105 protein-coding genes, 6 pseudogenes, 1 riboswitch and 1 other annotated feature (1 of these 113 cut by a window edge) are annotated in these 115343 nt (G+C 45.1%); of the genes and pseudogenes, 90 read left to right on the top strand and 21 right to left on the bottom strand.

What is annotated here, in order from left to right:
* Positions 1–3 precede the first annotated feature (3 nt).
* A complete protein-coding gene (locus BV11031_RS03215; protein ID WP_010329647.1) occupies positions 4–225 on the top strand; it encodes a hypothetical protein in 222 nt (73 codons plus the stop codon).
* Positions 226–430: 205 nt separating this feature from the next.
* Here the strand turns inward: BV11031_RS03215 and BV11031_RS22610 are convergent, their stop codons facing one another.
* Both BV11031_RS22610 and rpsD read right to left on the bottom strand, forming a co-directional pair.
* Positions 431–583 (bottom strand): hypothetical protein, encoded by a 153-nt coding sequence (locus BV11031_RS22610; RefSeq protein WP_010329648.1) that lies wholly within the window; start codon positions 581–583, stop codon positions 431–433.
* A gap of 214 nt (positions 584–797) precedes the next feature.
* Positions 798–1400, bottom strand: coding sequence for a 30S ribosomal protein S4 (gene rpsD, locus BV11031_RS03220; RefSeq protein ID WP_010329649.1), 603 nt, complete (start codon positions 1398–1400; stop codon positions 798–800).
* Between the two features lie 294 nt (positions 1401–1694).
* Here rpsD and BV11031_RS03230 point away from each other — a divergent pair, with 294 nt between their 5' ends.
* Complete coding sequence (locus BV11031_RS03230) at positions 1695–3437, top strand: diguanylate cyclase domain-containing protein (protein WP_010329650.1); 1743 nt, start codon at positions 1695–1697, stop codon at positions 3435–3437.
* A 39-nt stretch (positions 3438–3476) separates the two neighbouring features.
* Here the strand turns inward: BV11031_RS03230 and BV11031_RS03235 are convergent, their stop codons facing one another.
* Positions 3477–3968 carry a GAF domain-containing protein gene (locus BV11031_RS03235; protein ID WP_010329651.1) on the bottom strand — a complete coding sequence of 164 codons (492 nt, stop codon included), beginning with the start codon at positions 3966–3968 and terminating at the stop codon, positions 3477–3479.
* A gap of 126 nt (positions 3969–4094) precedes the next feature.
* Here BV11031_RS03235 and refZ point away from each other — a divergent pair, with 126 nt between their 5' ends.
* Positions 4095–4718 carry a transcriptional regulator RefZ gene (refZ, locus tag BV11031_RS03240; protein ID WP_010329652.1) on the top strand — a complete coding sequence of 208 codons (624 nt, stop codon included), beginning with the start codon at positions 4095–4097 and terminating at the stop codon, positions 4716–4718.
* On the opposite strand, the gene hisJ is transcribed toward refZ, so the two are convergent.
* A complete protein-coding gene (gene hisJ, locus BV11031_RS03245; RefSeq protein WP_010329653.1) occupies positions 4711–5520 on the bottom strand; it encodes a histidinol-phosphatase HisJ in 810 nt (269 codons plus the stop codon). The two genes, refZ and hisJ, sit on opposite strands and share 8 nt — an antisense overlap.
* Before the next feature lie 197 nt (positions 5521–5717).
* On the opposite strand from hisJ, the gene ezrA reads away from it, so the two are divergent.
* Entirely contained in the window at positions 5718–7421 is a 1704-nt protein-coding gene (gene ezrA / locus BV11031_RS03250; RefSeq protein WP_010329654.1) for a septation ring formation regulator EzrA, read from the top strand.
* Between the two features lie 98 nt (positions 7422–7519).
* Here the strand turns inward: ezrA and brnQ are convergent, their stop codons facing one another.
* Positions 7520–8854, bottom strand: coding sequence for a branched-chain amino acid transport system II carrier protein (gene brnQ / locus BV11031_RS03255; protein ID WP_010329655.1), 1335 nt, complete (start codon positions 8852–8854; stop codon positions 7520–7522).
* A 201-nt stretch (positions 8855–9055) separates the two neighbouring features.
* Between brnQ and BV11031_RS03260 the strand changes: the two genes are divergently transcribed.
* The 5 genes from BV11031_RS03260 (at position 9056) to BV11031_RS03280 (ending at position 15097) form a co-directional block, all read left to right on the top strand.
* Positions 9056–10201 carry a cysteine desulfurase family protein gene (locus tag BV11031_RS03260; RefSeq protein ID WP_010329656.1) on the top strand — a complete coding sequence of 382 codons (1146 nt, stop codon included), beginning with the start codon at positions 9056–9058 and terminating at the stop codon, positions 10199–10201.
* 3 nt (positions 10202–10204) lie between these two features.
* Positions 10205–11410: a tRNA uracil 4-sulfurtransferase ThiI gene (thiI, locus tag BV11031_RS03265; RefSeq protein ID WP_010329657.1), complete on the top strand. Its 1206-nt coding sequence runs from the start codon at positions 10205–10207 to the stop codon at positions 11408–11410.
* A 91-nt stretch (positions 11411–11501) separates the two neighbouring features.
* Positions 11502–11717 (top strand): alpha/beta-type small acid-soluble spore protein, encoded by a 216-nt coding sequence (locus tag BV11031_RS03270; RefSeq protein WP_010329658.1) that lies wholly within the window; start codon positions 11502–11504, stop codon positions 11715–11717.
* 179 nt (positions 11718–11896) lie between these two features.
* A complete protein-coding gene (mbcS, locus tag BV11031_RS03275) occupies positions 11897–13486 on the top strand; it encodes an acyl-CoA synthetase MbcS (RefSeq protein ID WP_010329659.1) in 1590 nt (529 codons plus the stop codon).
* Between the two features lie 21 nt (positions 13487–13507).
* Complete coding sequence (locus tag BV11031_RS03280) at positions 13508–15097, top strand: amidohydrolase (RefSeq protein ID WP_010329660.1); 1590 nt, start codon at positions 13508–13510, stop codon at positions 15095–15097.
* A gap of 32 nt (positions 15098–15129) precedes the next feature.
* Here BV11031_RS03280 and BV11031_RS03285 read toward each other — a convergent pair whose 3' ends face one another.
* Positions 15130–15933 carry an NAD kinase gene (locus BV11031_RS03285; protein ID WP_010329661.1) on the bottom strand — a complete coding sequence of 268 codons (804 nt, stop codon included), beginning with the start codon at positions 15931–15933 and terminating at the stop codon, positions 15130–15132.
* Positions 15934–16120: 187 nt separating this feature from the next.
* Here BV11031_RS03285 and sppA point away from each other — a divergent pair, with 187 nt between their 5' ends.
* The 14 genes from sppA to BV11031_RS03355 all read left to right on the top strand — a co-directional run bounded on the left by sppA (position 16121) and on the right by BV11031_RS03355 (position 28681).
* Positions 16121–17128: a signal peptide peptidase SppA gene (sppA, locus tag BV11031_RS03290; protein ID WP_010329662.1), complete on the top strand. Its 1008-nt coding sequence runs from the start codon at positions 16121–16123 to the stop codon at positions 17126–17128.
* A gap of 12 nt (positions 17129–17140) precedes the next feature.
* On the top strand, positions 17141–17635 hold the full coding sequence (locus tag BV11031_RS03295) for an RDD family protein (RefSeq protein WP_010329663.1): 495 nt from the start codon (positions 17141–17143) through the stop codon (positions 17633–17635).
* Between the two features lie 75 nt (positions 17636–17710).
* Positions 17711–18391 (top strand): DUF2953 domain-containing protein, encoded by a 681-nt coding sequence (locus tag BV11031_RS03300; RefSeq protein ID WP_129550679.1) that lies wholly within the window; start codon positions 17711–17713, stop codon positions 18389–18391.
* 13 nt (positions 18392–18404) lie between these two features.
* Entirely contained in the window at positions 18405–18860 is a 456-nt protein-coding gene (ytfJ, locus tag BV11031_RS03305) for a GerW family sporulation protein (protein WP_003223504.1), read from the top strand.
* Between the two features lie 108 nt (positions 18861–18968).
* Complete coding sequence (gene tpx, locus BV11031_RS03310; RefSeq protein WP_010329664.1) at positions 18969–19472, top strand: thiol peroxidase; 504 nt, start codon at positions 18969–18971, stop codon at positions 19470–19472.
* A gap of 58 nt (positions 19473–19530) precedes the next feature.
* Positions 19531–20517 carry a class I SAM-dependent methyltransferase gene (locus tag BV11031_RS03315; protein WP_010329665.1) on the top strand — a complete coding sequence of 329 codons (987 nt, stop codon included), beginning with the start codon at positions 19531–19533 and terminating at the stop codon, positions 20515–20517.
* A gap of 346 nt (positions 20518–20863) precedes the next feature.
* The gene (locus tag BV11031_RS03320; protein ID WP_010329666.1) at positions 20864–22051 is read left to right on the top strand and encodes an acetate kinase; all 1188 of its coding nucleotides are present in this window, start codon (positions 20864–20866) and stop codon (positions 22049–22051) included.
* Positions 22052–22130: 79 nt separating this feature from the next.
* Positions 22131–22643 carry a MogA/MoaB family molybdenum cofactor biosynthesis protein gene (locus BV11031_RS03325; protein ID WP_010329667.1) on the top strand — a complete coding sequence of 171 codons (513 nt, stop codon included), beginning with the start codon at positions 22131–22133 and terminating at the stop codon, positions 22641–22643.
* 170 nt (positions 22644–22813) lie between these two features.
* On the top strand, positions 22814–24025 hold the full coding sequence (locus BV11031_RS03330) for an argininosuccinate synthase (protein WP_010329668.1): 1212 nt from the start codon (positions 22814–22816) through the stop codon (positions 24023–24025).
* Complete coding sequence (gene argH, locus BV11031_RS03335) at positions 24022–25407, top strand: argininosuccinate lyase (protein WP_010329669.1); 1386 nt, start codon at positions 24022–24024, stop codon at positions 25405–25407. Before BV11031_RS03330 ends, argH begins: the two co-directional genes overlap by 4 nt.
* 64 nt (positions 25408–25471) lie before the next feature.
* The gene (locus tag BV11031_RS23160; protein WP_010329670.1) at positions 25472–25603 is read left to right on the top strand and encodes a hypothetical protein; all 132 of its coding nucleotides are present in this window, start codon (positions 25472–25474) and stop codon (positions 25601–25603) included.
* 126 nt (positions 25604–25729) lie between these two features.
* Positions 25730–26497 (top strand): SDR family oxidoreductase, encoded by a 768-nt coding sequence (locus BV11031_RS03345; RefSeq protein ID WP_010329671.1) that lies wholly within the window; start codon positions 25730–25732, stop codon positions 26495–26497.
* A gap of 62 nt (positions 26498–26559) precedes the next feature.
* Positions 26560–27243, top strand: coding sequence for a metal-dependent hydrolase (locus BV11031_RS03350; RefSeq protein ID WP_010329672.1), 684 nt, complete (start codon positions 26560–26562; stop codon positions 27241–27243).
* Between the two features lie 118 nt (positions 27244–27361).
* Positions 27362–28681: a CBS domain-containing protein gene (locus BV11031_RS03355; protein ID WP_010329673.1), complete on the top strand. Its 1320-nt coding sequence runs from the start codon at positions 27362–27364 to the stop codon at positions 28679–28681.
* An 18-nt stretch (positions 28682–28699) separates the two neighbouring features.
* On the opposite strand, the gene BV11031_RS03360 is transcribed toward BV11031_RS03355, so the two are convergent.
* Positions 28700–29002, bottom strand: a complete 303-nt coding sequence (locus BV11031_RS03360; protein WP_010329674.1) for a YtpI family protein — start codon at positions 29000–29002, stop codon at positions 28700–28702.
* A 130-nt stretch (positions 29003–29132) separates the two neighbouring features.
* Here BV11031_RS03360 and nrnA point away from each other — a divergent pair, with 130 nt between their 5' ends.
* The gene (gene nrnA / locus BV11031_RS03365; protein WP_010329676.1) at positions 29133–30074 is read left to right on the top strand and encodes a bifunctional oligoribonuclease/PAP phosphatase NrnA; all 942 of its coding nucleotides are present in this window, start codon (positions 29133–29135) and stop codon (positions 30072–30074) included.
* A gap of 17 nt (positions 30075–30091) precedes the next feature.
* Here nrnA and BV11031_RS03370 read toward each other — a convergent pair whose 3' ends face one another.
* The 3 genes from BV11031_RS03370 to ytrH form a co-directional block, all read right to left on the bottom strand.
* Positions 30092–30283, bottom strand: a complete 192-nt coding sequence (locus BV11031_RS03370) for a YtzJ family protein (protein ID WP_003229407.1) — start codon at positions 30281–30283, stop codon at positions 30092–30094.
* A gap of 103 nt (positions 30284–30386) precedes the next feature.
* Positions 30387–30890, bottom strand: a complete 504-nt coding sequence (gene ytrI, locus BV11031_RS03375) for a sporulation membrane protein YtrI (RefSeq protein WP_010329677.1) — start codon at positions 30888–30890, stop codon at positions 30387–30389.
* On the bottom strand, positions 30887–31228 hold the full coding sequence (gene ytrH, locus BV11031_RS03380; protein ID WP_003223537.1) for a sporulation membrane protein YtrH: 342 nt from the start codon (positions 31226–31228) through the stop codon (positions 30887–30889). Before ytrH ends, ytrI begins: the two co-directional genes overlap by 4 nt.
* A gap of 139 nt (positions 31229–31367) precedes the next feature.
* Between ytrH and dnaE the strand changes: the two genes are divergently transcribed.
* The 7 genes from dnaE (at position 31368) to BV11031_RS03415 (ending at position 41675) form a co-directional block, all read left to right on the top strand.
* Positions 31368–34715, top strand: a complete 3348-nt coding sequence (gene dnaE, locus BV11031_RS03385; RefSeq protein ID WP_129550680.1) for a DNA polymerase III subunit alpha — start codon at positions 31368–31370, stop codon at positions 34713–34715.
* 138 nt (positions 34716–34853) lie between these two features.
* Complete coding sequence (ystJ, locus tag BV11031_RS03390) at positions 34854–36086, top strand: NADP-dependent malic enzyme (RefSeq protein ID WP_010329679.1); 1233 nt, start codon at positions 34854–34856, stop codon at positions 36084–36086.
* Between the two features lie 334 nt (positions 36087–36420).
* Positions 36421–37293, top strand: a complete 873-nt coding sequence (gene accD / locus BV11031_RS03395) for an acetyl-CoA carboxylase, carboxyltransferase subunit beta (RefSeq protein ID WP_010329680.1) — start codon at positions 36421–36423, stop codon at positions 37291–37293.
* Positions 37278–38255, top strand: a complete 978-nt coding sequence (gene accA / locus BV11031_RS03400; RefSeq protein ID WP_010329682.1) for an acetyl-CoA carboxylase carboxyl transferase subunit alpha — start codon at positions 37278–37280, stop codon at positions 38253–38255. Before accD ends, accA begins: the two co-directional genes overlap by 16 nt.
* Before the next feature lie 183 nt (positions 38256–38438).
* Positions 38439–39398 (top strand): 6-phosphofructokinase, encoded by a 960-nt coding sequence (gene pfkA / locus BV11031_RS03405; protein WP_010329683.1) that lies wholly within the window; start codon positions 38439–38441, stop codon positions 39396–39398.
* Positions 39399–39440: 42 nt separating this feature from the next.
* Entirely contained in the window at positions 39441–41198 is a 1758-nt protein-coding gene (pyk, locus tag BV11031_RS03410) for a pyruvate kinase (RefSeq protein WP_010329684.1), read from the top strand.
* A gap of 93 nt (positions 41199–41291) precedes the next feature.
* Positions 41292–41675: an FxsA family protein gene (locus BV11031_RS03415; protein WP_010329685.1), complete on the top strand. Its 384-nt coding sequence runs from the start codon at positions 41292–41294 to the stop codon at positions 41673–41675.
* Positions 41676–41705: 30 nt separating this feature from the next.
* On the opposite strand, the gene ytvI is transcribed toward BV11031_RS03415, so the two are convergent.
* A complete protein-coding gene (gene ytvI / locus BV11031_RS03420) occupies positions 41706–42821 on the bottom strand; it encodes a sporulation integral membrane protein YtvI (protein WP_010329686.1) in 1116 nt (371 codons plus the stop codon).
* A 96-nt stretch (positions 42822–42917) separates the two neighbouring features.
* On the opposite strand from ytvI, the gene BV11031_RS03425 reads away from it, so the two are divergent.
* The 10 genes and pseudogenes from BV11031_RS03425 (at position 42918) to coaE (ending at position 55061) form a co-directional block, all read left to right on the top strand.
* Positions 42918–43382: a DUF441 domain-containing protein gene (locus BV11031_RS03425; protein ID WP_010329687.1), complete on the top strand. Its 465-nt coding sequence runs from the start codon at positions 42918–42920 to the stop codon at positions 43380–43382.
* A 330-nt stretch (positions 43383–43712) separates the two neighbouring features.
* Positions 43713–44831, top strand: coding sequence for a citrate synthase (citZ, locus tag BV11031_RS03430; RefSeq protein ID WP_010329688.1), 1119 nt, complete (start codon positions 43713–43715; stop codon positions 44829–44831).
* Between the two features lie 164 nt (positions 44832–44995).
* The gene (gene icd, locus BV11031_RS03435) at positions 44996–46267 is read left to right on the top strand and encodes an NADP-dependent isocitrate dehydrogenase (protein ID WP_010329689.1); all 1272 of its coding nucleotides are present in this window, start codon (positions 44996–44998) and stop codon (positions 46265–46267) included.
* Between the two features lie 43 nt (positions 46268–46310).
* On the top strand, positions 46311–47249 hold the full coding sequence (mdh, locus tag BV11031_RS03440) for a malate dehydrogenase (protein WP_010329690.1): 939 nt from the start codon (positions 46311–46313) through the stop codon (positions 47247–47249).
* Between the two features lie 212 nt (positions 47250–47461).
* Positions 47462–48184, top strand: a complete 723-nt coding sequence (phoP, locus tag BV11031_RS03445) for a two-component system response regulator PhoP (RefSeq protein WP_010329691.1) — start codon at positions 47462–47464, stop codon at positions 48182–48184.
* Positions 48177–49916 (top strand): sensory box histidine kinase PhoR, encoded by a 1740-nt coding sequence (phoR, locus tag BV11031_RS03450; protein ID WP_010329692.1) that lies wholly within the window; start codon positions 48177–48179, stop codon positions 49914–49916. Before phoP ends, phoR begins: the two co-directional genes overlap by 8 nt.
* Positions 49917–50157: 241 nt before the next feature.
* The gene (gene polA, locus BV11031_RS03455) at positions 50158–52800 is read left to right on the top strand and encodes a DNA polymerase I (RefSeq protein WP_010329693.1); all 2643 of its coding nucleotides are present in this window, start codon (positions 50158–50160) and stop codon (positions 52798–52800) included.
* Between the two features lie 22 nt (positions 52801–52822).
* Positions 52823–53650: a DNA-formamidopyrimidine glycosylase gene (gene mutM, locus BV11031_RS03460; RefSeq protein WP_010329694.1), complete on the top strand. Its 828-nt coding sequence runs from the start codon at positions 52823–52825 to the stop codon at positions 53648–53650.
* Positions 53651–53801: 151 nt separating this feature from the next.
* A pseudogene (ytaF, locus tag BV11031_RS03465) lies at positions 53802–54452 on the top strand (sporulation membrane protein YtaF); the annotation flags it as partial.
* Between the two features lie 15 nt (positions 54453–54467).
* Positions 54468–55061 (top strand): dephospho-CoA kinase, encoded by a 594-nt coding sequence (gene coaE / locus BV11031_RS03470; RefSeq protein WP_010329696.1) that lies wholly within the window; start codon positions 54468–54470, stop codon positions 55059–55061.
* A 300-nt stretch (positions 55062–55361) separates the two neighbouring features.
* On the opposite strand, the pseudogene BV11031_RS03475 reads toward coaE, so the two are convergent.
* Positions 55362–55681 (bottom strand): annotated as a pseudogene (locus BV11031_RS03475) (aldo/keto reductase); the annotation flags it as partial.
* 225 nt (positions 55682–55906) lie between these two features.
* Between BV11031_RS03475 and BV11031_RS03480 the strand changes: the two are divergent.
* The 9 genes and pseudogenes from BV11031_RS03480 to thrS all read left to right on the top strand — a co-directional run bounded on the left by BV11031_RS03480 (position 55907) and on the right by thrS (position 65286).
* Positions 55907–56286: pseudogene (locus BV11031_RS03480) on the top strand (winged helix-turn-helix transcriptional regulator).
* A 204-nt stretch (positions 56287–56490) separates the two neighbouring features.
* Complete coding sequence (locus BV11031_RS03485) at positions 56491–57513, top strand: glyceraldehyde-3-phosphate dehydrogenase (RefSeq protein WP_010329699.1); 1023 nt, start codon at positions 56491–56493, stop codon at positions 57511–57513.
* A gap of 238 nt (positions 57514–57751) precedes the next feature.
* Complete coding sequence (gene speD / locus BV11031_RS03490; RefSeq protein WP_003223584.1) at positions 57752–58132, top strand: adenosylmethionine decarboxylase; 381 nt, start codon at positions 57752–57754, stop codon at positions 58130–58132.
* A 269-nt stretch (positions 58133–58401) separates the two neighbouring features.
* Entirely contained in the window at positions 58402–58860 is a 459-nt protein-coding gene (gene nrdR / locus BV11031_RS03495) for a transcriptional regulator NrdR (RefSeq protein ID WP_010329700.1), read from the top strand.
* Positions 58861–58974: 114 nt separating this feature from the next.
* Positions 58975–60396 carry a replicative helicase loading/DNA remodeling protein DnaB gene (gene dnaB, locus BV11031_RS03500; RefSeq protein WP_010329701.1) on the top strand — a complete coding sequence of 474 codons (1422 nt, stop codon included), beginning with the start codon at positions 58975–58977 and terminating at the stop codon, positions 60394–60396.
* 27 nt (positions 60397–60423) lie between these two features.
* Positions 60424–61359, top strand: coding sequence for a primosomal protein DnaI (gene dnaI / locus BV11031_RS03505; protein ID WP_010329702.1), 936 nt, complete (start codon positions 60424–60426; stop codon positions 61357–61359).
* A 31-nt stretch (positions 61360–61390) separates the two neighbouring features.
* Positions 61391–62032 (top strand): TVP38/TMEM64 family protein, encoded by a 642-nt coding sequence (locus tag BV11031_RS03510; RefSeq protein WP_010329703.1) that lies wholly within the window; start codon positions 61391–61393, stop codon positions 62030–62032.
* Between the two features lie 78 nt (positions 62033–62110).
* Positions 62111–62947, top strand: a complete 837-nt coding sequence (ytxC, locus tag BV11031_RS03515; protein ID WP_010329704.1) for a putative sporulation protein YtxC — start codon at positions 62111–62113, stop codon at positions 62945–62947.
* Between the two features lie 407 nt (positions 62948–63354).
* Complete coding sequence (gene thrS / locus BV11031_RS03520; RefSeq protein ID WP_010329705.1) at positions 63355–65286, top strand: threonine--tRNA ligase; 1932 nt, start codon at positions 63355–63357, stop codon at positions 65284–65286.
* A 39-nt stretch (positions 65287–65325) separates the two neighbouring features.
* Here thrS and BV11031_RS03525 read toward each other — a convergent pair whose 3' ends face one another.
* Positions 65326–66108, bottom strand: a complete 783-nt coding sequence (locus BV11031_RS03525; protein ID WP_010329706.1) for an HAD family hydrolase — start codon at positions 66106–66108, stop codon at positions 65326–65328.
* A 175-nt stretch (positions 66109–66283) separates the two neighbouring features.
* Here BV11031_RS03525 and lytS point away from each other — a divergent pair, with 175 nt between their 5' ends.
* The 4 genes from lytS to lrgB all read left to right on the top strand — a co-directional run bounded on the left by lytS (position 66284) and on the right by lrgB (position 70061).
* Positions 66284–68065: a two-component system sensor histidine kinase LytS gene (gene lytS, locus BV11031_RS03530; RefSeq protein ID WP_010329707.1), complete on the top strand. Its 1782-nt coding sequence runs from the start codon at positions 66284–66286 to the stop codon at positions 68063–68065.
* Complete coding sequence (locus tag BV11031_RS03535; protein ID WP_010329708.1) at positions 68043–68771, top strand: LytR/AlgR family response regulator transcription factor; 729 nt, start codon at positions 68043–68045, stop codon at positions 68769–68771. The genes lytS and BV11031_RS03535 overlap by 23 nt, the downstream gene beginning before the upstream one ends.
* A gap of 133 nt (positions 68772–68904) precedes the next feature.
* On the top strand, positions 68905–69345 hold the full coding sequence (gene lrgA, locus BV11031_RS03540) for an antiholin-like murein hydrolase modulator LrgA (RefSeq protein ID WP_010329709.1): 441 nt from the start codon (positions 68905–68907) through the stop codon (positions 69343–69345).
* Between the two features lie 20 nt (positions 69346–69365).
* Positions 69366–70061 (top strand): antiholin-like protein LrgB, encoded by a 696-nt coding sequence (gene lrgB, locus BV11031_RS03545; RefSeq protein WP_010329710.1) that lies wholly within the window; start codon positions 69366–69368, stop codon positions 70059–70061.
* Between the two features lie 29 nt (positions 70062–70090).
* On the opposite strand, the pseudogene BV11031_RS03550 reads toward lrgB, so the two are convergent.
* A pseudogene (locus BV11031_RS03550) lies at positions 70091–70730 on the bottom strand (hypothetical protein).
* 326 nt (positions 70731–71056) lie between these two features.
* Positions 71057–71187: a sequence feature (ribosomal protein L20 leader region), on the top strand.
* Between the two features lie 58 nt (positions 71188–71245).
* Here BV11031_RS03550 and infC point away from each other — a divergent pair.
* From infC to BV11031_RS03570, 4 genes are read left to right on the top strand one after another with little or no spacing between them, the layout of a single operon-like run.
* Positions 71246–71767: a translation initiation factor IF-3 gene (infC, locus tag BV11031_RS03555; RefSeq protein ID WP_082022621.1), complete on the top strand. Its 522-nt coding sequence runs from the start codon at positions 71246–71248 to the stop codon at positions 71765–71767.
* A gap of 12 nt (positions 71768–71779) precedes the next feature.
* Positions 71780–71980 carry a 50S ribosomal protein L35 gene (gene rpmI, locus BV11031_RS03560; protein WP_003184267.1) on the top strand — a complete coding sequence of 67 codons (201 nt, stop codon included), beginning with the start codon at positions 71780–71782 and terminating at the stop codon, positions 71978–71980.
* Between the two features lie 31 nt (positions 71981–72011).
* Entirely contained in the window at positions 72012–72371 is a 360-nt protein-coding gene (rplT, locus tag BV11031_RS03565) for a 50S ribosomal protein L20 (protein ID WP_010329713.1), read from the top strand.
* A gap of 54 nt (positions 72372–72425) precedes the next feature.
* Complete coding sequence (locus BV11031_RS03570) at positions 72426–72695, top strand: DUF1294 domain-containing protein (protein ID WP_010329714.1); 270 nt, start codon at positions 72426–72428, stop codon at positions 72693–72695.
* A 16-nt stretch (positions 72696–72711) separates the two neighbouring features.
* On the opposite strand, the gene BV11031_RS03575 is transcribed toward BV11031_RS03570, so the two are convergent.
* Entirely contained in the window at positions 72712–73104 is a 393-nt protein-coding gene (locus BV11031_RS03575; RefSeq protein WP_010329715.1) for a hypothetical protein, read from the bottom strand.
* Between the two features lie 182 nt (positions 73105–73286).
* Here BV11031_RS03575 and BV11031_RS03580 point away from each other — a divergent pair, with 182 nt between their 5' ends.
* The 14 genes from BV11031_RS03580 (at position 73287) to BV11031_RS03645 (ending at position 88899) form a co-directional block, all read left to right on the top strand.
* Entirely contained in the window at positions 73287–74372 is a 1086-nt protein-coding gene (locus BV11031_RS03580) for a M42 family metallopeptidase (RefSeq protein WP_010329716.1), read from the top strand.
* 155 nt (positions 74373–74527) lie between these two features.
* Complete coding sequence (abnA, locus tag BV11031_RS03585) at positions 74528–75496, top strand: arabinan endo-1,5-alpha-L-arabinosidase AbnA (RefSeq protein ID WP_010329717.1); 969 nt, start codon at positions 74528–74530, stop codon at positions 75494–75496.
* A 315-nt stretch (positions 75497–75811) separates the two neighbouring features.
* Positions 75812–77302 carry an L-arabinose isomerase gene (gene araA / locus BV11031_RS03590; RefSeq protein WP_010329718.1) on the top strand — a complete coding sequence of 497 codons (1491 nt, stop codon included), beginning with the start codon at positions 75812–75814 and terminating at the stop codon, positions 77300–77302.
* 15 nt (positions 77303–77317) lie between these two features.
* Complete coding sequence (gene araB / locus BV11031_RS03595) at positions 77318–79003, top strand: ribulokinase (RefSeq protein WP_129550681.1); 1686 nt, start codon at positions 77318–77320, stop codon at positions 79001–79003.
* Between the two features lie 13 nt (positions 79004–79016).
* Positions 79017–79706: an L-ribulose-5-phosphate 4-epimerase gene (gene araD / locus BV11031_RS03600; RefSeq protein ID WP_010329719.1), complete on the top strand. Its 690-nt coding sequence runs from the start codon at positions 79017–79019 to the stop codon at positions 79704–79706.
* Positions 79684–80502 carry a sugar-phosphatase AraL gene (locus BV11031_RS03605; RefSeq protein WP_082246347.1) on the top strand — a complete coding sequence of 273 codons (819 nt, stop codon included), beginning with the start codon at positions 79684–79686 and terminating at the stop codon, positions 80500–80502. Before araD ends, BV11031_RS03605 begins: the two co-directional genes overlap by 23 nt.
* On the top strand, positions 80499–81683 hold the full coding sequence (gene egsA, locus BV11031_RS03610) for a sn-glycerol-1-phosphate dehydrogenase (RefSeq protein ID WP_010329721.1): 1185 nt from the start codon (positions 80499–80501) through the stop codon (positions 81681–81683). The genes BV11031_RS03605 and egsA overlap by 4 nt, the downstream gene beginning before the upstream one ends.
* Positions 81684–81713: 30 nt before the next feature.
* Positions 81714–83015 carry an arabinooligosaccharides ABC transporter substrate-binding protein AraN gene (gene araN / locus BV11031_RS03615; RefSeq protein WP_129550682.1) on the top strand — a complete coding sequence of 434 codons (1302 nt, stop codon included), beginning with the start codon at positions 81714–81716 and terminating at the stop codon, positions 83013–83015.
* Between the two features lie 35 nt (positions 83016–83050).
* A complete protein-coding gene (gene araP / locus BV11031_RS03620; protein WP_010329722.1) occupies positions 83051–83992 on the top strand; it encodes an arabinooligosaccharides ABC transporter permease AraP in 942 nt (313 codons plus the stop codon).
* Positions 83993–84838 carry an arabinooligosaccharides ABC transporter permease AraQ gene (gene araQ, locus BV11031_RS03625; RefSeq protein ID WP_026014494.1) on the top strand — a complete coding sequence of 282 codons (846 nt, stop codon included), beginning with the start codon at positions 83993–83995 and terminating at the stop codon, positions 84836–84838. It abuts the gene before it with no gap.
* A gap of 18 nt (positions 84839–84856) precedes the next feature.
* Complete coding sequence (gene abfA, locus BV11031_RS03630; protein ID WP_010329724.1) at positions 84857–86359, top strand: alpha-L-arabinofuranosidase AbfA; 1503 nt, start codon at positions 84857–84859, stop codon at positions 86357–86359.
* A 329-nt stretch (positions 86360–86688) separates the two neighbouring features.
* Complete coding sequence (gene cstA, locus BV11031_RS03635) at positions 86689–88485, top strand: carbon starvation protein CstA (RefSeq protein WP_010329725.1); 1797 nt, start codon at positions 86689–86691, stop codon at positions 88483–88485.
* Positions 88428–88565 carry a hypothetical protein gene (locus BV11031_RS03640; RefSeq protein WP_052245581.1) on the top strand — a complete coding sequence of 46 codons (138 nt, stop codon included), beginning with the start codon at positions 88428–88430 and terminating at the stop codon, positions 88563–88565. The genes cstA and BV11031_RS03640 overlap by 58 nt, the downstream gene beginning before the upstream one ends.
* Positions 88519–88899: a VOC family protein gene (locus tag BV11031_RS03645; protein ID WP_010329726.1), complete on the top strand. Its 381-nt coding sequence runs from the start codon at positions 88519–88521 to the stop codon at positions 88897–88899. The genes BV11031_RS03640 and BV11031_RS03645 overlap by 47 nt, the downstream gene beginning before the upstream one ends.
* Before the next feature lie 36 nt (positions 88900–88935).
* Here BV11031_RS03645 and BV11031_RS03650 read toward each other — a convergent pair whose 3' ends face one another.
* Positions 88936–90270, bottom strand: a complete 1335-nt coding sequence (locus BV11031_RS03650; RefSeq protein WP_010329727.1) for a (Fe-S)-binding protein — start codon at positions 90268–90270, stop codon at positions 88936–88938.
* Positions 90267–91679: a glycolate oxidase subunit GlcD gene (gene glcD / locus BV11031_RS03655; RefSeq protein WP_010329728.1), complete on the bottom strand. Its 1413-nt coding sequence runs from the start codon at positions 91677–91679 to the stop codon at positions 90267–90269. Before glcD ends, BV11031_RS03650 begins: the two co-directional genes overlap by 4 nt.
* Positions 91680–91928: 249 nt before the next feature.
* Here glcD and BV11031_RS23340 point away from each other — a divergent pair.
* Positions 91929–92000: pseudogene (locus BV11031_RS23340) on the top strand (hypothetical protein); the annotation flags it as partial.
* 341 nt (positions 92001–92341) lie between these two features.
* Here the strand turns inward: BV11031_RS23340 and BV11031_RS03660 are convergent.
* Positions 92342–93208 (bottom strand): glycerophosphodiester phosphodiesterase, encoded by an 867-nt coding sequence (locus BV11031_RS03660; RefSeq protein WP_010329729.1) that lies wholly within the window; start codon positions 93206–93208, stop codon positions 92342–92344.
* 566 nt (positions 93209–93774) lie between these two features.
* Positions 93775–93990, bottom strand: coding sequence for a small acid-soluble spore protein SspI (gene sspI, locus BV11031_RS03665; protein ID WP_010329730.1), 216 nt, complete (start codon positions 93988–93990; stop codon positions 93775–93777).
* A 120-nt stretch (positions 93991–94110) separates the two neighbouring features.
* Between sspI and BV11031_RS03670 the strand changes: the two genes are divergently transcribed.
* Entirely contained in the window at positions 94111–94857 is a 747-nt protein-coding gene (locus BV11031_RS03670) for a TrmH family RNA methyltransferase (protein WP_121643043.1), read from the top strand.
* Positions 94858–94925: 68 nt separating this feature from the next.
* Here BV11031_RS03670 and BV11031_RS03675 read toward each other — a convergent pair.
* Positions 94926–95129 (bottom strand): annotated as a pseudogene (locus BV11031_RS03675) (hypothetical protein); the annotation flags it as partial.
* An 80-nt stretch (positions 95130–95209) separates the two neighbouring features.
* On the opposite strand from BV11031_RS03675, the gene pheS reads away from it, so the two are divergent.
* Both pheS and pheT read left to right on the top strand, forming a co-directional pair.
* The gene (gene pheS / locus BV11031_RS03680; RefSeq protein WP_010329732.1) at positions 95210–96244 is read left to right on the top strand and encodes a phenylalanine--tRNA ligase subunit alpha; all 1035 of its coding nucleotides are present in this window, start codon (positions 95210–95212) and stop codon (positions 96242–96244) included.
* 15 nt (positions 96245–96259) lie between these two features.
* Positions 96260–98674 carry a phenylalanine--tRNA ligase subunit beta gene (pheT, locus tag BV11031_RS03685; RefSeq protein WP_010329733.1) on the top strand — a complete coding sequence of 805 codons (2415 nt, stop codon included), beginning with the start codon at positions 96260–96262 and terminating at the stop codon, positions 98672–98674.
* A gap of 34 nt (positions 98675–98708) precedes the next feature.
* Here pheT and rnhC read toward each other — a convergent pair whose 3' ends face one another.
* On the bottom strand, positions 98709–99650 hold the full coding sequence (gene rnhC / locus BV11031_RS03690; protein ID WP_010329734.1) for a ribonuclease HIII: 942 nt from the start codon (positions 99648–99650) through the stop codon (positions 98709–98711).
* 133 nt (positions 99651–99783) lie between these two features.
* On the opposite strand from rnhC, the gene zapA reads away from it, so the two are divergent.
* From zapA to BV11031_RS03770, 14 genes are all read left to right on the top strand, one after another.
* Positions 99784–100041 (top strand): cell division protein ZapA, encoded by a 258-nt coding sequence (gene zapA, locus BV11031_RS03695; protein ID WP_010329735.1) that lies wholly within the window; start codon positions 99784–99786, stop codon positions 100039–100041.
* A gap of 6 nt (positions 100042–100047) precedes the next feature.
* Positions 100048–100581 carry a CvpA family protein gene (locus BV11031_RS03700; protein WP_010329736.1) on the top strand — a complete coding sequence of 178 codons (534 nt, stop codon included), beginning with the start codon at positions 100048–100050 and terminating at the stop codon, positions 100579–100581.
* A gap of 72 nt (positions 100582–100653) precedes the next feature.
* Positions 100654–102366 carry a DNA polymerase/3'-5' exonuclease PolX gene (gene polX, locus BV11031_RS03705; protein WP_010329737.1) on the top strand — a complete coding sequence of 571 codons (1713 nt, stop codon included), beginning with the start codon at positions 100654–100656 and terminating at the stop codon, positions 102364–102366.
* Positions 102367–102386: 20 nt separating this feature from the next.
* Positions 102387–104744 carry an endonuclease MutS2 gene (locus BV11031_RS03710; RefSeq protein ID WP_010329738.1) on the top strand — a complete coding sequence of 786 codons (2358 nt, stop codon included), beginning with the start codon at positions 102387–102389 and terminating at the stop codon, positions 104742–104744.
* Between the two features lie 14 nt (positions 104745–104758).
* Positions 104759–105163, top strand: a complete 405-nt coding sequence (locus BV11031_RS03715) for a DUF350 domain-containing protein (RefSeq protein ID WP_003222485.1) — start codon at positions 104759–104761, stop codon at positions 105161–105163.
* 188 nt (positions 105164–105351) lie between these two features.
* Positions 105352–107040 carry an AMP-binding protein gene (locus BV11031_RS03720; protein ID WP_010329740.1) on the top strand — a complete coding sequence of 563 codons (1689 nt, stop codon included), beginning with the start codon at positions 105352–105354 and terminating at the stop codon, positions 107038–107040.
* A 111-nt stretch (positions 107041–107151) separates the two neighbouring features.
* Positions 107152–107736, top strand: coding sequence for a fatty acid metabolism transcriptional regulator FadR (fadR, locus tag BV11031_RS03725; RefSeq protein WP_010329742.1), 585 nt, complete (start codon positions 107152–107154; stop codon positions 107734–107736).
* Between the two features lie 14 nt (positions 107737–107750).
* Positions 107751–108527, top strand: a complete 777-nt coding sequence (locus BV11031_RS03730; protein WP_010329743.1) for an enoyl-CoA hydratase — start codon at positions 107751–107753, stop codon at positions 108525–108527.
* 14 nt (positions 108528–108541) lie between these two features.
* Positions 108542–109315: an electron transfer flavoprotein subunit beta gene (etfB, locus tag BV11031_RS03735; protein WP_010329744.1), complete on the top strand. Its 774-nt coding sequence runs from the start codon at positions 108542–108544 to the stop codon at positions 109313–109315.
* Positions 109316–109350: 35 nt separating this feature from the next.
* Positions 109351–110328: an electron transfer flavoprotein subunit alpha/FixB family protein gene (locus tag BV11031_RS03740; RefSeq protein ID WP_010329745.1), complete on the top strand. Its 978-nt coding sequence runs from the start codon at positions 109351–109353 to the stop codon at positions 110326–110328.
* A gap of 213 nt (positions 110329–110541) precedes the next feature.
* Complete coding sequence (gene abfB, locus BV11031_RS03745; RefSeq protein WP_010329746.1) at positions 110542–112029, top strand: alpha-L-arabinofuranosidase AbfB; 1488 nt, start codon at positions 110542–110544, stop codon at positions 112027–112029.
* Positions 112030–112353: 324 nt separating this feature from the next.
* On the top strand, positions 112354–112668 hold the full coding sequence (gene trxA / locus BV11031_RS03755) for a thioredoxin (RefSeq protein ID WP_003222500.1): 315 nt from the start codon (positions 112354–112356) through the stop codon (positions 112666–112668).
* 135 nt (positions 112669–112803) lie between these two features.
* On the top strand, positions 112804–114576 hold the full coding sequence (uvrC, locus tag BV11031_RS03760) for an excinuclease ABC subunit UvrC (RefSeq protein ID WP_010329748.1): 1773 nt from the start codon (positions 112804–112806) through the stop codon (positions 114574–114576).
* A gap of 64 nt (positions 114577–114640) precedes the next feature.
* Positions 114641–114820: riboswitch (Lysine riboswitch) on the top strand.
* Between the two features lie 127 nt (positions 114821–114947).
* Positions 114948–115343 carry the 5' portion of an aspartate kinase gene (locus tag BV11031_RS03770; RefSeq protein ID WP_010329749.1) on the top strand. The gene runs 834 nt beyond the window's last position, so 396 of the gene's 1230 nt are visible here — the first part of the coding sequence; the start codon lies at positions 114948–114950; the stop codon falls past the right edge of the window.

A 115343-nucleotide genomic window follows, 5' to 3' on the forward strand; every position in this document is an offset into this window, starting at 1 on the left:
TATATGAAAAAGTTATCAAAAGAGCTGGAAGAGGGATTAGAAAGAGTACCAAAATTGATTGAAGAGGTTTTGCAAATTTATGAACAGCATCAAGGGGAGCCGGAGAACAAACCAGGCGTTAGCTGTCCTTCGTGTCTAAATAAATCATCTGATTATGTGTGTAATTGGTATGGAAATAAACATGTTCATTTCAGTTGTAAGTGCGGTTGTCGAGTAGACCAATAATAAAAAAGGCCCTTCTCGTATGAGAGAGCCTTTTTTATTTATGCGCCTACTATAATTTCACGACCCAAACTCATTCCGATCGCTGGGTCATGATGCGTGCCTACAGGTGGATCAATTTGCAAGGTTCCTACTGGTAACTCACGTGTGATCTTCATTTTATGAACTCCTCTCTATGATTGATTACTTCACTTTTTCTAAATCCCTTTTATTTGAACAAATTTTTCAATAATTTATTTGTTGCTTTTCCGGCTGCACGTCGAGCCACTCTTTTTCCAAGTGTGCCGTTTTTGGCTGCCTGAACATCACCAAGGATACGCGCAATCTTATACATTAAACCCCTTGTTTTGTTTATGTTCATATGTAGCTCCTTTTTCAGAGTGTATCATTCAAAGAGAGAGAGAGAGCGTCTGTCCATCATCTTTAATTACCCCCAAAACCTCCCCCAATCCCCCCCAAATAAATAAGGGGAAATACATTGTTCTACATAGCTGAATCTAAAATAAAAACCCTAGAAATGTTGATGTAACAACGTTTCTAGGGTTTAATTCAATGCTCTTTAAAGAGCATTTTAATTAACGAGAGTAGAACTCAACGATAAGCGCTTCGTTAATTTCCGGAGCAAGTTCAGAACGCTCAGGAAGACGAGTGAATGTACCTTCAAGCTTTTCAGCATCGAAAGTAAGGTATTCAGGAACGAAGTTGTTCACTTCAACAGATTCTTTGATGATAGAAAGGTTTCTTGATTTTTCGCGAACACCGATTGTTTGACCAGCTTTAACTTGGTAAGACGGAATGTCAACGCGGCTTCCATCAACAAGAATGTGACCGTGGTTAACCAATTGGCGAGCTTGACGGCGAGTACGTGCTAAACCTAGCTTGTACACAACGTTATCAAGACGAGAATCTAAAAGAATCATGAAGTTTTCGCCGTGTTTACCAGCTAATTTGCCAGCTTTGTCAAATAAAGTGCGGAATTGGCGTTCGTTTACACCGTACATGTGACGAAGCTTTTGCTTTTCTTGCAATTGCAAACCGTATTCTGATAATTTTTTACGTTGTCCTGGACCGTGTGGGCCTGGAGCGTAAGGGCGTTTTTCTAATTCTTTTCCTGTACCGCTAAGAGAGATTCCTAGACGGCGGGACAGTTTCCAAGATGGACCTGTATAGCGAGCCATAATGTGACTCCTCCTTTGGTTTTATTTTTGTGGAAAATAAAAACCGTCTGCTCTATTCGACCATGTACATTTTGTTTTCATGTATCCTCGCTCCAGCAGCAGAGAGTTACACGATACACCTTATGGATAAGGAACAAAATGAAAACATAGAAGCTGAACAAAAAGGCTGCAATATTTCACACAAAGGTCATTATATAATTTATTTGATTTGAAGTCAACCATTCCTCCATTATTGCTTCGCCGTTTATGATATAATAAACAAAAATGAGTAGTAAACTTTTAGGTGATAAAAACATGGTAGAACAAACAAAAGAACAATTATCCGCCTTTCATTATCATATGCTGGATTTTTTATTAACAAAATCCGAAAAAGTCACTTATACAGACTCTTTCATATGGCTGACATCGGCTATTCAAACGTATTTTTCGTCTCTATGTGTTTCGCTTACGCCGGCGCCATCCGGCGGCTCTGCTTCAACACAGGCCGTTGATGAAGTGCGGTTTTCCGCTTCGAAGATAAACGCCTCATTTTATCTGATTGAGGACAACGATGGCAGGCGCTATCATCTGACATGCAGGCAGGATGCAGAGATGCCTGAAGGGCTTCCCGACCTGGTTTCATCATTTTTACACCAGTCAATGAAACAGGAAAGGCTTTATATCAAAACGATCTATCAAAAAAAGATATACAAAATGACAGAGCTGTTCCATTCACTGCTTGACCAGACAGAAGTGCTGAAGCAGCTTTTAGAAAGCTTAACGCGCACGTTTTCTCTTTTTGAGTTTTCTCTTTATATATCGCACGATCAAGATCAATGTTTAGGTGTTCCTGCAAAAGAATTGTATATGGAAGGGGAAAAATCCGATTCCTTTGCGCTAAAAGTGTATTTATCCGGGGATATTTTGCGTAAAAATGAATATTCCGCTTACATTCCGATCAAAGGACAGCAGGGAACGTACGGGGTGTTGAGGGCTGAAGGGGAGTGCGGCACTTTTCTTAATGACGCCTATCTTGATGAAATGTCGCTGATCGCAAATGCGGCGGGAAAAGCGTTTGAAAACGCCCAGCTCTATGAGCAATCCAAAGCAAGCATCGCAAATTTGGAATTGATTAATGAAACGTCACGGCGCCTGAATCAGCGGCTGACACTGACCGATACGATGAATGATCTGGCTGTGAGAATGGCAGAATCGTTTCAGGCGGAGGAAGTGGGTTTCTTTCATACAGACCATTTTGAAAACCTGACATTGCTGCCCGGCAGCACAGCGTTTTTTAAAGAAGCCAAGCCATCTGATTTTTATCATGAAGTGAAAGAAAAACTATATGAAGGGGAAAAAGGGGTTTTCATCGGAAATGGCCAGTCTGTTTTCGGAAAGGCCGGCTATGGCTCACTGATGGCTGTTCCGATGATTGAGAATGACAGGCTTTTAGGCTTTGCGGTTTTATTGAAAGAGGAACTGTACGCTTTTACATTTGAAATGTACAAGCTGTTTCAAGCGTTGATTCGTCACGCAACATTGGCTGTAACCAACTCCATGCTTCGCGACCGTCTTGAGCATCTTGTCAAAACAGATCAGCTGACTGAGCTGTATTCAAGGGTGTATTTAGATGAAAAGATTCAATACAGCATGAAAATCCACCAAAAGGGTGTTTTTATCCTTGTTGATATCGATAATTTCAAGAATGTAAATGATACGTATGGTCATCAGACGGGAGACGAGATTTTAATTCAAGTTGCTGCGGTGATGAAAAACAACATCCGAAAGCATGATGTCGGCGCCCGCTGGGGAGGCGAGGAGCTGGCGATTTACTTGCCGAATGTGACCGTTGCGACGGGAAAACGGATTACGGAGAGGCTGGTTTATGCGGTCAGAAAAAACACGAAACCCGAGGTGACCATTTCATGCGGGATTTCCTGCTGGACGGCAGAAACGAGAAAGTCCCTGAAAGAGCTTGTGCATGAGGCTGATGAAGCGCTCTACAGCGCAAAACGAAACGGGAAAAACCGTTTGATGATACACGAATCAATCAAATAATAAAAAGCCCAAAACAATAGCAGTTTTGGGCTTTTTGTATTACTGCGCTAACGCTTTTTCAAGCGTTTCGGCAAATTTTGATAAATACATTTCATCAATTTCGTCGAAACGGTTTTTTACTGGGCTGTCGATGTCTAAGACGCCGACAACTTTTCCGCCTACATGAATGGGAAGCACGATTTCTGATTGAGACGCCGCATCGCATGCGATATGTCCCGGAAACGCGTTTACATCCTCAACACGCTCCACTTTTCCGTTTGCATATGCTGTGCCGCAAACGCCTCTGCCGAAAGGAATCCGAACACATGCCGGCAGACCTTGGAACGGTCCTAATACAAGCTGTCCATCCTCTTCTTTGGCAAAATAGAAGCCTGCCCAGTTGACTTCAGGCAGCGAATGATAAAGAAGCGCTGAGGCATTTGCATAGTTTGCAATTGGATCTGTTTCGTCTTCGGTCATGGCTTCGAGCTGTTTGAGCAGAAGCTGATAGTCTTTTTCTTTATCTCCAGATTGTTTTTCGACATGAAACATGGAAAACCCTCACTTTTTCTATAATATAAATCAAAGTTCCGGCTTTTCTGCCGGCATTTGTCGATAAGTTCTTACAGGAACAGCGCCCTTCTGCTTGAATTGTATCAAGAGGAAGGAGTGAGCCGAATGAAAGTAAGCACCAAAGACAAAATTATTGAATCTGCTGTCAAGCTCTTTAACCAAAAAGGATTTTCTGGCACGTCTGTACGTGAAATCGCCAAGTCAGCTGATGTAAATGTTGCGCACATCTCCTACTATTTTAAAGGCAAAGGAGGTTTGATGGAACACCTAGTTTCAGAGTTTTACGAAGGCTACAGCCAAACGCTTGAAACAGCGGCGGGAAATATCTCTTCTCAAAGCACGCAAGAACAGCTTCTTCAATTGGTTTTCGATATTTTATCCTATCAGCATACTCATCGTCAATTAACTCGTTTTGTCTACCGGGAAGTCACAATTGATTCCACGTTAATCAGGGAAATTATGTCGACATATTTAATGAAGGAAAAGTATATCTTCCAGCTGATCATTGAGGAAGGAGAAAAACAGAGTGAACATTTAACCCTGCCGCTGCCTCATTTTATTCTCCAATTAAAATCTCTCTTAATGATGCCTTATCTCCAGCCTCAATATATTTCAGAAGTGCTCTACATGCAGCCGCACGAGCCGTACTTTTATAAAATGTATTTTGAAGAAATCAAGATTTGGATCAGAAGCGTCTTCCGGACAGGAGACGTGGCGCTTATCAATTAGCCTGCTTCACAAACGTCTCATAAGCGTATCCGACATCTCCCGCTTGATGGGCATCAGACCCGAACACAAGCGGGATCTTCTTTTGCTTCGCTTCATTTATCATCCAATCCTCGATATAAATGCCGCCTGCATACGTTTTTCGTAAGCCGGAAGTATTGAAGTCGAGCTCCATTCCGTTTTCTCCAATGGCATTCAGGCACTGAGAAACGAGTCCGCGAATCTGTTTAGACATGCTGTATGGAAACAGCTTGATGAATTTTTGGACGAGTGTGATGTGACCGACTCTTTTTGGCTTATAGCTGCCGAGAGATGCTACAATGGAAGAATAGATGCTGCGGTAATATTTCTCGTATACAGCTTCAATGCTTCCGCAGGCTGAAATCAGCTCTTTAAAGGTATGTTCATCATAATCAAGGCACAGATAGGAAGAACCTGCGCGCAAAAAATGAACGGATAAAATGCTGTCATCTAAATATGGACCGTATGTGTCCAGTAATAATGTGATTTCATCTTCAAATGCGGCAATATAATCGACCTCAAGCCCCGTCTGTATATGAATCTGTCCGCGATATTCTTTTTTTAATAAAGAAATGTCCTCGATATAGCGTTCCAAAGAAGCGTGCGCCATCGCGCTGTCTTTCAGCGGCGTCGGATCAGCAAAAGAGGGCGGCAATGGGGCGTGTTCTGTAAAAGTAATCGATTGAAAGCCTTTTTTTAAGGCTTCTTCTGCATATTGTCTGAGTGTGTCGTTTGAGCCGTGAGGGCAAAATGGTGTGTGAATATGCCCGTCTCGCTTTTGCATTGGCGTCACCCCCGTGAAAAAATAGTCAAATCCTGCCGATTTCGCATAAAAAGTTTTTGATTTCTGGTCAAAAAATGTTGGTTACATGGTATCATAATAACAATGAAAACGACAGTTTTTCTCAATACATATCCTGAAATCTTTCTGAATAAATAAAACACCCTGACAGATTAAGGTTAACAGCAAGGGGGCTCATTATGGAGTTTGTCATTGGATTATTAATTGTACTGCTTGCCCTGTTTGCGGCGGGCTACTTTTTCAGGAAAAAAATCTACGCCGAAATCGACCGGCTGGAATCGTGGAAGATTGAAATTCTAAACCGGTCGATTGTGGAAGAAATGTCCAAAATTAAACATTTAAAAATGACGGGTCAGACAGAAGAGTTCTTTGAAAAGTGGCGTGAAGAATGGGATGAGATTGTCACAGCCCACATGCCGAAAGTGGAAGAGCTCCTTTATGATGCCGAGGAAAATGCAGACAAATACCGGTTTAAAAAGGCCAATCAAGTGCTCGTTCATATCGACGACTTGCTGACGGCGGCGGAATCGAATATTGAAAAGATTCTGCGGGAAATCAGCGACCTTGTCACAAGTGAGGAAAAGAGCCGCGAAGAGATTGAGCAGGTGAGAGAGCGTTATTCAAAATCGCGGAAAAACCTGCTGGCATACAGCCATCTTTACGGGGAGCTTTATGACAGCCTTGAAAAGGATCTTGACGAGATTTGGAGCGGAATCAAACAATATGAAGAAGAAACAGAAGGCGGAAACTATATTACCGCACGAAAAGTTCTGCTTGAGCAGGACCGCAATCTTGAACGGCTTCAGTCATATATAGATGACGTGCCTAAGCTGCTGGCTGACTGCAAGCAGACGGTGCCCGGCCAGATTGCAAAGCTCAAGGACGGTTATCGCGAAATGAAGGAGAAAGGCTATAAGCTTGAGCATATCCAGCTTGATAAGGAGTTAGAAAGTCTGTCAAATCAGTTGAAACGGGCGGAACATGTCTTGTTGACTGAGCTGGATATTGATGAAGCGTCCGCAATTCTGCAGCTCATTGACGAAAATATTCAATCTGTTTATCAGCAGCTGGAAGGTGAAGTCGAAGCCGGCCAATCTGTGCTAAGCAAAATGCCTGAATTGATCATTGCTTATGACAAGCTGAAAGAAGAGGAAGGGCAGACCAAGGCGGAAACTGAGCTGGTGAAGGAAAGCTACAGACTGACAGCTGGCGAGCTCGGCAAACAGCAGGCTTTTGAAAAACGCCTTGAGGAAATTGGCAAGCTGCTCTCATCCGTTAAAGATAAGCTCGATGCAGAGCATGTCGCCTACTCGCTTATAGTAGAAGAAGTTGCTTCAATAGAGAAGCAGATTGAAGAAGTGAAAAAAGAGCATGCTGAATACCGTGAAAAGCTGCAAGCGCTGAGAAAAGAGGAGCTTCAGGCGAGAGAGACGCTCAGCAATTTGAAGAAAACAATTTCTGAGACAGCAAGATTGCTGAAGACAAGCAATATTCCAGGCATTCCGAGTCATCTTCAAGAGATGCTGGAAAACGCGTATCATCACATTCAAGAAACAGTCAGCCAACTAAACGAACTTCCATTAAATATGGAAGAAGCCGGAGCCCATTTGAAGCAAGCGGAAGATATCGTCAACAGGGCAAGCCGGGAATCGGAGGAACTTGTCGAGCAGGTGATCCTCATTGAAAAGATCATTCAGTTCGGAAACCGGTTCAGAAGCCAGAATCATATTTTATCTGAACAGCTGAAAGAAGCGGAAAGACGTTTTTATGAATTTGATTACAATGAAGCGTATGAAATTGCAGCAGCCGCAGTTGAAAAAGCTTCTCCCGGTGCTGTTCAAAAAATAGAATCACAAAAGAAAAAAGAGCATCAATATCAATAAAGTGTATATCAAAGGCCGAAGCCGAAGTGCTCGGCCTTTGATATGTATACAATATAAAAAAGCCTTTTTGGATGTGCATCCAAAAAGGCTTTTCTTTACTATTTGTTATCGGCTGGTTTTTTATTTGAACCAATAAGTGAAATCAGATAACCGGCAATGCCTCCAATGATAGCAGGAAGGACCCAGCCGAATCCTAGACTGTAAAGCGGCAGCGATTGACCGAGAACTTTATTTAAAGAACCGAGCGGAATGCTCGCGGCATTCAGGCCGTCGATAATACTAAAAATACCAGTGGCGATCAAGCAAAGAATATATACTTCACGTCTGCCATTAAATGATTTTTCAATAAACGAAAGCAAAATGATAACAATTGCTAATGGATAAATAGCTGATAAAATAGGAACTGAGAATAAAATGATATTTGACAGCCCAAAGTTAGAAATAATAAAACTGAACACAGTGACAATCGTTACAACAGCTTTATAAGATAAAGAAGGAACCAGTTTTGAGAAGTAATTTCCGCATGAAGAGACAAGGCCGATACTTGTTGTCAAACACGCGAATAGGATTGCGACACCTAAAATGATATTTCCCAAAGATCCGAACAGATGCTGTGATGATGCTGATAAAATTTTGCTGCCCGCACCAAGCAGTCCGATAGATTCTGTGCTTGTTGCTCCTAAATAGGCGAGTGAAACGTAAACAAGACCGAGTCCTGCTGCTGCAACAAGTCCCGCTTTAATACATACGGAAGCAACTGATTTGCGATTGGTGATGCCTCTGTCCTTAACGGCATTGACAACGACAATTCCGAACACAATAGAAGCAAGTGCATCCATTGTTTTATAGCCTTCTAAAAATCCTTTAAACACTGATCCGGAAGCATACGCTTCATGAGGCGACTGAATGTCTCCCATTGGTGTCACAATGCTTTTAATGACTAAAATGGCAATAACAGCAAGCAAAATAGGTGTTAATACCTTACCGATCCGGTCAACAAGCTTTGTAGGATTTAAAGCCAGATAGTACGTAACAGCAAAGAAAGCGAGCGTAAACAGCAGAAGTGTGAGCCATGCCGGCATGCCGTCTACAAAAGGTACAGCCGCAATTTCATAAGAGACAGTGCCTGTTCGCGGAATCGCAAACAGCGGTCCGATTGTTAAATAAAGAACGACTGTAAAAATAGTTCCAAAGACGGGGTGTGCTTTATCAGCAAGGCCCTTGGCATCCGTACCTGTTAATGCTACAGCCACAACGCCTAAAAGCGGCAGGCCGACACCCGTCACGAGAAACCCTGTCATCGCTTTCCAAACATGTTCACCGGCCGCTTGTCCAAGTTCCGGCGGAAATATCATATTTCCTGCGCCAAAGAACAAAGCGAAAAGCATAAGCCCGATGGCGATCGTTTCCTTGGCTGAGAGTGATGATTTCATAACGTATAAATCCTCCTAATTTCCCTATGGTAGAATATTCTGTCAATTAATTGTCAGATAATATGACGAAAGTAACAAATCTAATTATAGGTGAATGTATGAAGAAGTCAATAGTAATTTTATTTACTTTTTCAGCACTAATTTGTTATGGTAACATATAAAATTAGTTTTGTATCGCTTTCATATTAAAGGAGTAAAAAGATGTTATATTTAGACAATAGTTCAACGACTAAACCTTACGATGAAGTCTTAGACACATATGAACAAACAAGCAGACGATACTTTGGGAATCCTTCATCTTTGCACCGGTATGGAGCTGAAACGGAACAGCTGCTTCAGGCAGCTAAACATCAGATAAAAAGAGCCTTAGGCCTAAAGAATTATGATATTGTCTTTGCGTCAGGCGCTACAGAAGCTAATAACTTGGCTTTAAAAGGAGCCGCTTTGTCAAAAATAAAAGCAGGCAAGCATATCATTGCCACTTCGATCGAGCATCCATCTGTTACGGAATCATTAGAACAGCTGACAGAGTTATTCGGATTTGACGTCACTTATCTTTCAGTGAACGAAGACGGATTTGTCTCAATTGAAGAACTGAAACAAGCTATACGCCCCGATACAGTGCTTGTCAGCATGATGCATGTGAACAATGAAGTCGGTTCCGTACAGCCGATTGAAGAAGCGGGTAAAGTGCTGAAAGAGCACCCGAACATTTTGTTTCACGTCGATTATGTGCAGGGCATCTATAAAGTGCCATTGGCTATTGAAAAGGCCGGCATTGATCTTTGTTCGATTTCCGGGCATAAATTTCACGGCCTAAAAGGGACAGGCGCGCTTATCGTAAAAGAAGGAACACGCTTGATTCCGTTGATCACAGGGGGCTCCCAGCAAAAAGGCATACGGGCCGGAACGGAGCATATTGCGGGCGCGGTTTCGCTTGCCAAAGCCATTAATCTTGCCGCTGCTGATTTTGAAACACGCCTTGACACGATGGCAGCCGCAAAGGAATTGTTTATGATAAAGCTGAGTGAGACCGAAGGCGTTGTGGTCAACACGCCACAAATAAATAGTGCGCCGCACATTATTAATTTCTCTGTTCCGGGGATTAAAGCAGAGGTGCTTTTGCACATGCTTGAAGAACAGGATATATTCGTCTCAACCACTTCGGCCTGCTCGGCAAAAGAGCATAAGCCCAGCAAGGTTCTCCTGCAGATGGGCAAGGGAGAGCAAATTGCCGGCAGCAGCATCAGAATCAGCTTAAACTACAGCCAGACAAGCGATGTGGCAGAACCGTTTATGAGCGCGCTCCGTCCTGGCATCAAAAAATTAAAGAAAATGATGAGGTAGAACATGAATTACGATCATATATTAATTCGTTTTGGGGAAATTTCAACCAAAGGCAAAAACAGAAAAAGCTTTATTGAGCGCTTAAAGCAAAACGTCAGACTCGTTTTGAAAGACTATCCGAACTTAAAATACTTTTCCAATCGGGACCGGATGACGATTACATTAAATGGAGAAGATCCGGAGGCTCTTTTTCCTCATTTAAAGCAGGTGTTTGGCATTCAAAGCTTCAGCCTGGCGATTAAATGTGACAGCCGCTTAGATGAGATTAAGGCAACTGCTCTGCAGGCTATTGAGGATCAGTATCAGCCCGGTGATACGTTTAAAGTGGCGACAAAGAGAGCGTATAAACAATTTGAATTAGATACAAACGAAATGAACGCTGAGATCGGCGGCCACATTTTGAGACATACAGAAGGATTGACAGTCGATGTCCGCAACCCTGACATTCCGCTCAGAATCGAAATCAGGGAGGAAGCGACCTTTTTGACGATTCGCGATGAAAAAGGTGCAGGCGGACTGCCGGTTGGTTCAGCAGGCAAAGCGATGCTCATGCTTTCCGGCGGTTTTGACAGCCCTGTGGCAGGTTTTTATGCGATGAAACGGGGACTGTCGGTAGAAGCTGTACATTTCTTCAGCCCGCCATACACAAGCGAGCGCGCAAAGCAAAAGGTAATGGACCTGGCAAAATGTTTGTCCCGCTTTGGGGGAAGCATGACGCTTCATATCGTTCCGTTTACAAAAACACAAGAGCTCATCCAAAAACAAATCCCTGAGAACTACACAATGACGGCAACCCGCCGCCTTATGCTTCAAATTGCTGACAGAATCCGAGAAAAGAGAAACGGGCTTGCGATCATTACAGGAGAGAGCCTCGGCCAGGTAGCGAGCCAAACGCTTGAAAGCATGTATGCGATAAATGCGGTGACGTCAACCCCGATTTTGCGTCCGTTAATCGGCATGGATAAAACAGACATCATCGAAAAGTCACGGGAAATCGGCACATACGAGACAAGCATTCAGCCGTTTGAAGACTGCTGCACGATCTTTACGCCGCCAAGCCCGAAAACACGTCCTAAAAAAGAAAAAATCGAACACTATGAAAGCTTTGTTGATTTTGAACCGTATATCCAAGAAGCGGTTGAAAACATTGAGACCGTGACGCTGTACAGCGAACAAGAAGCAAACGATAAATTCGCGGAACTCTTTTAGGTCAGCCCAGCTCCTGTCTACAATTACCAAAGTTTTTCTGAATGAAGCCATGTGTTTTAACACAATCTATACTCACAAGGAGGTGAGACACATGGCACAAAACAGTCAAAACGGTAACAGCAGTAACCAACTTCTAGTACCAGGAGCTGCTCAAGCGATCGACCAAATGAAATTAGAAATCGCTTCTGAATTCGGTGTAAACCTTGGAGCGGACACAACTTCTCGCGCTAACGGTTCTGTTGGAGGAGAGATCACAAAACGTCTTGTATCTTTTGCTCAACAAAACATGGGCGGAGGACAATTCTAATTTACAATTTCACATAATGGCTTAGGAGTGGGGTTTTTCCCCACTCTTTTTCGTTTTTATATACATAAAAGGACCAGCGACCTATAAAAACACATGTTTATCGAGCTTGTTTTTAGGCAAATGCTTACGGAAAGAGCCTGTATTTATGTATAATGGGTGGAGAAAGTGAGGAGTTGTTCGTGTTAAAACGAGAAGATTTAATTGCCCCTATGCAATATAATTTAGTCAATGAAATGGAAAAGTTCAGTGCGGCTGGACAAAAAACCGCTCTTCTATGGGAGGATGAGACTGGCAAGCAAGAATCCTGGTCATATGAAAAGCTGATGGAAGAAACAAATAAAATCGGAGCGGCTTTGGCTGACCTTGGATTTAAAAAGGGCGACAAGGTGATTGTAATGGTTCCGCGGGTGCTCGAAGCCTATGCTGTTTATCTGGCTATCCTGAAATCAGGAATGGTTGTCATCCCGTGCTCTGAAATGCTTCGTGCGAAAGATCTTGAATACCGGATAGAACACGCGGAAGTGAAAGGCGCTATTGTCTATTCTGCGTTTATTGGCGCTTTCCGTGATGTCAGTACGGCTGACAAACTGATTAAGCTGTCTATTGGCGAAAACGAGGCCGGCTGGAAAAATCTCTTATCGATTGAAGCGGACGGAAGCCAATTTCAAACGGCTGACACAACTAGAGAAGATATGGCATTCTTATCTTACACCTCCGGAACAACAGGTCAGCCTAAAGGTGTTGTACATACGCACGGTTGGGCATTTGCTCATTTAAAAACATCTGCCGGCGCTTGGCTTGATATTTCTGAAAAGGATATCGTCTGGGCGACTGCTGCCCCAGGCTGGCAAAAGTGGGTGTGGAGCCCATTTTTAGCGGTGCTCGGCAGCGGAGCAACGGGTTTTGTGTACCAAGGCAGATTCAAAGCAGAAAAATATTTAGAACTTCTAAACCGCTACAAAGTCAATGTCTTCTGCTGTACGCCGACGGAATACCGCTTAATGGCGAAGGTCGAAGGCTTGGACCGCTATGACCTTTCTGCCCTGCACAGCGCCGTTTCTGCAGGCGAGCCGCTCAACCGTGAAGTCATTGATGTGTTCCAAAAGCACTTCGGCATTAAAGTTCGGGACGGATACGGCCAAACAGAAAGCACGCTTTTAGTCGGTGTCTTAAAAGACATGGATATTAAACCAGGAAGCATGGGAAAACCGACACCGGGAAATCAGGTGGAGATCATTGATGGAGACGGTGAAATCTGTAAAACTGGCGAAGTTGGCGATATCGCTGTCCACCTTAGCACGCCGGCACTCTTTAAAGAATATTACAAAGATCCGGACAGAATGAAGACACAAATTCGCGGTGATTATTTCCTAACAGGAGACAGAGCAAAAAAAGACGAGGAAGGTTATTTCTGGTTTGAAAGCCGAAATGACGATATCATCATCAGCTCCGGCTACACGATCGGGCCATTCGAAGTGGAAGACGCGCTCGTTAAGCACCCTGAAGTAAAAGAATGTGCTGTTGTTGCAAGCCCTGATGAAATCAGAGGCTCGATCGTTAAGGCGTACGTTGTCCTGCAAGATCATGAAAAACGCAGTGATGAGCTTGTCAAAAAGCTGCAAAACCATGTGAAGACCATCACGGCTCCATACAAATATCCTAGAGAAATTGAATTTGTGGAGAGCCTGCCGAAAACGGCTTCTGCAAAAATCAGACGCGTGGAATTAAGAAAACGTGAAGAACAGCTCAAAGCCAATAAAAAGGCGTAGAAGAAAGAGAGTGAACGTGAAGTGAAGGCGATATGGCACGGCGGTTTCATTTATACGATGCTCGAAGAAGGCGATCGTACAGAGGCGGTTTATGTTGAGGATGGTGTCATAAAAGGCACTGGGAGCTATGAGCATCTGAAGAAAAAGTACGGGTCTCGGGAAACAGAAGAAATCAGTCTGAACGGGGCAGTGATGTTTCCCGGATTTGTCGACAGCCATTTACATTTAATCGGTCACGGTGAGAAACAGCTTCAGCTTGATCTGTCTGCGCTGACGTCTAAAGAAGCTATTGTACAGGCAGTGAAGGAAAGAGAACGGCAGTGCCCTGAGGGCGATTGGCTCATTGGAGAAGGATGGAATGAAAATCAATTTGAGACACCGGACTATTTGACAAAGCATGATCTTGACCGTTTATTTCCAGAGAGGCCCGTCTTGCTTAAGCGAATATGCCGGCATGCGCTGACTGTTAATTCTGCGGCTCTTCAAGCGGCAGGGATTACAAGACACACTCCTGACCCTGACGGAGGGGTCATCGTAAAAGATGCAAATGGTGAGCCGACCGGGCTTCTGTTTGACAAGGCGCAGGATCTCATTCTGAAGGCTGTCCCGCCAGTCTCCCAGCAATATGTTGATGAGGCGCTTACAGCTGCAATAAAAGACTGCTGGTCAAAAGGCCTGACGGGGGGACATTCGGAAGACTTGTCCTATTATGGTGATGTGTCGGTGCCGATAAAAGCTTATGAGAAAGCTGCCGCAAGCGGAAGGTATCCGTTTCGCTGTCATTTGCTCGTTCATCATGAAGCGGTCGATCGCTGGGAGCGTCTGGAGCAGCCGTCGGGCCCGTATGTGGAATTCGGTGCGATGAAAATTTTTGCTGACGGGGCGCTTGGCGGAAGAACAGCTTTATTGAAAGAACCATATCACGACGATCCATCCACTAATGGTGTTCAAGTTCATGATGACGAAACCCTTGGCCGGCTCATTCGAAAAGCGAGAGAAAAAGGCATGGAGGTTGCCGTTCATGTAATCGGCGATCTTGCGTTTGAAAAAGTGCTGAACGCAATTGAAAAGCATCCGCCAAAAAGCGGCCGGCATGATCGGCTCATTCACGCTCAGGTGCTCAATGATGAATTAATCGAAAAAGCGGCACGCATGCCGATCGCGCTTGACCTTCAGCCCCATTTCGTCGCCAGTGATTTTCCGTGGGTCATTGACCGTCTTGGAAAAGACCGAATGAACACAGCCTTTGCGTGGAAAACGCTGCTGTCTAAAGGCATGTTATGCGCGGGAGGCTCAGACGCCCCGATTGAGCCTGTTGACCCGCTTCTTGGCATTCAATCGGCGGTGCTCCGGAAAAGCAGCCATGAGAAGAACGGGCCGAGCTATCATGAAAGCGAATGTTTAACGGTGTATGAAGCGATTGAGCTCTACACAAAAGGAAGCGCCGGGATCATTTATAAAGAGAAGTCACGAGGGAAAATTGCAGAGGGCTATGATGCGGATTTTACGGTTCTCAGCGATGACCCATTTATAATTGACCCTGCACAGCTTCATCTTTTGGACATTAACAAGACGGTAATCAACGGCCAAATTGTATATGAGAAATCATAAAAGGACAGGCGGCAGCCTGTCCTTTTCATTTTCTATAAAAAAGTGCGCTTCACTTTCTCCCAAAATGAATTGTCTTTTAGTTTGACTGTTTTGATTTTTTTGTCAGACAGTTTGATTTCGATCGTTTTCACGTTTCTCGTGCTGAGTGCTTCATTGTCCAAGCCGATGATTGGGTGTTCATTGCCGTCTTGCATCACGCGAAGGGTCAGCTTTCGGTCAGAACTGAGGACAAATGGCGAGCCGAGTGTCCGATAGGTGTTATTGTTAAGAGATGCAAGCTCAGACACTTGAATGCATGGAAGCAGCGGATCAACAACTGCTCCTGCAACGGACTTGTTATATGCGGTGCTGCCTGTCGGCGTTGAGATAATCATGCCGTCTCCTCTAAACGTTTCGAAGTGCAGGTCATCAATCAGCACATCCATCACAAAGGTCTTAATAATGCTTGAACGGATGGAAACCTCGTTTAAGCAGTGAAAAGGGCTGGCGTTATCCACTGTCACTTCAATCAGCGGATACTTTCTGACTTCTATTTGTTCAAACGTCATTGCATCGACCATTTTTCCGTGATCATCACTATGAAAGTCACAATATAAATGAGCTTTCCCTTTTTTGGTAATGCCGACGTACAAGCAATCGTCACGGAAATTCGTCTTTCTGACTGCTTGCAAAAATGTGCCGTCCCCGCCAATACTTGCGATAATATTGGCGTCTGAGGGCTGATTCACAACTGTAAATCCATGCTCTTCAGCCAATTGTGTTAACGAGCTGGCTTGTTCGTTTGTTTTCTGGTCTTGTTTGTGAAAAAAATAAACATTACGGCGTTGATCGGTCATATCCCATTTCCCCTTTAGCTGTCATATTTAAGTTTTTCTGTCATCCAGTATTTGTGATAAAATACCTTTGGCCATAAGTGTACCATGTTTGCCGGCAGTCAGTTAAGCATGAGCTTTCTCATCACATGAAACATTTTTCATATTGAACCGTATAATGAGAGAGTCTGGGAAAAAGGAGGAGAAAAAAATGAATGCAAAAAGATGGATCGCATTAGTGATTGCCTTGGGGATTTTCGGCGTCTCCATCATCGTCAGCATCTCAATGAGTTTCTTTGAAAGCGTCAAAGGCGCTCAAACGGATCTCACATCACTGACGGATGAATCGCAGGAAAAGACCCTGGAAAACGGCAGTCTCACAAGTAAAATTGCTGTATTGGAAGTCAGCGGCACCATTCAGGATAATGGGGATTCAAGCAGTCTGCTCGGTTCAGGGGGATATAACCACAGAACGTTTTTGAAAAACCTTGAGCGTGCAAAAGATGACAAGGCAGTTAAAGGAATCGTTCTGAAGGTGAATTCTCCGGGCGGCGGAGTCTATGAAAGTGCTGAAATACATAAGAAGCTGGAAGAAATTAAGAAAGAAACAAAAAAACCGATTTACGTGTCGATGGGATCGATGGCAGCATCCGGCGGCTATTACATCTCAACGGCGGCTGATAAGATTTTTGCCACCCCGGAAACCTTGACCGGGTCACTCGGCGTCATTATGGAAAGCGTCAATTATGCAAAGCTCGCTGATAAGCTCGGTATTTCTTTTGAAACAATTAAGAGCGGGGCCCATAAGGATATTATGTCTCCTTCCCGTGAGATGACGAAAGAAGAAAAGAACATCATGCAATCAATGGTTGATAATTCTTATGAAGGTTTTGTTGATGTCATTTCTGAAGGCCGCGGCATGCCGAAAGCAGAGGTAAAGAAAATTGCGGACGGACGCGTCTATGACGGTCGGCAGGCGAAAAAACTGAATCTTGTTGATAAGCTTGGTTTTTATGACGATACCATTTCAGCGATGAAAAAGGATCATAAAGATTTGAAAAACGCCTCTGTCATTTCTTACGAGGAAAGTTTCGGGTTAGGCTCGCTGTTTTCCATGGGCGCCAACAAAATGTTTAAGAGTGAAATCGATTTTCTGAATATGAGAGAAGTACTTTCACAATCCGGTTCGCCGAGAATGATGTATCTCTATGCGAAGTAGGAGGGGTCTATAATGGATGTGACATATGAAGAGTTAGAGCGCAATGACCTCAAAGGCCCGCTAGAAGCGGAACAGCTTACACATGCTTATGCGGGCTTTTGGGTTCGTTTCTGGGCTTTTCTGCTTGATTGGCTCGTTGTATGGGGATTAAACCATTTACTTGTTTCTCCCCTCTTTACCGTATTGGATCTGCCGAAAACATCCGGCATGTTTACCTTCTCGGCCTACAGTGTGACTACGCTTGTTGTGTATCTTGCCTATTTTGCGCTGATGACAAAGTTCTTTGGGCAGACGCTTGGAAAAATGGTATTCGGCCTCAAAGTGGTTTCCGTGAAGCATGATCATCAGCTGACATGGAGTACAGTGATTTTTCGTGAAGTAGTCGGACGGTATATTGATAAGATTTGGATTTTATATATCGTTGTTGCTTTTTCGCCTACAAAACAGGGGATTCATGATTACATTGCGGATACGACTGTGGTGCATGAAAAACTATATCGTAAATAACCGATAAACCCGGACCTCGTCCGGGTTTATTTTTTTCTGAATTGGCGATAATGCTCCTAGAGGAAGTGAGAGAATATGGTATATGTGCTGACAGCCATTCTTATTCTTATAGGTATCGTGCTGCTTCTCAGAATGAAAATGTATGTTGCTGTTGAGTATCTTCATGCTGATGATAACGACAAACTGACCTTGAAGATCACAGCGCTGTTTGGCCTGATCCGGATCAAAAAATCGATCCCAGCCATTAAGGTGAACAAAGCTGACGGATCAGTTGATATCAAACAAAAAACAAAATCCAAAGTGAAAAAAAGCAGCAGCGAGAAAAAAATTACGTTTGATGATGTGCAGCAAAGCATTCATAAAATCGAAATGATTTTGCAACAGGTCAAAAATTTGCGGAAAATCAGCGCGTCTTTTCTGGCGCATTTACATATTACAAAACTCGAATGGATTACAATCGTAGGAATTCAAGACGCGGCAGTGACAGGTGTGTTAACAGGTGCTGTTTGGAGTGTGAAAGGCGGCATCGCTGCAATGCTGTATGACCATCTGAACTTTGTCAATAAGCCCGTCTATGAAGTGATTCCGTCATTTCAAGTCCCTGTCTCCAGAACCCACTTTCAGTGTATATTCTTTTTTCGCTTTGGACATGCTATGCTTGCAGCTTTCAAATTCGTCAAATACGGAAGGGAGCTATCCGTATTTAAGAAGAATCCGTCGTCCCGAATGACTTCAAAGAATGATTCATCAGTTTAAGGAGGAAGCGTATATGGCAGACCATCCCATCCAAGGTTTAATGAAAACCGCAATGGAAAACTTGAAGGAAATGATTGATGTTAACACCATCATCGGAGATCCGGTTGAAACGCCGGATGGAAGCGTGATTTTAACCGTTTCTAAAGTTGGATTCGGCTTCGCCGCAGGCGGAAGCGAGTTTGGCGGAAAGCCGGCTGAAAAGAAATCGGAAGACGATGAGACAAGAGAACAAAAACTTCCTTTCGGAGGCGGAAGCGGGGGCGGTGTGTCCATTACGCCGATCGCGTTTTTAATTGTCGGATCGACAGGAATCAGAATGCTTCATTTAGATGAAAATACCCATTTGATTGAGAAAATCTTAGACGCAGCCCCTCAAACCCTTGAACGCATCCAGCAAATGTTCAAGAAAAATAACAAGAACCAAGGCCAGGGCCAAAATCAAAACCAAATGAACAATATGAATTATTAAAGAAGGTTAACTGCGGCCGCCGCAGTTAACTTTTTTTTGGCATAAACTTTGCAGTTTACAGGAAACTTTACTATGATAGAGACATACATACAAAAGGGAGGAATTATAATGGCTGAAATTACATTTAAAGGCGGTCCGGTTACACTTATCGGACAAGAAGTGAAAGTAGGAGAACAAGCTCCTGACTTCACAGTGCTGACTAACAGCCTTGAAGAAAAATCGTTAGCTGATATGAAAGGAAAGGTAACGATTATTTCTGTTATCCCTTCAATTGACACAGGTGTTTGTGATGCGCAAACACGCCGTTTTAACGAAGAAGCAGCTAAGCTTGGAGATGTCAATGTCTACACAATCAGTGCAGACCTTCCATTTGCACAAGCCCGCTGGTGCGGCGCAAACGGAATTGATAGAGTGGAAACGCTATCTGACCACAGAGAGATGTCATTTGGCGAAGCGTTCGGTGTGTATATTAAAGAACTTCGTCTGCTTGCGCGTTCCGTATTCGTCCTTGATGAGAGCGGAAAAGTCGTTTACGCAGAATATGTAAGTGAAGCAACAAACCATCCGAACTATGAGGAGCCTATTGAGGCTGCTAAGGCATTAGTGAAGTAAGCAGGGAAAAAGCTCCTGGCTGCCGCCGGAGCTTTTTTTATGGCAAGGAGGAACACATATGCAAAAAGACAATGTAGGCGCGGTGTACGAGCTGTTAGACGAAGCCGCGATCATCATAAAGAATGAATGGCAAATTTCATATATAGAGGCGCTGGCTGAGGCGGGAGAAATGTATTTTCTTGAAAAAACCGACCAGCTGAAACTGTCTGATAAGAAAAACGAACAGCTTCAGGCTTTGCTCGGGAAAGCGGAGTTCGGCACCTATGAGCACGAATGGGTGCGCAAAGCTTTTCAGCTATCCGTCCTGAAAGGGCTGAAAGATATCTCCCATCCGAACAGACAGATGACGCCTGACACGATTGGGCTATTCATCAGTTATTTGGTGAATAAGTTTATGGCGGACAAAAAGGAACTGTCAATCCTTGATCCTGCTGTGGGAACGGGGAATCTTCTGTTCACCGTGCTGAACCAGCTGTCTGAAAAAACGGCCAATAGCTATGGAATTGAGATTGATGACGTGCTCTTAAAGATCGCGTATGCCCAAGCGAACCTTTTGAAAAAAGAGATTGAGCTTTTCCATCAGGACAGCCTTGAACCGCTGTTTATCGATCCTGTTGACACGGTCATATGCGATCTGCCGGTCGGCTATTATCCGAATGACGAAGGAGCAGAAGCGTTTGACCTCAAAGCGGACGAAGGCCATTCCTTCGCACATCATCTGTTTATTGAACAGAGCGTCAAACATACCAAACCGGGCGGATATTTATTTTTTATGATCCCGAATCATTTGTTTGAGAGCTCTCAAAGCGACAAGCTGAAACAGTTTTTCAAAGATAAGGTTCATATCAACGCCCTTTTGCAGCTCCCAAAATCGATATTTAAAGACGAGGCTCATGCCAAAAGCATTCTTGTGCTTCAGAAAAAAGGAGAGGAGACAAAAGCGCCGGGGCAAATTCTGCTTGCGAATCTTCCGTCTTTCTCCAATCAGAAGGCGACGCTTGATATGATGGCTCAAATAGATGCGTGGGTTACAAAAGAAAAATAGATATCAAGTAGCAGCTTAGGCAGCCGTCATACGATGGATGCCTAAGCTGTTTTTATTATGGCGCTTGATGACCGAACAGACGAATTGAATCAAGCTTTACAACACAAAATACAGAAGGGAAAAACCGCAACATGTAAGCGTTCATCAATACGAAATCTGCAGATAATATATCAGAAAATAACGACTTCTAAGTGTAAGCGTTATCAATATACAAGTTGACTTGAAATGCCGACATGACAATGTTTAAATGGAAAAGTCAGATATTTTTCGGAGAAGATAAAGATATTCACCGGGGAAAAAGTACGAAAACGAAGTTGTTGATACAGAGTATAAAGGAGCGTCAATCATGTCCAAAATTATTGCAATTAACGCAGGAAGCTCGTCTTTGAAATTTCAGCTTTTCGAAATGCCTTCAGAAACTGTTTTAACGAAGGGTTTAGTTGAACGAATTGGTATCGCCGATAGCGTATTCACGATTTCTGTAAACGGCGAAAAAAATACAGAAGTAACTGATATTCCGGATCATGCTGTAGCGGTTAAAATGCTGCTGAGTAAGCTAACGGAATTCGGCATTATTAAAGATTTAAATGAAATTGACGGAATTGGCCACCGTGTCGTTCACGGCGGAGAAAAATTCAGCGATTCTGTTTTATTAACGGATGAAACCATTCAGGAAATTGAAGATATTTCTGAATTGGCACCGCTTCACAACCCGGCAAATATCGTTGGAATTAAAGCGTTCAAAGAAGTGCTTCCAAATGTTCCTGCGGTTGCTGTTTTTGATACGGCATTCCACCAAACAATGCCTGAGCAGTCTTACCTGTACAGCCTGCCGTATGACTACTATGAAAAATTCGGCATCCGTAAATACGGCTTCCACGGCACTTCACATAAATATGTGACTGAGCGCGCGGCAGAGCTTCTCGGCCGTCCGTTAAAAGATTTACGCCTGATTTCCTGCCACCTTGGAAACGGCGCAAGTATCGCTGCTGTTGAAGGCGGAAAATCAATTGATACATCTATGGGCTTTACGCCGCTTGCCGGTGTTGCAATGGGTACACGCTCTGGAAACATCGACCCTGCCCTGATTCCATATATCATGGAGAAAACAGGCCAAACGGCTGACGAAGTACTGAATACACTAAACAAAAAAAGCGGCCTGCTCGGCATTTCCGGTTTCTCAAGCGATCTTCGTGACATCGTTGAAGCAACAAAAGAAGGAAATGAGCGCGCGGAAACGGCTCTTGAAGTCTTCGCAAGCAGAATCCACAAGTACATCGGTTCTTACGCTGCAAGAATGAGCGGTGTGGATGCGATCATCTTTACTGCCGGCATCGGTGAAAACAGCGTGGAAGTCAGAGAACGCGTTCTTCGCGGCTTAGAATTCATGGGCGTATACTGGGATACTGCGCTTAATAACGTACGCGGCGAGGAAGCTTTCATCAGCTATCCGCATTCTCCAGTAAAAGTCATGATCATTCCGACTGATGAAGAAGTCATGATTGCACGCGACGTTGTTCGTTTAGCAAAATAAATCGCATGAAAGCACATTCTCTTGAATGTGCTTTTTTGTTGATGCATCATAATCATAAAAACATAAAAGAGGTGGGCCAATGAGTGTTCAAACGCATAAACAAGAAGCTCCGGATATCGTTCGGTGCAAAGTGATCACAGTCAGTGACACGAGAACGGAGGAAACCGATAAAAGCGGCAAGTCGATGATTTCGTTTTTAGAAGAAGCCGGTCACCACATTGCTGCATATGAAATTGTGAAAGACGAAAAGGACGCTTTGCAGCGGGCTGTGCTTGCGGGCTGTATGGATGAACAAATAGACGCGGTTCTCTTAAACGGAGGGACAGGCATAGCAAATCGGGACGTCACAATTGAAGCCATTACGCCGCTGTTTTCAAAAGAGCTGCCTGGCTTTGGAGAAATATTCAGGATGCTGAGTTATACAGAGGATATCGGCTCTGCCGCGATCATGTCGAGAGCCACTGCTGGCGTTATCCAGCATACAGCTGTTTTCTCAACCCCGGGCTCAAGCGGCGCGGTAAGGCTGGCCATGAATAAGCTGATTATTCCCGAACTGGCACATGTCGTCAGAGAAATCAGAAAAGACAAGTAAATGAATAAATAATAAGAAACTTCACCTGAAAATTAGGTGAAGTTTTTTTTATAAAAGGCTTGAAAAAACGAAACGTACTTGTTAAAGTGTATACATACAAAATGTATTTTTATTAAATATAATTTATTTTTATACAAAAAATGATACACGGTTGAGAGGGGATTTTTATCATGTCAGAACAGAAAAAAGTCGTATTAGCATACTCGGGAGGACTTGATACCTCCGTCGCAATAAAATGGCTTCAAGAGCAAGGATATAATGTGATTGCCTGCTGTCTGGACGTCGGTGAAGGCAAGGATTTGGCGTTTGTTCAACAGAAAGCGCTGGAAGTCGGCGCGACAAATTCCTACGTGATCGATGCAAAAGAAGAATTCGCACAGGACTACGCGCTTATCTCTTTGCAGGCCCATACAATGTATGAAGGGAAATATCCGCTCGTTTCGGCATTATCTCGGCCGCTGATTGCAAAAAAACTGGTTGAAATCGCGGAAAAGGAAGATGCACAGGCGATTGCGCACGGATGCACAGGGAAAGGAAATGACCAGGTTCGTTTCGAAGTCTCCATTAAGTCATTAAACCCTGATCTTGAAGTGATCGCGCCGGTTCGGGAATGGCAGTGGTCACGTGAAGAAGAAATTGAATATGCGGCAAGCCGCGGCATTCCGATTCCGATCAATCTTGACAGCCCATATTCTATTGATCAAAACCTCTGGGGCCGTGCGAATGAGTGCGGCATTTTAGAAGATCCATGGGCGGCGCCGCCTGAAGGCGCATACGATTTAACAGCTCCGCTGGAAAAAACCCCGGACACGCCGGAAGTGATTGAAATTGCGTTTGAACAAGGTGTTCCTGTATCAATTGACGGCGTATCCTACTCGCTTTCTGAATTGATTTTGAAGCTGAATGAAATGGCAGGCGCACACGGCGTCGGACGTATCGACCATGTGGAAAACCGCCTTGTCGGCATTAAATCCCGGGAAGTATACGAATGCCCTGGTGCGATGACACTCATCAAAGCGCATAAAGAACTGGAAGATTTAACACTGGTAAAAGAAGTAGCCCATTTTAAACCGATCATCGAGCAAAAAATGTCAGAAATCATTTACAACGGCTTATGGTTCTCACCGTTAAAAGACGCGCTGCACGCTTTCTTAAAAGAAACACAAAAGCATGTCACAGGCATTGTCCGCGTGAAGCTGTTTAAAGGCCATGCAATTGTAGAGGGACGCAAATCAGAATACTCTCTATATGACGAAAAACTCGCAACATATACAAAAGACGATGCGTTTGATCACCATGCGGCAATCGGGTTTATCGAGCTTTGGGGACTTCCTACAAAAGTGAACAGCATCGTGAAAAAGAAGGAGCAGATGAAAGCATGAAGAAGCTTTGGGGAGGCCGATTTCAAAAAACGCCGGAAAAATGGGTCGACGAGTTCGGCGCGTCTATATCATTTGACCGAAATTTAGTGACCGAAGACATTACAGGGTCTCTCGCACATGCTGCCATGCTGAAAAAATGCGGTATCCTGACAGCGGAAGAAGAGCTGAAAATCCGTGAGGGATTGAATACCCTTCTGCAAAAAGCAGAGGTAGGGGCATTGGAATTCTCAGTTGATTATGAGGATATTCATTTGAACATTGAGAAAATGCTTATTGACGAAATCGGCCCTCTCGGCGGCAAGCTGCATACCGGAAGAAGCCGAAATGATCAGGTGGCGACTGACATGCATTTATACTTAAAACATCATGTCAGCCACATTATTGAGCTGATTGAGGCGTTCCAAAGCGTATTGATTGAAAAGGCGGAAGCGAATGTTGAAACGATTCTGCCGGGTTACACACATCTGCAGCGCGCCCAGCCGATTTCATTCGCCCACCATTTGCTTGCGTATTTCTGGATGATGGAGCGCGACAAGGAGCGCTTCCAAGATTCAATGAAACGGATTAACAAATCTCCGCTCGGCTGCGGAGCGCTCGCAGGAACAACCTTCCCTATCGACCGTGACTATTCAGCAGAACTGCTCGGTTTTGATTCTATCTATGAAAACAGCCTGGACGGCGTCAGCGACAGAGATTTCATTTTAGAGTTTTTAAGCAACAGCAGTATGCTGATGATGCACCTATCCCGTTTCTCTGAAGAGATCATTCTATGGTGCTCTCAGGAGTTTAAATTCATTGAGCTTGACGATACGTACGCAACGGGAAGCAGCATGATGCCGCAAAAGAAAAACCCTGATATGGCAGAACTGATCCGCGGGAAAACAGGACGCGTATACGGTGATATGATGGGGCTGTTTACGATCATGAAAGGCCTTCCGCTCGCTTACAACAAAGACCTTCAAGAAGACAAAGAAGGCATGTTTGACACGGTGAAAACGGTCGAGGGCAGCCTGCAAATCTTCGCAGGCATGATCCAAACAATGACTGTAAACAAAGAGGTCATGAAGCAAGCGACAAAAAAAGACTTCTCAAATGCGACGGAACTGGCCGATTATTTAGCGAAAAAAGGAATGCCGTTCAGAGAAGCGCATGAAGTAGTCGGAAAACTTGTGTACACATGCATCGAAAAAGGGATCTATTTAAGCGATATGCCGTTTGCTGAATTTCAGCAGGCGAGCCCGCTCTTCGAAGACGATATTTACACTGTGTTAGACCCTTACCACGCAGTTGAAAAAAGAATGAGCGCCGGAGGCACCGGGTTCAAACAGGTGGAGCAGGCGCTAAAAAAAGCAAAAGCTTGCGTGGCAGCCGGAGTTTGTTAAAATTTCCTTCATAAAATCCCATCATTATAGCCAACCTATCTCTATAATGATGGGAGGCAGAAGAATGAAAAAAGAACCGGAACGCTATATTTATGATGAACAAGAAAGCCAGGAGACAACAAGACTCATTTCAGAAGCCTATCAAAGCGGTTATGTCGATATGCCTGATCAGGAGCCTTCATCTTCTGTGGAATAAGCTGTCTGTACAGGCAGCTTTTTTTGTATGTCAAAGTGTAAAAAGTGATATTGGAAGCCTTTTATAGTAAAGTAGAAGAAGAAACACTTTATTGAAAGCGGCGACGTTGCTTTGGGAGGTATTCATGTGCGACATGCTTTAATTACTGCCGGTTCGAAGGGGTTAGGCCGCAAAGTGACTGAGACGTTGCTTGCAAAGGGGTATTCAGTAACAGTCAATTACAGGCACGATGAGGAGGCTGTCAGCCGCCTGAAGGAATCATGTCCTGATTGTCTTGATCGGCTGCAATTTGTAAAAGGTGATGTCACCAAAAAAGAAGATCTGCTCCGTATTGCAGAGGCTGCCTTAAACCGCTTTGGAAGGATCGACTTTTTGATTAACAACGCGGGCCCATACATATTTGAACGTAAAAAGTTAGCCGATTATACTGATGATGAATGGTACGGGATGCTGGAAGGGAATTTAAGCGCCGTCTTTCATTTATTCAAAGCGGTTATTCCGGCCATGAGACAACAGCAGTTCGGACGCATTATCACGTACGGATTTCAAGGTGCGGCGCACGCTCCCGGCTGGCTTCACCGATCGGCTTTTGGCGCTGCGAAAGTGGGGTTGGCTTCTTTGACGAAGACCATTGCCATTGAAGAAGCTGAATTCGGCATAACAGCCAACATGGTTTGCCCGGGAGACATTGTCGGCGACATGAAGGAAGCGTCAATAGAGGAAGCCAGACAGCGAATCGGCAAAGAAAAAACGCCGATAGGAAGATCTGGCACAGGCGAGGATATCGCCCGGATTATCGCTTTCTTGTGTGAAGAGGACTCAGACCTAGTGACAGGGACTGTCATTGAAGCTACAGGGGGTCTCAATGTCATTAATAAGAATCAATCCACATAGGTTTTTCAATTTCTGAAAAAAGGAAAATGAAAATATCAAAATAATGTGACGAGGTGAAGGAAATGAAAGTGACATATCACGGACATTCTGTTATCACAGTGGAAACAAAGGGCCATCATATAATATTTGACCCGTTTTTGACAGGGAATTCGTTAACGGATCTAAAGCCGGAGGATGTAAAAGCAGATGTCATCTTATTGACGCATGGCCACAATGACCATGTCGGCGACACAGAACAAATTGCCAAGCAAAACAACGCGCTGGTTGTAGCTCCGAACGAGCTCGCTGTGTACTTAGGCTGGAAAGGCTTGAATGTTCATCCAATGCACATCGGCGGCTCCCGCCAGTTCGATTTTGGTAAAGTGAAGCTCACACAGGCCTTTCACGGATCAGCGATCACAGATGAAGAAAACAAAACGATCACTTATACAGGCATGCCAGCTGGTATTTTGCTGACGGTAGAAGATAAAACGATTTTCCACGCAGGCGATACGGCTCTTTTCTCCGATATGAAGCTGATTGGCGAATTGAATCATATTGATCTTGCCTTCCTGCCGATTGGCGATAACTTTACGATGGGGCCTGAAGACGCCAAGCTTGCCGCTGAATGGCTCCGGGCAAAACAGGTCGTGCCGGTTCATTACAATACATTCCCGGTTATCGAACAAGACCCTGAGGCATTTGCTGACAGCCTGCCGGGCGGAGTCGGTAAAGTCATGGCGGTTGGTGAGACGATCGAGCTATAACCGGCTGATCACATCTCCTGGTTCACCAGGGGGTGTTTTTTATTTTTCCCGCTCATTGCGCACGAATCCTCCGAGCCCTTATAATAAAAGCAGAAGACTGTCCTTAGAGGTGAAAGGCTTGGCAACGAAGCATGAACAAATTTTAACGTATATTGATTCACTGCCTGTCGGTGAAAAAATTTCTGTGCGAAGAATTGCAAAGGAAATGAAAGTAAGCGAAGGGACCGCGTACAGAGCGATCAAGGAAGCAGAGAATAAAGGATTTGTCAGCACGATTGAACGTGTGGGCACAATACGGATTGAGCAAAAGAAAAAAGAGAATATTGAAAAGCTTACCTATGCAGAGGTTGTAAATGTCATAGACGGACAGGTGCTCGGGGGCCGGGCCGGACTCCATAAAACATTAAATAAATTCGTTATCGGCGCGATGGAGCTGGACGCGATGATGCGTTACACCGCAGCGGGAAATCTTCTGATTGTCGGAAACAGAATCAACGCACACAGGCAGGCGCTTGAAGCGGGTGCGGCTGTACTGGTGACAGGCGGATTTAACACGGATGACAGCATTGTACAGCTTGCGGATGAGCTTGAGCTGCCGATTATATCCACGAGCTATGACACCTTTACAGTCGCCGCGATGATTAACAGGGCGATTTATGACCAGCTGATCAAAAAAGAAATCGTCCTGGTTGAGGACATCCTAACGCCCGCTAACCGTACGGTATATCTGTCGCCTAAGGATAAACTTGAAAAATGGTATGAGAAAAACTTTGAGACGGGGCACGGCCGGTTCCCGGTTGTCGACGATCAGATGAAGATCCATGGGATTCTGACATCAAAAGATATTGCCGGCCACGACCGAAACGCTTCCATCGAAAAGGTCATGACCAAAAATCCCGTTACAGTTATTGGGAAAACATCTGTCGCCTCGGCGGCGCAAATGATGGTATGGGAAGGAATTGAAGTGCTTCCCGTCACTGACGGCCACCAAAAACTGATCGGCATGATCAGCCGCCAAGACGTGTTAAAAGCCCTCCAAATGATTCAAAAGCAGCCGCAGGTCGGGGAGAAGCTTGATGATATCGTTTCAAGGGGATTTAAAGATGAGGGTGAAGATAAAGAGGAGCAAACGGTTTACGAGTATGAAGTCACGCCGCAGATGACCAACCAGCTCGGAACGATTTCTTATGGTGTGTTTACGACCATTTTGACGCAAGCGGCAAACCGGTTTTTGCGCTCGAAAAAACGCGGCGAGCTCGTAATTGAAAGCATCACCATTTTCTTTTTGAAGCCTGTGCAGATGGAATCGGTCATCGAAGTCAAACCCCGTATTTTAGAGGCCGGGAGAAAGTTCGGAAAAATGGAAGTTGAAGTGCACAGCCAAGGCCATATCGTGTCTAAAGCGATGTTGATGGTTCAGCTGATGGAAAGAAGCTAAGGGACGTTCAGGCGCCCCTTACGCGTGGTCTCTTTCAGCTTCTTTGGCGTGAAGGGGATTGTAATGCCTGTAAGCTTTATAACCTGCCCAAGCGCTTCCTGCTCCTATGAGGATAAAGACACCGCCGATTACGAACGTTAAGACTGAATGGAATAATATCATTTGGTTGAGCCCGTAGAACAGAACCAGTGACCCTAAGGCCATGCTTGCTTTTGCCGAACAGATTTCTTTTTCCAAAGCTTGCTTTGCCCGTACGCCTTTTACTTTATAGTACACATAAAAGCAGGCTGAAAGCCCAATCAAAAAAACAAGAACCAGCATAAATGAAATCCTCCATCGTAAAAGTTTACAAACCCATTCTATACAAAAACGGGCTTGGTTTTGACGTTATTTTTCTTTTCCGTCGGCAAAGAATGTGATTTAATGAATAAAAACAATAAAGGAGTATCAAATGAAAACAGAAATAATCAGAACCATATCATTATATGACACGATTATCTTACATAGACATGTGCGTCCTGATCCAGATGCCTACGGATCTCAGTGCGGACTTACGGAAATCCTGCGTGAAACGTATCCAGAAAAAAATATTTTCGCGGTCGGCACGCCTGAACCGTCCCTCTCTTTCCTATATTCCCTTGATGTGGTGGACAATGAAACATATGAAGGCGCACTTGTCATTGTCTGCGATACGGCAAATCAGGAAAGAATCGACGATCAGCGTTATCCTTCAGGCGCAAAACTGATAAAAATCGACCACCATCCGAACGAAGATCCATACGGTGACCTTCTCTGGGTCGATACAAACGCCAGCTCAGTAAGTGAAATGATTTATGAGCTGTATTTAGAAGGAAAAGAGCACGGCTGGAAGCTGAATACGAAAGCGGCAGAGCTGATCTATGCCGGCATTGTCGGAGATACCGGGCGCTTCTTATTTCCGAATACAACGGAAAAAACATTAAAATATGCAGGCGAGCTCATTCAATATCCTTTCTCTTCCTCAGAGTTGTTTAATCAATTATATGAAACAAAACTGAATGTGGTGAAGCTTAATGGCTTTATCTTCCAAAATGTGTCATTGTCCGAAAACGGCGCCGCTTCTGTTTTCATCAAAAAGGATACGCTTGAAAAGTTCGGCACCACGGCTTCAGAAGCGTCACAGCTAGTCGGGACGCTTGGCAATATCTCGGGTATTCGCGCTTGGGTATTTTTCGTAGAAGAAGATGATCAAATCAGAGTCAGATTCCGTTCGAAGGGTCCTGTCATTAACGGACTTGCCCGTAAATATAACGGCGGAGGGCATCCGCTAGCTTCAGGCGCCTCTATTTACAGCTGGGATGAAGCTGATCGGATATTGGCTGATCTGGAAGCATTATGTAAAGAACACGAGTAGAGGGGAGACCCTCTCTCTTAGTGTTCATCTGTGACGGGGATGAACCAGCAGCCGAAATCAGTAAGGTCCTCGTAGACTTGGAGATTGTGAGATTGAAGTTCTTTTTTAATGAGGGAAGCGAGTGAGTTTGTTTCGGCATATGCAGAAAAACCTTGTCTGAGCCGGGCTGCTTGATCTTTTGCTAACTGACGGTCACTGTAAACCTCCATTTCCCTTCCTCCTTCCTTTCGCCATTAAGCCTCTCACATATAGTTTATAAAAAAGAATGGGAAAAAGCGACAAAAGTTTGGAGAATTTAAAAAAAATCCATAATTACGCGGCAAATGATATGTCAAGTTCTACTGTCAGTCTCGTATAAATAATTAATTCTTTGACGGTTGCCTTGTATTTTTTTTCGTTGATCATATAGACTTTATTTTCAATTGTCCGTATCAATAGATCCTTTGTTTGATAGACGCTCTCTATGTCCTTTGTAATCACCTCTGAAATATTATCCTTTACATGCTCCTCGAATTTCGTTTTATCCGGCTGTGATATTTTGTATTTATCCCCATTTTGTAATTTCACGCTGACGTTTTGGATCAAGAGCTTTCTTTTATTGTCTTCGTTCAGTTTATGGAGGTCTTCCTGATAGATTGAAATTTGATTGTTTAAATCTTTCACATGCTCTTTTTGTTTTTCGATGAGGCTGACCTGCTCCTCTTGGAATGTACCGTAAGTAAACAGGAAAAAGAACCAGCTGATCACGGCTCCGCACATCATTCCCGCGAAAAAACGCTGCCACCCCGGTTTTTTGTAATGCTGGGGCACTCTCATGAAGAAAGATGCTCCTGGGTCAGCCATGAAATAATGAGCCAGCCGCTTTGCGCGCCGCCCATAGCCGAGATAATCAAAAGAAGCTGTTTAAAAATATCTCTCGTATTGCCTTCTAGAATGCCCCGTTCAAAGCTGTATACCGCATCAAAGGTGCCCCCGATTGCTGCGACAAGCGCCCATATTTTCAACCTGTTTGCTAGCTTTGTAATGGCCGTAAGCGGCGCTTCGCCTGCCAAATATGCTCCCAGCCCTCCGATGAGCGCGCCTCCGATCAGCACCCCTAATGCAATGAAGTAACTATTGATAAAATTCACCATAAATCCTGCTTCCTGATCCATCTTTATCACCTCACCTTTTATATCATATTGAGCTTTCAGGACAAGTATGATGAGTAGTCGAAAAAGAACATTTGTTTCTTTTGGTAACCGGACTTATAATGAAGAAAGAAATGGATCGTAAGGAGAAAGAGGTGATAGCATGTCTTTTGTTCACCTGCAAGTGCATAGCGGGTACAGCCTGCTAAACAGCGCCGCGGCGGTGGAAGAGCTCGTCAGTGAAGCTGACAGGCTCGGATATGCGTCTTTGGCGCTGACAGATGATCATGTCATGTACGGAGCTATACCATTTTATAAAGCATGCAAGGCGAGAGGGATCAACCCGATAATCGGCTTGACAGCTTCTGTTTTCACAGATGACAGCGAGCTTGAAGCCTATCCGATTGTCCTGCTGGCCAAATCAAATAGCGGCTATCAAAACCTGCTGAAAATCAGCAGCGTTCTGCAATCGAAATCAAAAGGCGGGCTAAAACAGAAATGGCTTCAAAGTTATCGGGAAGGCATTATCGCACTGACGCCCGGTGAAAAAGGGTATATTGAAATGCTGCTTGAAGGAGGGCTGTTTGAACAGGCCGCTCAAGCCGCTCTTGAATTCCAGTCTATTTTCGGAAAGGGAGCTTTTTATTTCTCCTACCAGCCTTATAAAGGGAATCAAGCCTTGTCCGAGCAGATTCTGAAGCTTTCAGAAGAAACAGGCATCCCTGTTACAGCGACAGGAGACGTGCATTACATAAGGAAAGAAGATAAGGCTGCCTACCGCTGTCTGACAGCGATTAAAGCAGGCGAAAAACTGGCGGACGCACCCGCCGAAGACCTTCCTGATCTCGATTTAAAACCGCTCGAAGAAATGCAACACATTTATCAAGAGCATCCCGAAGCACTGCAAGCTTCTGTTGAGATCGCGGAACAATGCCGGGTTGACGTCAGCCTCGGGCAGGCCCGTCTCCCGTCTTTTCCGACTCCAGACGGAACATCAGCTGATGATTATTTAACGGACATCTGTATGGCGGGTCTCCGCAGCCGCTTTGGCACGCCTGATGAACGATACCTTCGCCGTCTTCAATATGAGCTTGATGTCATTAAACGGATGAAGTTCAGCGATTACTTTCTGATCGTATGGGATTTTATGAAGCACGCCCATGAGAAAGGAATCGTTACAGGACCGGGACGGGGTTCTGCGGCAGGCTCTCTTGTGGCTTATGTACTGTATATCACAGATGTTGACCCGCTGAAACATCACCTGCTGTTTGAACGGTTTTTAAACCCAGAACGTGTCAGTATGCCTGATATTGATATTGACTTTCCGGATACAAGAAGAGATGAAGTCATTCAATACGTACAGCAGAAATACGGTGCGATGCATGTTGCGCAGATTATTACCTTTGGAACACTGGCGGCAAAAGCTGCGCTTCGGGACGTCGGCAGAGTATTCGGCATCAGCCCAAAGGAAGCAGATCAGCTTGCAAAACTTATTCCTTCAAGGCCCGGCATGACGCTGGATGAAGCAAGACAGCAATCGCCTGAACTGAATAAGCGGCTTCGGGAGTCAAGTCTGCTTCAGCAAGTCTACACCATTGCCCGAAAAATAGAAGGGCTGCCAAGGCATACCTCTACCCATGCAGCCGGCGTGGTCCTGAGTGAAGAACCGTTAACCGATGTTGTTCCGCTTCAGGAAGGGCATGAAGGGATCTATTTGACGCAATACGCGATGGATCATCTTGAAGACTTAGGCCTTTTAAAAATGGATTTCTTAGGCTTGCGCAACCTGACGCTCATCGAGTCCATCACTTCAATGATTGAAAAAGAAGAAAACATCAAACTAGATCTCTCGAATATTTCCTACAGGGATGACAAAACGTTCTCCTTGCTGTCAAAAGGGGATACGACAGGGATTTTTCAACTTGAATCTACAGGGATGAGAAGCGTTCTGAAGCGGCTTAAACCTTCTGGCCTGGAGGATATTGTGGCGGTTAATGCGCTGTACCGGCCTGGTCCGATGGAAAATATTCCGTTATTTATTGACCGTAAACACGGCCGGGCGCCTGTTCACTATCCACATGAAGATGTAAGAGACATCTTGGAAGATACATATGGCGTCATTGTGTATCAGGAACAGATTATGATGATAGCTTCCCGTATGGCGGGGTTTTCACTAGGAGAAGCGGACCTGCTGAGACGGGCAGTCAGCAAAAAGAAAAAAGAAATCCTAGATAGAGAGCGGAGCCATTTTGTTGAAGGGTGCTTAAAAAAGGAGTATTCTGTAGACACTGCAAATGAAGTCTACGATTTAATCGTCAAATTCGCAAACTATGGCTTTAACCGAAGCCATGCGGTGGCATACAGCATGATCGGCTGCCAGCTTGCGTATTTGAAAGCTCATTATCCGTTATATTTTATGTGCGGATTGCTGACAAGCGTCATTGGCAATGAGGATAAAATATCTCAATATCTTCACGAAGCAAAGGGGAGCGGGATTCGTATCCTTCCTCCGTCAGTGAACAAAAGCAGTTTTCCGTTTACAGTTGAAGACGGATCTGTCAGATACAGCCTCCGCGCGATAAAAAGCGTAGGCGTCTCAGCAGTTAAAGATATATATAAAGCGAGAAAAGAGAAACCATTTGAAGATCTTTTCGATTTCTGCTTTCGCGTGCCGTTAAAAAACGTCAATCGCAAAATGCTTGAAGCACTTATTTTTTCTGGTGCGATGGACGAATTCGGCAAAAACCGGGCGACGCTGCTCGCATCCATTGACGTTGCTTTGGAACATGCTGAGCTATTCGCGGCGGACGATGACCAAATGGGATTGTTTTTAGATGAATCGTTTTCGATTAAGCCGAAGTATGTGGAGACGGAGGAACTTCCGCTTGTGGATTTACTTGCGTTTGAAAAAGAAACACTTGGCATTTATTTTTCAAATCATCCGCTTTCTGCCTTCCGAAAACAGCTGGCTGCGTATGGGGCAGCGTCCATTCTGCAGGCCCAGCAGACTGTCAAAAGGCCGCTATCTCTCGGGGGCCTGCTGTCGAAGATCAAAACGATTCGGACGAAAACAGGTCAAAACATGGCGTTTTTAACGCTCAGTGATGAAACAGGCGAAATGGAGGCCGTTGTCTTCCCTGAACAATTCAGACAGCTTTCTCCCGTTTTAAGAGAAGGCGCTCTATTGTTCACAGCAGGCAAATGTGAAGTAAGGCAGGATAAGGTCCAGTTCATCATGTCCCGGGCAGAATTATTAGAAAATATGAATGCGGAAAAAGCGCCATCGGTTTATATAAAAATAGAAAGCAGTCAGCACAGCCAGGAGATCCTGGCAAAGATAAAGCGCATTTTGCTGGAGCATAAGGGGGAAACAGGCGTTTATCTCTATTATGAAAAGCAAAAACAGACGATTAAGCTTCCTGAGTCGTTTCATATCAATGCAGATCACCAGGTGTTATATCGCTTAAAAGAGCTGTTGGGTCAAAAAAACGTCGTTTTAAAACAGTGGTAACGATGAACTTTTTGTTATACAATTGGAGCAATTATGTCATCCTGTTTAAATATTCAGATAGATTATTAACTCCGCAGAATGCAGCAATCAACGCACCAGTATACGAATCAAAAATATCCATAAGGAGTGTTTAGGAGAATGTCATTAAGAGAAGAAGCATTACACCTGCATAAAGTCAATCAGGGGAAACTGGAATCTAAATCGAAGGTAGAAGTCAGAAACGCGAAAGATTTAAGCCTAGCGTATTCCCCTGGTGTTGCAGAACCGTGTAAGGATATTCATGAAGACATTAACAAAGTATATGAATATACAATGAAGGGGAACATGGTAGCAGTTGTAACTGACGGTACAGCTGTGCTTGGCCTTGGAAATATCGGCCCTGAAGCCGCGCTTCCTGTTATGGAAGGGAAAGCTGTTCTATTCAAAAGCTTTGCGGGCGTAGACGCGTTCCCGATTGCTTTAAACACAAACGATGTTGATAAGATCGTTGAAACTGTTAAATTGCTTGAACCGACATTTGGCGGCGTCAACCTTGAAGATATTGCTGCGCCAAACTGCTTTATCATTGAAGAGCGCCTCAAAAAAGAAACAAACATTCCAGTCTTCCATGACGATCAGCACGGTACTGCCATTGTAACGGTAGCAGGCCTTGTAAACGCGCTGAAACTGTCAGGAAAATCCATGTCGTCCATTAAAGTTGTCGCAAATGGCGCGGGTGCGGCTGGTATCGCGATTATCAAGCTTCTTCACCATTACGGCGTACGCGACATCGTGATGTGCGATTCAAAAGGAGCGATTTATGAAGGGCGTCCAGAAGGCATGAACGATGTCAAAAACGAAGTGGCGAAATTCACAAACCAAGACCGCAAAGACGGTTCTCTGAAAGATGTCATCGTGGACGCTGACGTATTTATCGGCGTATCTGTAGCAGGAGCGTTAACAAAAGAAATGGTGCAAAGCATGGCGAAAGATCCGATTATCTTTGCGATGGCAAATCCAAATCCTGAAATTATGCCTGAAGATGCGCGTGAAGCTGGCGCAAGCGTAATTGGAACGGGCCGTTCTGACTTCCCGAACCAAGTCAACAATGTTCTTGCATTCCCTGGTATTTTCCGCGGAGCGCTTGACGTTCGCGCCACTCACATTAACGAAGAAATGAAAATCGCAGCGGTTGAAGCTATCGCTTCATTGGTTTCAGAAGATGAGCTTAGCGCAGACTACGTCATCCCTGCACCGTTTGATAAACGTGTTGCGCCTGCTGTTGCGAAAGCTGTGGCAAAAGCGGCGATGGAAACAGGTGTCGCAAGAATTACTGTTGACCCTGAGGAAGTTGCTGAAAAAACGAGAAAACTTACGATTATTGGTGAATAATTTTCATTCATTCCATAAATGGCAGCGCGTTGGCCCGAAACCGGCGCGCTGTTTACAAGTTAAACTGGCGGCTGAAATTTTTTTAGGGGTTGGGCTTTAAAAAAATTTCAGCCGAGTTTAACGTTACGTTTGAATGCGCTGTCAACCTTGTTAGTTCAACACCTTATCTAATCTCATACGGGCTTTTTTGACGGCGTGATTGAATAAAAAGTTGTCGAATTGAGGATGACAGCGTTTGACAAAAAAAGTACAATAGTTTCGGTAAAGTTATTAGCAAGTCTATCGGTTGATGACATGCGGTGAAGAGAACCCTTCACAAAAGGGAGGTAATCATGTGTTAAAGGATATATTCACGAAAAAGAAAAAGTATGCTTCCGTACCGTCTGAGCAAGCGAAGCACGATGTTCCGGAAGGCATTATGACAAAATGTCCCAAGTGTAAAAAAATCATGCTCACTAAAGAGTTGGATAAAAATATGCGGGTATGCATGAACTGCAATTATCATTTCCCGATGAACGCAAAACAGCGTATCGAAAGTTTGATGGACGATGAATCCTTTGAGGAATTTAACCAAGGAATGTTATCAGAAAACCCGCTTGGTTTCCCGGGATATCTCGAAAAGCTTGAAAAAGATCGCGAGAAAACATCCTTAAACGAGGCTATTGTGACAGGCAAGGGCACCATCGGCGGACACCCGGCTGTGGTCGCCGTCATGGATTCTTCATTCAGAATGGGCAGCATGGGCTCAGTCGTCGGTGAAAAAATCACGCTTGCGATTGAAAAAGCAAAAGCTGATAAAGTTCCGTTTATTATTTTTACAGCTTCAGGCGGCGCGAGAATGCAGGAAGGCATATTAAGCTTGATGCAAATGGCTAAGACAAGCTCTGCCTTAAAACTGTTCAGTGAAGAACAGGGCCTCATCATCTCAGTAATGACGCATCCGACAACCGGTGGCGTATCGGCCAGCTTTGCTTCACTCGGAGATTATAATTTTGCTGAGCCTGGAGCGCTGATCGGTTTTGCAGGAAGACGGATTATTGAACAGACAATAGGTGAAAAATTGCCTGAGGACTTCCAAACGGCCGAGTTTTTATTAAAACATGGACAGCTTGATGCGGTTATCCATCGCGAAGACATGAAACAAACATTAGAAAATCTGCTGGATATGCATCAAACGGGAGGTGACATTGAGTGGCTGCAAGATTAGAATTTGAAAAACCGGTAATTGAACTGCAAACGAAAATCGCCGAATTGAAAAAATTCACCCAAGACTCGGATATGGATCTGAGTGCGGAAATTGAACGGCTCGAAGACCGTCTCGCTAAGCTTCAGGATGAAATCTACAAAAATCTGAAGCCTTGGGACCGGGTTCAAATCGCTCGTCTGCCGGACCGTCCGACAACGCTTGATTATATTGAACATCTGTTTACCGACTTTTTTGAATGTCACGGAGATAGAGCATACGGTGACGATGAAGCTATTGTCGGCGGCATTGCGAAGTTCCATGGCCTTCCTGTAACAGTAATCGGGCATCAGCGCGGCAAAGATACGAAAGAAAACCTTGTCCGCAATTTTGGAATGCCGCATCCTGAAGGCTATCGAAAAGCGCTTCGTCTCATGAAGCAGGCTGACAAATTCAACAGGCCGATTATTTGTTTTATCGATACGAAGGGAGCATACCCGGGACGAGCAGCGGAAGAAAGAGGACAAAGCGAAGCCATTGCCAAAAATCTCTTTGAGATGGCTGGCCTTCGAGTGCCTGTTATCTGCATCGTCATCGGTGAAGGCGGAAGCGGCGGAGCCCTTGGTCTCGGTGTGGGAAACCACTTGCATATGCTGGAAAACTCTACTTATTCAGTTATTTCTCCGGAAGGTGCCGCGGCACTGTTATGGAAGGACTCCAGTCTTGCTAAAAAAGCAGCAGAAACAATGAGAATCACTGCGCCCGATTTAAAAGAATTAGGTATTATAGATCATATGATAAAAGAAGTAAAAGGCGGAGCGCACCACGATGTTAAGCTGCAGGCAAGCTATATGGACGAAACCCTTAAGCAATCGCTAAAAACGTTGCTGAAGCTGGGCGAAGAAGAATTAGTCCAGCAGCGGTATGAAAAATATAAAGCAATTGGCAAAGTCTCGAATGAAGAACAATTTATCGGGGTAAACTAAATAAACGTGAAGCCTTTGGCTCACGTTTCTTTTTTGTGACATTCTTTAAATTTTATTTAAAAACAATTTATTTAATTGTATAATAGGTAAGGTTTCATAGGGAGGATGGAGATCCCTTTTCATTGTTTTTAGGGCAATGATCATGTTATCTTTAATCATATATGTTGCTGAGGTGAATGGAGAATGAAACGTATAGGGGTATTAACGAGCGGCGGGGATTCCCCGGGAATGAACGCAGCAGTTCGCGCAGTAGTCAGAAAAGCGATTTATCATGATGTTGAAGTTTACGGCATTTACAACGGATACGCAGGATTGATCAGCGGAAAGATTGAAAAGCTTGAACTCGGATCTGTAGGCGATATTATACATCGCGGAGGAACAAAGCTATATACGGCAAGATGTCCTGAATTCAAAACGGTTGAAGGCCGTGAAAAAGGGATAGAAAACTTGAAGAAGCTTGGTATTGAAGGCCTTGTTGTCATCGGCGGAGACGGCTCCTATATGGGTGCGAAAAAATTAACGGAACACGGGTTTCCATGTGTGGGTGTACCGGGTACAATTGATAATGACATTCCGGGCACTGATTTTACAATCGGTTTTGATACGGCTTTAAATACAGTAATTGACGCAATTGATAAGATCCGCGATACAGCGACTTCTCATGAACGTACATATGTGATCGAAGTAATGGGCCGCCATGCGGGCGACATCGCATTGTGGGCCGGACTTGCAGGGGGCGCGGAATCAATCCTCATCCCTGAGGCAGACTATGACATGCACGAAATCATTGCCCGCTTAAAACGCGGCCACGATCGCGGCAAGAAGCACAGTATTATTATTGTGGCCGAAGGTGTAGGCAGCGGAGTTGAATTCGGGAAACGCATTGAAGAAGAAACAAATCTTGAAACTAGGGTATCTGTATTGGGCTATATCCAGCGCGGAGGTTCTCCAAGCGCTGCTGATCGTGTGCTGGCAAGCCGTCTAGGGGCCTATGCGGTTGAACTGCTGCTTGAAGGAAAAGGCGGACGCTGTGTAGGTATACAAAACAATAAGCTTGTAGACCATGATATTATAGAAATATTGGAGACAAAACACACAGTTGAGCAAAACATGTATAAGCTTTCAAAAGAACTGTCTATCTAACGCGCAGCTGAAGGCTGAAGATTTCAGAAGGAAGTGAACCAAATGAGAAAAACTAAAATTGTATGTACCATTGGTCCGGCAAGTGAAAGCATTGAAATGCTTACGAAATTAATGGAGTCTGGAATGAACGTGGCTCGTTTGAATTTTTCTCACGGAGATTTTGAGGAGCATGGCGCAAGAATTAAAAATATCCGTGAAGCAAGCAAAAAGCTAGGCAAAAACGTTGGTATCCTGCTTGATACAAAAGGTCCTGAAATCCGCACACATACAATGGAAAACGGAGGCATTGAGCTTGAGACAGGCAAAGAGCTTATCGTTTCAATGGACGAGGTAGTAGGAACAACAGATAAAATTTCAGTGACTTATGAAGGTTTAGTCGATGATGTTGAACAGGGTTCAACGATTCTGTTAGATGACGGACTTATCGGCCTTGAAGTGCTTGATGTTGATGCCGCTAATCGCGAAATCAAAACAAAAGTATTAAACAACGGAACACTCAAAAACAAAAAAGGTGTTAACGTACCAGGCGTAAGCGTCAATCTTCCGGGTATCACTGAAAAAGATGCACGAGATATCGTTTTCGGTATTGAGCAGGGAGTAGACTTCATCGCCCCATCTTTCATACGGCGTTCCACGGACGTGCTTGAAATCCGTGAGCTTCTTGAAGAGCACAAAGCACAGGATATTCAAATCATCCCTAAAATCGAAAACCAAGAGGGCGTTGACAACATCGATGCTATTCTCGAAGTGTCTGACGGCTTAATGGTTGCACGTGGAGACTTAGGCGTGGAAATCCCAGCTGAAGAAGTGCCGCTCGTGCAAAAAGAACTGATCAAAAAATGCAACGCGTTAGGAAAACCTGTTATTACAGCGACGCAAATGCTCGATAGCATGCAGCGCAACCCGCGTCCGACTCGTGCGGAAGCAAGTGACGTTGCAAACGCGATCTTCGACGGCACAGACGCCATCATGCTTTCTGGTGAAACAGCTGCCGGAAGTTATCCGGTTGAGGCGGTTCAAACCATGCACAACATCGCGTCCCGTTCTGAAGAAGCTTTAAATCATAAAGAAATTCTTTCTAAACGCAGAGGGCAAGTAGGCATGACGATTACAGACGCCATTGGACAATCTGTCGCGCACACTGCGATTAACCTGAACGCTGCTGCGATCGTAACACCGACTGAAAGCGGTCATACAGCGCGCATGATCGCAAAATACCGTCCTCAGGCGCCGATTGTTGCGGTTACTGTGAATGATTCTGTTTCCAGAAAACTTGCGCTCGTATCTGGCGTATTCGCGGAAAGCGGCCAAAATGCAAACACAACAGATGAAATGCTCGAGGATGCTGTCCAAAATTCATTGAACAGCGGAATTGTAAAACACGGCGATCTGATCGTTATTACAGCAGGCACTGTCGGTGAGTCTGGCACGACGAACTTAATGAAAGTTTACACTGTCGGCGATATCATCGCTAAAGGACAAGGTATCGGACGCAAATCAGCGTTTGGCCCGGTTGTCATTGCACAAAATGCAAAAGAAGCTGAGCAAAAAATGACTGACGGTGCGGTACTCGTGACTAAAAGCACTGACCGTGACATGATTGCATCTCTTGAAAAAGCGTCTGCCCTTATTACAGAAGAAGGCGGCTTGACAAGCCATGCTGCGGTAGTCGGATTAAGCCTCGGCATTCCGGTTATCGTTGGCCTTGAAAAAGCGACATCTACTTTAACAGACGGCCAGGATATTACAGTTGACGCATCCAGAGGGGCAGTCTACCAAGGCCGCGCGAGCGTTCTTTAATCACAGGTGAAAACGGAAGGGGGAATCCCTTCCTTTTCTCTTTATCTTGCCTTATATTGACAGAGGTGTGTTACACGTGTGGGGGGCTCGGATATGAGATTTTTATTTTTGCTTTTTATTGTGTTTCCGGCAATAGAAATCGGGATTTTCCTGTTTTCAGGCAAGCTGATCGGCATTTTGCCGACGGTCCTTCTCATGATTCTGACGGGCATTATCGGCGCAGCAGCTGCAAAAAAACAAGGAACCGAAGTGTATCACAAGGTTCAGCGTGATCTTCAATATGGCAAGATGCCGGGAGAAACGATTGTTGACGGCCTGTGCATTTTCATTGGCGGTCTTTTGCTGATGCTGCCGGGCTTTTTATCAGATTTGGCCGGCGCCTGTTTACTTATTCCGTTTACCCGCAGCTGGTGGAAGCCGATTCTGTTCAAATGGCTGAGAGGAATGTCGAAGAACAAACGGATCATCATCAAATAAAAACGGCAGCCATGAATATGGGCTGCTGTTTTATTTTTGCTGAACGGTGATATACGACCATATTTCCTTACATGTGCCCGTTGTGATGAAAGCTTGGATGATGACGAGAACAGCCGGCCCCGCAATGAGTCCTAAAAATCCGAATAATTTAAAACCGGCAAATAGAGAGATGAGTGTTGCCAAAGGATCGATGCCGATTGATTTACTAAGTATTTTTGGTTCAGTCAGCTGCCGCTGAATAAGAACAACAAGGTACAGTACGCCGATTCCGATGGCCTGAGGCAGCTGGCCTGTAACCGATAAATACAAGATCCACGGCACAAATACGGAGCCCGCACCCAAATAAGGGAGAAGGTCAACAAGCCCTATTAAAAAAGCAATTGTTGCGGCATGTTCAACGCTTAAGAGAGAAAGGCCGATAAATACAATGACCATTGTAATGAAAACGAGAACGGCCTGCGCTTTGATAAAACCGGTCATTGCTTTTTTTAATTCATTGCTGATCGCTCGACTGCTGGCTGTAACCTGATCCGGCAGAATTGAAACGAACAAGCCTTTCAGCTTGTGCCAATCCTTTGTCATAAAAAAAGTTGCCAGAAGAGAAAAAATCAGAACAGCTGCTGTATTTGGAAGAAGCGCGAAAAACCCCGGGATCATTTCTAATATGTGTGACAACAGCAGCCCGGCATTTTTGGCGGCGGTATCACCGAGTGTCTGAATATGAGTGACGATGGAAGCTTGCTGATTGGTCTCTAATTCTTGAAACAAAACCGTCAGTTCGTTATAAAGCGGCTGGATATGAGTCGTAAATAATTGTTCGCAATAGGAGATAAACGTGCTGATATGCGGAGGCAGCGTTTTTGCAAGATAGGCTGTTCCTGTCACGATTTCGGCTACCAAAATGGTGAGTACGCCAAAGGCTGCGAGAAGAAAAAAAGCAAGCACGCCCAGAACGTTTAGCGTTCGGGGGAACCCGGTCACCTTGTCCAAATAGTCGACAACAGGATGAATCGCTGATGATAGAATAAGGGCGATCAGGAACGGATAAGTTAACGGAAACGAATAATAGGCTGCAGCTATCACTCCTGCGGTAATTGATATGACAAAGAGGGTTCTGAAAAAAATAGTGATATAAGATTGATTCATGAAATTAATCCTCCTCTCGTCAGCATGTCCTATTTTTTATATGTATTCACGCTCCGGCTGAGTATGAATACATTCATCTGAAAGGAGGGATGGCATGTGTTTACACAAGCGAATTTATTTTTAATTTTACTCTTGGCTATCGCACTTATCGCAAAAAATCAATCATTGCTTTTTGCTGTATCCGTCCTCTTGATCATCAAAATCATTGGACTTGACCAGAAATTATTGCCAACCATCCAGTCAAAAGGCATTAACTGGGGTGTGACCGTTATTACCATCGCCGTTCTGGTTCCGATTGCAACCGGTGAAATTGGGTTCAAGCAGCTTGGAGAAGCAATGCGGTCTTCCTATGCATGGATCGCCTTGGGAGCGGGGATTGCAGTGGCGCTGATTGCCAAAAATGGCCTGACGTTGTTGGAAAATGACCCGCATATTACAACTGCACTCGTGATCGGGACCATTCTCGCAGTCGCGCTTTTTGGAGGAGTGGCGGTGGGACCGCTGATCGGAGCGGGGATTGCTTATATCGCCATGCAGATTGTAAAACTGTTCACTTCGTGAAAAAAGCGGCCGAAAGCCGCTTTTTTTTATATGCAAAAACCCGCAAATAAAGGCGTTTTTTCGGTGAAATCACAGAATGAAAAAAAAAATTATAGGTAAACATTTAACAAATGTCTGATTATTGTTTATAATGAGAATAGGCTTAAACTTAAATAAGCTTATAAGAATTTGTTATGGTCTTTCATAAGCAAGCGGTTTCATTGCCAGCAGGCAGTAAAATGTAAGCATTTTCTTTTGGGGGGAGAAATACTTGCATCATGCTTTTTAAGTTAGCCTCATGTTTTTACAACACTCTTAAAGGGGAAATTTATTGAAAAGGAGATGTTATATATGACAGCGACACGCGGTCTTGAAGGGGTTGTAGCAACAACATCATCTGTTAGTTCTATTATTGATGATACCCTTACATATGTGGGGTATGATATTGATGATTTAACAGAGAATGCAAGTTTTGAAGAAGTCATCTACTTGCTTTGGCATTTAAGGCTGCCAAACAAAAAAGAGCTGGAAGAGTTAAAGCAGCAGTTTGCGAAGGAGGCTGCCGTTCCGCAAGAAATTATTGAGCACTTCAAATCTTATTCCCTCGAAAATGTTCATCCCATGGCTGCTCTTCGGACAGCAATTTCATTACTGGGCCTGCTTGACAGCAAGGCTGATACCATGAACCCGGAAGCCAACTACAGAAAGGCGATCCGCCTTCAGGCAAAGGTGCCTGGCCTGGTTGCAGCGTTTTCCAGAATCCGCAAAGGCCTTGATCCTGTTGAACCGAGAGAGGACTACGGCATTGCAGAGAATTTTCTCTACACATTAAACGGTGAAGAGCCTTCGCCAATTGAGGTTGAAGCCTTTAACAAAGCGCTGATTTTACATGCTGACCATGAGCTCAACGCATCAACATTCACAGCAAGGGTCTGCGTTGCAACACTTTCCGATATCTATTCAGGCATTACTGCTGCAATCGGCGCGCTTAAAGGCCCTCTCCACGGCGGGGCGAATGAAGGCGTGATGAAAATGCTGACAGAAATCGCCGAAGTGGAAAACGCTGAGCCGTATATCCGTGCAAAGCTGGAAAAGAAAGAAAAAATTATGGGCTTCGGCCACCGCGTCTATCAGCATGGCGACCCGCGCGCGAAGCATCTGAAAGAAATGAGCAAGCGCCTGACCAACCTGACAGGCGAAAGCAAATGGTATGAGATGTCGATTCGCGTAGAAGAGATCGTCACATCAGAGAAAAAGCTGCCGCCTAACGTTGATTTCTACTCGGCTTCTGTTTATCACAGCCTCGGCATAGACCATGATTTATTCACACCGATTTTTGCTGTAAGCAGAATGTCCGGCTGGATTGCTCACATTCTTGAGCAATATGACAACAACCGTCTGATCCGCCCTCGCGCAGATTACACAGGGCCGGACAAACAAACGTTTGTTCCAATTGAAGAAAGAGCCTAAAGAACCACTGGAGGCTGGCTTGGGTTGATGAAGTTAGCCTCTTGTTCAGAACATCAAAAATGGTTTACAATTTAAATTGAATATTGGGAAAAATCATTTTGTTTTTTATAGAAGAAAAATAAAATGTTTTCTAAATACGAATTACATACTGGGAGGTTTTTATTGTGGCACAAGGTGAAAAAATTACAGTCTCTAACGGAGTATTAAACGTACCAAACAACCCGATTATCCCGTTTATCGAAGGAGACGGAACCGGTCCTGATATTTGGAACGCGGCTTCTAAGGTTTTGGAAGCAGCAGTTGAAAAAGCATACAAAGGCGAAAAGAAAATCACTTGGAAAGAAGTTTATGCCGGAGAGAAGGCTTATAATAAAACAGGTGAGTGGCTGCCTGCTGAAACATTGGACGTGATCCGTGAATATTTCATCGCCATTAAAGGGCCGTTAACGACACCTGTCGGCGGCGGTATCCGCTCTTTGAACGTAGCGCTCAGACAAGAGCTTGACCTATTCGTCTGCTTAAGGCCTGTAAGATACTTTACTGGGGTGCCGTCACCGGTTAAACGCCCTGAAGATACTGATATGGTCATCTTCCGTGAAAATACAGAAGATATTTACGCAGGAATCGAGTACGCAAAAGGCTCTGAAGAAGTGCAAAAGCTCATCAGCTTCCTGCAAAATGAGCTAAACGTCAACAAAATCCGTTTCCCAGAAACATCAGGTATCGGCATTAAGCCTGTTTCTGAAGAAGGAACGAGCCGTCTGGTCAGAGCTTCTATTGATTATGCAATTGAACACGGCCGCAAATCTGTAACGCTTGTTCACAAAGGAAACATCATGAAGTTCACAGAAGGCGCCTTCAAAAACTGGGGCTATGAACTGGCTGAAAGAGAATACGGAGATAAAGTCTTCACATGGGCTCAATATGACCGCATTGTTGAAGAACAAGGAAAAGACGCTGCGAATAAAGCGCAAAGCGAAGCGGAAGCAGCAGGCAAGATCATTATCAAAGACAGCATTGCTGACATTTTCCTTCAGCAGATCTTAACGCGTCCAAACGAGTTTGATGTCGTTGCGACAATGAACCTGAACGGAGATTATATTTCTGATGCTCTTGCTGCGCAAGTCGGCGGAATCGGTATCGCTCCTGGGGCGAACATCAACTATGAAACAGGGCATGCGATTTTCGAGGCGACGCACGGAACGGCTCCTAAATATGCGGGCCTTGATAAAGTAAACCCATCCTCAGTTATTCTTTCTGGCGTTCTGCTTCTTGAGCATTTAGGATGGAAAGAAGCGGCTGATTTGGTTATCAAATCTATGGAAAACACAATTGCTTCTAAAGTCGTAACTTACGATTTTGCCAGATTAATGGACGGCGCGACCGAAGTGAAATGTTCAGAGTTCGGAGAAGAATTGATTAAAAACATGGACTAAGCAAGGAAACAGCCTAAAACTAGCCATAAAGGAGAAGAGAGACATGGGAAATACTCGTAAAAAAGTTTCTGTTATCGGAGCAGGTTTTACCGGAGCGACAACCGCATTTTTAATCGCTCAAAAAGAGTTGGCAGACGTTGTTCTTGTTGATATTCCGCAATTGGAGAACCCGACAAAGGGAAAAGCGCTTGATATGCTTGAAGCAAGCCCGGTTCAAGGCTTTGACGCGAAAATTACGGGAACATCCAATTATGAGGATACAGCGGGTTCTGACATTGTTGTCATTACAGCCGGTATCGCAAGAAAACCTGGTATGAGCAGAGATGATCTAGTCTCTACAAACGAAAAAATTATGAGAAGCGTTACACGAGAAATCGTGAAATATTCTCCTGAGTCTATCATTGTGGTGCTGACAAATCCTGTTGATGCAATGACATACGCGGTGTACAAAGAATCAGGCTTCCCTAAAGAGCGCGTCATCGGCCAGTCCGGCGTGCTTGATACGGCAAGATTCAGAACATTTGTGGCAGAAGAATTAAACCTGTCAGTCAAAGATGTGACTGGTTTCGTTCTTGGCGGACACGGTGATGATATGGTGCCGCTTGTGCGTTATTCTTATGCCGGCGGTATCCCGCTTGAAACACTGATTCCGAAAGAACGGATTGACGCCATTGTGGAGCGCACAAGAAAAGGCGGAGGCGAAATCGTGAATCTTCTTGGAAACGGAAGCGCGTACTATGCGCCTGCGGCTTCTCTGTCAGAAATGGTCGAAGCGATCCTGAAAGATCAGCGCCGCGTCCTTCCTACAATTGCTTATCTTGAAGGAGAATATGGCTATGAAGGCATCTACCTTGGTGTTCCAACCATTGTAGGCGGCAATGGTCTTGAGCAAATCATTGAACTTGAACTGACTGACTATGAAAGAGCACAGCTGAATCAATCAGTTGAATCTGTCAAAAATGTCATGAAAGTATTATCTTAATAAAAAGAGAGAAAGGCTTGCTTACTAGAAGCCTTTCTCTTTTTGTTAGGATTGTAAGCGTTATCATTAATATCTTTAATTGGTTTAAAAATGATATAAAAGGCGAATTGCCGGAATATCCTGCTTTCGCTAAAATAAAATCATGAAACATGTTAAGATGACATAAAATAGAGAAATAGGATGTCGGGGAATTATAATACTGGAGGCACAGCATGAACAAGAAAATTTTAGTTGTGGATGATGAAGAATCTATTGTTACTCTTTTACAGTACAATTTGGAACGGTCAGGCTATGATGTCATTACCGCCTCGGATGGGGAAGAAGCACTAAAAAGAGCGGAAACAGAGAAGCCCGATTTGATTGTGCTGGATGTGATGCTTCCAAAACTGGACGGAATCGAAGTATGCAAGCAGCTGAGACAGCAAAAACTGATGTTTCCGATTTTAATGCTGACAGCGAAGGATGAGGAATTCGACAAAGTATTAGGGCTTGAGCTCGGTGCTGATGATTATATGACCAAGCCGTTCAGTCCAAGGGAAGTGAATGCAAGAGTCAAAGCGATTTTAAGGCGTTCCGAAATGGCTGCGCCCTCTAGTGAATTTAAGAACGATGAAATAGAAGGTCAGATTACGATTGGCGATCTGAAAATTCTGCCTGATCATTATGAAGCATACTTTAAAGACAATCAGCTTGAGCTGACACCGAAAGAATTCGAACTGCTGCTCTATTTGGGCAGACATAAAGGCAGAGTGCTGACGAGAGATCTTCTGCTGAGCGCTGTCTGGAATTACGATTTTGCCGGAGATACGAGAATTGTTGATGTTCATATCAGCCATCTCCGCGACAAAATTGAAAGCAATACAAAAAAACCGATCTATATCAAAACGATCAGGGGATTGGGGTATAAATTGGAGGAGCCAAAAATGAATGAATAAATACCGTGTGCGCCTTTTTTCTGTACTCGTTGTCTGTATGATTCTGGTGTTTATTGTCCTCGGGCTGTTTTTGCAGCAGCTCTTTGAAACATCTGGCCAAAGGAAAGCAGCGGAACACATTGAAAAAGAAGCCAAATACATGGCTTCGCTTCTTGATGCCGGCAACCTGAATCATCAAGAAAATAAGAAAATCATTAAAGATGCAGGCGGCGCGCTCGATGTGAGCGCATCCGTTATCGATACAGACGGCAAGGTGCTGTACGGATCAAATGGGAGAGCGGCAGATTCACAAAAGGTGCAGGCGCTTGTTTCTGGCCATGAGGGTGTCCTATCAAAAGCGGATAACAAACTTTATTACGGAATTTCGCTTAGAAGCGAAGGGGAAAAAACAGGATATGTGCTGCTTTCTGCCTCTGAAAAAAGCTACGGCTTAAAAGGCGAAATGTGGGGGATGCTGACGGCCAGTCTTTGTACCGCATTTATCGTCATTGTTTATTTTTATTCCAGCATGACCTCACGTTACAAAAGATCAATTGAGGCAGCGACAAACGTAGCAACAGAGCTGTCCAAGGGGAACTACGATGCCAGGACGTACGGCGGCTATATCAGGCGCTCAGATAAGCTCGGCCGCGCAATGAACAGCCTTGCCGTTAATCTGATGGAAATGACGAGAACGCAAGAAATGCAGCGAGACCGGCTGCTGACAGTCATTGAAAATATCGGCTCGGGGCTGATTATGATTGATGGAAGAGGCTTTATCAATCTCGTGAACAGGTCTTACGCCAAGCAATTTCATATCAATCCAAATCAAATGCTGCGCCGTCTTTATCATGATGCGTTTGAACATGAAGAAGTGATCCAGCTTGTCGAAGACATTTTTATGACGGAGACAAAGAAATGCAAGCTGTTAAGGCTACCGATCAAAATTGAACGGCGTTATTTTGAGGTGGATGGCGTTCCGATTATGGGGCCGGACGATGAATGGAAAGGAATTGTGCTTGTTTTCCATGACATGACGGAGACGAAGAAGTTAGAGCAGATGAGAAAGGATTTTGTGGCCAATGTTTCTCATGAGCTGAAAACGCCGATTACGTCTATTAAAGGGTTTACGGAGACGTTATTGGACGGGGCGATGGAGGACAAAGAAGCACTTTCTGAGTTTCTCTCTATTATTCTAAAGGAAAGCGAAAGGCTTCAGTCTTTGGTTCAGGATCTGCTCGATCTCTCAAAAATCGAGCAGCAAAATTTCACGCTCAGCATTGAAAGGTTTGAGCCAGCCAAAATGCTTAGTGAGATTGAAACGCTTCTTAAGCATAAGGCTGATGAGAAAGGCATCTTCTTACAACTGAACGTCCTGAAAGACCCGCTTTATGTATCGGGTGACCCGCACAGGCTGAAACAGGTCTTCCTTAATCTCGTAAACAATGCGTTAACCTACACGCCTGAGGGAGGCTCTGTAGCGATCAATGTGAAGCCCAGAGAAAACGACATTCAAATTGAAGTTGCCGATTCCGGAATCGGCATTCAGAAAGAAGAAATTCCGCGCATTTTCGAACGTTTTTACCGTGTAGATAAAGACAGAAGCAGGAATTCAGGCGGAACCGGTCTGGGTCTTGCGATCGTCAAGCATTTAATAGAGGCTCATGGAGGGAAAATCGATGTCACAAGCGAGCCTGGAAGGGGAACAGTCTTTACCGTGACGCTGAAACGTGCTGCTGAAACGTCCGCCTAATGTTTACAAAGGTTTAACAATATCTTCATGCACTGTTAAACCTATGCTGGTAGGATGTAGTAGAACCCCTTCATCCAAGGAGCCAATTTTGACGGCGGGAACCTTTTTGTGTTCCCGTCCTTTTTTGTGTCTTCTCGCAGTTCACGGATTTTCCTTTCAAATTGAACTTTGTTAAAATAAGAGGAGCTAATGACTATGTAAGAGATGAACGGAAGCCTGAGGCTTCTTAGGAGGATATTGAATGACGGAACGAAAAAAATTAGTGCTTGTAGACGGAAACAGTTTGGCTTACCGGGCGTTTTTTGCCTTGCCGCTGTTAAGCAATGATAAAGGTGTTCATACGAATGCCGTATACGGCTTTGCGATGATTTTGATGAAGATGCTTGAGGACGAAAAACCGACGCACATGCTGGTTGCATTTGATGCCGGGAAAACAACATTTCGCCACGGCACATTTAAAGAATATAAAGGCGGCAGACAGAAAACCCCGCCTGAGCTTTCCGAACAAATGCCGTTTATCCGCGAGCTGCTGGATGCGTATCAGATCAGCCGCTACGAACTGGAGCAATACGAGGCCGATGATATTATCGGCACACTTGCCAAATCGGCTGAAAAAGACGGATTTGAAGTAAAGGTTTTCTCAGGAGATAAGGATTTAACTCAGTTGGCAACAGATCAAACGACAGTTGCCATTACGAGAAAAGGAATTACCGATGTTGAGTTTTACACACCGGAGCACGTCAAAGAGAAGTACGGGCTGACGCCAGAGCAAATCATTGACATGAAAGGCCTGATGGGCGATTCCTCGGATAATATCCCGGGTGTGCCCGGCGTAGGAGAAAAGACAGCCATTAAGCTTCTAAAACAGTTCGCCTCCGTTGAAAAACTGCTGGAGTCTATTGACGAGGTGAGCGGGAAGAAATTGAAGGAAAAGCTTGAGGAGTTTAAGGATCAGGCATTGATGAGCAAGGAGCTTGCAACAATCATGACGGATGCGCCGATTGAGGTATCCGTTTCCGGGCTGGAATATCAAGGTTTTCACCGTGAACAGGTCATTTCCATCTTTAAAGATCTTGGATTCAACACGCTTCTTGAACGTCTTGGTGAAGATAGTGTAGAAGCGGAGCAGGAACAGGCGTTAGAAGAAATAAATGTCAATACCGTCACAGGCGTGACAAGCGGTATGTTGGTTTCTCCATCCGCTTTTGTCGTTGAACAGATTGGCGATAATTATCATGAAGAGCCGATTCTCGGATTTTCAATCGTAAATGAAACAGGATCTTATTTTATTCCGAAAGACATTGCTGTAGACTCTGAAGTTTTTAAGGAATGGGTGGAGGATGACAAGCAGAAGAAATGGGTCTTCGACAGCAAGCGGGCTGTCGTCGCTTTGCGCTGGCAGGGCATTGAGCTAAAAGGGGCGGAGTTTGATGCGCTTCTTGCTGCTTATATCATCAATCCGGCCAATTCATATGACGACGTTGCCAGTGTGGCGAAGGATTACGGCTTGCATCTCGTTTCAAGTGACGAATCAGTTTACGGCAAAGGAGCAAAACGCGCGGTGCCGCCAGAAAATGAACTGTCTGAGCACCTTGTCCGAAAAGCGTTAGCGATTCAAGCCCTCCGTGAAAAGCTCGTTCAGGAGCTGGAGAACAACGATCAGCTTGAACTGTTTGAAGATCTTGAAATGCCGCTTGCGCTGATTCTCGGCGAAATGGAATCAACGGGCGTCAAGGTCGATGTTGACCGTTTAAAACGGATGGGTGAAGAACTGGGCGCGAAGCTGAAGGAATATGAAGAAAAAATCCATGAGATTGCGGGAGAGCCGTTTAACATCAATTCTCCGAAACAGCTTGGCGTCATCTTGTTTGAAAAAATCGGCCTGCCAGTCGTGAAAAAAACAAAAACAGGTTATTCAACGTCTGCCGATGTTCTTGAAAAGCTGGCTGACAAGCATGACATTGTCGACTATATTTTGCAATACAGACAAATTGGCAAGCTTCAATCAACATATATTGAAGGGCTCTTAAAGGTGACGAGACAGGATTCACACAAGGTGCACACACGTTTTAACCAGGCTTTAACGCAAACAGGCCGTCTCAGCTCGACTGATCCGAATCTGCAAAACATTCCGATCAGGCTTGAAGAAGGGCGCAAAATCCGCCAAGCTTTTGTTCCGTCTGAAAACGATTGGCTCATTTTTGCAGCCGATTACTCGCAAATCGAGCTGCGGGTGCTTGCCCATATTTCTAAGGATGAAAATCTAATCGAAGCTTTTACAAATGATATGGATATTCATACGAAAACGGCAATGGATGTGTTCCATGTTGCCGAGGATGAAGTGACATCTGCGATGAGACGCCAGGCGAAAGCGGTCAACTTTGGCATTGTGTACGGCATCAGCGATTACGGGTTGTCACAGAACCTCGGTATTACCCGGAAGGAAGCCGGCGCATTCATTGACCGCTATTTGGAAAGCTTCCAAGGCGTAAAAGCGTACATGGAAGATTCAGTTCAGGACGCGAAGCAAAAAGGATACGTGACAACGCTTATGCATCGCCGCCGCTACATTCCTGAGCTGACGAGCCGAAACTTTAATATCCGCAGTTTTGCGGAGCGGACGGCAATGAACACGCCGATTCAAGGAAGCGCCGCTGATATCATCAAAAAAGCCATGATTGATATGGCTGCCAAGCTAAAAGAAAAACAGCTGAAAGCAAGACTGCTGCTTCAAGTGCACGATGAATTGATTTTTGAAGCGCCGCAGGAAGAAATTGAAATTCTTGAAAAGCTTGTTCCTGAAGTGATGGAGCATGCGCTTGCATTAGATGTGCCGTTAAAGGTGGACTTTTCCTCAGGCCCATCTTGGTATGATGCGAAATAAACAGAGATAGGAAGTGATGGATGTGCCGGAATTACCAGAGGTTGAAACGGTCCGGCGCACTCTGACCGGGCTTGTAAAGGGAAAAACAATCAAATCGGTAGAGATCAGATGGCCGAATATCATCAAACGGCCTGCCGAACCGGAGGAATTTGCGCGAAATCTAGCAGGAGAAACGATACAGTCTATCGGAAGACGGGGAAAGTTTTTGCTGTTTCATTTAAATCATTATGTCATGGTTTCCCACCTTCGAATGGAAGGGAAATACGGGCTTCATCAAGCGGAGGCGCCGGACGATAAACACGTGCATGTCATATTCACGATGACAGACGGAACCCAGCTTCGTTACAGGGATGTGCGGAAGTTTGGAACCATGCATTTATTTAAACCGGGAGAGGAAGCGGGTGAGCTCCCGCTTTCTCAGTTAGGGCCGGAGCCAGACGCAGAAGAATTTACGAGTGTGTATTTGAAAGAGCGGCTTGCCAAAACAAACCGCGCTGTCAAAACCGCTCTTCTGGATCAGAAAACGGTTGTCGGACTTGGGAACATTTATGTGGATGAGGCTCTTTTTAGAGCGGGTGTCCATCCCGAGACGAAAGCAAATGCGTTATCTGGAAAAACAATTGAAACGCTTCACGCTGAAATCAAAAACACCTTGCAGGAGGCGATTGACGCGGGCGGCAGCACAGTCCGCTCGTATATCAACTCCCAAGGGGAAATCGGAATGTTTCAGCTGCAGCATTTTGTGTACGGAAAAAAAGACGAACCTTGCAAAAATTGCGGAACGATGATCTCAAAAATTGTCGTCGGAGGCAGGGGCACGCATTTTTGCGCGAAATGCCAGAAAAAGTAGCATAAAGCTTCTTTGTCCAAGCTGTCAGTGCATATATCAGTAACTCTGTACGAGTAGGAATTGCCATTTTTGAAACACGGATTTTTCACTTTGCCATATACATGATTGTGATGAATCCCGGGCATTTCACATCTGATATAAGAGCACCAACAGAAAGGAAGAAACGGCTATGCAAATGGTTTCTATACTGCTGCTGGCGTTGGCTGTCAGCTTGGACAGTTTTTCGGTCGGATTTACGTACGGATTGAGAAAAATGAAAATACCGTTTAAAGCGATTTTGGTTATCGCCTGCTGTTCCGGTGCTGTCATGTTTATATCCATGCTGATCGGAAGCTTTCTCACAAAGTTTTTTCCTGTATATGTAACGGAGAAGCTTGGCGGGTTGATATTGATCGGAATCGGTGCGTGGGTTCTGTATCAATTTTTCAAGCCGGCAAAAGACAAAGAATACTTATTGCATGAGAAAACGCTGCTCAATTTAGAGGTTCGGTCTTTAGGGATTGTAATTCATATTTTGAGAAAACCTATGAGTGCGGATATTGACAAATCGGGTGTGATTACTGGAATTGAGGCGGTCTTATTGGGATTTGCCTTATCGATTGATGCCTTCGGAGCAGGGATAGGGGCAGCCATTCTCGGTTTTTCACCAATTGTGATGAGCATCGCCGTGGCGATCATGAGCTCGCTGTTTGTATCAATCGGAATCAACGCCGGCCATTTTCTGTCTAAGTGGAAATGGATCGATAAAATGGCGTTTTTGCCGGGGCTTCTGCTGATCACGATCGGGCTTTGGAAAATGTAAAAAGGAGTGGATCTCTTGACCTTAGTCATTGGTTTAACGGGAGGAATAGCTAGCGGCAAAAGCACGGTTGCCAATATGCTGATTGATAAAGGGATTACAGTTATTGATGCAGATATCATTGCAAAACAAGCGGTAGAAAAAGGGATGCCGGCCTACCGGCAAATCATTGACGAATTTGGTGAAGACATACTGCTCCCAAACGGTGATATAGATCGGAAAAAGCTAGGGGCGCTGGTATTTACAAATGAACAAAAGCGTCTCGCCTTAAATGCGATTGTTCATCCCGCAGTCAGGCAGGAAATGCTCAAGCGCCGTGATGAAGCCATCGCGAACCGGGAGGCATTTGTTGTATTGGATATCCCGCTTTTGTTCGAAAGCAAATTGGAATCTTTAGTTGATAAAATTATTGTGGTCAGTGTGACAAAAGAGCTTCAGCTCGAGCGTCTGATGAAGCGCAATCAGCTGACGGAAGAAGAAGCAGTCAGCCGTATCCGCTCTCAAATGCCCTTAGAGGAAAAAACAGCGAGAGCAGATCGAGTCATCGATAACAGCGGCACGCTTGAAGAGACCAGAAGGCAGCTTGATGAAATCATCAGCAGCTGGGCATAATACAAAACCCCCGTTTAATACGGACAGTGTTTCAGCATGTCGACAAACCCTCGCATTCGTTGTCAGGCCTAGGCGTCGGTGCTCACGAAAGACGAAAGGAACGGCGGCTAAATGCTTAGGCGTCCTGCCTAAACGCCGCCGTCATCACATCCTGTGAAAGTCTGCTCCGATGCTCGGCCTTCCTGGACTTCAAGGTTCAATCACGCTGAATAGATGACAAAATCCTAAAAACGAAAACCGTTTTAGGACTTTGTCAACAATCTGAACACCGTTCAATACAAACGGTGTTTTTTGACATGAAAAATCAAAGTTTTCCAGATCAGGGCCAGCGCGCAGGTTTTCATTCAGCGCATCGATGCGATTCATGTCATCCTTGTTACTTCAAAGTCAAATACGCTGGCATTTTCTATTATGAGTGTTCCTTTGTTGATTTAGGAATCGTTATGATGCCATGCTGCGGATTTGTTATATCTTTGAGCAATGTCAGCCAGTACAGGGTGATCCAGGCAGCTGCACCTGCATGAAAGGTGACCAAGCTTCCATCTGGATGCCTTTTTTTTGCAGTATGTCATCAGCTCTTTTTATTTAAGGTGCGGGTGAAATTCCATTTGATTGATCATAGATCAGAAGTGGCGGGAATGCTGCTTTTTTTGGCTGAAGTCATCATGTTCCTCCTTTGTATGATGTGTTGTATGATTGAAATTCTGCCGAGCAAGCTATATAAATAAAAAAGCAGATTCAAATCAGCCGGCAAATGTGATTATGAAACATATCGTTAGGAAAGAAAAGTACGTACTTTTAAGTGCTGTATTCACTTTTTGGTGCCTGTAAGGAGAATGGATTGTATGGGGAAGGGGAAATATAACATTTCTGTTGAAGCGACTCTTGAAGTGATTGGCAGGAAGTGGAAATTCGTTATTTTATGCCATCTGACGCACGGAAAAAAACACACGAGTGATGAAAGCGCCTGATGCCCAACATCACGCAAAAAAAGCTGACCCAGCAGCTGCGTGAGCTGGAAGTGGACGGCGTTATTAACCGGATCGTGTACAATCAGGTGCCTTCCAAAGTGGAGTACGAGCTCAGCGAATACGGCCGCAGCTTAGAAGGGATTTTAGATATGCTGTGTGATTGGGGGGCGAACCATATTAACAGAGTGTACGAGGATACATTTTCAGTGCTAGAAGAAAGTGTGCTCAATGATAAGTTGAGTCAGGAATCATAAACAATGGGGGCAGTCAGTGCGAAGCGCTGGCTGCTTTTTGATTCTCAAACTAAATTTGTGTGCAAGAAAATATATCGTGCATCATAAATTAGCGTTGTAATCGTTGATTTTTATCAATATGTACTGGCGAATTCATTTTAATGTGTTATACTAATTAAAGATGATAACAAATTAGGATGGCATAATTGATAAGGGGTGTCCAACATGAAGGTAAAAGTAGCGATCAACGGGTTTGGAAGAATCGGAAGAATGGTTTTTAGAAAAGCGATGGTAGACGATCAAATTCAAGTAGTGGCCATTAACGCCAGCTATTCCGCAGAAACGCTGGCTCATTTAATAAAGTATGACACAATTCACGGCAGGTACCACAAAGAGGTTGTGGCTGATGAAAACAGCCTGATCGTAAATGGGAAGAAAGTGCTTCTGTTAAATAGCCGTGATCCAAAACAGCTGCCTTGGCGGGAATATGAGATTGACATTGTCGTGGAAGCGACAGGAAAATTTAATTCGAAGGATAAAGCGATGGGCCATATAGAAGCGGGCGCGAAAAAAGTCATTTTGACTGCTCCGGGAAAAAATGAAGACGTTACCATAGTGATGGGAGTAAATGAGGACCAATTCGACGCCGATCGCCATGTCATTATTTCAAATGCGTCATGCACGACAAACTGCCTTGCGCCTGTTGTAAAAGTGCTGGATGAAGAATTTGGCATTGAAAGCGGGCTGATGACCACAGTTCACGCGTATACAAATGACCAGAAAAATATTGATAATCCCCACAAAGATTTGCGCCGGGCGCGCGCATGCGGTGAATCCATCATTCCGACGACAACAGGAGCGGCAAAGGCGCTTTCGCTCGTGCTGCCACATCTGAAAGGAAAGCTTCACGGCCTTGCCTTGCGCGTCCCTGTTCCGAACGTCTCATTGGTTGATCTCGTTGTCGATCTGAAAATGGACGTAACCGCTGAAGAGGTAAATGAGGCATTTAAACGTGCTGCCAAAACGTCGATGTACGGTGTTCTTGATTATTCTGATGAACCGCTCGTTTCGACTGACTATAATACAAATCCGCATTCAGCGGTCATTGACGGGCTTACGACAATGGTAATGGAAGACAGAAAAATAAAGGTGCTCGCTTGGTATGATAACGAATGGGGCTACTCCTGCAGAGTCGTTGATCTGATCCGCCATGTAGCGGCACGAATGAAACATCCGTCTGCTGTATAAAATAAGGTCATGGACGCTTTTTGAAGAAAAAACCCTTAACAGCATATTTCTGAAAAAACGCACCTTGCAAATTAGACTTAAACACAGTATACTATTTTTCGTGAACTTCTTGCTTGAGACTGTTTCGGAATTACTTAAAGGGTTAGGACCTCTCCGGACTAACTTTCCCCCGTGGTAAATGGCCGACCCAGTTGTTGGAATTTCACTTTTTAATTCTTGTTAAGGGGGGTCCATGACTATGGAAACAATGGGGCGTCACGTTATCTCCGAGCTATGGGGATGCGATTTTGATAAGCTGAATGACATGGATTTTATTGAAAAAACGTTTGTAAATGCTGCTCTAAAATCAGGTGCTGAGGTGCGCGAGGTTGCATTTCACAAATTTGCACCGCAAGGCGTAAGCGGAGTTGTGATTATTTCTGAATCACATTTAACGATTCACAGTTTTCCTGAGCACGGATATGCGAGCATTGATGTTTATACTTGTGGAGACTTAGATCCTAATGTCGCTGCTGACTACATCGCAGAGGCATTACATGCTGATACAAGAGAAAACATTGAAATACCAAGAGGAATGGGGCCTGTGCAAATTAAACAGGCACAAGCGAAAGTACTATAAAAGGAAACACGAACACAAAGGGAGCAAGCTAGAAAGCCGTTATGCGCTTTTTAGCTTATGCTCCTTTTATTTTTTATAAAGAAATAAAGCTGTCAGCTTTTTCTTTTTTCTTTTTTTTTGTAAAATAGAAAGAGATTTTCACAAACCACCTGATGCTGTAGATACAGCTTTACACAACGGCTCTCCCGACAGATGTCACATCTATTTTAAAAAGGCGGAGGCTGCCGAAAATACATTCCAGGGAACGAAATAGTTGGGAGCTGATTTTATTGAAATGTCCTTCATGCCAGCATAACGGTACGCGGGTCCTAGATTCACGTCCTGTTGATGACGGAAAATCCATTCGGCGAAGACGGGAGTGCGAATCCTGCCATTACCGGTTTACCACCTTTGAGAAAGTGGAGGAAACCCCGCTTATCGTCGTGAAAAAAGAAGGCGTGCGGGAGGAATTCAGCAGAGAAAAAATGCTGCGCGGCCTCATAAAAGCATGCGAAAAAAGACCTGTTCCACTCAAAACGCTTGAAGACATGTGCTTTGATATTGAAAAAGAACTTCGCAATCAAGGCTGCTCTGAGGTGAAAAGCGAGCTCGTCGGGGAAATGGTCATGGATCGGCTGGCTAAGATTGATGAAGTCGCATATGTGCGGTTCGCGTCAGTCTATCGGCAGTTTAAAGATATAAACGTCTTTATCGACGAATTAAAAGACTTAATAAAGAAAGAGCGGTAAAAGAGCTAAGAGGATTCTTCTAGCTCTTTTCTCATGTGCAAAATTGGCATTTGATAGATATGCGAAACGGTGTAAAATGAAAGGTAGAAACAAATTCGGAAGGTTTGAGAATGTATGGCTGACTATTGGAAAGATGTACTGCCTGTAGATCCGTATGTGGTCAAAAGCAGATCGATGCTGCAGGATATAGACAGACAAATTATCACACAACTGTATCAGCCCTTAATCGGCCCTGTTGCATTCTCACTTTATATGACATTGTGGGGAGAGCTGGAACAAAACCGTCTGTGGGGCGGCGAGTCCACACATAGACAGCTGATGGGGATGACACAGTCTAACTTAAAAACAATCCATCAGGAACAGGGGAAGCTCGAGGGCATCGGATTGCTAAAAGTATATATGAAAGAGTCCGAGCGGCAGGAGCGCCTCTTTATATATGAAATCCTTCCGCCGCTCAGGCCAAATGAGTTTTTTGAAGACGGGATGCTGAATGTTTTTCTGTATAATAGAGTCGGAAAAACAAAATACCAGCAATTAAAACAATTTTTCACGCACCCCGCCGTTTCAGAAGATGCCAAAGACATTACGCGTCCGTTTAATCATGCGTTTGAATCACTGCAGCCGAGTGAATGGAAGCTTACATCTGATATGGAGGAAACAGTGAGACTTGCCCCGGGCACAGAATATACTTCTGTCGGACAAGCTCCGTCCTACACCATAACAGAGGATGTGTTTGATTTTGATTTGTTTTTAGCGGGTCTTTCTGAGACGATGATTCCGAGAAAAGCGATGACCCAGCAGGTGCGGGACACAATCAAAAAGCTTTCTTATCTGTACGGAATAGATCCGCTGCAGATGCAAAATGTTGTGATGAGCGCGATTGATGAACGTGACGTGATTACGTCGGAGGCTTTAAGAAAAGCGGCCAGCGACTGGTATCAAATTGAAAGAAACGGACAGCTGCCAAACATCGTGGAAAAAACACAGCCGGTGCATCTGCGTGAGGGCGAAAAACCGGCGGAAGAGGATTCGTTGGACGGGAAGCTGATCGCCTTGCTGGAGACGATTTCTCCGAAGAAGCTTTTGCAGGACATTGCCGATGGAACAGAGCCGTCAAAAGCAGATCTGAAAATCATAGAAGAAATTATGTTTGAACAAAAGCTCGAGCCAGGCGTTACAAATGTGTTGATTTATTACGTCATGCTGAAAACCGACATGAAGCTGTCGAAAAACTATATCCAAAAAATCGCCTCGCATTGGGCCCGCAAAAAGGTGAAAACGGTCAGAGAAGCGATGAGGCTCGCGATAGAAGAAAACCGTCAATATCTTGAATGGGCTGAAGGGAAAACAAATCAGCCTTCAAAACGAAACCAAAAAGTGATTCGCGAAGAAAAACTTCCTGATTGGATGAAAGAAAAGGAGACAGCGTCCGATCCAGAATCCGGACAGCAAAAGCTGCAACCGCAGGATCTGGAAGAACAGAAGAAAAAGATGATGGAAGAAATGGAAAAACTCAAAAAATACTCTGCCTATTAAAGACAGAGATGCGGGGTGAAGGAATAGATGGAACCAATCGGCCGTTCCCTGCAGGGCGTAACCGGCAGGCCGGATTTCCAAAAACGTCTTGAACAAATGAAGGAAAAGGTCATGAAGGATCAAGATGTTCAGGCATTTTTGAAGGAAAACGAAAACATAATTGACCAAAAAATGATCGAAAAGAGCTTGAATAAGCTTTATGAATATACCGGGCAAAGCAAGAAATGTTCTTATTGTTCGGAAGATGAAGATTGCAACAATTTGTTGGAGGGCTACCATCCGAAGCTTGTTGTCAATGGCCGGTCTATTGATATCGAGTATTATGAATGTCCGGTTAAACGGAAGCTCGATCAGCAGAAAAAACAAAAATCCCTTATGAAAAGCATGTATATTCAGCAGGATCTTCTCGGGGCGACTTTCCAGCAAGTTGATATAAGCGATCCGAGCAGGCTTGCGATGTTCCAGCATGTAACGGATTTCCTGAAAAGCTATAATGAGACGGGAAAAGGGAAAGGACTGTATTTGTACGGAAAATTCGGAGTAGGAAAAACGTTTATGCTCGCTGCGATCGCCAATGAGCTCGCGGAAAAAGAGTATTCTTCGATGATCGTCTATGTGCCCGAATTTGTGAGAGAGCTTAAGAATTCGCTGCAAGACAAATCTTTGGAAGAGAAGCTCAATATGGTTAAAACAACACCCGTATTGATGCTTGATGACATCGGAGCAGAATCAATGACGAGCTGGGTAAGGGATGAAGTCATCGGAACAGTGCTCCAGCACAGAATGTCTCAGCAGCTGCCGACTTTCTTTTCGTCTAATTTCTCACCTGACGAGCTGAAGCACCATTTTACGTACTCGCAAAGGGGAGAAAAGGAAGAAGTGAAAGCCGCAAGATTAATGGAGCGAATCTTATATTTGGCTGCTCCAATCCGCCTGGACGGAGAAAACCGCCGACATCCGTAAACTGCGGTTCAAAGGGGAAGGAACTGAGGGTATGAAACGAAAAACGGCTGTTAAATGGCTGGCAGTGCTTGCAGGTGCTGGTTTAATCTTTTGGGGAAATAAAACGTATTTGAATCTCTCGCCGAAAGAGATCAGGATATGGGTATTATCGTTCGGGGGCTTTGCACCGCTGATATTTATTGGAATATCCATCTTCAGACCTTTTGTGTTATTTCCTGTATCTGTTGTTTCTATAGCGGGAGGACTTGCGTTTGGCCCGCTTCTCGGCACGCTTTACACATTATTCGGTTCAATGTGCGCTGCGGCTGTCTCGTTTTTTGCCGCCGGTTTGTTTGCGGGAAAAAAGAACGGCCAGTACGAAAAGCTGGAAGCGATTCAGAAGCAGATGGAGGACAATGGATTTTTTTATATCTTGCTTTTAAGAATCCTGCCGATTAATTTTGATTTCGTCAGCTATGCGGCAGGCCTTTCCAATGTCAAAAAGCTGCCGTATTTTTCGGCAACGGCCGCGGGAATCATCCCCGGAACCATTGCGCTGAATGTGCTGGGAGCGAGCGTTTTAACTGGGAATCAGCCGGCTTTCTTTATGGTGCTCGCTTTGTATATCATTTTTGTCTCGCTGCCGTTTCTCTTCAGAAAGAAAATGCAAAACTTGTTCCAAGAATCAAATTAAGATTTGCCAATGACCTTTACGTCTATTTTGAAAACATCCCCCATATACTTGTAACAGATGCCGTAAGGGGGGACAAACATGCTTGAAATAATCTTTGAAGATGACCATGACGCAGCTGCTTTTTTACATCTCATTCAGCATTCGGATGATCGGAACAATATCATTGTCCGTGAAGGCATACGGAACATCGAGATTGAAAAAGCGAAGCCGGCTTTCTCTATTCAGCGTTTTATGGAGCCGATTCTGGTCAAATTTTTTTTAGAATGCAAAGAAGACGAGCATATGCTGTCGTTGATTGAGGGAACATACTGTTTCACCGATCTGGATGAACAACAGCAAATCCTTCAGCTCGCACACAGTATTATTGAAGGCGAAGCGGACAATCTTCCGTTTGAGCCGATAAAGCTTTCTCGGAAACAGGCTATTTTAGATGAACTCCAAACGATCTGTTTAGAAGAAGGGGTATTTTCCATTCGTTCCTTTCAGACATTCCGGCTTGGACAATACTACAAGCAGTTGAGAGACATTACGGAAACGGCGATAGATGAATATAAGATGGAACAGGAATATCAAAACTTTATTCAAACACTCAGAGACTATGTTACAGCCAAACAGCCGAGAATCAAAAAGGTGCATATTGTCCATGACGGTTCTTTTACAATATGGGAGCTGCGCTATGTGCCGGAACGGGAAAAAATGAAATACATAGACAGGCGGTTTGTCAGGGATCATCCTATGTACATTGATTCTCATTTAATCGCGCCGTTAATCTCCATTGCGCCTGATGAAGTGGTGCTTTATACCGACCAGCCCGAGCATATGATGGCAAGGACCATTCAAAACGTATTTCAAGAGCGAATGGAAATGTTTCCGCTGCATGCTTTTTCAGCCGCTGAAATCCCGGTAAAGCAATAAGAAGGATAAGGGCCGGCAGCCTGTATATATAGGGCTGTCGGTTTGAAAAAAAGGCAATGCGATCGTGTTGATTTTTTGGAATGAACAATTTATAATACATAGGAGATTAAGAAAGACACACGTATTGATAAGGACATGAAGGAATGATACCGGCTCAAAGAGAGGGAAGCCCCGGCTGTAAGCTTCCCAGCTAAGGACCATTCGCTTTACCGCCTTTGAACTTCAGCTGTGAACCCCTTCATAAGGAGCAGTAATAGCTGACGGGAACTCCCGTTACAGAGATTAGAGCCGTATGTGCCGAAGGATTGGCTTTGCGGAAAAAAGGGTGGAACCACGATTCCGTTTATTCAACCTCGTCCCTTTCATAGGGGGCGGGGTTTTTATATGCAAAAAAAGGAGTGACATAGATGTCAGAGATGGTAAAAATCACATTTCCTGATGGAGCAGTCAAGGAGTTTGCGAAAGGAACAACAACAGAAGATATCGCGGCATCCATCAGTCCGGGGTTAAAGAAGAAATCATTAGCCGGAAAACTGAACGGTAAAGAAATTGATCTGAAAATGCCGATCAATGAAGACGGTAAAGTGGAAATCATTACAGAAGGCTCTGAAGAAGGTCTTCAAATTATGCGCCACAGTACGGCTCACTTGCTGGCTCAAGCGATTAAACGCATTTACAAAGATGTGAAATTCGGTGTTGGCCCGGTCATCGAAAACGGTTTTTACTACGATGTAGAGATGGAAGAAGCGATTACGCCGGAGGATCTGCCGAAAATTGAAAAAGAAATGAAAAAAATCGTCAATGCGAACCTCCCGATCGTTCGAAAAGAGGTCAGCCGTGAAGAAGCAAAAGCCCGTTTTGCAGAAATCGGTGATGACCTGAAGCTTGAATTATTGGATGCGATTCCTGAAGGAGAAACCGTTTCGATCTATGAACAAGGCGAATTCTTTGACCTGTGCCGCGGCGTGCACGTTCCTTCAACAGGGAAAATCAAAGAGTTTAAGCTGTTAAGTCTTGCAGGCGCATACTGGCGCGGTGACAGCAATAACCAAATGCTTCAGCGCGTATACGGCACGGCTTTCTTCAAAAAAGCTGATCTTGAAGAGCATCTTCGCATGCTTGAAGAAGCGAAAGAGCGTGACCACAGAAAGCTTGGCAAAGAATTAAAGCTGTTTGCGAACTCTCAAAAAGTCGGACAAGGCCTGCCGCTTTGGCTGCCAAAAGGCGCGACAATCCGCCGCATCATCGAGCGCTACATTGTCGATAAAGAAATCAGTCTCGGCTATGAGCACGTCTACACACCAGTGCTTGGAAGCAAAGAACTGTATGAAACATCAGGGCACTGGGAGCATTACCAGGAAGGCATGTTCCCTCCAATGGAAATGGACAACGAAACACTTGTGCTGCGTCCAATGAACTGCCCGCACCATATGATGATTTACAAACAAGACATTCACAGCTACCGCGAACTCCCGATTCGGATTGCCGAGCTGGGAACGATGCACCGCTATGAAATGTCAGGTGCGCTCTCAGGCCTGCAGCGTGTGCGCGGCATGACATTAAACGATGCGCATATCTTTGTGCGCCCCGATCAAATTAAGGACGAGTTTATCCGTACAGTCCGATTGATTCAGGATGTATATGAAGACTTCGGCTTAAGTGATTACACATTCCGTCTGTCTTACCGTGATCCTGAAGACACGGAGAAATATTTTGATGACGATGAAATGTGGAACAAAGCGCAATCCATGCTGAAAGAGGCCATGGACGAAATTGGCCATGACTATTACGAAGCAGAAGGTGAAGCGGCATTCTACGGCCCTAAGCTTGATGTTCAGGTGAAAACAGCGATCGGCAAAGAAGAAACATTGTCTACAGTTCAGCTTGATTTCTTATTGCCTGAACGTTTCGATCTGACTTATATTGGTGAAGATGGCAAGCAGCACCGTCCGGTTGTGATTCATAGGGGCGTTGTATCAACAATGGAACGCTTTGTCGCCTTCTTAATCGAAGAACACAAAGGCGCGCTGCCAACATGGCTAGCACCGGTTCAATTCCAAGTCATCCCGGTTTCTCCAGCTGTGCATTTAGACTATGCGAAAAAAGTGCAGGAACGCCTGCAGCGTGAAGGCCTGCGCGTAGAAGTCGACATCCGTGATGAAAAAATCGGCTACAAAATCCGTGAAGCGCAAATGCAAAAAATCCCGTACATGCTTGTGGTCGGTGACCAAGAAGCAGAAAACGGAGCGGTAAACGTCCGTAAGTACGGAGAGCAGAATTCTGACACCATTTCACTTGATGATTTTGTGAAAAAGGCAGTAGCTGAAGCGAAAAAATAAGCGAAAAAAGCATGATCTCAAAGAAGAGATCATGCTTTTTTATTTCTCTATGATAGGAAACAAATCATGAAGGCTGCTGATAATGTAATCAGGCGTCACATCGGTTTCGTTTTTCTTATCCGTGCGGTTGACCCAAACGGTTTTGATACCGGCCCTTGAAGCGCCCAAAATATCGGTATTCAAGTTATCGCCGACCATGATCGCATCGTCTTTTTCAATATTCATCAGCTTCAGGCAGTGTTCAAAAATAGATACATCCGGTTTCCCTTTGCCAAAAGCGCCCGAGATGACGATTTCATTGAAATAAGGGGCGAGCTCAGGAACGCCGGCGAGTTTCTCTTTTTGCAGACTCGGATCACCGTTTGTCAAAAGCAGCAATTCATACTTGCCTTTTAAGTGATCGAGCACTTCAAATGTTTCATCATATACAAACGGGCGTTTTCTGCGCTCAGCCGCGAAAAACTCTCCCAAGTATTCGCCATATGCGGGGTCATCGATGCCAAGTGCTTTCAGTCCGTTTGTCCATGCGTTTTTTCTGTACTCCGGCACAATCTTGTTCAGCTTCTCAAATCCTTCACTGATCGGTTCTGAGAAATTGGACCATAGTCCTTCAAACGGGTTAATGCCGATCATCACTGTATATGGATACGTCTCATATGACATGTACAATTCTCTCGCCGCTTCGCGAACAGCTGCTTCAAATGCCTGCGGGTCAAGGCCATATTTTTTCTCCGCCTGTAAACAAGTTTCTGCAAATGTTGTTCTGACGCTTTTTTCATCCCAAAGTAGTGTATCGTCTAAATCAAAAAATACGGCTTTCATGATCTTCTCCTCTGCTTCAGATTCAAATCTTTCAGCCAAAAGGCTCATGTTTTATTTTACAATAGATAAAAGCCTTGTGAAATATGTTTTCAGATGATTTTAAAAAAACAGTCAGCCGTGAAGCTCATTGATCGAAAACATGCTAGAATGAAAACGGAAAGAACAGGTGACATGCATGATTCATTTAATGATTATGATGCTTGAAAGGGTAGGGATTATTGTGATTTTGGGGTTTATTCTCGCCCATACGAAGCTTTTTAGACAAGCTTTGCAAAATCAGGACGGCTATAAAGGAAAAGCGGTTTTAATCTCTATTTTTTCTCTCTTCAGCATCATCAGCAATTATACAGGCATCGAAATTCAAAAAAATATGATTGTAAACAATGACTGGGTGTTTGCGATAGATCCGTCGGGTTCTATCGCGAATACCCGTATTTTGGGCGTGGAAATCGGAGGCCTCCTCGGAGGGCCGTTTGTAGGGGCGGGAATCGGTGTACTGGCGGGGCTGCATCGCTTTTCGCTCGGCGGCAGCACGGCCTTAAGCTGTGCGGTATCATCCGTTTTAGCAGGTGTTCTTGCAGGCCTGATCGGCAGGTATTTTACGAAGCGCTACCGAATGCCGACACCGCGTATCGCCGCTCTTGTGGGGATCGGCATGGAGACACTGCAAATGGTGATTATTTTGCTGATGGCAAAGCCGTTCAGTGACGCTTGGGAGCTTGTCAGCATGATCGGGATCCCGATGATACTCATCAACGGAACAGGCAGTTTTATTTTCCTGTCGATTATTCAGGCGATCATTCGCAAAGAGGAGCAGGCGAGGGCGCTTGAAACGCACAGAGTGCTGACGATTGCTGACCAGACACTTCCATTTTTCCGCCAAGGACTAAATGAAAACTCCTGTAAAAGTGTAGCGGCTATTATCCATAGGCTGACCGGAACAGATGCGGTATCTCTCACTGATAATGAGAAGATTCTCGCGCATGTCGGTGCGGGAATGGATCATCACATCCCATCAAAAAGCTTGATCACCGGCTTGTCCAAAAAGGTGATTAAAACAGGAGAAATCATGAAGGCCATTTCTCAGGAAGAGATTGAATGCACGCATGCTGAATGTCCTTTGCACGCGGCGATAGTGTTGCCGCTGACATCAAACGGCAACACAATCGGCACCTTAAAAATGTATTTTAAAAACCCTGCAGGCCTTAGCCAGGTAGAGGAGGAGCTTGCTGAAGGGCTGGCTATGCTGTTTTCGACACAGCTTGAGCTTGGGGAAGCGGAGCTCCAAAGCAAACTTCTCAAGGATGCTGAAATCAAAGCGCTTCAGGCACAGGTGAATCCGCATTTTTTATTTAATGCGATCAACACGATTTCTGCATTATGCCGCACAGATGTTGAAAAAACCCGTAAGCTCTTATTGCAGCTCAGTGTATATTTTCGTTCAAACCTTCAAGGGGCCAGACAGCTGCTGATTCCGCTCTCAAAGGAGCTGAACCATCTTCACGCCTATTTGTCATTAGAACAGGCGCGTTTTCCCGGGAAATATAAGGTTGAGCTCAATATCGACAGCAGGCTGGAGCAGATTGAAATCCCTCCGTTTGTTTTACAGGTGCTTGTGGAGAACGCGCTTCGGCATGCGTTTCCGAAAAAACAAGACATGTGCAAAGTAACGGTCTGTGTCTTATCTGATGATTCATTCGTCTATATGAAAGTGATGGATAACGGACGGGGAATTCCGCCGGACGTCCTGCCGGAACTGGGAAAGATGCCGTTTCCGTCTAAGGAGGGAACCGGTACAGCGCTTTATAACCTGAATCAGCGGCTGACCGGTTTATTCGGACAGCAGGCCGTACTGAATATCAAAAGTGAGGTTCAGAAAGGGACAGAGGTTTCCTTTCAAGTGCCAATGCAACAGATGAAAGAGGGAGAAAAACATGCTCACGGTGTTAATCGTTGATGATGAGATGCTGGCAAGGGACGAATTGGCTTACTTGCTCAAGCGGGCCAATAAAGAGGAAATGATAATCAATGAAGCGGAAAATATCGAATCTGCTTTTGACCAAATGATGGATCAAAAACCTGATTTGCTGTTTTTAGACGTAGATTTATCCGGAGAAAACGGTTTTGATATCGCAAAGCGATTGAAGAAAATGAAGCATCCTCCTGCTGTTGTGTTTGCGACCGCGTATGACCAGTATGCGCTCAAAGCATTTGAGGTGGACGCTCTTGATTATTTAACCAAGCCTTTCGATGAGGAAAGAATTCTACAAACGCTGAAAAAATATAAAAAAGCCAGTCGGGATATCGTTGAATTGGAACTGAACAGCCATGCCGGCCAGCATAAACTCGCGTTATCTGTTGGAGAATCAATTGTAATCGTCGATACGAAAGACGTCATCTATGCCGGAACGGAAGATGGTCATGTCAACGTAAAAACCTTCGAAAATTCTTATACAGTCAGCGATACGCTCGTTGTCATTGAGAAAAAGCTGCCTGACGCTGATTTTATCCGCGTCCATCGGAGCTTTGTCGTCAATACCGAATATATTAAAGAAATTCAGCCATGGTTTAATTCTACATATAATCTAATGATGAAAGACGGATCAAAAATACCGGTCAGCCGGACATACGCAAAGGAATTGAAGAAGCTGCTCCATATTTGATGGGCGGCTTTTTGCATTTCAGCCATTTGATTCTGCAACTCAGTCCCGTAATTCGGCATGTTATCTTGTAAGCGCTTCATAATGAGGTGTTCTTATTTATAATGAGGGTACCAAAGAGAAAGAGGTGAAGAAAATGAGTGCTAAAAAAGTGTACGGGTTTTTAACACAAGCATTTATTTTTGCCGTCATTATGCTGATTTCGAATATGATTGCTGCTATTGTCCCAATACCTATCCCGGCATCGGTTGTAGGGTTGGCCTTATTATTTCTTCTATTATGTTTGAAAGTGATTAAACTGGAACAAGTGGAAACGCTCGGAACGTCTTTAACCTCTTTGATCGGATTTTTATTTGTCCCGTCAGGCATATCTGTTATGAATTCGCTCGGTGTCATGCAGCAATACGGCCTGCAAATTGTCCTTGTCATACTGCTTGCAACGATCATTTTGCTAGGGGCTACAGGATTGTTTTCTCAGCTGATTCTTTCGCTGAGCGGAAAACGCAAATCCGCAGCGGACATGAAAACAAAACCAGTGCAAAATCCCCAGAACAATAACGAACTCGTTCACCATTAAGGAAACAGGAGGTTCATCAGATGGAAAGCACAATGAGTCCTTATTTCGGAATTGTCGTATCACTGGCTGCATTCGGCATCGGCACCTTTTTATTTAAGAAAACGAAAGGCTTCTTCCTTTTCACGCCTTTGTTTGTTGCTATGGTGCTAGGGATTACATTTTTAAAAATCGGCGGTTTTTCCTACGCGGACTATAATAACGGGGGAGAGATCATTAAGTTTTTCCTTGAACCGGCGACGATCGCTTTTGCCATTCCTCTGTACAAACAAAGAGATAAGCTGAAAAAATACTGGTGGCAAATCATGTCCTCCATTATTGCCGGCTCTATCTGCTCTGTCACGATTGTTTATTTGCTCGCAAAAGGCATTCACCTCGATGCGGCCGTGATGAAAAGCATGCTTCCGCAGGCGGCTACAACGGCGATTGCGCTTCCTCTATCAAAAGACATCGGAGGCATCAGCAATATCACAGCTTTCGCGGTCATCTTTAACGCTGTTATTGTTTATGCGCTCGGAGCATTGTTCTTGAAGGTGTTTAAAGTAAAGAATCCAATTTCTAAAGGATTGGCTCTTGGTACGTCCGGACATGCACTCGGTGTAGCCGTCGGGATCGAGATGGGAGAAGTCGAAGCAGCGATGGCAAGTATTGCGGTTGTTGTAGTTGGAGTGGTAACGGTTCTGGTCATTCCTGTGTTCGTGCAGCTGATCGGAGGATAAGCCAAGGCCCGCGGCCTTGGGTTTTTCTTTTAAGGTGCGTCTTCGGGATCGATATATCCTTGTTTAATGCCCCATTCCACTTGATCGTCATGCCACTTTTTTCGCTCTTCATAACCATAGCCGTCGTTATCAGGAAGCTCTGGTGCCGGCTGTTGAATGGTATCATCTGTCTGGTTTGAAGAAGACGGTGCATGTTGGCTATTAGAGGAGCGTGTCGCGGATTGCTGCCGTTGTGCCTGCGCTTCCCGCTCTTTTTGTCTTTGCTGCCTGCCGCTGTCTTTCGAGCTCAACTTGTCTTTCCGCTTCCGCTAACCGCTGTCTCTCCGCTGCCGCCTGCTGTTCTGCCAATCTCTGTCTTTCCGCCTCTTCCTCTTGCTGTTTCTTTCGTTTCGCCTCTCGCTCTTTCTCACGTTTTTTCGCGGCCGCGATTTGTCTTTGTTTCTCTGCCTTTTCTTTTGCTTTCCGCTTTCCTAATTCAGCAGCGAGCGGACTTTCAAATGTCCTTTCCAATGAAACAGGTTTTAGTTTTTTCAGCTCTTTTTCTAGCTGCTCTTGATGAAACGGGGTTGTCTTAACATCTGCCATTTTTGGTTCGGCAGATGTGCTGCTATTCGAGCAACCGGTTACTATCAATGTGAAAAATAAAGCAAGCTGTATCGGTTTGTTCATATGTCGGGCTCCTTTCCACTTCTTATATCGGCAGTGTTAACTTTATTTCCTGAAAGTTACTGGGTAAGAGGGCAGTAAATCAGCTATTTTAGTATTTCAGGGGATTGGTCATGGTGCATCGCAAGGGCTGAACGCAAGTTTATTCAATAGGACATGGTGCACGGCTGAGCGGATCAGAAGCTTTGCATTCTGGATGAGGATGAAAGATTTTCTTTTTCTCTCTTGCGCTCATAGAAAACCCATGTTACAATGAAAAAGTTGTTCCGGAGAAGTCGTCCTTGACTAAAGATCCGGCATTGTGTAGAATAGTTATTGAATTGAATATAAATCACAAGCAGAAGCACCCGCTTCTCACCTGATTGACACACGCATGTAGTTGGCAGGTTGACCGTACATTTTTATTGATACAGATGTTCGTAGTGTGGGTGTTTTATAATGCCCGCACTTTTTGTTTGCCTGCAGAATGCAGTCAAAATGAGTTGTGAATCAATTCGAAGAAACTATGGAGGTGGCTCATTATTAGCAAAGATCAATTGGTTAATGAGGGTATCCGTGCACGTGAGGTCCGTCTAATCGGACAAAATGGCGACCAGCTTGGAATCAAGTCCCGTCAGGAAGCACTTGAAATCGCCGGCCGCGCAAATCTTGACCTTGTGTTAGTTGCAGCGAATGCAAAACCGCCTGTATGCCGCATTATGGACTACGGTAAGTTCCGATTCGAGCAGCAGAAAAAGGACAAAGAAGCACGCAAAAATCAAAAAATCATTAACTTAAAAGAAGTTAGATTAAGTCCGACAATCGATGAGCATGACTTTAATACGAAATTGCGAAATGCGATTAAATTCCTTGAAAAAGGCGATAAAGTGAAAGCTTCTATCCGCTTTAAAGGACGCGCAATCACTCATAAAGAAATCGGCCAGCGTGTGTTAGACCGTTTTTCTGAAGCTTGTGCTGACGTTGCGACTGTCGAAACAAAACCAAAAATGGACGGCCGCAGCATGTTCTTAATGCTCGCGCCGAAAAACGAAAAGCAATAAGGAGGAAATCCCATGCCAAAAATGAAAACTCACCGCGGATCTGCTAAACGTTTTAAAAAGACAGGTTCTGGGAAGTTAAAACGTTCTCACGCATATACAAGTCACTTATTCGCCAACAAATCTCAAAAGCAAAAGCGTAAGCTTCGCAAGAGTGCTGTTGTAAGCGCAGGAGACTTCAAACGCATCAAACAACAGCTTGCTAACATCAAGTAATCGGACAAGGAACAATTAGGAGGGAAATTTAATGCCAAGAGTAAAAGGCGGAACTGTGTCGCGTCAGCGTCGTAAAAAAGTTCTTAAATTAGCAAAAGGTTATTTCGGTTCAAAACATAGATTATACAAAGTAGCAAACCAGCAGGTCATGAAATCTGGAAACTACGCTTTCCGTGACCGTCGTCAGAAAAAACGTGATTTCCGTAAGCTTTGGATCACTCGTATCAACGCAGCTGCTCGCATGAACGGTCTTTCTTACAGCCGTTTAATGCACGGTCTTAAGCTTTCTGGTATCGAAGTAAACCGTAAAATGCTTGCTGATCTTGCTGTAAACGATCTTACTGCATTCAATCAGCTTGCTGATACTGCTAAAGCTCAATTAAACAAGTAATCACATAGAGCCGCTCTCCAGCAGAGCGGCTTTTTTATATAAAGGATGAGAAACATGGGTATTGCTGTTTATTTGGTGCTGATCAATCTGTGCGGTTTTTGGGTGATGGGCGCTGACAAACGAAGAGCGCAGCAGCACAAATGGAGAATTTCTGAAGACAGTCTGTGGCTGATAGCGATCGTGTTTGGAGCTCTCGGTGTCTGGCTTGGCATGCAAACCTTCAGACATAAAACGAAGCACGCCTCTTTTAAGTACGGAGTCCCGCTTCTTCTGGTCATTGAAGCGATCTTGATCGGCATTTATTACAGCCCGTTTGATTTATAAAAAGCAGAAAAGCGTTTTAGCGCTCTTCTGCTTTTTTTGTGAATTTAATGGGCTGGTCCCAGTCAATTTTGCAATTCGGATATCGTTCCAGCACTTTTTCTTCAATGTTCTTGAAATCTTTTACAGAGAAATGCTTCAGCTTCTCAGGAGATTCTGTCCAAACAAAAATGGTATGGATAAACAGCGGATGATCTTTGGAAGGAATATGCTTTTCTCCCTCAAAAAGCACGCCTTTATACGTTAGTTGAAAGTTCTTTCGGGCATTGTTCTGTTCATCGATAATATAAAAAAGTTCTTTTGATTGGGCCAGTTTGAGCCTTCTCTTTGGACTGGCGACATATTTGACTGCAGCATAAATACAATAAGCAAAAAGTGCAAGCAATATCAGTCTTAGAACCATGGTAAACATTGGGTGAAGGCACCTCCCTTATTGTGATGATCTGATGTAATACGAAGAGAACAGAAAAAGGTTTCACTTTTTTAAAAGAAAAGTTCTAAAAACATATACCCGATTTTCAAGTGAAATAGTCGTATGGTTAGCGTCAGGTTTTGTATAATAAGAATGCAGGACAAGAAGGAGGTTTTTGGAACATGGCAAAATTAGATGAACAACTGACCATGCTGAAAGATTTAACAGATGCAAAAGGCATACCGGGCAATGAAAGAGAAGTAAGGCAAGTGATGAAATCATACATAGAACCATTTGCTGATGAGGTAACTACGGATCGGCTGGGCAGTTTAATTGCCAAAAAAACAGGTGTGGAGAACGGCCCGAAAATTATGATTGCCGGGCATTTGGATGAAGTCGGCTTTATGGTGACACAAATCACTGATAAAGGCTTTATCCGTTTCCAAACTGTTGGCGGCTGGTGGGCTCAGGTAATGCTGGCCCAGCGTGTCACCATCGTGACAAAAAAAGGGGAAATCACAGGGGTTATCGGCTCAAAGCCGCCTCATATTTTATCTCCTGAAGCGAGAAAAAAATCAGTGGAAATAAAAGAGATGTTTATTGATATCGGCGCTTCAAGCCGAGAAGAAGCCTTGGAATGGGGCGTGCTTCCGGGAGATATGATCGTTCCTCATTTTGAATTTACAGTCATGAACAATGAAAAATTCCTCTTGGCGAAGGCGTGGGACAACCGCATCGGCTGTGCGATTGCCATTGATGTGTTAAGAAATTTACAAAACACAGGCCATCCAAACATTGTGTATGGCGTGGGTACCGTGCAGGAAGAAGTCGGCCTGAGAGGGGCGAAAACAGCAGCTTACACCATTCAGCCTGATATTGCGTTTGGTGTTGATGTAGGAATAGCAGGGGACACACCTGGGATTTCTGAGAAAGAAGCGCAAAGTAAAATGGGCGAAGGGCCGCAGATTATCGTATACGATGCATCCATGGTTTCTCACAAAGGTTTGCGGGATGTCGTTGTCGCTACGGCGGAGGAAGCTGGCATTCCGTACCAATTTGATGCCATTGCCGGCGGCGGAACGGATTCGGGAGCCATCCATTTGACGGCAAATGGTGTTCCTGCGCTGTCCATTACCATTGCAACCCGCTACATTCATACACACGCGGCTATGCTGCATCGTGATGATTATGAAAATGCGGTCAAATTAATTACAGAAGTGATTAAAAAATTAGACCGAAAGACAGTTGACCAAATCACATACGAATAAAAATCATCAGAATCCGCTATAAAAGGCGGATTCTATTTTTTTGTCTGTACAAATTCAATAAGCAGCCCTACAATAAGGATATATATAGAAAATATGTGCTAGTCTGGAGGTTAGACAAGTTTTCTATATCTCAAAAAAAGGGGGATTTGAAGAACATGAAAAAGAAAGCGTTTTCTGGGTTATTGCGTTTTTCTTGTGCAGCTTTAACAGCTGGTGCTTTAATGTTGTCCGCTTTACCGGCATCAGCGGCTTTTTGGGGGGCATCGAATGAGCTTCTGCATGATCCGACGATGGCAAAGGAAGGAAATACTTGGTATGCCTTCGGGACAGGGCTTGCAGAGGAAAACGGACTTCGTGTACTGAAAGCGGACAGCAACGGGGTATGGAGAGTTCAAAAATCCATTTTCACCAGTCCTTTATCATGGTGGCGCCAATACGTGCCTCATTTCGAACGAAACCAATGGGCTCCGGATGTGTCATATTACAACGGAAAGTACTGGCTTTACTATTCGGTTTCTTCGTTTGGAAGCAATACCTCTTTAATTGGCCTTGCTTCAGCTACTAATCTCAGTTCGGGCAACTGGAAGGATGAAGGGCTAGTTACTCGGTCAACAAGTGCCAATAATTATAATGCCATTGATCCTGAGTTAACCATTGATAAAGATGGAAACCCTTGGCTTGCATTCGGTTCATTTTGGGGCGGAATTAAATTAACAAAATTAAATAAGTCTACGATGAAACCAACCGGTTCATTATATTCAATAGCAGCCAGACCAAATAACGGCGGCGCACTGGAAGCCCCTACATTAACATACCATAATGGCTACTATTACTTAATGGTTTCATTCGATAAATGCTGTGAAGGCGTAAATAGTACGTACAAAATTGCTTATGGCAGATCGAAAAATATTACAGGTCCTTATGTAGACAGAAGCGGTAGAAGCATGATGGATGGAGGAGGTACGATTCTTGATGCCGGCAACGAACAGTGGAAAGGGCCGGGCGGACAGGATATCGTAAACGGGAACATACTCGTGCGTCATGCTTATGACGCAAAAGACAACGGAACTCCAAAGATGTTAATCAATGATTTGAATTGGAGCTCAGGCTGGCCGTCTTATTAAGATAAAGCCATTCGTTCACATCTTATTCTCTTTGTTTAGCCCTGATACATCAGGGCTTTTTCTAATGGGAAGCGGAATCGGAAGATGAATTGACGGAGCAATCTAAATGTAAGAACACGTTTTTTTACCTGAAAACCTTGTAACCAATCATTTCTTTTTGTAAAAGAATACAAAAATGATTGACAGTAAATAAACCTACTAATATAATGAAGTTGTTCGTACAAATTAATTGTTAGTAGTTTATTTGTTGTTATTAGTCCGTATCTGTTTGGGTAATTGAAAGCGTTTTACTATAGGAAGAAAGGGGCAGTTTACATGCTTCAGACAAAAGATTATGAATTTTGGTTTGTGACAGGTAGCCAGCACCTATACGGGGAAGAGACGCTAGAGCTGGTCGATCAGCATGCGAAAAGCATTTGTGAGGGGCTCAGCGGGATTTCGTCCAGATATAAAATCACTCACAAGCCTGTCGTCACTTCATCGGAAACCATCAGACAGCTGTTAAGAGAAGCGGAGTACAGTGAGACATGCGCCGGCATCATTACATGGATGCACACATTTTCTCCCGCAAAAATGTGGATTGAGGGTCTTTCCTCTTATCAAAAACCACTTATGCATCTGCATACTCAATATAATCGCGATATCCCTTGGGGTACGATTGACATGGATTTTATGAACAGCAATCAATCCGCACATGGCGATCGTGAGTACGGTTATATCAACTCGCGAATGGGACTGAGCCGAAAAGTCGTTGCCGGCTATTGGGATGATGAAGAAGTGAAGAAAGAAATATCCCAGTGGATGGATACGGCGGCTGCATTAAATGAAAGCAGACATATTAAGGTTGCCAGATTCGGAGATAACATGCGTCACGTCGCGGTAACAGACGGAGACAAGGTAGGAGCGCATATTCAATTCGGCTGGCAGGTTGACGGATATGGCATCGGAGACCTTGTCGAAGTGATGAACCGCATTACGGACGATGAAGTTGACACGCTCTATGCGGAGTATGACCGTCTCTATGTGATCAGTGAGGAAACAAAACGTGACGAAGCAAAGGTAGCGTCGATTAAAGAACAGGCGAAAATTGAACTTGGCTTAACCGCTTTTCTTGAACAAGGCGGATACTCAGCTTTTACAACATCCTTTGAAGTGCTGCATGGAATGAAACAGCTCCCAGGGCTTGCCGTTCAGCGCCTGATGGAGAAGGGCTACGGATTCGCCGGTGAAGGAGATTGGAAGACAGCGGCTCTTGTACGGATGATGAAAATCATGGCTGAAGGAAAAAGAACGTCCTTCATGGAAGATTATACGTACCATTTTGAACCGGGAAATGAAATGATTCTAGGCTCGCACATGCTGGAAGTGTGTCCGACTGTCGCTTTGGATCAGCCGAAAATCGAGGTTCACCCGCTTTCTATCGGCGGCAAGGAGGACCCTGCGCGTTTTGTATTTAACGGCATCAGCGGTTCAGCCATTCAAGCAAGCCTTGTTGATATCGGAGGGCGTTTCCGCCTTGTGTTAAATGAGGTCAATGGACAGGAAATTGAAAAAGAGATGCCGAATCTGCCGGTCGCCCGTGTTCTCTGGAAGCCGGAGCCATCATTGAAAACAGCGGCCGAGGCATGGATTTTAGCCGGCGGCGCACACCATACCTGCTTGTCTTATGAACTAACAGCGGAGCAAATGCTCGATTGGGCAGAAATGGCGGGGATCGAAAGTGTTTTCATTTCCCGTGATACGACAATTCACAAGCTGAAACACGAATTAAAATGGAACGAGGCGCTTTACCGGCTTCAAAAGTAGAAAGGGGGAATTCACTTGGCTTACACTATAGGGGTTGATTTTGGAACTTTATCAGGAAGAGCGGTGCTCGTTCATGTCGAAACAGGGGAGGAACTGGCGGCTGCTGTAAAAGAATACAGACATGCTGTCATTGATACCGTTCTTCCAAAAACGGGCCATAAGCTGCCGCGGGACTGGGCGCTTCAAGATCCGGCTGATTATCTGGAAGTCTTGGAAACGACCATTCCGGCTTTACTCGAACAGACGGGTGTTGAACCGAAAGACATCATCGGGATCGGAATTGATTTTACGGCATGTACGATCCTGCCGGTTGACCGTACAGGGCAGCCGTTATGCATGCTGCCGGAATATGAAGAGGAGCCGCACAGCTATGTGAAGCTTTGGAAGCACCATGCGGCCCAAAAACACGCTGATCGGCTGAATCAAATTGCTGAAGAAGAAGGAGAGGCTTTTTTACAGCGGTACGGAGGGAAGATTTCATCAGAATGGATGATTCCTAAGGTCATGCAGATTGCGGAAGAAGCGCCGCACATTTATGAAGCGGCTGACCGGATCATCGAGGCTGCAGACTGGATCGTGTACCAGCTGTGCGGCTCGCTCAAACGAAGTAATTGTACAGCAGGATATAAAGCGATTTGGAGTGAAAAAGCGGGATATCCGTCAGATGAATTCTTTGGCAAATTAAATCCTTTAATGAAAACGATTACAAATGACAAATTAGCGGGTTCTATTCATTCAGTAGGGGAAAGAGCCGGAGGACTGACTGAAAAAATGGCTCAGCTGACAGGCCTTCTTCCAGGGACAGCTGTCGCGGTTGGAAATGTGGACGCTCATGTTTCCGTACCAGCGGTCGGCATTACAGAGCCAGGGAAAATGCTGATGATTATGGGAACCTCAACGTGCCATGTGCTTCTAGGCGAAGACGTACATATCGTGCCCGGTATGTGCGGTGTCGTGGACAACGGAATTCTTCCGGGCTACGCGGGATATGAAGCAGGGCAGTCCTGTGTCGGCGATCATTTTGACTGGTTTGTAAAAACATGTGTCCCGCAAGCGTATCGAGAGGAAGCAGAGGAAAAAAACATTGGCATTCATGAGCTGCTGAGTGAGAAAGCAAACCTTCAAGCACCGGGTGAAAGCGGCCTGCTTGCTTTAGATTGGTGGAATGGAAACCGTTCAACTCTTGTTGATGCTGATTTAACTGGAATGCTGCTTGGCATGACGCTGCTAACGAAGCCTGAAGAGATTTATAGAGCGTTAGTTGAAGCGACAGCTTACGGAACGCGGATGATTATCGAAACGTTCAAAGAAAGCGGGGTTCCGATTGAGGAGCTATACGCAGCCGGCGGAATTGCTGAGAAAAACCCGTTTGTCATGCAGATTTATGCGGATGTGACAAACATGGACATTAAAATTTCCGGTTCTCCGCAAGCCCCTGCCTTAGGATCTGCCATTTTCGGCGCGCTTGCGGCAGGTAAAGAAAACGGCGGATACGATGACATCAAAGAGGCAGCGGCGCACATGGGGAAAATGAAAGATATATCTTATACGCCAAACGCCGAAAACGCCGCAGTGTATGAAAAATTGTACGCTGAATATAAAGAGCTGGTTCACTACTTCGGAAAAGAAAACCATGTCATGAAGCGTCTGAAAACAATCAAAAATCTTCAATTTTCATCTGCCGCCAAAAAGAATTCATGAAGGGTGATGGAGCATGCTTGAAACATTAAAAAAAGAAGTGCTGGCTGCCAACCTGAAGCTTCAAGAGCATCAGCTGGTAACCTTTACGTGGGGAAATGTCAGCGGCATTGACCGTGAGAAAGAAAGAATTGTCATCAAACCAAGCGGAGTGGAATACAGCGACCTGACAGCTGATGACTTGGTTGTTTTGAACCTTGAAGGAGAGGTCGTCGAAGGCTCGCTCAAGCCTTCTTCAGATACACCTACTCATGTTTATTTGTATAAAGCCTTTCCGAACATCGGGGGAATTGTCCATACCCATTCTCAATGGGCGACAAGCTGGGCGCAATCGGGCAGAGACATACCGCCTTTAGGCACGACCCATGCTGATTATTTTGACAGCGCGATTCCGTGTACAAGAGAAATGTACGATGAAGAAATCATTCATGACTACGAACTGAATACAGGAAAAGTCATAGCTGAAACCTTTCAGCACCATAACTACGAACAAGTTCCGGGTGTACTCGTGAATAATCACGGCCCGTTCTGCTGGGGCACGGACGCCTTAAATGCCATTCATAACGCAGTTGTATTAGAAACGGTTGCGGAAATGGCCTATCACTCCGTTATGCTGAACAAGGATGTAAACCCAATCAATACAGTCCTTCATGAAAAGCATTTTTATCGAAAACACGGAGCAAATGCGTATTATGGCCAGTCATGATCCCGTTGCGTCACCGGCCGGCATTTTGATTGACTTGGATGGTACTGTATTCAGAGGAAATGAGTTGATTGAAGGGGCAAGAGAAGCGATTAGTACGCTTCGGGGAATGGGGAAGAAAATCGTCTTTCTGAGCAACCGTGGAAATATCTCCCGTGCCATGTGCAGAAAAAAACTTCTCGGCGCGGGGATTGAAGCGGACATAAGCGATATTGTTCTGTCGTCAAGTGTCACAGCGGCTTTTCTGAAAAAACATTATCGTTTTTCAAAGGTGTGGGTGCTTGGAGAACAAGGTTTGGTAGACGAGATGAGTCTGGCCGGTGTACAGCACGCGAACGAGCCAAAGGAAGCGGATTGGCTGGTGATCTCCCTTCATGAAACGCTCACGTACGAAGATTTAAACCATGCCTTTCAAGCTGCCGCCGCCGGCGCTCGTATCATGGCTACGAACAAAGACCGCTCTTTTCCGGGCGAAGACGGCAATGCCATCGATGTGGCCGGGATGATCGGGGCGATAGAGGCTTCTGCTCAAGCGAAAACAGAGCTAGTTGTCGGAAAACCGTCGTGGCTGATGGCGGAGGCTGCCTGCACAGCAATGGGGCTGTCCGCGCATGAATGCATGATTATCGGAGACAGCCTTGAATCTGACATTGCGATGGGAAAGCTTTATGGCATGAAAAGCGCCTTAGTGCTTACTGGTTCTGCGAAACCGGGTGAACAGCGTTTGTACACGCCGGATTATGTGCTGGAATCCATTATGGATATAACCAAATTGGCTGAGGAGGGGATTCTGTTATGAATCGTATCGCAGCTGACGTTGAGCAAGCTTTTGAACTCGCCGGAGAAAAGACACTTCCTATAGAAGTTGAAGAAATTGTTATCGGCAAACAAGCAGCTGATTCGCTATTGGATTATGTAAAAAGAAAAAACAACAAACAGATTGTCCTTGTCTGCGACTCGAATACACATCGCATTGCGGGAACCGATTTGGAAAACCGCTTGCATCAAGAAGGGTTTCAGGCGGAGTGCCTGATCATTCCGGAAAATGAAGCCGGAGATGTGACAGCTGATGAACGCTCGCTCATTCATGCGCAGATCCATACGAAAAAAACAACGGATCTCATGATCGCGGTCGGTTCGGGCACGATTCATGATATCGTCCGCTTTGCAGCGTTTCAGAGGGATTTGCCGTTTATATCCTATCCGACTGCTCCATCTGTAGATGGATTTACGTCAGCAGGGGCGCCGCTTATTTTATACGGGACGAAAACAACCATCCAAACGAAGGCCCCGTCTGCGCTGTTCGCTGATCTGGATCTATTAAAAGCGGCACCCCGGACAATGGTGGCGGCTGGATTTGGCGACATGCTCGGGAAAATCACGTCTTTAGCTGATTGGGAAATATCCCGCCACCTTGCCGGCGAGCCTTATTCTCCAACGGGGGCTAAGATCGTTCAGGAGGCGCTGGAAGCCTGTATCGCACATACAGAAGACATTGCGATGAAAACGGAAACAGGCATACAGGTTTTAATGGAATCTTTAATTGTATCGGGTCTTGTCATGCTGGCTTTAGATCATTCCCGCCCGGCATCTGGCGGAGAGCATCACATTTCCCATTGGATTGAGATGGAATTAATGAAGAAAAACCGGCCTCAGATTCTTCACGGGGCAAAGGTGGGCTGTGCCGCTGTGTTATTAACTGACACATACAGAAAGCTCGCTCAGGATGACGGGCTGAACGAATTTTCTCCGCGCCGGCGGCATGCGATTCAAACAGCTTATGAAACGCTTCCCAAAGGAGAAGTGCTCGCCGGTTGGCTGAGATCAGCCGGAGGCCCTGCGTTTTTTGACGAAATAGGTGTCGGGCAGGATTCCGTCAAAAATGCCTTCAGAAACGCTCACACCTTAAGAGACCGCTGCACCGGATTAAGAATCATTAATGAAAACAAAACGCTGATCAATCATGGTCTATATGAATAGCCTGCACCTCGAATGGAAGGGGTAACGCAAATGAAAAAAATGACTGCCTGTTTTTTTGTGCTCATGATGCTGCTGACATTATTCATTGCTGGGTGTTCGGCAGAACGATCATCCGGGAAATCGGGTGAAACCGAGCTGACCTTTTGGACATTTAACGGACTTCATGAGCAGTTTTATGTAGAAATGATGAAGGAATGGAACAAAAAATATCCTGACCGCAAAATTAAACTGAATACGGTTGTTTATCCATATGGACAAATGCACGATAACTTGTCTATCTCCTTAATTGCGGGAGAAGGTGTCCCTGATATTGCCGATGTCGAATTGGCCCGTTTTTCAAACTTTTTGAAGGGCTCTGACATACCGCTTGCGGATTTGACTCCGCTGATTGAAAAGGACCGCGATAAATTCGTTGAGGCGCGGCTTACCTTGTACAGCAAAAACGGCAAGCTGTACGGGCTGGACACGCATGTAGGAACGACAGTTATGTTTTATAACATGGATGTGATGAAAAAAGCCGGTGTCAATCCTGATGATATCAAAACATGGGATGATTACCATAAAGCCGGGCAGAAAGTGCGCAAAGTGACCGGAAAGCCGATGGGAACGGTGGAAACCAATGATTCCACAACGTTCTTATCCATGATTTCTCAGCAAAACTCAGGTTATTTTGATAAAAACGGCAAGCTGATCCTCAATAATGACACCAATGTAAAAACAATTCAATTTTTAAAGGACATGATTAATGATAAAACGATGATTGCCGCACCAGGCGGCGGGCATCACAGTGAAGAATATTACGGCTTTATGAACCAAGGCGGAGCAGCGTCTGTTCTGATGCCGATTTGGTATATGGGAAGATTTTTAGATTATATGCCTGATTTAAAAGGAAAGATTGCCATCCGGCCGCTTCCGGCTTGGGAAGAGGGGGGCGACCGTTCGGCAGGTTTGGGCGGTACGGCAACTGTTGTTCCGAAGCAATCCAAGCATGTTGAGTTAGCAAAAGAGTTTTTGGCCTTTGCGAAGGGCTCTAAAGAAGGAAACAAAAAGCTTTGGAGCGTACTCGGGTTTGACCCGCTTCGCTGGGATGTCTGGAGCTCTCAGGAATTGAAGGAGAAAAACAAATACACAGATTACTTCCAAAACGGAACAGGCATTTTTACTATGCTGCTCGATATCAAGGATGAAATCAATCCAATTTATTTACATGAGGATTTTGCCAAGGCTTCAGACCTTGTCAACAGAAGCGTATTGTTCGACGCACTTAAATCTCAGCAAAAAACGCCTAAGCAAGCCTTGGACAGAGCGGCAGGTGAACTGAAAAAGAAATAGAATCCCATTCAAAAAGTGAAAGCGGGGAGGTTCTCATGAAACCTGTGAAAACGGGAACGGTTCATCCCGTTCCCTCAGCTGCAAAACAATCAGGCTGGCGAGATCTATTTTATTCGAAAAAAGCGGCGCCCTATCTGTTTACAGCGCCATTCATTTTATCTTTTCTCGTATTTTTTTTATACCCCATCATTAGCGTCTTCATCATGAGCTTTCAAAGAATATTGCCGGGAGAGGTGACGTTTGTCGGATTGTCCAATTACACTGCGCTAAACAATCCGACGTTCTATACCGCCCTTTGGAATACATTGGAATACACCTTTTGGACACTGATTGTGCTGATTCCAGTCCCATTGCTGCTGGCCATATTCCTGAATTCAAAGCTGGTCAAATTCAGAAATATATTCAAATCTGCGCTATTCATTCCGGCTTTGACTTCTACCATTGTGGCGGGGATCATATTTCGGCTGATCTTCGGAGAAATGGAAACGTCGCTGGCCAATTCCATCTTACTTAAACTCGGCTTTTCACCTCAGAACTGGATGAACAATGAACACACCGGCATGTTTTTAATGGTGCTGCTTGCTTCGTGGAGATGGATGGGAATCAACATCCTTTACTTTATGGCCGGTTTGCAAAATGTGCCGAAAGAGCTGTACGAAGCCGCCGATATTGACGGCGCGAATACGATGAAAAAATTCCGGCACATTACGCTGCCATTTCTCAAGCCTGTATCGGTTTATGTGCTCACCATCAGCATCATCGGCGGATTCAGGATGTTTGAGGAAAGCTACGTCCTTTGGCAAAATAATTCCCCGGGTAATATCGGCTTGACGCTTGTCGGATATTTGTACCAGCAGGGGCTTGCCTACAACGAAATGGGATACGGAGCGGCCATCGGCATTGTGCTTTTGATTGTGATACTTGTTGTCAGCCTGATTTCGTTAAAGCTGTCAGGCTCGTTTAAGGGGGAGGGATAAATGTTGCGGCACAGTCCTCAGTACAGCGTTTACAAAATCGCGCTTACCCTGTTTTTTATCATGCTGAGCCTATTGTATATTTTTCCGATTTTCTGTTTGCTTTTAGGATCATTAAAGCCGTCATCTGAGCTTTTGCGTATAGGGCTGAATGTTGATATTGATCCAAAAGTGATGAGTTTAGATAACTACACATTTCTGTTTAATGGCGGCAGTATTTATTTCAAATGGTTTTTTAACAGTCTTGTGCTTGGGATTTTCACGACCGTGCTCACTCTGTTTTTTTCTTCGATGATTGGGTATGGGCTTGCGGTTTACGAATTTAAGGGCAGAAATATCATCTTTGTTCTTGTGCTGATTATTATGATGGTCCCGCTTGAAGTAATGATGCTTCCGTTGTTTAAGCTGACCGTCGGATTGAACTTGATCGATTCGTATACGGGTGTCATCCTGCCATTCATCGTTTCGCCGGTAGCTGTTTTCTTTTTCAGGCAGTATGCCCTCGGTCTTCCAAAAGATTTGCTGGACTCTGCAAGGATGGACGGCTGTACGGAATTCGGCATCTTTTTCCGGATTATGGCGCCGCTGATGAAACCGGCTTTCGGCGCAATGATTATCCTCCAGTCCTTAAACAGCTGGAACAACTTCTTGTGGCCGTTGATTGTGCTTCGTTCGAAAGAAATGTTTACGCTTCCAATTGGGCTGTCCAGCTTGTTGAGCCCTTACGGCAACAACTATGACATGCTGATATCCGGCTCAGTATTTGCGATTTTGCCGGTAATTATCATTTTCTTGTTTTTCCAAAAGTACTTTATTTCCGGCCTGACAGTAGGCGGAGTCAAAGGTTAAAAAGGGAGGAAACGTGTAATGAAAAAAGCGCGAATGATTGTAGACAAAGAATATAAAATCGGTGAAGTGGACAAACGGATTTACGGTTCGTTTATCGAACATATGGGACGTGCGGTATATGAAGGCATATATGAGCCTGATCACCCTCACGCGGATGAAGATGGATTTAGAAAGGATGTCCAGTCGCTGATCAAAGAATTGCAGGTTCCGATTATCCGCTATCCAGGCGGAAACTTTTTATCCGGATACAATTGGGAGGACGGTGTCGGACCTGTCGAAAACCGTCCGAGACGGCTTGACTTGGCATGGCAAACGACAGAAACGAATGAAGTGGGGACAAATGAATTTTTAACTTGGGCAAAAAAGGTGAACACTGAGGTCAACATGGCCGTAAACCTTGGCACAAGAGGCATAGACGCTGCCCGCAATCTCGTTGAATACTGCAACCATCCGAAAGGCTCATACTGGAGTGACTTAAGAAGATCGCATGGCTATGAACAGCCGTATGGCATCAAAACATGGTGCTTAGGAAACGAAATGGATGGCCCGTGGCAGATTGGCCACAAAACAGCTGACGAATACGGGCGGCTTGCTGCGGAGACGGCAAAGGTCATGAAGTGGGTTGACCCGTCAATTGAACTTGTTGCCTGCGGCAGCTCAAACAGCGGCATGCCGACCTTTATCGATTGGGAAGCAAAGGTGCTGGAGCATACCTACGAGCATGTCGACTATATCTCTCTTCACACATATTACGGAAACCGGGATAACAATCTGCCAAACTACTTGGCCCGTTCTATGGATCTGGATCATTTTATTAAATCTGTCGCTGCAACATGTGATTATGTAAAAGCAAAAACACGCAGCAAGAAAACCATCAATCTCTCTCTCGATGAATGGAACGTCTGGTATCACTCAAATGAGGCGGATAAAAAAGTTGAGCCGTGGATAACTGCGCGTCCGATTTTAGAGGATATTTATAATTTTGAAGATGCCTTACTGGTCGGTTCCCTCCTCATTACGATGCTGCAGCACGCAGACCGTGTGAAAATCGCGTGTCTTGCACAGCTTGTAAATGTCATCGCGCCGATCATGACGGAAAAAGGCGGAGAAGCCTGGAGACAGCCGATTTTCTATCCGTACATGCATGCTTCTGTTTACGGAAGAGGTGAGTCACTGAAGCCGCTTATTTCTTCGCCGAAGTACGACTGCACTGATTTTACGGATGTGCCATATGTTGATGCCGCTGTTGTGTATTCCGAAGAGGAAGAAACCCTCACGATTTTTGCGGTAAACAAAGCTGAGGAGCAGATGGAGACAGAGATTTCGCTCAGAGGTTTTGAATCTTATCAAATCGCAGAGCACATTGTACTCGAGCATCAGGATATCAAAGCGACAAACCAGCATAACAGAAAAAATGTCGTCCCGCATTCCAACGGAACATCGTCTGTTAGCGAAAACGGCTTAACCGCGCATTTCACGCCGCTTTCCTGGAATGTGATCCGCTTGAAAAAACAGTCATAAAGCGAAACAAAACCGGAGAGCTCTCTCCGGTTTTTCTTTTTTTCTCGGTAGATATGATTCAGTACCTTGTAATGTTCAAAGGTGAGACGTCAGTCAACCTAGATCAAATTATGTATCAAGAATAATCAGAGAAGCGTATTGCAGGATATATAGGTGATAGCGGAACCTCTAATCGTTTAAACATTTGCACAACCTCTGGAGACATTGAACTAAACTAACTGCGCCGAGCCGGCCAATTCCAGCCGGCTTTTTTGTATAGGAAAAAATGACCGCTTTTCAATATGAAATTATGATATATTTATGAAAAACAGCAAAGGGGTTGGGAGATAATGAATGCGGTTACAATTGTGATAGCGTCAATGTGCGTTTTGGCTATTGCCTATCGCTTATACGGAACATTTATGATGGTGAAGGTTCTCAAAGTGAATGATGACAAGCCGACGCCTGCTCACGCGCTTGAGGATGGAAAAGATTATGTGCCTACAAACAAATGGGTCTCGTTCGGCCACCATTTTGCGGCGATCGCAGCGGCCGGGCCGCTGGTCGGACCCATTCTGGCGGCCCAGTTCGGCTATTTGCCGGGGTTATTATGGCTGTTAATTGGGGCGGTAATAGGGGGAGCCGTCCATGATCTTGTTGTGTTGTTTGCATCGATGCGCAAAAGTGGAAAATCGCTATCAGAAGTGGCGAAGGATGAGCTCGGTCCTGTTGCCGGCTTTTGCACGGGACTTTCCATGCTGTTTATTATCACGATTACGATGGCGGGGCTGTCGATGGTTGTGCTGCACGCGCTAGAACGCAATCCGTGGGGAACATTTGCGGTTGGGATTACGATTCCGATCGCGATGGCCGTAGGCTTATTTTATAAGAAAACGGTAAATTTAAAGCTCGCATCAACGATCGGTTTCCTCTTTTTAATGGCAGGAGTCTTTATCGGCCCATGGGTGCAGACTACCGCGCTCGGTGACTTTTTAACACTAGATACGAAAACGCTTGCAATCGCACTTCCTGTTTATGCGTTTTTTGCAGCGGCGCTTCCCGTTTGGCTGCTTCTCGCACCGCGTGATTATTTAAGCAGCTTTATGAAAATCGGTGTTTTTATCGCTTTGATTGCCGGTGTATTTGTTGTCAATCCGTCCATCCCGTTTCCTGCGTTTACGGAATTCGTAAAAGGGGGCGGGCCGGTGTTGGCAGGACCCGTCTGGCCGTTCATTTCAATCACAATCGCCTGCGGTGCGATCTCGGGATTTCATGCCTTTGTCGGTTCTGGTACAACGCCGAAAATGCTGAATAAATGGAGTGATATGAAGCCGGTTGCGTTTGGTGCAATGCTTGTCGAGTGTCTTGTGGGCATTATGGCGCTGATTGCAGCGACCGCCTTGCAGCCTGCTGATTATTTTGCGATTAACAGCACGCCTGAGGTTTTTCGTACGCTCGGCATGAATGTCGTCCATTTGCCTGAATTGAGCAGGGAAATCGGTTTGGACTTAGAAGGAAGAACAGGGGGGGCCGTTACGCTTGCGGTGGGAATGACTTATATTTTTACGGGAATGCCGTTTTTCAGCCATTTGGCCTCATACTTTTTCCAATTTGTCATTATGTTTGAAGCTGTATTTATTTTAACCGCGATTGACGCCGGCACACGTGTCGCCCGTTACTTGATTCAGGATTTCTTCGGAGAGGTGTATAAACCGCTGAAGAAAACAGACTGGATTCCGGGATCTGTATTTGCCAGCGCGCTTGCCTGCCTGATGTGGGGCTATCTGCTGTATTCGGGGGATATCGGTTCCATTTGGGCGCTGTTTGGCGTGTCCAACCAGCTGATGGCTTCGGTGGGGCTGATCATCGGAGCCACCATCGTACTGAAAATCGCCGATAAACGCCGTTACATTCTGACCTGCCTTATCCCGCTTGCCTATTTATATGTCACTGTCAATTATGCAGGCTATTGGATGGTGCGCAATGTGTATCTCAATCCTGAAGCGGCAGGCTATAGTGTATTGAATGGCGTATTATCGATCATTATGCTGCTGTTAGGCTTCATCATTATCGTGGCGGCTGTGAAAAAATGGGCGCAGATGTGGAGAGATCCGAGCTTAAGGATGGAAGCTTCTATCCCGGGATAAAAAGGCTAATGAAAATGTTGAGGAGGATGGGGAATGAATCTATCAATGAAATATCTTATTCTTTACGTATCGGACAGTAAGCGGGCCATTCACTTTTATCGGGATACTTTAGGACTGCCGATTCGTGCAGAACACGGAACGTATGTTGAATTTGAAACAGGATCTACGATATTGGCGCTTAATACGCGAGAAAGCGCCAGAGAAATCACGCGGCTAGACATTCCGAATACATCTGCTTCAAACACATTTGAGATCGGATTTGTCACTGAAAACGTAGAAGAGGTTATGAAAAGGGTAAGAGAACAAGGTGTTACGATTATTGGGGAGCCAAAAGTGAAGCCATGGGGGCAGACGGTCGCCTATATCGCTGACCCGGATGGACATTATATTGAAATTTGCAGTCCGATGGAATAACGAACAAGCCCAAAACAATGTCTGTTTTGGGCTTTCTTATGATGTTTTCTGTCCAGCTGCTTCCAGCAGCAAATCAGCCAGATGAACGGCTTTGACTTTCCCGCTTAGTCCTTCGCGCTCAATGCCAAGCTTCATCTGCAACAGGCAACCGGGATTTGCAGTCACAATGACGAACGCTTTGGTTGCTTTAACCGCAGCCATTTTACTGTCCAGTATTTTCATAGACATGTCAGCTTCCACGATGTTATAAATTCCAGCTGATCCGCAGCAGCTGTCCGCTTTCTCCATTTCTCTGAATTCGGCCCCCTTAATGCTTTGAAGAAGCTGGCGGGGCTCGAGCGACGTATGCATCACATTTCTCAGATGGCATGAATCTTGATAGGTAATGACCTGCGGCGTATCTAGGATAAGCTCCATTTGATGAAAATCGAGTTCAATCAAAACGGACGAAAAGTCTTTCAGCTTCTGAACAAATGAAGCGGCCCGCTCCGCCCACTCAGGGTCATCCTTTAGCAAATGATCATATTCAGTGAGAAAGGCCCCGCATCCCCCTGCGTTTGTGATAACAGCATCGACGTCTAATGCTTCGAAAGCAGCGATATTTTGTTTCGCGAGCTCTTTCCCCGCGTTTTTTTCACCGCTGTGCCCATGCAGTGCCCCGCAGCAAGCCTGTTCAGGCGGGATGACAATGTCGCAGCCGGCAAGCTGCAAAAGCTTCAGTGTGGCATTGTTAGTCGGCAAAAACATTGTATCCATTAAGCAGCCTGAAAAAAAGGCGACCCGTTTTTTCACGGGGCCAATTGACGGGAGTAAACGCGGCCGACGCTTCATGTCTTTACTTTTAGGAACATCAGGTAGAACAGCTTCCATCTTCCGCAAATGCTCGGGCAGGAAGCGAAGCATCCCGGTTTTACGCACAGTGGTTTGCAGCCCTGACCGCTGATACAAACCGATAAGGCTGACAGCTGAACGTATGCGGTTTTGATGCGGGAACAGCTCGTGAAAAGCGGCCTTTCGCATGACCCGTGTGCCGAGCGAGTGTTTTTTATTTTGGTGGATAATATCTCTCGCTTCCTCAAGCAGCTGTCCGTATTTCACACCTGACGGGCATACAGGTTCACAGGCCCGGCAGCCGAGGCAAAGTGACAGCGAACGTTCGACATCTTCATCCGGTTCAATGACACCGTCGACTACGGCTTTCATTAAGGCGATGCGCCCGCGCGGAGAGTGAGTTTCCTGAAACCCCGATTCAATATAGGTCGGGCAGGAAGGAAGGCAGAAGCCGCAGCGCATACAATTCAAAAGCTCGCCTTCATCCATTCGCTCTTTGAACTCATTTTGGATTTGTTCCATTTCTTTTTCTGTTGTCATCTTTCCGTCACCACACGTTTTCTGGCATCTTTGGCAAACACTTTGTCTGGATTTAATATGTTACGGGGGTCAAATGCCGCTTTTATTGCTTTCATCGCGGCAATGCCTTCTTTTTTCAGCTTCATTTCCAAGTAAGGCGCTTTCATGGATCCGACTCCGTGCTCTCCGGTTATCGTGCCGCCAAGTTCAATCGCTTTCTCAAAAATCTCGGCAAAAGCGTGTTCGACACGCTCCATCTCATCCTCATTTCTAATGTCTGTCGTGCATGTCGGATGGAGGTTCCCGTCTCCCGCGTGGCCGAAGGTGCAAATGGAAAGGTCGTATTTAGCGGCAATATCATTAATCGCTTTTACCATATTGGCGACCTCTGAGCGAGGAACGGTCGCGTCCTCTAAAATGGTCGTCGGCTTGAGGCGGGCTAGGGCAGATAGTGCAGAACGCCGGGCTTCAGTCAGGGCAAATGCTTCTTCCTCGGTTTGAGCTGCCTGAACGGAAACGGCGTCACCTTTTTTGCAGATTGCTTCTATCTTTTTCATATCCCTTGCAACGGTTTCAAACGGTCCGTCTTGCTCAATTAACAAAACGGCCTTTGCGTTTGTCGGAAGCCCGATTTTGGCATAATCCTCAATCACCAAAAGAGTAGGCTGGTCGAGAAATTCCAGCGTGGCGGGGATGATTTTTGCGGCAATGATGTTTGATACGGTTTGAGCAGCGGCGTCTATATGTTCATAAAGGGCAAGCAGCGTCTTCTTTGTTTCCGGCTTTGGAACAAGTTTGACGATTGCTTCTGTCACGATGCCGAGCGTTCCTTCTGAGCCGACAAAAAGGCGTGTGAGATCGTATCCGGCCACATCCTTTGCGAGTTTTCCGCCGGTGCGGATGATGTCTCCATTAGCGAGTACAACTTCCAGTCCAATGACATAGTCGCGGGTGACGCCGTATTTTAATCCGCGGAGCCCGCCGGAATTTTCATTGATGTTTCCGCCCATGGTTGATATTTTCATGGAGCTCGGATCAGGCGGATAAAATAAACCCTTGCTTTCAACCGCACGGATCATATCCAATGTAATAACGCCAGGCTGGACTGTCGCGGTCAAATTTTCTTCATCAATTTCAAGAATCCTGTTCATATGCTTAAAGAGAAGTACAAGTCCGCCTTCAGTCGGGCACGTGCCGCCGCATAAATTTGTCCCAGATCCTCTAGGAACGATCGGAACTCGATGTTCATTGCAAATGGTTACAATTCGAGATACCTCATCTGTACTCCTCGGTGCAATCACGGCGTCAGGCATAGACTGAAACTGCGGTGCCGCATCATATGAATAGACGAGACAGCCGGCGGTGGAGTCATCAAAGTTTTCCGGTCCAACGATTCGGATAAGCTGTTCCTTTACATCTTTTGTGATCATTTTCCCCGACCCCTTTCAAAAAAAGCGCTTTCATTCTATTGTAAAAGAATAATAGAAAAGCTTCCATAGAGTAACATACAAAAAATGAAACGAAAACACTCTAATTTTGTATCTTGTTCTAAAATAGAGTGCCATTTATCGTGACAGCCTAGACGGCGGCGATGGTAACGCAATATAAGCATGTCTTTTGCTGTTTGTTTCAAAGACATATCCGTTTATATCGCCAATATTATTAAGAGCGTAATAACCGTCGGCTTTTCAGGGAAGTGGCTGAACATGTATCCGAGCGGAACTGCGGTTATCAATGCCTGCCATTCAGGTTAGAGTCCATTCTAGCGCCGCAGAGCCCTCAAGCCATTAGACGACGGAGTGATAACTGTTAAGCTGCCGTTCGCAGCTATTAGCTCAGTTTTATTGATGAATGAAAAGTCTGCAGAGGGAACTGCAGGATTTCAGCATGTCGACAAACCCTCGCATTCGTTGTCAGTCCTGCGCGATGGTGCTCACGAATTGCTACATTCGCTGTGCTCCAATGCTCGTCCTTCCTAGACTTCAAGGGTTTTCAATCACGCTGAAAAAAGATGACAAAATCCTAAAACGAAAACCGTTTTAGGATTTTGTCAACAATCTGAAGCCTAAAGAGGGAACTGCAGGCTTTATTTTTAGTTTCTAACGTATTTTTTCGGAACATAATCTGGAAAGTCTGTCACAATTCCGTCTACGCCAGCTTTTAAAAGCGGAGACACTTCATCACGGGAGCGGACGGTCCAAGGGGTAATTTTCATGCCGAGCGCATGAATCCTCGGCACAAGTGTAGGATCAGTGGTCACATTTTTTAAGTTGGTGTTCACATATTTGGCATAGCCGGAAAATTCCTTGAGTTTTGCATCTGTTAAGTCCGCCGCTTTTGACGTTAGAACACCTGTCGGCATCGATGGAAGCAGCTGATGAATTTTGTAAACAGAATTAAAATCAAACGATTGCACAATGATTTTTCCGTTATTAGGCTTATCCATTCTCCGCTCTTTCAATGCTGCTGATACTTTTTCTTCGATTCCCGGATAGCGTGAAGGCTCTTTCAATTCGATCAGCAGTCCGATCTTCCCTTTATACCGGTCAAGCACTTCTTCAAATGTCGGAATGCGTTCCCCGGCGAACTGCGGAGCGAAGAAGCTGCCTGCATCGAGCTTGCGCAGCTCGGCAAGCGTCAAGTTCTTTACGGCAACCGGCAGCTTTGAGTTAATGTCTGTTGTACGGTTTACGGTCGTATCATGGATGATGACAAGCTCCCCATCCTTGGACATTTGAACATCAAGCTCTATATAATCTGCTTTCATCTGAAGCGCCTTTTCAAAGGCAGCCATCGTGTTTTCCGGCGCATATCCTGAAGCGCCCCTGTGAGCAATGATATCGACTTTTTTAGGCTTGGCCGCCGGTTCTGATGCCTTCGCGTTCGGTGCAAACAGGGCTGATCCGATGGAAATCCCGATCAATGAAGAGAACATCAATTTTTTTAATAAAGCTGACACATCATCCACTCCCCTTATATTTCCTATCTCTTGCCAAATTATAGGTTTGCTTTGTTAAGATTATGTTTCAGCAGTCTTTTGTTTTCATAAATTTCCTGATATATCCAAAAAAGACCCTTTAACAGGGATCTTTTTTGGATATATCAGCGTACATATGCCATTTTGTTGTCTATATCTCGGTCCAGTTTTATATTGGCGCCATAAAGCGATTTGAAACATAAGGCTTGTACTTCGTTTTCCGCCTTTTTTGTTCACTGACTTCGTATGGGCGATGCGCCCAGTAAATCTTTGTTTCAAGTTCAATTTTTGCTTGCCTTATCGCAGGCACTTCAGAAAAACTGGTAAAGACTAACAGACAAAAGTTTCGCCGCCATTTTTTTCAGTTTGAACCCTTCCGCCTATTTCTTATGTAGCTTTATTTTCCTCATTCAAAAGATTGTATTTTTTAGTAAAAAGGATAAATCAAATAAAAGTTCTTCAGCAATGATTTTTTACTGTTGATAACGGCTGTAAAAACATCATTTTCTATAAGAAAAAAACCGGGCGCTGTCACCCGGTTTCATGTCTTATTCGGCGGGTTTTAATCCGCCTTCAAGTGTTTTTAGCATTTCATTTTTCTCACTTTCGGATGCGTGCTGCCAAAGGACTTCGAATAAAACGCCGAGCCCCGGAAGCATTTTTTCTTCACCGCTTTGAATGGCATCCACAATCGTATGCTCAAGCTGATCCTGATTATTGCCGGTAACATTGGCAATGACGGCATGACGTAAATTAAGATCCATGTGAAACGCTCCTTTTTTTCTAAAATGTAATACGTATATTCTAACCCTGCACCTGGTTTATTATGTGCTGTTCTTGCGATATAATAACATCATGTTAAAAAAAGGAGAGCCACACAGACAGTGAAACAAATAGAATCGGCAAAAAACCAAAAAGTGAAGGATTGGAAAAAGCTTCATACAAAAAAAGAACGAACAAAAACGAATACATTCCTCATAGAAGGAGAACATCTTGTTGAAGAGGCGCTGAAGAGCGAGGGCACGGTAAAAGAAATCCTTGTAAAGGATGAAACGAAAATTCCGTCAGCTCTTGATGTGAGCATCCAGTGCTACGTGCTGAGTGAAGATGCATTTTCAGCTGTTACTGAAACCGAAACGCCGCAGCAAATCGCCGCTGTGTGCCATATGCCTGAAGAAAAACTGGCGTCGCCTCGGCGGGTGCTGCTGATTGACGCTGTTCAAGATCCGGGAAACCTCGGCACGATGATTCGGACGGCTGATGCGGCTGGTTTAGATGCGGTTGTGCTTGGTGACGGCACGACGGACGCTTATAACGGAAAAACGCTGCGATCCGCGCAAGGATCTCACTTTCATATCCCTGTGGTGAGAAAAAACCTGCATACATATGTGGATGAATTGAAGGCAGAGGGCGTAAAAGTGTACGGCACGGCGTTGCAAAACGGGGCGCCTTACCGGGAAATACATCAGTCTGAATCCTTCGCGCTCATTGTAGGAAATGAAGGGGCAGGGGTGGATGCCGCCCTGTTGGAGAAAACAGATCTGAACCTGTACGTGCCGCTTTACGGACAGGCTGAATCACTGAACGTTGCGATTGCGGCTGCCATCCTCGTGTATCACTTGCGAGGATAGTGTTGCGCCAAGCGAAGGATTTCTCTATAATAGAACATAATATTTGAAAAACCGTGACAGAGGACCTCATTTCTGATTAGCTGTTTTCCAGGGAGAAAATGCCGCTGACTGAGAGCATTTTTAACGCAGCCGGGAATGGGCTTCACCTCTTGAGTTGTCACCGGGACCGCGCATACTGCGCGTAAAGGTGAACCGGAATCTGATTCCGTTATGTCAATGAAGCTGACGACAGCATCAGTCTGTCTCAAATAAGGGTGGTACCGCGGCCACAACTCGTCCCTTGCACTAGGGACGGGTTTTTTTGTTTTCCAAAGACATATGACGGTTTGTTTACATAAAAGGAGGATGCAAAATGGAAGAAAAGCTAAAACAGCTGGAACAAGAAGCTTTAGAACAAGTAGAAGCGGCAAGCTCATTAAAGGTTGTCAATGATATTCGGGTGCAATATCTCGGAAAAAAAGGGCCGATTACAGAAGTGCTGCGCGGAATGGGCAAACTTTCTGCTGAGGAACGTCCGAAAATGGGTGCGCTCGCGAACGAAGTAAGGGAGCGTATCGCCAATGCGATTGCTGTCAAGAACGAGAAGCTTGAAGAAGAGGAAATGAAGCAGAAGCTTGCGGGACAGACAATCGACGTCACGCTGCCAGGCAACCCTGTCGCAGTCGGCGGCCGCCATCCGCTCACTGTTGTCATTGAAGAAATTGAAGATTTATTTATCGGTATGGGCTACACAGTAGAGGAAGGGCCTGAGGTTGAAACGGATTACTACAACTTCGAATCGCTCAACCTGCCGAAAGAACACCCTGCGCGCGATATGCAGGACAGCTTTTACATTACAGAGGAGACTCTGATGAGAACGCAAACGTCTCCTGTGCAAACACGGACAATGGAAAAGCATGAAGGCAAAGGGCCGGTTAAAATTATTTGTCCGGGTAAAGTATACCGCCGCGATAATGATGATGCGACGCACTCTCACCAATTTATGCAAATTGAAGGGCTTGTCGTTGACAAAAACATCAGCATGAGTGATTTAAAAGGAACGCTTGAGCTTGTTGCGAAAAAAATGTTCGGGCAAGATCGCGAAATCAGGCTCCGTCCAAGCTTCTTCCCGTTTACTGAGCCTTCAGTAGAAGTGGACGTGACATGCTTTAAGTGCGGAGGACATGGCTGCTCAGTATGTAAAGGAACAGGCTGGATCGAAATCCTCGGCGCCGGCATGGTTCACCCGAACGTGCTGAAAATGGCAGGCTTTGATCCGGTGGAATATCAGGGCTTCGCATTCGGAATGGGCGTTGAGCGTATCGCGATGCTGAAATACGGCATTGATGATATCCGCCACTTCTATACAAACGATGTCAGATTTATTTCGCAGTTTAAACAGGCGTAAGAGGAGGATGCTAGGATGTTTGTTTCTTATAAATGGTTAGAGGATTATGTTGATTTAAAAGGCATGGACCCGGCGGTTCTTGCTGAAAAAATTACAAGAGCCGGCATAGAGGTTGAAGGAATTGAATACAAAGGAGAGGGCGTCAAAGGCGTTGTCATCGGCCATGTGCTGGAGCGCGAGCAGCATCCGAATGCTGATAAGCTGAATAAGTGCCTTGTGGATATCGGAGCGGAAGCACCTGTACAAATCATTTGCGGCGCGCCGAATGTGGATAAAGGACAAAAAGTCGCAGTTGCAACAGTCGGAGCGGTGCTGCCGGGCAATTTCAAGATCAAAAAAGCAAAGCTTCGCGGTGAAGAATCAAACGGCATGATTTGTTCTTTGCAGGAGCTTGGCATTGAAAGCAAACTAGTGGCCCAGGAGTATGCGGAAGGCATTTTCGTATTCCCGAATGACGCTGAAACAGGAAACGATGCCTTAGCGGCGTTGCAGCTCGATGATGCGATCCTTGAGCTTGGTTTAACGCCAAACCGCGCGGATGCCATGAACATGCTTGGTGTTGCTTACGAGGTTGCGGCAATTTTAGATACAGAGGTAAAACTTCCGCAAACTGATTATGCGGCAGCATCAGAGCAAGCGTCTGATTACATCGCTGTCAAAGTCGAAGATCAAGAAGCGAACCCGCTATACACTGCAAAAATCATTAAAAACGTCACGATTGCTTCGTCACCGCTTTGGATGCAGACGAAGCTGATGAATGCAGGCATTCGCCCGCACAACAATGTCGTTGACATCACAAACTTTGTCCTGCTGGAATACGGACAGCCGCTTCACGCCTTTGATTATGACAGATTCGGCTCCAAGGAAGTTGTAGTTAGAAAAGCAGCTGAAAATGAAACGATCGTAACCCTTGATGATCAAGAACGTAAGCTGTCTGCCGATCACCTTGTCATTACGAACGGAACGAAAGCGCAAGCCGTTGCCGGTGTCATGGGAGGAGCAGAGTCAGAGGTTCAGGAAGATACGAAAACGATTTTGCTTGAGGCTGCGTACTTCAACGGACAGACGGTTCGCAAGGCTTCCAAAGATCTTGGTCTGAGAAGTGAATCAAGCGTCAGATTTGAAAAAGGCATCGATCCGGCGCGCGTACGTCTTGCGGCAGAACGGGCTGCACAGCTAATCCATCTGTATGCCGGCGGTGAAGTGCTCGCTGGAACGGTTGAAGAAGATCACCTGACAATCGAAGCGAATAACATTCATGTTTCTGCTGACAAAGTGAGCAGCGTCCTCGGCATGACAATCAGCAAAGAAGAACTGATCAGCATATACAATCGTCTAGGTTTTACTGTCGGTGAAGCGAATGAACTTCTCGTTGTGACAGTTCCATCACGCCGCGGTGACATTACAATCGAAGAGGATTTAATTGAAGAAGCCGCAAGACTGTACGGCTACGATAACATTCCGTCAACGCTTCCTGAGACAGCGGGAACAACAGGCGGATTAACGCCATATCAGGCAAAACGCCGTAAAGTCAGACGTTTTCTTGAAGGCGCAGGCTTGTCACAAGCGATCACTTACTCATTGACAAACGAGAGAAAAGCAGCAGCGTTTGCAATTGAAAAATCACTGAACACTGTGCTTGCACTTCCAATGAGTGAAGAAAGAAGCATTCTCAGACACAGTCTTGTTCCGAATCTGCTTGACTCCGTTTCTTACAACTTGGCGAGACAGACGGACTCAGTCGCACTGTACGAAGTCGGCTCCGTTTTCCTGACAAAAGAAGAGGATACAAAACCTGTTGAAACAGAACGTGTGGCAGGAGCAGTTACCGGATTATGGCGCAAGCAGCTGTGGCAGGGCGAGAAAAAACCAGTTGATTTCTTTGTCGCCAAGGGCATTGTGGAAGGGTTGTTAGACAAATTGAATGTCCTTGACAGCATTGAATTTGTTCAATCTGAACGCAAACAGCTGCACCCGGGCAGAACAGCGAACATTCTATTAAATGGTTCTCTTATCGGCTTCATCGGCCAAGTCCATCCTTCATTGGAAAAAGAACTGGATATCAAAGAGACATACGTGTTTGAGCTTGATCTTCATGCGTTGCTCGCAGCGGATACAGCGCCGCTTGTTTACACGGCGATTCCAAAATATCCGTCTGTGACACGTGATATCGCGCTTGTCACAGATAAATCCGTCACAAGCGGCCAACTCGAGAGCGTGATTAAAGAGGCTGGCGGCAAGCTTCTGAAAGACGTATCCGTCTTTGACGTATACGAAGGCGAGCATATGGAGGAAGGCAAAAAGTCAGTCGCTTTCTCCCTTCAATATGTCAACCCTGAACAAACACTGACTGAAGAAGAAGTGACAAAGGCCCACAGCAAAGTGCTGAAAGCGCTGGAAGACACGTATCAGGCTGTTTTGAGAGGTTAAGAAATAAGCTTGCAGAGAAATCTGCAAGCTTTTTCTATGAACGTTTTCTATCAGCAAGGCGCTGCGCTTTTTGCGTATTGGCAAAATGGAGTTTTGTAAAGGTTCTGAGAGCGGAGGCCCCTTTTGTAAGGATCAGCTTGGCGGCCGCTTCATCCACGTGCGGGCCTGCCCCTTTCGGAAGTGTCATTCCTGCCTCACGCGACAGTTTATCCATTTCCATTAAAAACGAATATCTCGCAATGATGGAAGCGGCGGCGACTGACAAGTGAATGCCTTCAGCCTTCGTGCTGAAATAGGTCCGCTCCTTCACAATGTCTCTGCCCTTTAAATGATTGAAGTAGACGCCAGGCTCAGCGAATTGGTCAATCAAAATGGCTTCAGGCTTTACCCCGTCCATTTTTTTCAACAAATGGGTGATGGCTTGATTGTGAAGCAATGCTTTCATTTTCCCTTGGCTCATGCCTTTTTCCTGCATGCTGTTGTACTTTTCATTTTTTAAGACCAGCAGGCTGTACGGAATGGTTTTGATCAGATTTCGGGCAATCTCGATGATTTGCGGGTCTTTTAAGTCTTTAGAGTCCTTCACACCGAGTTCTTTCATTAAAGGAATCATGGTTTTGTCGACGTACGCGCATACAACCGTCATCGGGCCAAAGTAATCTCCGGTTCCGACCTCGTCAGAGCCGATAATAGACATTCCGGCGATATTTGCCGGAGGGGCGTAGCGGGGGTCGGCCGGCTTTTTGGACGTTTTCTTCTTTTCCTGCGGCACTGCTGTTCCCCAGCGTGCGGATTCTGCCGCTGCGTTTTTGCCTTGAAACAAGACCTTGCCGGATTGGTATGCTGTAATGGTACAGCCTGGCGGTTTCGCCTGAAAAACAGCTCCCTGCGGAACAGAAGCAGTAAGCGAACCGCTGTATGTCGTTTTCATTTGGTCAATAGCAGACAACGATACTTTTATCACAGAATGGGACACGTAATAATCTCCTTTTTTTACACTTTTCGCTGTATCTACCAGTGTATCATAACAGCGGGAGGCTCGTCTTTCCATTCATTTAATAAACGTGTTATGATAAGTACTAGGATTCTCACGGAATGGAGGAGAAACGTTGTCTGACGGCAAAAAAACAAAAACAACCGTTGACATTTACGGCCAGCACTTCACGATGATCGGTGAAGAAAGCAAAGCCCATATGAGGTATGTCGCCGGAATTGTTGATGATAAAATGAGAGAAATCAATGAAAAAAATCCATACCTTGATATAAATAAACTTGCAGTGCTGACAGCTGTAAATGTGGTGCACGATTATGTCAAATTACAAGAGAAATATGAGAAACTGGAGCGTCAGCTTAAAGAAAAGGATTGAACAACTATGCTGGATATCATCATCTTAATCTTGCTCCTGATGGGGACTTTACTGGGATTAAAACGCGGTTTTATTTTGCAGTTTATCCGCCTGACGAGCTTTATTTTATCGATCGCCTTTGCGGCTTTATTTTATAAAGATGTGGCGCCCCATGTAAAGTGGATTCCCGCGCCCGACTTCTCAGCGGGACAGCCGGCTCTTTCTTTTTTTACGGGAAATCTGGAAGCAGCCTATTATAATGCGATTGCGTTTATCATTTTATTTATTACCGCGAAAATTTTACTGAGAATCATAGGCTCATTCTTGAGTATTGTAGCGGGCATTCCGGTCATTAAACAAATCAACCAAGTGCTGGGCGCCGTGCTCGGTTTTCTGGAAGTCTATTTATTTACATTTGTGCTGCTGTATGTCGCATCCGTGCTACCGGTAGATGCTTTACAGCAAATGATGGGGCAATCGTCTCTGGCAAATGTGATCATTAACCATACACCGTATTTGTCAGGGCTTTTAGAAGAGCTGTGGACACAGTACGGAGCATAAAAACTTCTCTTGTCCGGAGAAGTTTTTTTCAAGTATGATGGAAACATATGTGAACATCTGGGGGGTTATGAAATGCATAAAAAAGATATTATCCGGCTGCTTGAAACCATTGCAGTCTATATGGAACTGAAAGGGGACAACCCGTTTAAAGTATCCGCCTTCCGAAAAGCAGCGGCAGCCCTGGAACAGGATGACCGCAGTTTATCAGAAATGGACGATATCATGTCGTTGTCCGGCATTGGAAAAGGAACGTACAGCGTCATAAAAGAGTATATAGATGAAGGAAAGTCAAGTACGCTCGAAGCGCTGCAGCAAGAAGTGCCGGAAGGGCTCGTGCCATTATTAAAGCTGCCGGGGCTCGGCGGCAAAAAAATCGCAAAGCTGTATAAGGAGCTCGGCGTACATGATGCAGAATCCCTGAAAGAAGCCTGTGAACAGCAAAAGGTACAAGGTCTTGCGGGCTTCGGCAAAAAATCAGAAGAAAAAATATTACAGGCGCTCGGTGAAGCCGGAAAACAGCCTGAACGGTTCCCGATCGGCTACGCCCTTCGGATCGCCCGGGACATTGAGGAGCATCTTTCTCAATTTACAGATATCATCAAGTTTTCTCGTGCCGGTAGTCTCCGCAGAGCCCGGGAAACGGTGAAGGATCTGGATTATATCATCGCCACAGATCACCCGGCTGAAGTAAGAGAGCAGCTTCTTGCACTGCCAAACATCAAAAGCGTCATCGCGAGCGGAGATACGAAGGTGTCTGTCATTCTTTCCTTTGAATATGAAACAAGCGTCGATTTCCGTCTTGTAACGGAAGAGCAGTTTCCGACAACTCTGCATCATTTTACAGGATCAAAAGATCACAATATTAAGATGCGCCAAATCGCCAAAGAACGCGGCGAGCGAATCAGTGAATACGGCGTCGAGACAGTTGAAACCGGAGACATCAAAACATTCCCGAGTGAACGTGAATTTTATGCGCATTTCGGACTGCCGCTGATTCCGCCGGAGCTCCGCGAAAGCGGGCAAGAAGTGGAAACCTACAGCGACAGCATCGAATTGATAGAGCCCGGGCACATCAAAGGAGATCTCCACATGCACTCCACGTGGAGCGATGGCGCGTTTTCGATCAGAGAGATGGCTGAAGCATGCATGAATAAAGGCTATCAATATATGGCGATCACCGATCACTCGCAATATTTAAAGGTCGCCAACGGGCTGACTGCAGAAAGACTCAAGCAGCAGGCAAAAGAAATTGACGCGCTCAATGCGGAATTCGAGAATTTCCGGATCTTGAAAGGCGTCGAGATGGATATCCTGCCTGATGGCACGCTTGATTATGATGACGACGTGCTGGCAGACATGGATATCGTCATTGCATCGATTCATTCCAGCTTTAATCAGCCGGAACACGTCATTATGAAACGGCTTGAGACGGCACTGGCCAACAAGCATGTTGACATTATCGCACATCCGACCGGTCGCCTGATCGGCAGACGAGCCGGATATGAAATCGACATTGACAAGCTGATTGAGCTTGCGAAGAAAACAAATACGGCGCTAGAACTCAACGCCAACCCTGCGCGTCTCGATCTGCGCACAGAGCATTTAATCAAAGCAAACGAACAAGGGGTTACATTGGTCATTAATACCGACGCCCATAACATTGAAATGTTAGACGATATGAAAACCGGCGTTACTGCCGCGCGCAAAGGATGGACGGAAACGAAAAACGTTCTGAATGCCCGATCGCTTGAAGACGTAGAGGCATTCCTGAAGCGCAACGATTAAGTAAGGAGGCTCACACAATCGTGCAGCAAAAAGTATTATCAGCTCTCGAATTTCATAAAGTGAAAGAACAGGTGATTGAGCACGCCGCATCATCGCTCGGAAAAGAGATGTTACTCGCGCTTCAGCCTTCTGCTTCTATAGACGAAATCAAAAAACAGCTGGATGAAGTAGACGAAGCTTCTGCCATTATCCGCCTGAGAGGCCAGGCGCCTTTTGGCGGCCTTGTTGATATCAGAGGTGCGTTAAGGCGGGCGGAAATCGGCAGCGTTCTCAGTCCCGCAGAATTTACTGAAATCTCAGGCCTGCTTTACGCAGTGAAACAAATGAAACATTTTATCAGCCAAATGGCTGAAGACGGTGTCGACATTCCGCTGATCCATCAGCATGCGGAACAGCTGATTACGCTGTCCGATTTAGAGCGGGACATTAATTCCTGCATCGATGATCACGGAGAAGTGCTTGATCACGCGTCAGAAACATTAAGAGGAATCCGCACACAGCTCAGGACACTCGAATCGAGAATCAGAGACCGGTTAGAGTCAATGCTGCGTTCCTCCTCCGCTTCAAAAATGTTGTCTGATACGATTGTTACGATTCGGAATGACCGCTTTGTGATTCCAGTCAAACAAGAGTACAGATCAAGCTACGGGGGAATTGTGCACGATACCTCTTCCTCTGGCGCGACACTGTTCATTGAACCGCAGGCGATTGTCGATATGAACAACTCGCTTCAGCAGGCGAAAGTGAAAGAAAAACAAGAAATTGAACGGATTTTGCGCATGCTGACAGAGCAAACGGCGGAACACACAGAAGAGCTCTTTCAAGATTTGCACGTGCTGCAGACACTTGACTTTATTTTTGCAAAGGCAAGATACGCTAAAGCGGTCAAAGCGACAAAACCGCTGATGAACGACAGCGGCTTTGTTCGTTTGAAAAAAGCCCGCCATCCATTGCTTCCGGCTGAACAGGTGGTTGCTAATGATATTGAACTTGGCGGCGATTTTTCAACCATGGTCATTACAGGGCCAAACACCGGAGGGAAAACAGTCACCCTTAAAACATTAGGCCTATTAACCTTAATGGCGCAATCCGGTCTTCATATTCCGGCAGATGAAGGATCAGAAGCGGCAGTATTTGAGCATGTATTCGCTGATATCGGTGATGAACAGTCGATTGAGCAAAGCTTAAGTACGTTCTCGTCCCATATGGTGAACATTGTCGGCATTTTAGAACAGGTCAATGAAAACAGCCTGGTCCTTTTCGATGAGCTGGGCGCAGGGACAGATCCGCAAGAAGGGGCTGCCCTCGCCATGAGCATCTTGGATGACGTGCATCGCACCAATGCAAGAGTGTTAGCCACCACGCACTATCCGGAATTAAAGGCGTATGGCTATAACAGAGAAGGCGTCATGAACGCGAGCGTCGAATTTGACATCGAAACGCTGTCGCCGACCTATAAACTGTTAATTGGTGTGCCGGGACGAAGCAACGCCTTCGAAATTTCAAAACGCCTTGGGCTCCCGGACCATATCATCGGGCAGGCGAAATCAGAAATGACGGCCGAGCACAACGAAGTCGATACGATGATTGCGTCGCTGGAACAAAGCAAAAAACGTGCGGAAGAAGAGCTTTCTGAGACGGAGGCTATCAGAAGAGAAGCAGATAAGCTGCATAAAGAGCTACAGCAGCAAATCATCGAGCTCAACAGCAAAAAAGACAAAATGCTCGAGGAGGCTGAACAGCAAGCGGCTGAAAAAGTAAAAGCGGCAACGAAAGAAGCCGAAGACATTATTCACGAATTGCGCTCAATCAAACAAGAACACAGATCCTTCAAGGATCACGAACTGATCAACGCGAAGAAACGGCTAGAAGGCGCAGTTCCTACCTTTGAAAAGTCCAAAAAACCGGAAAAACCGAAAACGCAAAAACGCAATTTCAAGCCTGGTGATGAGGTGAAAGTCCTCACCTTTGGGCAAAAAGGAACACTGCTTGAAAAAACCGGCGGCAGTGAATGGAATGTCCAAATCGGCATTTTAAAGATGAAAGTAAAAGAAAAAGATTTGGAGTTTATCAAATCAGCTCCGGAACCCAAAAAAGAAAAAATCATTACGGCTGTTAAAGGAAAGGATTATCACGTATCGCTCGAACTTGATCTTCGCGGCGAACGCTATGAAAATGCCCTCAGCCGTGTTGAAAAATACTTGGATGATGCAGTCTTAGCGGGATATCCAAGAGTGTCAATCATCCACGGAAAAGGAACTGGCGCTTTAAGAAAAGGCGTGCAGGATCTTTTGAAAAACCATCGCAGCGTCAAAAGCTCCCGTTTCGGTGAAGCAGGTGAGGGAGGATCAGGCGTTACGGTTGTTGAACTAAAATAAAAGGGAGTATGGCCATGAGTGATTTTTGGGAAAACGAGCTTGTGGAAATCGCGGCGTATTACAGTGTCGCGGTTCTCTGCCTCGTCCTCTTTTTGACTGTGTTTGAGCTGGTGACAGCTTATAAAAACTGGGAAGAGATTCAAAAAGGAAATCTTGCGGTGGCAATGGCGACCGGCGGAAAAATTTTAGGAATCGCAAACGTATTTCAGCATTCCATTTCCCAGCACAATTCTCTGCTGCAAATGATCGGCTGGGGCGTTTACGGGTTTGTCATGCTTCTGCTCAGCTACTTTATTTTTGAGTTTTTGACTCCGCGGTTTAAAATTGATAAGGAAATCGAAAATGATAACCGGGCTGTCGGTTTTATTTCATTTGTCATTTCTGTCGGGCTTTCATTTGTGGTGGCAGCCGGAATATAAGGGGACGGAGAATCGATGGAAAAGCTTGCAAAAGCACTCCTCGCCGCGGCGGGAATCTTTTTGTTAATCGGTCTTATTTATCTGTTCGTATCATGAGAAAAAGAAAGATTTACCTTTCTTTTTCTTTTTTTTGCCGTCCATCTGCTATAATGATAGGGTGGAACTCTAAAACCGAAAGGGGAGGTTTTATGCAGTCTCAAAAGCCTTGGCTTGCCGAGTATCCCGACGAAATTCCGCATGATCTTCCGTTGCCGAACCAAACCCTGCAATCCATCCTGACAGACTCCGCCGAACGATTCCCTGACAAAACCGCCGTAACGTTTTATGGAAAAAAACTCACCTTTCATGACATTCTGACGGATGCGCTTAAACTCGCAGCTTTTTTACAGTCCAATGGCCTGCAAAAAGGAGACAGAGTGGCTGTTATGCTGCCCAATTGCCCGCAATCAGTCATTTCTTATTATGGCGTCTTGTTTGCCGGCGGCATCGTGGTCCAGACGAATCCGCTCTATACCGAGCATGAGCTTGAGTACCAGTTGAGAGATGCTGGGGCAAGTGTGATCATCACCTTAGATTTGCTTTTTCCGAAGGCAATAAAAATGAAAACGTTATCAATAGTGGATCAGATTTTAGTAACCAGCATAAAAGACTATTTGCCTTTTCCGAAAAATATTCTTTACCCGCTGACACAAAAACAAAAAGTGCACATCGATTTTGACAAAAATGATCACATTCACACGTTTGCCTCCAGCGTGAAGCAGGAAAATATGGAGCTCGTGACAATCCCGAAGATCGAGCCTGAGCATGATATCGCTGTTCTTCAGTATACTGGAGGAACAACGGGGGCTCCCAAAGGGGTCATGCTTACACACCGGAATATCTTGGCCAATGCCGAGATGTGCACGGCTTGGATGTACGATGTAGAGGAAGCTGCTGAAAAAGTGCTTGCCATTGTACCGTTTTTTCACGTTTACGGGCTCACGGCAGTGATGAATTATTCGATTAAGCAAGGCTTCGAAATGATTCTTCTTCCTAAGTTCGACCCGCTCGAAACGCTTAAAATCATCGACAAGCAAAAACCGACGCTCTTTCCAGGCGCACCGACAATTTACATTGGCCTTTTGCATCACCCCAAATTGCAGCACTATAATCTGTCATCTATTAAAAGCTGTCTTAGCGGATCAGCCGCGCTCCCTGTGGAGGTAAAGCAGCAATTTGAAAAAGTGACTGGCGGAAAGCTTGTGGAAGGCTATGGTTTGTCTGAAGCATCCCCTGTGACGCACTCCAATTTTATCTGGGGGAAAAACAAGCCGGGCAGTATTGGCTGTCCTTGGCCGGGTACTGACGCAGCGATCTATTCAGAAGAGACGGGTGAGCTTGCCGCACCGTATGAGCATGGAGAAATCATTGTCAAAGGCCCGCAAGTCATGAAAGGATATTGGAACAAACCAGAGGAAACCGCCGCTGTACTGAGAGACGGCTGGCTGTTCACCGGAGATATGGGCTATATGGATGAAGAGGGTTTTTTCTATATTGCCGACAGGAAGAAGGACATCATCATCGCCGGCGGCTATAATATTTACCCGCGTGAAGTCGAAGAAGCGCTTTATGAACATGAAGCCATTCAGGAAATTGTCGTTGCCGGTGTGCCGGATTCCTACAGGGGAGAAACAGTAAAAGCATTTGTCGTGTTAAAGAAAGACGCAAAAGCCGATACAGAAGAACTGGACGCTTTTGCGAGATCCCGTCTCGCTCCCTACAAGGTGCCGAAAGCCTATGAATTTAGAAAAGAACTGCCGAAAACGGCGGTAGGGAAAATTTTAAGAAGGCGTTTACTCGAAGAAGATGCCGAAAATCATCATATTAACCACAAATGACATAAGAAAAAAGAGAACATCTATGAATAAACTTGACAAAGCCGAAAATCCTTCTTATCATGAAAATATGAATGAATAGTCATTCATTTTTATAGGGAGGAACGATGAACATTGAAGCAAAAACGGCCAAAGTATATGCAGATTATTGATGCAGCAGTAGAAGTCATTGCGGAAAACGGCTACCACCAGTCACAGGTGTCCAAAATCGCCAAACAAGCCGGAGTAGCGGACGGCACCATCTATCTTTATTTCAAAAATAAAGAAGACATTTTAATTTCTCTATTTAAAGAAAAAATGGGCCAATTTATTGAGCGGATGGAAGAGGGCATCAAAGAAAAAAAGACAGCCAAAGAAAAACTGGCGCTTGTCATTTCAAAGCATTTTACTCTTTTAGCGGATGACCATAATCTCGCGATTGTCACTCAGCTTGAGCTCCGTCAGTCCAACTTGGAGCTGCGCCAGAAAATCAATGAAATATTAAAGGGCTACTTAAATATTTTGGATGGCATTTTGACGGAAGGTATACAATCAGGCGAATTAAAAAAAGGCCTCGATGTCCGCCTCGCCCGGCAGATGATTTTTGGTACGATTGACGAAACCGTGACAACTTGGGTGATGAATGACCAAAAGTACGATCTCGCTGCCTTATCCGACAGCGTTTTAGAATTGTTGGTGTCCGGAATTCATAATAAGTAAAGGGGTTCTGTCTTATGAATGCAATATCACTGGCGGTTGATCAATTTGTGGCAGTCTTGACGATTCACAATCCGCCGGCAAATGCGCTTTCCAGCCGGATATTAGAAGAGCTGTCCTCCTGTCTAGATCAATGTGAGACAGATGCAGGCGTACGAAGCATTATCATTCACGGTGAGGGAAGATTTTTCTCAGCCGGTGCTGATATTAAAGAATTTACATCGCTTAAAGGCAATGAGGATTCCTCACTGCTGGCTGAGCGCGGCCAGCAGCTGATGGAAAGAGTTGAAGGCTTCCCTAAACCAATTATCGCAGCGATTCATGGTGCTGCACTTGGGGGCGGACTTGAGCTGGCGATGGCGTGTCATATCAGAATCGCCGCGGAAGATGCCAAACTGGGGCTCCCTGAGCTTAACCTCGGTATCATTCCGGGTTTTGCGGGAACACAGCGTCTACCGAGATATATCGGGATAGCCAAAGCATTAGAGCTCATTGGATCCGGAGAACCGATATCCGGAAAAGAAGCGCTTGATCTCGGACTTGTTTCAATTGGAGCGAAGGATGAAGCAGAAGTGCTTGAAAAAGCAAAAGCGCTTGCCGCTAAGTTTGCAGAAAAAAGCCCGCAAACGCTGGCATCACTGCTTGAGCTTCTTTATTCAAACAAGGTGTATTCCTATGATGGCAGCTTAAAGCTTGAAGCAAAGCGGTTTGGTGAAGCATTTGAGTCAGAGGACGCCAAAGAAGGCATCCAGGCATTTCTCGAAAAAAGAAAGCCTCAGTTCAAGGGCGAATAAAAGGGGATATGATCATGAATCTATTTGTACTGATGAAACGGACGTTTGACACAGAAGAAAAAATCGTCATTGAAGCAGGAAAGATTCAGGACGACGGAGCGGAATGGATCATTAATCCATACGACGAGTACGCGATAGAAGAAGCCATCCAGCTGAAGGAAAAGCACGGCGGCACGATCACCGCCGTCACTGTCGGCTGTGAAGAAGCGGAAAAGGAATTGCGTACGGCGCTTGCCATGGGATGTGACCAAGCCGTTTTAATCAACATAGAAGATGATCTCGAGGAACCCGACCAATATTCTATATCTCAAATTTTATACCACTATATGAAGGATCAGGAGTTTGATTTGATTCTCGGCGGAAATGTTGCCATTGACGGAGGGTCAGGACAAGTCGCCCCTCGGCTTGCCGAGCTGCTGGATATTCCGTGCATCACGACGATCACCAAACTCGAAATCAACGGCACTGATGCAGAAGCAGAAAGAGACGTTGAAGGGGATGTTGAGAAGATCAAAACGACTCTCCCATTGCTTGTCACAGCTCAGCAGGGTTTAAACGAACCGCGTTATCCATCGCTTCCGGGAATTATGAAGGCCAAGAAAAAACCGCTTGAAGAGCTGGAGCTAGATGATCTTAATCTTGACGAAGAGGATGCCGAACCAAAAGTGAAAACCATAGAGCGTTTTCTTCCGCCGAAAAAAGAAGCCGGGAAGCTTCTCCAAGGTGAGCCTGCCGAACAGGCAAAAGAGCTCGTCTCATTGCTCCGCAGCGAAGCTAAAGTCATGTAAAGCTTGGACATTCAAAGAAACAGGGGGATGTTAGAATGGGAAAAAAAGTGATCGTACTTGGAGAAATTCGCGATGGGGAATTGCGGAATGTCACCTTTGAAGCATTAGCTGCAGGAAGAACCATCTCAGGTGATGGAGAAGTCATCGGTGTTTTGATCGGAGAAAATGCTCAAAGCCTTGCACAGGAGCTTATCCATTACGGAGCCGATAAAGTTCTCACAGCCGAGGATCCGAAGCTGAAAGCATACACGGCAGACGGATACAGCCAGGTCATGAATGCCATTATTGGCCAAGAAAAACCCGATTCAGTCATATGCGGGCACACAGCAATGGGCAAAGACTTATCACCGAAGCTCGCGGCCCGGCTGCAAACAGGCTTAATTTCTGATGCTACTGATGTAAGCGTTGCCGGAGAGAATGTCGTATTCACACGGCCGATTTACTCGGGGAAAGCATTTGAACGCGTCATATCAACCGATCCGCTGATTTTTGCAACGATTCGCCCTAATAACATTCAAGCTTCAGAAAAAGACACCGGCAGGTCAGGGAGTATCGAAAGCCTTGATGTTTCTCATACTGACCTCCGCACCGTTATCCAAGAGGTTGTGAAAAAAACAACGGACGGCGTTGATCTCTCCGAAGCCAAAATTATCGTTGCAGGCGGCCGCGGAGTCAAAAGCAAGGAAGGATTTCAGCCGCTAGAGGAGCTTGCCGAAGTGCTCGGAGCCGCAGTTGGGGCTTCTCGCGGGGCGTGCGACGCTGATTATTGTGATTACGCTCTCCAGATCGGGCAGACCGGAAAAGTCGTCACCCCGGATTTGTACATCGCCTGCGGCATTTCCGGCGCCATCCAGCATTTAGCCGGGATGTCAAACAGCAAGATCATTGTCGCCATTAATAAGGATCCCGAAGCCGATATTTTTAAAATAGCTGATTATGGCATCGTAGGCGATTTATTTGAAGTGGTTCCGTTATTAACTGAGGAATTCAAACAATTAAATATACACTCGTAAAGGAAACCCCGAACTGCTGAAGTTCGGGGTTTTTGTATGTTTAAATATATACGTACAAATGTATACGTAATAAAAAATATCATTGACATGTACGAACATATATAATATCGTTACTTTAAAAGCGCTTACATTCATGCGGACTCCTCAGGCGAAAGACAGATCACATATTTGACTGTGGTGCTTTTCATATTCGTATGAAAGGAATGATCAGGCATGTCTAAACATCAAGCAGTGATCCAGACAGATATTGTAAAAGGAACGATTAACAAAAATATATACGGTCATTTTGCGGAGCATTTAGGAAGAGGGATTTATGAGGGGATTTGGGTCGGAACAGACTCGAGCATTCCCAATATAAACGGAATACGAAAGGATGTGCTGGAAGCGCTCAAGCAGCTTCATATTCCTGTCCTCAGATGGCCTGGCGGGTGTTTTGCAGACGAATATCATTGGGCAAACGGTGTCGGAGACCGAAAGACGATGCTTAACACGCACTGGGGCGGAACAGTTGAATCAAATGAATTCGGAACGCATGAATTTATGATGCTTTGCGAGCTGCTTGAATGCGAGCCTTATATCTGCGGGAATGTCGGAAGCGGAACGGTTCAGGAAATGGCGGAATGGATCGAATATATGACGTTTGAAGAAGGCACTCCAATGTCAGACTGGAGAAAACAAAATGGAAGAGAGGAGCCTTGGAAGCTGAAATATTTCGGGGTGGGCAATGAAAACTGGGGCTGCGGCGGAAACATGCACCCTGAATACTATGCTGATCTGTACCGGCGTTTTCAAACCTATGTGCGAAATTACAGCGGCAATGAAATCTATAAAATTGCTGGCGGCGCAAATGTAGATGACTTTAATTGGACGGACGTGCTTATGAAAAAAGCCGCCGGCCTGATGGACGGATTGAGCCTTCATTATTACACGATTCCGGGTGATTTCTGGAAAGGCAAAGGGTCAGCGACAGAATTCACAGAGGATGAATGGTTCATTACAATGAAAAAGGCCAAATATATCGACGAACTGATTCAAAAACACGGCACAATTATGGACCGGTACGATCCGGAGCAGCGGGTCGGCCTGATTATTGACGAATGGGGCACGTGGTTTGATCCTGAGCCGGGCACGAACCCTGGTTTCCTTTATCAGCAAAATACCATTCGCGATGCACTGGTGGCGGCTTCTCACTTCCACATTTTCCACCAGCATTGCCGCCGGGTGCAAATGACCAACATCGCCCAAACGGTAAACGTTCTTCAAGCCATGATTTTGACTGAGGGAGAGCGGATGCTTTTGACACCGACGTACCATGTATTTGATATGTTTAAGGTACACCAGGATGCTTCTCTTTTAGACACTGAAACAACGTCTGCTGACTATGAATGGAAGGAAGAAACGCTGCCGCAAATCAGTGTTTCAGCCTCGAAACATGCAGAAGGCGATATCAATATTACGATTTGCAACATTGACCATCAAAACAAAGCGGAGGCCGAGATTGAACTGAGAGGTGTTGACAAGACTGCGGACCATTCCGGAGTCATTCTCACGGCAGAAAAAATGAATGCCCATAACACGTTTGACGATCCTCATCACGTCAAACCGGAATCTTTCAGCCAATACACGCTCAACAAAAACAAACTGAAAGTAAAACTCCCGCCTATGTCAGTTGTCTTACTCACGCTGCGGGCTGATTCTTAACCAAGCGAGAGCGCCGGAGGTTCATGCCGGCGCTCTCTTTCATGTTTGAAAATTGCTCCGGGAGGGCATGGTAAAGTACATGACAGTAAAGAGGAGTGTTATTCTATGCTTCGTACCATTCTAATGATCATCGGGGCAATTGTAGTGATCGGGGCCATTATCAGATTTGTGTTTTAATGAAAAAAGACATATCCCATTCCATCAAGACAAAAATGAGTAAACCGATTGCGATCAGGAGAAAATAATTTCTAAGCATTAAAATAGCGTGAACGAATGGGAGATGCTATACTAAACATCATCATTCACAATTGGAGGAATTCAATAATGGCTATCGTAAAAGCAACTGATCAATCTTTCTCAGCTGAAACAAGCGAAGGCGTCGTACTGGCTGATTTCTGGGCTCCTTGGTGCGGACCTTGTAAAATGATTGCACCTGTTCTTGAAGAACTGGATCAAGAAATGGGAGACAAACTCAAAATCGTAAAAATCGATGTGGATGAAAACCAAGAAACAGCCGGAAAATACGGCGTTATGAGCATCCCGACACTTCTTGTGTTAAAAGACGGAGAAGTTGTTGAAACTTCTGTCGGCTTCAAACCGAAAGAAGCGCTTCAAGAGCTTGTAAACAAACATCTTTAATTTACGGCTGCTTACATGCCAGAGCGATTCCGATTGAGGGATCGCTTTTTTTATTCGCCAATTGTGAACCGTAGAGAAAAACAAACGTTCGTGTTAAACTGGAAATAAAGGACTAAATATAAGGAAGGGTAACAGATGAACAAACAACTGAAAGAAAAACTCGCCCTCCTTCCTGATCAGCCCGGGTGTTATCTCATGAAGGACCGGCAGCAGACTGTGATCTACGTAGGAAAAGCTAAAGTGCTGAAAAACAGAGTGCGCTCCTACTTCACCGGTTCTCACGATGCGAAAACCCAAAGGCTTGTGACGGAAATCGAGGATTTTGAATATATCGTGACGTCCTCCAACCTTGAAGCGCTTATTTTAGAAATGAACTTGATCAAAAAGCATGATCCGAAATACAATGTCATGCTGAAAGACGACAAAACCTATCCTTTCATAAAACTTACCCATGAACGCCATCCAAGGCTGATTGTCACCCGCAATGTCAAAAAAGACAAGGGGCGCTATTTCGGGCCGTACCCGAATGTACAGGCTGCAAGGGAAACAAAAAAACTGCTAGACCGGCTGTATCCTCTCAGAAAATGCTCCAAGCTGCCGGACAGAGTATGCCTTTACTATCATTTGGGCCAATGTCTCGCTCCGTGCGTAAAGGACATTTCCGAAGAGACAAACAGAGAGCTGGTTGAGCGCATTACCCGTTTCTTAAAGGGCGGCTATAATGATGTCAAAAAAGAGCTTGAAGAGAAGATGCAGGAAGCTGCGGAGAATCTTGAGTTTGAACGGGCAAAAGAGCTTCGCGACCAAATCGCCCATATTGACTCAACGATGGAAAAACAAAAAATGACGATGAACGATTTAGTCGACCGTGACGTATTCGCGTACGCATATGATAAGGGCTGGATGTGTGTGCAGGTCTTTTTCATCCGCCAAGGAAAGCTTATTGAGCGGGATGTCAGCATGTTTCCGCTCTATCAGGAAGCTGATGATGAGTTCCTTACGTTCATCGGGCAGTTTTATTCAAAAAACAACCACTTCCTTCCAAAGGAAATTTTAGTTCCGGACAGCGTAGATCAATCGATGATTGAGCAGCTGCTGGAAACAAACGTCCACCAGCCGAAAAAAGGCCCGAAAAAAGAACTGCTTATGCTGGCTCATAAAAACGCGAAAATCGCGTTGAAAGAAAAATTCTCTTTAATTGAACGGGACGAGGAGCGTTCAATCGGGGCTGTGCAGAAACTCGGTGAAGCTTTGAATATTTATACACCGCACAGAATTGAAGCGTTTGATAACTCAAACATACAGGGGACAAACCCGGTTTCCGCGATGATCGTATTTATCGACGGCAAACCGAACAAAAGGGAATACCGCAAATATAAAATCAAAACCGTTACAGGGCCGGATGATTACGGTTCAATGAGAGAGGTTGTCAGAAGGCGTTATTCGAGAGTGCTTCGTGAAAACCTGCCGCTGCCCGATCTGATCATCATTGACGGAGGAAAAGGGCAAATCAACGCTGCAAAGGATGTCATTGAAAATGAATTAGGCCTGGATATTCCCATCGCCGGCTTAGCAAAAGACGAAAAACACAGAACTTCAAATTTACTCATCGGGGAACCGCTGGAGGCGGTATATCTGGAACGAAACAGCCAGGAATTTTACCTCCTGCAGCGCATTCAGGACGAGGTGCACCGATTCGCGATCAGCTTTCACCGGCAAATCCGCGGAAAAAGCGCGTTTCAATCCGTCTTGGACGACATCCCGGGCATCGGAGAGAAAAGAAAGAAAATGCTGTTAAAGCATTTCGGTTCGGTTAAAAAGATGAAGGAAGCAAGCCTTGAGGACCTCAAAAAAGCGGGTGTTCCGGCAGCGGCGGCTCAGCTCCTTTACGACAAATTGCAAAAATAGTGTTGTCCTTTTAAAAAAGATCTGATAAAATGTGAACTAATTTCATAGTTAGATCGTGTTATATGGTGAAGATAGAGGTGCGAACTTCAAAAGTAAGCCTTTGGAGAAAGATGGATTCTGTGAAAAAGGCTGAAAGGGGAGCGTCGCCGAAGCAAATAAAACCCCATCGGTATTATTTGCTGGCCGTGCATTGAATAAATGTAAGGCTGTCAAGAAATCATTTTCTTGGAGGGCTATCTCGTTGTTCATAATCATTTATGATGATTAATTGATAAGCAATGAGAGCAAATTCCTCTCATTGCTTTTTTTATTGTGGACAAAGCGCTCTTTCTCCTCACCCGCACGAACCAAAATGTAAAGGGTGGTCATTCATGGGTCTTATCGTACAAAAATTCGGAGGTACTTCCGTCGGCTCAGTCGAAAAAATTCAAAATGCGGCAAACCGTGCAATTGCAGAAAAACAGAAAGGCCATCAAGTCGTCGTAGTCGTTTCAGCTATGGGGAAATCCACTGACGCATTGGTCAGCCTTGCAAAAGACATCACTGGCCAGCCGAGCAAACGCGAAATGGATATGCTGCTGGCGACAGGCGAACAGGTCACGATTTCCCTGCTTTCAATGGCACTGCATGAAAAAGGCTATGACGCGGTGTCCTATACTGGCTGGCAGGCGGGAATCCGCACGGAATCCGTACACGGAAACGCCAGAATTACAGATATCGACACTTCTGTTTTAACAGACCAGCTTGAGCAAGGAAAGATTGTGATT

It is taken from the genome of Bacillus vallismortis (assembly GCF_004116955.1).
Taxonomy (GTDB): Bacteria; Bacillota; Bacilli; order Bacillales; family Bacillaceae; genus Bacillus; species Bacillus vallismortis.

What these genes read in the sequence shown, in the direction of transcription:
- BV11031_RS03215 (WP_010329647.1), top strand. Translation starts at nt 4, where the DNA reads ATGAAAAAGTTATCAAAAGAGCTGGAAGAGGGATTAGAAAGAGTACCA.
- BV11031_RS22610 (WP_010329648.1), bottom strand. Translation starts at nt 583, where the DNA reads ATGAACATAAACAAAACAAGGGGTTTAATGTATAAGATTGCGCGTATC.
- rpsD (WP_010329649.1), bottom strand. Translation starts at nt 1,400, where the DNA reads ATGGCTCGCTATACAGGTCCATCTTGGAAACTGTCCCGCCGTCTAGGA.
- BV11031_RS03230 (WP_010329650.1), top strand. Translation starts at nt 1,695, where the DNA reads ATGGTAGAACAAACAAAAGAACAATTATCCGCCTTTCATTATCATATG.
- BV11031_RS03235 (WP_010329651.1), bottom strand. Translation starts at nt 3,968, where the DNA reads ATGTTTCATGTCGAAAAACAATCTGGAGATAAAGAAAAAGACTATCAG.
- refZ (WP_010329652.1), top strand. Translation starts at nt 4,095, where the DNA reads ATGAAAGTAAGCACCAAAGACAAAATTATTGAATCTGCTGTCAAGCTC.
- hisJ (WP_010329653.1), bottom strand. Translation starts at nt 5,520, where the DNA reads ATGCAAAAGCGAGACGGGCATATTCACACACCATTTTGCCCTCACGGC.
- ezrA (WP_010329654.1), top strand. Translation starts at nt 5,718, where the DNA reads ATGGAGTTTGTCATTGGATTATTAATTGTACTGCTTGCCCTGTTTGCG.
- brnQ (WP_010329655.1), bottom strand. Translation starts at nt 8,854, where the DNA reads ATGAAATCATCACTCTCAGCCAAGGAAACGATCGCCATCGGGCTTATG.
- BV11031_RS03260 (WP_010329656.1), top strand. Translation starts at nt 9,056, where the DNA reads ATGTTATATTTAGACAATAGTTCAACGACTAAACCTTACGATGAAGTC.
- thiI (WP_010329657.1), top strand. Translation starts at nt 10,205, where the DNA reads ATGAATTACGATCATATATTAATTCGTTTTGGGGAAATTTCAACCAAA.
- BV11031_RS03270 (WP_010329658.1), top strand. Translation starts at nt 11,502, where the DNA reads ATGGCACAAAACAGTCAAAACGGTAACAGCAGTAACCAACTTCTAGTA.
- BV11031_RS03285 (WP_010329661.1), bottom strand. Translation starts at nt 15,933, where the DNA reads ATGACCGATCAACGCCGTAATGTTTATTTTTTTCACAAACAAGACCAG.
- sppA (WP_010329662.1), top strand. Translation starts at nt 16,121, where the DNA reads ATGAATGCAAAAAGATGGATCGCATTAGTGATTGCCTTGGGGATTTTC.
- BV11031_RS03295 (WP_010329663.1), top strand. Translation starts at nt 17,141, where the DNA reads ATGGATGTGACATATGAAGAGTTAGAGCGCAATGACCTCAAAGGCCCG.
- BV11031_RS03300 (WP_129550679.1), top strand. Translation starts at nt 17,711, where the DNA reads ATGGTATATGTGCTGACAGCCATTCTTATTCTTATAGGTATCGTGCTG.
- ytfJ (WP_003223504.1), top strand. Translation starts at nt 18,405, where the DNA reads ATGGCAGACCATCCCATCCAAGGTTTAATGAAAACCGCAATGGAAAAC.
- tpx (WP_010329664.1), top strand. Translation starts at nt 18,969, where the DNA reads ATGGCTGAAATTACATTTAAAGGCGGTCCGGTTACACTTATCGGACAA.
- BV11031_RS03315 (WP_010329665.1), top strand. Translation starts at nt 19,531, where the DNA reads ATGCAAAAAGACAATGTAGGCGCGGTGTACGAGCTGTTAGACGAAGCC.
- BV11031_RS03320 (WP_010329666.1), top strand. Translation starts at nt 20,864, where the DNA reads ATGTCCAAAATTATTGCAATTAACGCAGGAAGCTCGTCTTTGAAATTT.
- BV11031_RS03325 (WP_010329667.1), top strand. Translation starts at nt 22,131, where the DNA reads ATGAGTGTTCAAACGCATAAACAAGAAGCTCCGGATATCGTTCGGTGC.
- BV11031_RS03330 (WP_010329668.1), top strand. Translation starts at nt 22,814, where the DNA reads ATGTCAGAACAGAAAAAAGTCGTATTAGCATACTCGGGAGGACTTGAT.
- argH (WP_010329669.1), top strand. Translation starts at nt 24,022, where the DNA reads ATGAAGAAGCTTTGGGGAGGCCGATTTCAAAAAACGCCGGAAAAATGG.
- BV11031_RS23160 (WP_010329670.1), top strand. Translation starts at nt 25,472, where the DNA reads ATGAAAAAAGAACCGGAACGCTATATTTATGATGAACAAGAAAGCCAG.
- BV11031_RS03350 (WP_010329672.1), top strand. Translation starts at nt 26,560, where the DNA reads ATGAAAGTGACATATCACGGACATTCTGTTATCACAGTGGAAACAAAG.
- BV11031_RS03360 (WP_010329674.1), bottom strand. Translation starts at nt 29,002, where the DNA reads ATGCTGGTTCTTGTTTTTTTGATTGGGCTTTCAGCCTGCTTTTATGTG.
- nrnA (WP_010329676.1), top strand. Translation starts at nt 29,133, where the DNA reads ATGAAAACAGAAATAATCAGAACCATATCATTATATGACACGATTATC.
- BV11031_RS03370 (WP_003229407.1), bottom strand. Translation starts at nt 30,283, where the DNA reads ATGGAGGTTTACAGTGACCGTCAGTTAGCAAAAGATCAAGCAGCCCGG.
- ytrI (WP_010329677.1), bottom strand. Translation starts at nt 30,890, where the DNA reads ATGAGAGTGCCCCAGCATTACAAAAAACCGGGGTGGCAGCGTTTTTTC.
- ytrH (WP_003223537.1), bottom strand. Translation starts at nt 31,228, where the DNA reads ATGGATCAGGAAGCAGGATTTATGGTGAATTTTATCAATAGTTACTTC.
- dnaE (WP_129550680.1), top strand. Translation starts at nt 31,368, where the DNA reads ATGTCTTTTGTTCACCTGCAAGTGCATAGCGGGTACAGCCTGCTAAAC.
- ystJ (WP_010329679.1), top strand. Translation starts at nt 34,854, where the DNA reads ATGTCATTAAGAGAAGAAGCATTACACCTGCATAAAGTCAATCAGGGG.
- pfkA (WP_010329683.1), top strand. Translation starts at nt 38,439, where the DNA reads ATGAAACGTATAGGGGTATTAACGAGCGGCGGGGATTCCCCGGGAATG.
- pyk (WP_010329684.1), top strand. Translation starts at nt 39,441, where the DNA reads ATGAGAAAAACTAAAATTGTATGTACCATTGGTCCGGCAAGTGAAAGC.
- BV11031_RS03415 (WP_010329685.1), top strand. Translation starts at nt 41,292, where the DNA reads ATGAGATTTTTATTTTTGCTTTTTATTGTGTTTCCGGCAATAGAAATC.
- ytvI (WP_010329686.1), bottom strand. Translation starts at nt 42,821, where the DNA reads ATGAATCAATCTTATATCACTATTTTTTTCAGAACCCTCTTTGTCATA.
- citZ (WP_010329688.1), top strand. Translation starts at nt 43,713, where the DNA reads ATGACAGCGACACGCGGTCTTGAAGGGGTTGTAGCAACAACATCATCT.
- mdh (WP_010329690.1), top strand. Translation starts at nt 46,311, where the DNA reads ATGGGAAATACTCGTAAAAAAGTTTCTGTTATCGGAGCAGGTTTTACC.
- phoP (WP_010329691.1), top strand. Translation starts at nt 47,462, where the DNA reads ATGAACAAGAAAATTTTAGTTGTGGATGATGAAGAATCTATTGTTACT.
- phoR (WP_010329692.1), top strand. Translation starts at nt 48,177, where the DNA reads ATGAATAAATACCGTGTGCGCCTTTTTTCTGTACTCGTTGTCTGTATG.
- polA (WP_010329693.1), top strand. Translation starts at nt 50,158, where the DNA reads ATGACGGAACGAAAAAAATTAGTGCTTGTAGACGGAAACAGTTTGGCT.
- BV11031_RS03485 (WP_010329699.1), top strand. Translation starts at nt 56,491, where the DNA reads ATGAAGGTAAAAGTAGCGATCAACGGGTTTGGAAGAATCGGAAGAATG.
- speD (WP_003223584.1), top strand. Translation starts at nt 57,752, where the DNA reads ATGGAAACAATGGGGCGTCACGTTATCTCCGAGCTATGGGGATGCGAT.
- dnaB (WP_010329701.1), top strand. Translation starts at nt 58,975, where the DNA reads ATGGCTGACTATTGGAAAGATGTACTGCCTGTAGATCCGTATGTGGTC.
- dnaI (WP_010329702.1), top strand. Translation starts at nt 60,424, where the DNA reads ATGGAACCAATCGGCCGTTCCCTGCAGGGCGTAACCGGCAGGCCGGAT.
- BV11031_RS03510 (WP_010329703.1), top strand. Translation starts at nt 61,391, where the DNA reads ATGAAACGAAAAACGGCTGTTAAATGGCTGGCAGTGCTTGCAGGTGCT.
- ytxC (WP_010329704.1), top strand. Translation starts at nt 62,111, where the DNA reads ATGCTTGAAATAATCTTTGAAGATGACCATGACGCAGCTGCTTTTTTA.
- thrS (WP_010329705.1), top strand. Translation starts at nt 63,355, where the DNA reads ATGTCAGAGATGGTAAAAATCACATTTCCTGATGGAGCAGTCAAGGAG.
- BV11031_RS03525 (WP_010329706.1), bottom strand. Translation starts at nt 66,108, where the DNA reads ATGAAAGCCGTATTTTTTGATTTAGACGATACACTACTTTGGGATGAA.
- lytS (WP_010329707.1), top strand. Translation starts at nt 66,284, where the DNA reads ATGATTCATTTAATGATTATGATGCTTGAAAGGGTAGGGATTATTGTG.
- BV11031_RS03535 (WP_010329708.1), top strand. Translation starts at nt 68,043, where the DNA reads ATGCTCACGGTGTTAATCGTTGATGATGAGATGCTGGCAAGGGACGAA.
- lrgA (WP_010329709.1), top strand. Translation starts at nt 68,905, where the DNA reads ATGAGTGCTAAAAAAGTGTACGGGTTTTTAACACAAGCATTTATTTTT.
- lrgB (WP_010329710.1), top strand. Translation starts at nt 69,366, where the DNA reads ATGGAAAGCACAATGAGTCCTTATTTCGGAATTGTCGTATCACTGGCT.
- rpmI (WP_003184267.1), top strand. Translation starts at nt 71,780, where the DNA reads ATGCCAAAAATGAAAACTCACCGCGGATCTGCTAAACGTTTTAAAAAG.
- rplT (WP_010329713.1), top strand. Translation starts at nt 72,012, where the DNA reads ATGCCAAGAGTAAAAGGCGGAACTGTGTCGCGTCAGCGTCGTAAAAAA.
- BV11031_RS03570 (WP_010329714.1), top strand. Translation starts at nt 72,426, where the DNA reads ATGGGTATTGCTGTTTATTTGGTGCTGATCAATCTGTGCGGTTTTTGG.
- BV11031_RS03575 (WP_010329715.1), bottom strand. Translation starts at nt 73,104, where the DNA reads ATGTTTACCATGGTTCTAAGACTGATATTGCTTGCACTTTTTGCTTAT.
- BV11031_RS03580 (WP_010329716.1), top strand. Translation starts at nt 73,287, where the DNA reads ATGGCAAAATTAGATGAACAACTGACCATGCTGAAAGATTTAACAGAT.
- abnA (WP_010329717.1), top strand. Translation starts at nt 74,528, where the DNA reads ATGAAAAAGAAAGCGTTTTCTGGGTTATTGCGTTTTTCTTGTGCAGCT.
- araA (WP_010329718.1), top strand. Translation starts at nt 75,812, where the DNA reads ATGCTTCAGACAAAAGATTATGAATTTTGGTTTGTGACAGGTAGCCAG.
- araD (WP_010329719.1), top strand. Translation starts at nt 79,017, where the DNA reads ATGCTTGAAACATTAAAAAAAGAAGTGCTGGCTGCCAACCTGAAGCTT.
- BV11031_RS03605 (WP_082246347.1), top strand. Translation starts at nt 79,684, where the DNA reads ATGCGTATTATGGCCAGTCATGATCCCGTTGCGTCACCGGCCGGCATT.
- egsA (WP_010329721.1), top strand. Translation starts at nt 80,499, where the DNA reads ATGAATCGTATCGCAGCTGACGTTGAGCAAGCTTTTGAACTCGCCGGA.
- araN (WP_129550682.1), top strand. Translation starts at nt 81,714, where the DNA reads ATGAAAAAAATGACTGCCTGTTTTTTTGTGCTCATGATGCTGCTGACA.
- araP (WP_010329722.1), top strand. Translation starts at nt 83,051, where the DNA reads ATGAAACCTGTGAAAACGGGAACGGTTCATCCCGTTCCCTCAGCTGCA.
- araQ (WP_026014494.1), top strand. Translation starts at nt 83,993, where the DNA reads ATGTTGCGGCACAGTCCTCAGTACAGCGTTTACAAAATCGCGCTTACC.
- abfA (WP_010329724.1), top strand. Translation starts at nt 84,857, where the DNA reads ATGAAAAAAGCGCGAATGATTGTAGACAAAGAATATAAAATCGGTGAA.
- cstA (WP_010329725.1), top strand. Translation starts at nt 86,689, where the DNA reads ATGAATGCGGTTACAATTGTGATAGCGTCAATGTGCGTTTTGGCTATT.
- BV11031_RS03640 (WP_052245581.1), top strand. Translation starts at nt 88,428, where the DNA reads ATGGGCGCAGATGTGGAGAGATCCGAGCTTAAGGATGGAAGCTTCTAT.
- BV11031_RS03645 (WP_010329726.1), top strand. Translation starts at nt 88,519, where the DNA reads ATGAATCTATCAATGAAATATCTTATTCTTTACGTATCGGACAGTAAG.
- BV11031_RS03650 (WP_010329727.1), bottom strand. Translation starts at nt 90,270, where the DNA reads ATGACAACAGAAAAAGAAATGGAACAAATCCAAAATGAGTTCAAAGAG.
- glcD (WP_010329728.1), bottom strand. Translation starts at nt 91,679, where the DNA reads ATGATCACAAAAGATGTAAAGGAACAGCTTATCCGAATCGTTGGACCG.
- sspI (WP_010329730.1), bottom strand. Translation starts at nt 93,990, where the DNA reads ATGGATCTTAATTTACGTCATGCCGTCATTGCCAATGTTACCGGCAAT.
- pheS (WP_010329732.1), top strand. Translation starts at nt 95,210, where the DNA reads ATGGAAGAAAAGCTAAAACAGCTGGAACAAGAAGCTTTAGAACAAGTA.
- pheT (WP_010329733.1), top strand. Translation starts at nt 96,260, where the DNA reads ATGTTTGTTTCTTATAAATGGTTAGAGGATTATGTTGATTTAAAAGGC.
- BV11031_RS03700 (WP_010329736.1), top strand. Translation starts at nt 100,048, where the DNA reads ATGCTGGATATCATCATCTTAATCTTGCTCCTGATGGGGACTTTACTG.
- polX (WP_010329737.1), top strand. Translation starts at nt 100,654, where the DNA reads ATGCATAAAAAAGATATTATCCGGCTGCTTGAAACCATTGCAGTCTAT.
- BV11031_RS03715 (WP_003222485.1), top strand. Translation starts at nt 104,759, where the DNA reads ATGAGTGATTTTTGGGAAAACGAGCTTGTGGAAATCGCGGCGTATTAC.
- BV11031_RS03720 (WP_010329740.1), top strand. Translation starts at nt 105,352, where the DNA reads ATGCAGTCTCAAAAGCCTTGGCTTGCCGAGTATCCCGACGAAATTCCG.
- BV11031_RS03730 (WP_010329743.1), top strand. Translation starts at nt 107,751, where the DNA reads ATGAATGCAATATCACTGGCGGTTGATCAATTTGTGGCAGTCTTGACG.
- etfB (WP_010329744.1), top strand. Translation starts at nt 108,542, where the DNA reads ATGAATCTATTTGTACTGATGAAACGGACGTTTGACACAGAAGAAAAA.
- BV11031_RS03740 (WP_010329745.1), top strand. Translation starts at nt 109,351, where the DNA reads ATGGGAAAAAAAGTGATCGTACTTGGAGAAATTCGCGATGGGGAATTG.
- abfB (WP_010329746.1), top strand. Translation starts at nt 110,542, where the DNA reads ATGTCTAAACATCAAGCAGTGATCCAGACAGATATTGTAAAAGGAACG.
- trxA (WP_003222500.1), top strand. Translation starts at nt 112,354, where the DNA reads ATGGCTATCGTAAAAGCAACTGATCAATCTTTCTCAGCTGAAACAAGC.
- uvrC (WP_010329748.1), top strand. Translation starts at nt 112,804, where the DNA reads ATGAACAAACAACTGAAAGAAAAACTCGCCCTCCTTCCTGATCAGCCC.